Source organism: Pseudomonas sp. MS15a(2019) (genome assembly GCF_013277805.1).
Taxonomy (GTDB): Bacteria; Pseudomonadota; Gammaproteobacteria; order Pseudomonadales; family Pseudomonadaceae; genus Chryseomonas; species Chryseomonas benzopyrenica.
In genome coordinates this window covers 55776-168361 of sequence record NZ_VBTN01000002.1, presented here as the reverse complement: position 1 = coordinate 168361, position 112586 = coordinate 55776, and the positions used below count along the sequence as shown (strand labels likewise).

General features: G+C 66.3%; 98 protein-coding genes, 1 other RNA gene and 1 riboswitch (2 of these 100 cut by a window edge). Of the genes, 43 read left to right on the top strand and 56 right to left on the bottom strand.

What is annotated here, in order from left to right; translation table 11 throughout:
- The 3 genes from FEZ61_RS03010 to ltrA all read right to left on the bottom strand — a co-directional run.
- Nucleotides 1-641: the 5' portion of a cobalt-precorrin-6A reductase gene (locus FEZ61_RS03010; RefSeq protein WP_173147188.1), read on the bottom strand. Its footprint begins 82 nt before the window's first position; the window shows 641 of its 723 coding nt (coding positions 1-641); the start codon lies at nucleotides 639-641; the stop codon falls past the left edge of the window.
- Between the two features lie 251 nt (nucleotides 642-892).
- Nucleotides 893-2095 carry a precorrin-6y C5,15-methyltransferase (decarboxylating) subunit CbiE gene (cbiE, locus tag FEZ61_RS03005; protein ID WP_173147187.1) on the bottom strand — a complete coding sequence of 401 codons (1203 nt, stop codon included), beginning with the start codon at nucleotides 2093-2095 and terminating at the stop codon, nucleotides 893-895.
- Nucleotides 2096-2279: 184 nt separating this feature from the next.
- A complete protein-coding gene (ltrA, locus tag FEZ61_RS03000; protein WP_173147184.1) occupies nucleotides 2280-4013 on the bottom strand; it encodes a group II intron reverse transcriptase/maturase in 1734 nt (577 codons plus the stop codon).
- A 1114-nt stretch (nucleotides 4014-5127) separates the two neighbouring features.
- Here ltrA and cobG point away from each other — a divergent pair.
- The 7 genes from cobG (at nucleotide 5128) to FEZ61_RS02965 (ending at nucleotide 12424) form a co-directional block, all read left to right on the top strand.
- Nucleotides 5128-6414 (top strand): precorrin-3B synthase, encoded by a 1287-nt coding sequence (cobG, locus tag FEZ61_RS02995; protein ID WP_173147182.1) that lies wholly within the window; start codon nucleotides 5128-5130, stop codon nucleotides 6412-6414.
- Nucleotides 6407-7033, top strand: coding sequence for a precorrin-8X methylmutase (locus FEZ61_RS02990; protein WP_173147181.1), 627 nt, complete (start codon nucleotides 6407-6409; stop codon nucleotides 7031-7033). Before cobG ends, FEZ61_RS02990 begins: the two co-directional genes overlap by 8 nt.
- On the top strand, nucleotides 7033-7773 hold the full coding sequence (locus tag FEZ61_RS02985; protein ID WP_173147168.1) for a precorrin-2 C(20)-methyltransferase: 741 nt from the start codon (nucleotides 7033-7035) through the stop codon (nucleotides 7771-7773). Before FEZ61_RS02990 ends, FEZ61_RS02985 begins: the two co-directional genes overlap by 1 nt.
- Nucleotides 7761-9431, top strand: a complete 1671-nt coding sequence (gene cobJ, locus FEZ61_RS02980) for a precorrin-3B C(17)-methyltransferase (protein WP_173147159.1) — start codon at nucleotides 7761-7763, stop codon at nucleotides 9429-9431. The genes FEZ61_RS02985 and cobJ overlap by 13 nt, the downstream gene beginning before the upstream one ends.
- A 6-nt stretch (nucleotides 9432-9437) precedes the next feature.
- Nucleotides 9438-9585, top strand: a riboswitch (cobalamin riboswitch).
- 30 nt (nucleotides 9586-9615) lie between these two features.
- Nucleotides 9616-10632: an ABC transporter substrate-binding protein gene (locus tag FEZ61_RS02975; RefSeq protein ID WP_173147157.1), complete on the top strand. Its 1017-nt coding sequence runs from the start codon at nucleotides 9616-9618 to the stop codon at nucleotides 10630-10632.
- Nucleotides 10629-11663 (top strand): iron ABC transporter permease, encoded by a 1035-nt coding sequence (locus FEZ61_RS02970; RefSeq protein WP_173147155.1) that lies wholly within the window; start codon nucleotides 10629-10631, stop codon nucleotides 11661-11663. The genes FEZ61_RS02975 and FEZ61_RS02970 overlap by 4 nt, the downstream gene beginning before the upstream one ends.
- Entirely contained in the window at nucleotides 11660-12424 is a 765-nt protein-coding gene (locus FEZ61_RS02965) for an ABC transporter ATP-binding protein (RefSeq protein WP_173147153.1), read from the top strand. The genes FEZ61_RS02970 and FEZ61_RS02965 overlap by 4 nt, the downstream gene beginning before the upstream one ends.
- Here the strand turns inward: FEZ61_RS02965 and FEZ61_RS02960 are convergent.
- Nucleotides 12409-12927, bottom strand: a complete 519-nt coding sequence (locus FEZ61_RS02960) for an Mpo1-like protein (RefSeq protein ID WP_064308427.1) — start codon at nucleotides 12925-12927, stop codon at nucleotides 12409-12411. The genes FEZ61_RS02965 and FEZ61_RS02960 overlap by 16 nt on opposite strands.
- A gap of 143 nt (nucleotides 12928-13070) precedes the next feature.
- Here FEZ61_RS02960 and FEZ61_RS02955 point away from each other — a divergent pair, with 143 nt between their 5' ends.
- The 5 genes from FEZ61_RS02955 to FEZ61_RS02935 all read left to right on the top strand — a co-directional run bounded on the left by FEZ61_RS02955 (nucleotide 13071) and on the right by FEZ61_RS02935 (nucleotide 18512).
- On the top strand, nucleotides 13071-13925 hold the full coding sequence (locus FEZ61_RS02955) for an IclR family transcriptional regulator C-terminal domain-containing protein (RefSeq protein ID WP_017642952.1): 855 nt from the start codon (nucleotides 13071-13073) through the stop codon (nucleotides 13923-13925).
- A gap of 118 nt (nucleotides 13926-14043) precedes the next feature.
- Nucleotides 14044-15420 (top strand): MFS transporter, encoded by a 1377-nt coding sequence (locus FEZ61_RS02950; RefSeq protein WP_242455090.1) that lies wholly within the window; start codon nucleotides 14044-14046, stop codon nucleotides 15418-15420.
- A 124-nt stretch (nucleotides 15421-15544) separates the two neighbouring features.
- Nucleotides 15545-16663, top strand: a complete 1119-nt coding sequence (locus FEZ61_RS02945) for an ABC transporter substrate-binding protein (RefSeq protein WP_173147151.1) — start codon at nucleotides 15545-15547, stop codon at nucleotides 16661-16663.
- Complete coding sequence (locus FEZ61_RS02940; protein ID WP_017642955.1) at nucleotides 16660-17718, top strand: iron ABC transporter permease; 1059 nt, start codon at nucleotides 16660-16662, stop codon at nucleotides 17716-17718. The genes FEZ61_RS02945 and FEZ61_RS02940 overlap by 4 nt, the downstream gene beginning before the upstream one ends.
- Nucleotides 17715-18512: an ABC transporter ATP-binding protein gene (locus FEZ61_RS02935; RefSeq protein ID WP_173147149.1), complete on the top strand. Its 798-nt coding sequence runs from the start codon at nucleotides 17715-17717 to the stop codon at nucleotides 18510-18512. The genes FEZ61_RS02940 and FEZ61_RS02935 overlap by 4 nt, the downstream gene beginning before the upstream one ends.
- A 25-nt stretch (nucleotides 18513-18537) precedes the next feature.
- On the opposite strand, the gene FEZ61_RS02930 is transcribed toward FEZ61_RS02935, so the two are convergent.
- Nucleotides 18538-20664 carry a TonB-dependent siderophore receptor gene (locus FEZ61_RS02930; RefSeq protein ID WP_173147147.1) on the bottom strand — a complete coding sequence of 709 codons (2127 nt, stop codon included), beginning with the start codon at nucleotides 20662-20664 and terminating at the stop codon, nucleotides 18538-18540.
- Between the two features lie 244 nt (nucleotides 20665-20908).
- On the opposite strand from FEZ61_RS02930, the gene FEZ61_RS02925 reads away from it, so the two are divergent.
- Nucleotides 20909-21847 (top strand): class I SAM-dependent methyltransferase, encoded by a 939-nt coding sequence (locus tag FEZ61_RS02925; protein ID WP_173147145.1) that lies wholly within the window; start codon nucleotides 20909-20911, stop codon nucleotides 21845-21847.
- Between the two features lie 145 nt (nucleotides 21848-21992).
- Here the strand turns inward: FEZ61_RS02925 and FEZ61_RS02920 are convergent, their stop codons facing one another.
- The 3 genes from FEZ61_RS02920 to FEZ61_RS02910 all read right to left on the bottom strand — a co-directional run bounded on the left by FEZ61_RS02920 (nucleotide 21993) and on the right by FEZ61_RS02910 (nucleotide 24656).
- A complete protein-coding gene (locus FEZ61_RS02920) occupies nucleotides 21993-23189 on the bottom strand; it encodes a serine hydrolase domain-containing protein (RefSeq protein ID WP_173147143.1) in 1197 nt (398 codons plus the stop codon).
- Nucleotides 23190-23321: 132 nt separating this feature from the next.
- Nucleotides 23322-24332 carry a helix-turn-helix transcriptional regulator gene (locus tag FEZ61_RS02915; RefSeq protein ID WP_173147141.1) on the bottom strand — a complete coding sequence of 337 codons (1011 nt, stop codon included), beginning with the start codon at nucleotides 24330-24332 and terminating at the stop codon, nucleotides 23322-23324.
- 105 nt (nucleotides 24333-24437) lie between these two features.
- Complete coding sequence (locus FEZ61_RS02910; protein WP_017642961.1) at nucleotides 24438-24656, bottom strand: VF530 family protein; 219 nt, start codon at nucleotides 24654-24656, stop codon at nucleotides 24438-24440.
- Between the two features lie 207 nt (nucleotides 24657-24863).
- Between FEZ61_RS02910 and FEZ61_RS02905 the strand changes: the two genes are divergently transcribed.
- The 8 genes from FEZ61_RS02905 (at nucleotide 24864) to pcaC (ending at nucleotide 31981) form a co-directional block, all read left to right on the top strand.
- Entirely contained in the window at nucleotides 24864-25712 is an 849-nt protein-coding gene (locus FEZ61_RS02905) for a CoA transferase subunit A (protein WP_017642962.1), read from the top strand.
- Nucleotides 25713-25715: 3 nt separating this feature from the next.
- Nucleotides 25716-26501: a CoA-transferase subunit beta gene (locus FEZ61_RS02900; protein ID WP_173147139.1), complete on the top strand. Its 786-nt coding sequence runs from the start codon at nucleotides 25716-25718 to the stop codon at nucleotides 26499-26501.
- Nucleotides 26498-27712 (top strand): 3-oxoadipyl-CoA thiolase, encoded by a 1215-nt coding sequence (gene pcaF / locus FEZ61_RS02895; RefSeq protein WP_173147137.1) that lies wholly within the window; start codon nucleotides 26498-26500, stop codon nucleotides 27710-27712. Before FEZ61_RS02900 ends, pcaF begins: the two co-directional genes overlap by 4 nt.
- A gap of 245 nt (nucleotides 27713-27957) precedes the next feature.
- A complete protein-coding gene (locus tag FEZ61_RS02890; RefSeq protein ID WP_017642965.1) occupies nucleotides 27958-29250 on the top strand; it encodes an MFS family transporter in 1293 nt (430 codons plus the stop codon).
- Nucleotides 29251-29311: 61 nt separating this feature from the next.
- A non-coding RNA gene (locus FEZ61_RS02885) (sX9 sRNA) lies at nucleotides 29312-29387 on the top strand.
- A gap of 23 nt (nucleotides 29388-29410) precedes the next feature.
- Entirely contained in the window at nucleotides 29411-30769 is a 1359-nt protein-coding gene (locus FEZ61_RS02880; protein ID WP_173147135.1) for a 3-carboxy-cis,cis-muconate cycloisomerase, read from the top strand.
- 16 nt (nucleotides 30770-30785) lie between these two features.
- Complete coding sequence (gene pcaD / locus FEZ61_RS02875; protein ID WP_173147133.1) at nucleotides 30786-31574, top strand: 3-oxoadipate enol-lactonase; 789 nt, start codon at nucleotides 30786-30788, stop codon at nucleotides 31572-31574.
- Nucleotides 31575-31585: 11 nt separating this feature from the next.
- A complete protein-coding gene (pcaC, locus tag FEZ61_RS02870) occupies nucleotides 31586-31981 on the top strand; it encodes a 4-carboxymuconolactone decarboxylase (protein WP_017642968.1) in 396 nt (131 codons plus the stop codon).
- Nucleotides 31982-32867: 886 nt separating this feature from the next.
- On the opposite strand, the gene FEZ61_RS02865 is transcribed toward pcaC, so the two are convergent.
- From FEZ61_RS02865 to FEZ61_RS02825, 9 genes are all read right to left on the bottom strand, one after another.
- The gene (locus FEZ61_RS02865; RefSeq protein WP_173147131.1) at nucleotides 32868-34274 is read right to left on the bottom strand and encodes an ATP-binding protein; all 1407 of its coding nucleotides are present in this window, start codon (nucleotides 34272-34274) and stop codon (nucleotides 32868-32870) included.
- Nucleotides 34275-34393: 119 nt separating this feature from the next.
- Nucleotides 34394-34918: a GNAT family N-acetyltransferase gene (locus FEZ61_RS02860; protein WP_173147129.1), complete on the bottom strand. Its 525-nt coding sequence runs from the start codon at nucleotides 34916-34918 to the stop codon at nucleotides 34394-34396.
- 164 nt (nucleotides 34919-35082) lie between these two features.
- Entirely contained in the window at nucleotides 35083-36234 is a 1152-nt protein-coding gene (pqqE, locus tag FEZ61_RS02855; protein ID WP_173147127.1) for a pyrroloquinoline quinone biosynthesis protein PqqE, read from the bottom strand.
- A gap of 147 nt (nucleotides 36235-36381) precedes the next feature.
- Nucleotides 36382-36657: a pyrroloquinoline quinone biosynthesis peptide chaperone PqqD gene (pqqD, locus tag FEZ61_RS02850; RefSeq protein WP_017642972.1), complete on the bottom strand. Its 276-nt coding sequence runs from the start codon at nucleotides 36655-36657 to the stop codon at nucleotides 36382-36384.
- On the bottom strand, nucleotides 36654-37403 hold the full coding sequence (gene pqqC / locus FEZ61_RS02845; protein ID WP_059316953.1) for a pyrroloquinoline-quinone synthase PqqC: 750 nt from the start codon (nucleotides 37401-37403) through the stop codon (nucleotides 36654-36656). The genes pqqD and pqqC overlap by 4 nt, the downstream gene beginning before the upstream one ends.
- A gap of 5 nt (nucleotides 37404-37408) precedes the next feature.
- Nucleotides 37409-38320, bottom strand: coding sequence for a pyrroloquinoline quinone biosynthesis protein PqqB (pqqB, locus tag FEZ61_RS02840; protein ID WP_093257221.1), 912 nt, complete (start codon nucleotides 38318-38320; stop codon nucleotides 37409-37411).
- A 55-nt stretch (nucleotides 38321-38375) separates the two neighbouring features.
- Complete coding sequence (pqqA, locus tag FEZ61_RS02835; protein ID WP_003243383.1) at nucleotides 38376-38447, bottom strand: pyrroloquinoline quinone precursor peptide PqqA; 72 nt, start codon at nucleotides 38445-38447, stop codon at nucleotides 38376-38378.
- Between the two features lie 183 nt (nucleotides 38448-38630).
- The gene (gene pqqF, locus FEZ61_RS02830) at nucleotides 38631-41027 is read right to left on the bottom strand and encodes a pyrroloquinoline quinone biosynthesis protein PqqF (protein ID WP_173147125.1); all 2397 of its coding nucleotides are present in this window, start codon (nucleotides 41025-41027) and stop codon (nucleotides 38631-38633) included.
- A gap of 315 nt (nucleotides 41028-41342) precedes the next feature.
- On the bottom strand, nucleotides 41343-43775 hold the full coding sequence (locus tag FEZ61_RS02825; RefSeq protein ID WP_173147123.1) for a glucose/quinate/shikimate family membrane-bound PQQ-dependent dehydrogenase: 2433 nt from the start codon (nucleotides 43773-43775) through the stop codon (nucleotides 41343-41345).
- 324 nt (nucleotides 43776-44099) lie between these two features.
- Between FEZ61_RS02825 and FEZ61_RS02820 the strand changes: the two genes are divergently transcribed.
- The 7 genes from FEZ61_RS02820 (at nucleotide 44100) to FEZ61_RS02790 (ending at nucleotide 56850) form a co-directional block, all read left to right on the top strand.
- Nucleotides 44100-45050, top strand: coding sequence for an AEC family transporter (locus FEZ61_RS02820; RefSeq protein ID WP_017642977.1), 951 nt, complete (start codon nucleotides 44100-44102; stop codon nucleotides 45048-45050).
- A gap of 182 nt (nucleotides 45051-45232) precedes the next feature.
- Nucleotides 45233-47125, top strand: a complete 1893-nt coding sequence (locus FEZ61_RS02815; RefSeq protein ID WP_173147119.1) for a methyl-accepting chemotaxis protein — start codon at nucleotides 45233-45235, stop codon at nucleotides 47123-47125.
- A gap of 121 nt (nucleotides 47126-47246) precedes the next feature.
- Nucleotides 47247-49136 (top strand): methyl-accepting chemotaxis protein, encoded by a 1890-nt coding sequence (locus tag FEZ61_RS02810; protein WP_173147117.1) that lies wholly within the window; start codon nucleotides 47247-47249, stop codon nucleotides 49134-49136.
- 343 nt (nucleotides 49137-49479) lie between these two features.
- Entirely contained in the window at nucleotides 49480-54336 is a 4857-nt protein-coding gene (locus tag FEZ61_RS02805; protein ID WP_173147115.1) for a PAS domain S-box protein, read from the top strand.
- Nucleotides 54333-55274: a diguanylate cyclase gene (locus FEZ61_RS02800; protein ID WP_173147113.1), complete on the top strand. Its 942-nt coding sequence runs from the start codon at nucleotides 54333-54335 to the stop codon at nucleotides 55272-55274. Before FEZ61_RS02805 ends, FEZ61_RS02800 begins: the two co-directional genes overlap by 4 nt.
- Before the next feature lie 131 nt (nucleotides 55275-55405).
- On the top strand, nucleotides 55406-56416 hold the full coding sequence (locus tag FEZ61_RS02795) for an AI-2E family transporter (RefSeq protein WP_064308407.1): 1011 nt from the start codon (nucleotides 55406-55408) through the stop codon (nucleotides 56414-56416).
- A complete protein-coding gene (locus FEZ61_RS02790; protein ID WP_017639996.1) occupies nucleotides 56416-56850 on the top strand; it encodes an NUDIX hydrolase in 435 nt (144 codons plus the stop codon). The genes FEZ61_RS02795 and FEZ61_RS02790 overlap by 1 nt, the downstream gene beginning before the upstream one ends.
- Nucleotides 56851-56865: 15 nt before the next feature.
- Here FEZ61_RS02790 and FEZ61_RS02785 read toward each other — a convergent pair whose 3' ends face one another.
- The 5 genes from FEZ61_RS02785 to FEZ61_RS02765 form a co-directional block, all read right to left on the bottom strand.
- Nucleotides 56866-57105 (bottom strand): hypothetical protein, encoded by a 240-nt coding sequence (locus FEZ61_RS02785; protein WP_017639995.1) that lies wholly within the window; start codon nucleotides 57103-57105, stop codon nucleotides 56866-56868.
- A gap of 59 nt (nucleotides 57106-57164) precedes the next feature.
- Nucleotides 57165-57881 (bottom strand): carbonic anhydrase, encoded by a 717-nt coding sequence (locus FEZ61_RS02780; RefSeq protein ID WP_017639994.1) that lies wholly within the window; start codon nucleotides 57879-57881, stop codon nucleotides 57165-57167.
- Between the two features lie 176 nt (nucleotides 57882-58057).
- On the bottom strand, nucleotides 58058-58963 hold the full coding sequence (pbpG, locus tag FEZ61_RS02775; protein WP_026083723.1) for a D-alanyl-D-alanine endopeptidase: 906 nt from the start codon (nucleotides 58961-58963) through the stop codon (nucleotides 58058-58060).
- Nucleotides 58964-59209: 246 nt separating this feature from the next.
- Complete coding sequence (locus FEZ61_RS02770; RefSeq protein ID WP_173147104.1) at nucleotides 59210-60745, bottom strand: acetyl-CoA hydrolase/transferase family protein; 1536 nt, start codon at nucleotides 60743-60745, stop codon at nucleotides 59210-59212.
- A gap of 1052 nt (nucleotides 60746-61797) precedes the next feature.
- Nucleotides 61798-63249 carry an anion permease gene (locus tag FEZ61_RS02765; RefSeq protein ID WP_017639991.1) on the bottom strand — a complete coding sequence of 484 codons (1452 nt, stop codon included), beginning with the start codon at nucleotides 63247-63249 and terminating at the stop codon, nucleotides 61798-61800.
- A 329-nt stretch (nucleotides 63250-63578) separates the two neighbouring features.
- On the opposite strand from FEZ61_RS02765, the gene FEZ61_RS02760 reads away from it, so the two are divergent.
- Entirely contained in the window at nucleotides 63579-64103 is a 525-nt protein-coding gene (locus FEZ61_RS02760) for a gamma carbonic anhydrase family protein (RefSeq protein WP_017639990.1), read from the top strand.
- A gap of 628 nt (nucleotides 64104-64731) precedes the next feature.
- Here the strand turns inward: FEZ61_RS02760 and FEZ61_RS02755 are convergent.
- The 3 genes from FEZ61_RS02755 to FEZ61_RS02745 form a co-directional block, all read right to left on the bottom strand.
- A complete protein-coding gene (locus FEZ61_RS02755; RefSeq protein ID WP_173147102.1) occupies nucleotides 64732-65655 on the bottom strand; it encodes an SdiA-regulated domain-containing protein in 924 nt (307 codons plus the stop codon).
- 70 nt (nucleotides 65656-65725) lie between these two features.
- Entirely contained in the window at nucleotides 65726-66631 is a 906-nt protein-coding gene (locus FEZ61_RS02750; protein WP_064307601.1) for an SdiA-regulated domain-containing protein, read from the bottom strand.
- Nucleotides 66632-66771: 140 nt separating this feature from the next.
- Nucleotides 66772-67437, bottom strand: a complete 666-nt coding sequence (locus FEZ61_RS02745) for a fumarylacetoacetate hydrolase family protein (RefSeq protein WP_173147100.1) — start codon at nucleotides 67435-67437, stop codon at nucleotides 66772-66774.
- Between the two features lie 238 nt (nucleotides 67438-67675).
- On the opposite strand from FEZ61_RS02745, the gene serA reads away from it, so the two are divergent.
- Nucleotides 67676-68905, top strand: a complete 1230-nt coding sequence (gene serA, locus FEZ61_RS02740; protein WP_017639986.1) for a phosphoglycerate dehydrogenase — start codon at nucleotides 67676-67678, stop codon at nucleotides 68903-68905.
- A 181-nt stretch (nucleotides 68906-69086) separates the two neighbouring features.
- Here the strand turns inward: serA and rpiA are convergent, their stop codons facing one another.
- Complete coding sequence (rpiA, locus tag FEZ61_RS02735) at nucleotides 69087-69761, bottom strand: ribose-5-phosphate isomerase RpiA (RefSeq protein WP_173147098.1); 675 nt, start codon at nucleotides 69759-69761, stop codon at nucleotides 69087-69089.
- 127 nt (nucleotides 69762-69888) lie between these two features.
- Here rpiA and ilvA point away from each other — a divergent pair, with 127 nt between their 5' ends.
- The gene (gene ilvA / locus FEZ61_RS02730; RefSeq protein WP_173147095.1) at nucleotides 69889-71403 is read left to right on the top strand and encodes a threonine ammonia-lyase, biosynthetic; all 1515 of its coding nucleotides are present in this window, start codon (nucleotides 69889-69891) and stop codon (nucleotides 71401-71403) included.
- Nucleotides 71404-71790: 387 nt separating this feature from the next.
- On the opposite strand, the gene FEZ61_RS02725 is transcribed toward ilvA, so the two are convergent.
- The 22 genes from FEZ61_RS02725 to FEZ61_RS02620 form a co-directional block, all read right to left on the bottom strand.
- On the bottom strand, nucleotides 71791-72027 hold the full coding sequence (locus FEZ61_RS02725; RefSeq protein ID WP_017642740.1) for a hypothetical protein: 237 nt from the start codon (nucleotides 72025-72027) through the stop codon (nucleotides 71791-71793).
- Nucleotides 72028-72086: 59 nt separating this feature from the next.
- Nucleotides 72087-72536: an excinuclease gene (locus FEZ61_RS02720; RefSeq protein ID WP_173147093.1), complete on the bottom strand. Its 450-nt coding sequence runs from the start codon at nucleotides 72534-72536 to the stop codon at nucleotides 72087-72089.
- 101 nt (nucleotides 72537-72637) lie between these two features.
- On the bottom strand, nucleotides 72638-73036 hold the full coding sequence (locus FEZ61_RS02715; protein ID WP_173147091.1) for a hypothetical protein: 399 nt from the start codon (nucleotides 73034-73036) through the stop codon (nucleotides 72638-72640).
- Nucleotides 73037-73059: 23 nt separating this feature from the next.
- Entirely contained in the window at nucleotides 73060-74292 is a 1233-nt protein-coding gene (locus FEZ61_RS02710) for a beta-ketoacyl-ACP synthase (protein ID WP_173147089.1), read from the bottom strand.
- Nucleotides 74292-75029: a 3-oxoacyl-ACP reductase FabG gene (gene fabG / locus FEZ61_RS02705; protein WP_173147087.1), complete on the bottom strand. Its 738-nt coding sequence runs from the start codon at nucleotides 75027-75029 to the stop codon at nucleotides 74292-74294. Before fabG ends, FEZ61_RS02710 begins: the two co-directional genes overlap by 1 nt.
- Entirely contained in the window at nucleotides 75026-75475 is a 450-nt protein-coding gene (locus tag FEZ61_RS02700; protein WP_173147085.1) for a 3-hydroxylacyl-ACP dehydratase, read from the bottom strand. The genes fabG and FEZ61_RS02700 overlap by 4 nt, the downstream gene beginning before the upstream one ends.
- A complete protein-coding gene (locus FEZ61_RS02695; protein ID WP_173147083.1) occupies nucleotides 75472-76656 on the bottom strand; it encodes a beta-ketoacyl-[acyl-carrier-protein] synthase family protein in 1185 nt (394 codons plus the stop codon). Before FEZ61_RS02695 ends, FEZ61_RS02700 begins: the two co-directional genes overlap by 4 nt.
- The gene (locus FEZ61_RS02690; protein ID WP_173147081.1) at nucleotides 76653-77153 is read right to left on the bottom strand and encodes a hypothetical protein; all 501 of its coding nucleotides are present in this window, start codon (nucleotides 77151-77153) and stop codon (nucleotides 76653-76655) included. The genes FEZ61_RS02695 and FEZ61_RS02690 overlap by 4 nt, the downstream gene beginning before the upstream one ends.
- Complete coding sequence (locus FEZ61_RS02685) at nucleotides 77150-78397, bottom strand: tryptophan 7-halogenase (RefSeq protein ID WP_160921885.1); 1248 nt, start codon at nucleotides 78395-78397, stop codon at nucleotides 77150-77152. Before FEZ61_RS02685 ends, FEZ61_RS02690 begins: the two co-directional genes overlap by 4 nt.
- Entirely contained in the window at nucleotides 78390-80714 is a 2325-nt protein-coding gene (locus tag FEZ61_RS02680) for a hypothetical protein (RefSeq protein WP_173147079.1), read from the bottom strand. The genes FEZ61_RS02685 and FEZ61_RS02680 overlap by 8 nt, the downstream gene beginning before the upstream one ends.
- On the bottom strand, nucleotides 80711-81295 hold the full coding sequence (locus tag FEZ61_RS02675; RefSeq protein ID WP_173147078.1) for an outer membrane lipoprotein carrier protein LolA: 585 nt from the start codon (nucleotides 81293-81295) through the stop codon (nucleotides 80711-80713). Before FEZ61_RS02675 ends, FEZ61_RS02680 begins: the two co-directional genes overlap by 4 nt.
- A complete protein-coding gene (locus FEZ61_RS02670; RefSeq protein WP_173147076.1) occupies nucleotides 81283-81717 on the bottom strand; it encodes an acyl-CoA thioesterase in 435 nt (144 codons plus the stop codon). Before FEZ61_RS02670 ends, FEZ61_RS02675 begins: the two co-directional genes overlap by 13 nt.
- Nucleotides 81710-83236, bottom strand: a complete 1527-nt coding sequence (locus FEZ61_RS02665; RefSeq protein ID WP_173147074.1) for an aromatic amino acid ammonia-lyase — start codon at nucleotides 83234-83236, stop codon at nucleotides 81710-81712. The genes FEZ61_RS02670 and FEZ61_RS02665 overlap by 8 nt, the downstream gene beginning before the upstream one ends.
- A complete protein-coding gene (locus tag FEZ61_RS02660; RefSeq protein WP_242455092.1) occupies nucleotides 83226-84098 on the bottom strand; it encodes a glycosyl transferase in 873 nt (290 codons plus the stop codon). The genes FEZ61_RS02665 and FEZ61_RS02660 overlap by 11 nt, the downstream gene beginning before the upstream one ends.
- A gap of 44 nt (nucleotides 84099-84142) precedes the next feature.
- The gene (locus tag FEZ61_RS02655; protein ID WP_173147070.1) at nucleotides 84143-84880 is read right to left on the bottom strand and encodes a glycosyltransferase family 2 protein; all 738 of its coding nucleotides are present in this window, start codon (nucleotides 84878-84880) and stop codon (nucleotides 84143-84145) included.
- Entirely contained in the window at nucleotides 84877-86523 is a 1647-nt protein-coding gene (locus FEZ61_RS02650; protein WP_173147068.1) for an AMP-binding protein, read from the bottom strand. The genes FEZ61_RS02655 and FEZ61_RS02650 overlap by 4 nt, the downstream gene beginning before the upstream one ends.
- Nucleotides 86520-87092 (bottom strand): membrane protein, encoded by a 573-nt coding sequence (locus FEZ61_RS02645; protein ID WP_017642724.1) that lies wholly within the window; start codon nucleotides 87090-87092, stop codon nucleotides 86520-86522. Before FEZ61_RS02645 ends, FEZ61_RS02650 begins: the two co-directional genes overlap by 4 nt.
- Nucleotides 87093-87102: 10 nt before the next feature.
- Nucleotides 87103-87357 (bottom strand): acyl carrier protein, encoded by a 255-nt coding sequence (locus FEZ61_RS02640; protein ID WP_017642723.1) that lies wholly within the window; start codon nucleotides 87355-87357, stop codon nucleotides 87103-87105.
- Nucleotides 87358-87367: 10 nt separating this feature from the next.
- On the bottom strand, nucleotides 87368-87628 hold the full coding sequence (locus FEZ61_RS02635; protein ID WP_017642722.1) for a phosphopantetheine-binding protein: 261 nt from the start codon (nucleotides 87626-87628) through the stop codon (nucleotides 87368-87370).
- Entirely contained in the window at nucleotides 87621-88388 is a 768-nt protein-coding gene (locus FEZ61_RS02630) for a lysophospholipid acyltransferase family protein (protein ID WP_017642721.1), read from the bottom strand. The genes FEZ61_RS02635 and FEZ61_RS02630 overlap by 8 nt, the downstream gene beginning before the upstream one ends.
- Entirely contained in the window at nucleotides 88388-89107 is a 720-nt protein-coding gene (locus tag FEZ61_RS02625; protein WP_026084041.1) for a beta-ketoacyl synthase chain length factor, read from the bottom strand. Before FEZ61_RS02625 ends, FEZ61_RS02630 begins: the two co-directional genes overlap by 1 nt.
- 357 nt (nucleotides 89108-89464) lie before the next feature.
- Nucleotides 89465-90700 (bottom strand): MFS transporter, encoded by a 1236-nt coding sequence (locus tag FEZ61_RS02620; protein ID WP_178121293.1) that lies wholly within the window; start codon nucleotides 90698-90700, stop codon nucleotides 89465-89467.
- 149 nt (nucleotides 90701-90849) lie between these two features.
- Between FEZ61_RS02620 and FEZ61_RS02615 the strand changes: the two genes are divergently transcribed.
- Nucleotides 90850-91755, top strand: coding sequence for a LysR substrate-binding domain-containing protein (locus tag FEZ61_RS02615; RefSeq protein WP_017642718.1), 906 nt, complete (start codon nucleotides 90850-90852; stop codon nucleotides 91753-91755).
- Nucleotides 91756-91815: 60 nt separating this feature from the next.
- Here FEZ61_RS02615 and FEZ61_RS02610 read toward each other — a convergent pair whose 3' ends face one another.
- From FEZ61_RS02610 to FEZ61_RS02600, 3 genes are all read right to left on the bottom strand, one after another.
- Nucleotides 91816-93411: an ATP-binding protein gene (locus FEZ61_RS02610; protein ID WP_173147065.1), complete on the bottom strand. Its 1596-nt coding sequence runs from the start codon at nucleotides 93409-93411 to the stop codon at nucleotides 91816-91818.
- 21 nt (nucleotides 93412-93432) lie between these two features.
- The gene (locus FEZ61_RS02605; RefSeq protein ID WP_173147063.1) at nucleotides 93433-95298 is read right to left on the bottom strand and encodes a 3'-5' exonuclease; all 1866 of its coding nucleotides are present in this window, start codon (nucleotides 95296-95298) and stop codon (nucleotides 93433-93435) included.
- Between the two features lie 783 nt (nucleotides 95299-96081).
- Nucleotides 96082-96474 (bottom strand): globin domain-containing protein, encoded by a 393-nt coding sequence (locus FEZ61_RS02600; RefSeq protein ID WP_173147061.1) that lies wholly within the window; start codon nucleotides 96472-96474, stop codon nucleotides 96082-96084.
- Nucleotides 96475-96690: 216 nt separating this feature from the next.
- Between FEZ61_RS02600 and FEZ61_RS02595 the strand changes: the two genes are divergently transcribed.
- Together FEZ61_RS02595 and FEZ61_RS02590 are read left to right on the top strand one after the other, a co-directional pair.
- Nucleotides 96691-97383, top strand: a complete 693-nt coding sequence (locus FEZ61_RS02595; RefSeq protein ID WP_173147059.1) for a bacteriorhodopsin — start codon at nucleotides 96691-96693, stop codon at nucleotides 97381-97383.
- Between the two features lie 2 nt (nucleotides 97384-97385).
- Nucleotides 97386-98237 carry a beta-carotene 15,15'-dioxygenase, Brp/Blh family gene (locus FEZ61_RS02590; protein WP_173147057.1) on the top strand — a complete coding sequence of 284 codons (852 nt, stop codon included), beginning with the start codon at nucleotides 97386-97388 and terminating at the stop codon, nucleotides 98235-98237.
- Here FEZ61_RS02590 and FEZ61_RS02585 read toward each other — a convergent pair.
- Together FEZ61_RS02585 and proP are read right to left on the bottom strand one after the other, a co-directional pair.
- Entirely contained in the window at nucleotides 98211-98690 is a 480-nt protein-coding gene (locus tag FEZ61_RS02585) for an Lrp/AsnC family transcriptional regulator (protein WP_017642712.1), read from the bottom strand. The two genes, FEZ61_RS02590 and FEZ61_RS02585, sit on opposite strands and share 27 nt — an antisense overlap.
- A gap of 444 nt (nucleotides 98691-99134) precedes the next feature.
- Complete coding sequence (proP, locus tag FEZ61_RS02580) at nucleotides 99135-100586, bottom strand: glycine betaine/L-proline transporter ProP (RefSeq protein ID WP_017642711.1); 1452 nt, start codon at nucleotides 100584-100586, stop codon at nucleotides 99135-99137.
- A gap of 126 nt (nucleotides 100587-100712) precedes the next feature.
- On the opposite strand from proP, the gene FEZ61_RS02575 reads away from it, so the two are divergent.
- Together FEZ61_RS02575 and FEZ61_RS02570 are read left to right on the top strand one after the other, a co-directional pair.
- Nucleotides 100713-101789, top strand: coding sequence for an aldo/keto reductase (locus tag FEZ61_RS02575; protein ID WP_173147056.1), 1077 nt, complete (start codon nucleotides 100713-100715; stop codon nucleotides 101787-101789).
- Between the two features lie 78 nt (nucleotides 101790-101867).
- Entirely contained in the window at nucleotides 101868-102830 is a 963-nt protein-coding gene (locus FEZ61_RS02570; protein ID WP_173147054.1) for a DUF6515 family protein, read from the top strand.
- 3 nt (nucleotides 102831-102833) lie between these two features.
- On the opposite strand, the gene FEZ61_RS02565 is transcribed toward FEZ61_RS02570, so the two are convergent.
- Entirely contained in the window at nucleotides 102834-103517 is a 684-nt protein-coding gene (locus FEZ61_RS02565) for a class I SAM-dependent methyltransferase (RefSeq protein ID WP_017642708.1), read from the bottom strand.
- A gap of 800 nt (nucleotides 103518-104317) precedes the next feature.
- Between FEZ61_RS02565 and FEZ61_RS02560 the strand changes: the two genes are divergently transcribed.
- Genes FEZ61_RS02560 through FEZ61_RS02535 form a run of 6 tightly spaced genes read left to right on the top strand, consistent with a single transcriptional unit; the run spans nucleotide 104318 to nucleotide 111080 of the window.
- A complete protein-coding gene (locus FEZ61_RS02560) occupies nucleotides 104318-104833 on the top strand; it encodes a GspH/FimT family pseudopilin (protein ID WP_173147052.1) in 516 nt (171 codons plus the stop codon).
- Nucleotides 104830-105414: a type IV pilus modification protein PilV gene (gene pilV, locus FEZ61_RS02555; RefSeq protein WP_173147050.1), complete on the top strand. Its 585-nt coding sequence runs from the start codon at nucleotides 104830-104832 to the stop codon at nucleotides 105412-105414. The genes FEZ61_RS02560 and pilV overlap by 4 nt, the downstream gene beginning before the upstream one ends.
- Nucleotides 105411-106136, top strand: coding sequence for a prepilin-type N-terminal cleavage/methylation domain-containing protein (locus FEZ61_RS02550; protein ID WP_017642705.1), 726 nt, complete (start codon nucleotides 105411-105413; stop codon nucleotides 106134-106136). The genes pilV and FEZ61_RS02550 overlap by 4 nt, the downstream gene beginning before the upstream one ends.
- Nucleotides 106133-106726, top strand: a complete 594-nt coding sequence (locus FEZ61_RS02545) for a PilX N-terminal domain-containing pilus assembly protein (RefSeq protein WP_017642704.1) — start codon at nucleotides 106133-106135, stop codon at nucleotides 106724-106726. The genes FEZ61_RS02550 and FEZ61_RS02545 overlap by 4 nt, the downstream gene beginning before the upstream one ends.
- A complete protein-coding gene (locus tag FEZ61_RS24335; RefSeq protein WP_242455089.1) occupies nucleotides 106723-110625 on the top strand; it encodes a PilC/PilY family type IV pilus protein in 3903 nt (1300 codons plus the stop codon). Before FEZ61_RS02545 ends, FEZ61_RS24335 begins: the two co-directional genes overlap by 4 nt.
- A gap of 8 nt (nucleotides 110626-110633) precedes the next feature.
- A complete protein-coding gene (locus FEZ61_RS02535; protein WP_173147048.1) occupies nucleotides 110634-111080 on the top strand; it encodes a type IV pilin protein in 447 nt (148 codons plus the stop codon).
- Here the strand turns inward: FEZ61_RS02535 and FEZ61_RS02530 are convergent.
- Both FEZ61_RS02530 and FEZ61_RS02525 read right to left on the bottom strand, forming a co-directional pair.
- A complete protein-coding gene (locus tag FEZ61_RS02530; protein WP_093256407.1) occupies nucleotides 111077-111916 on the bottom strand; it encodes a DUF6502 family protein in 840 nt (279 codons plus the stop codon). The genes FEZ61_RS02535 and FEZ61_RS02530 overlap by 4 nt on opposite strands.
- Before the next feature lie 121 nt (nucleotides 111917-112037).
- Nucleotides 112038-112181 (bottom strand): hypothetical protein, encoded by a 144-nt coding sequence (locus FEZ61_RS02525; RefSeq protein WP_017642700.1) that lies wholly within the window; start codon nucleotides 112179-112181, stop codon nucleotides 112038-112040.
- A 178-nt stretch (nucleotides 112182-112359) separates the two neighbouring features.
- Between FEZ61_RS02525 and FEZ61_RS02520 the strand changes: the two genes are divergently transcribed.
- On the top strand, nucleotides 112360-112586 hold the beginning of the coding sequence (locus tag FEZ61_RS02520) for a catalase family protein (RefSeq protein ID WP_093256409.1). It continues 874 nt past the right edge of the window; 227 of the gene's 1101 nt are visible here — the first part of the coding sequence; it begins with the start codon at nucleotides 112360-112362; its stop codon lies beyond the right edge, outside the window.

Here is a 112586-nt window from a genome sequence, read left to right as displayed (position 1 = left end):
CGCAGGATCAGCACCGGCAGGCCGCGTTCGCGGGCGACCTGTAGCTTGGGCTGGGTGGCGGCACTGCCGCTGTTCTTGCTGATCAGCACATCGAAGTCGCCCTGGGCGAAGAGCGCGCGCTCGGCCTCCAGGGCGAAGGGGCCGCGGTCAGCGATGATCCGCGCCCGGACGTGGCCGGGATGGGTGTCGAGCAGGCGCAGGGTCCAGAACTGCCCGCCGGGAATCTCCTGGAGATGCTCCAGCGGCTCGCGACCCAGGGTGAAGAAGGGGCGGGCGAAGGGTGCCAGGGCTCGCTGCAGCTCGGCCCAGTCGGCCACCTCGCGCCAGTCGTCGCCCGGTCCGGCCTGCCAGCCGGGGCGACGCAGCGCCCAGCAGGGCAGGCCAGCGTCAGCAGCGGCCTGGGCGGCGTTGTGGCTGATCCGGGCGGCGTAGGGATGGGTGGCGTCCAGCAGCAGCTCGATGCCTTCACTGTGGAGAAAGGCGGCCAACCCCGCGGCGCCGCCGTAGCCGCCAACCCGTACCTGGCAGGGCAGGTCCTGGGGCACCCGACCCAGGCCGGCGAGGCTGTAGATGGCCTCCGCCGGCAGCGTGCGGGCGATGGCCAGGGCTTCGGTAGTACCGCCGAGCAGGAGGATCTTCATGGGCGGTTTTCCGTAAGAGCGGCGGAGGCTTCGTCATGCATGGCGTGTCCTCACCCCCGGCCCCTCTCCCCCAGGGAGAGGGGAGGAAGAGCGGTGCTTGGCGTCGAGTCGGGGAGCAGGACTGCTAGTCTCTCTGTTGAGCAGAGCAGCGGGCGGTAGCCCAGACGCCAGACTTCCAAGCCACCACCCAACCACCCCCTCTCCCCCATGGGGAGAGGGCTGGGGTGAGGGGGCCAAACCCAAGCCAAGACTCACGGCTTCACCACTTCCAGCAAGGTAATAGGCAGCGCCGCACGCCAGGTATCGAAGGCGCCCAGTGGCTGGGCCTGGGCCACCTGCAACCGGGTCAGATCACCACCGTGGCGCTCACGAAAGGTTACCAGGGCGGCTTCGGTCTGCAGGGTCACGGCATTGGCGACCAGGCGGCCGCCGGGCCGCAGGGCGACCCAGCAGGCGTCCAGCACGCCTGGCGCTGTGAGCCCGCCGCCGATGAAGATGGCGTCCGGAGTGGCCAGGCCGGCCAGTGCCTCCGGTGCCTGGCCAGCCACCAGGTGCAGCGCCGGGGCGCCGAGGTGGTCGCGGTTATGGAGGATATGGGCCTGACGACCGGCATTGGCCTCGATGGCCAGCACCCGGCAGCCGGGATGGCTGCGCGCCCATTCGATGCCGATGGAGCCGCAGCCGGCGCCCACATCCCACAGCAGTTCGCCGGGACGCGGCGCCAGACGCGCCAGGGTCACGGCGCGCACGTCGCGCTTGGTCAACTGGCCGTCGTGGCGATAGGCGCTGTCCGGCAGACCGGGGGTGAGCGGCAGTCCCGCTTCACCGGTCTCGCTCAGGACCTCGATGGCGACCAGATTGAGCGCCGCCGCCTCGGTCAGCGACCAGGCCTCGGCGCGACCGGCGATGCGGCGTTCCAGGGGCCCGCCCAGGTGCTCCAGCACTTGCAGCTGGCTGGCGCCAAAGCCTTGGTCCACCAGCAGGGCGGCCAGGGCGGCGGGGCTGTGACCGTCGTTGCTCAAGACCAGCAGGCGCGCGCCGGGATGGAGATGGCGCACCACCCCGGCCAGGGGCCGGGCCACCACCGATAGCAACGCGACCTCCTGCAGGGGCCAGCCCAGGCGCGCAGCGGCCAGGGAGTAGGAAGAGGGCGCCGGCAGCACCTGCAGTTCGTCGGCCGACAGCTGGCGTGCCAGGCTCGCGCCGACGCCGAACAGCATGGGATCGCCGCTGGCCAGCACGCAGACCGAGGTGCCGCGGCGGTCCAGGACCGGGGCCAGGGCGAAGGGCTGCGGCCAGGGCTCGCGAGTGGCGCGGATGCAGGGTGGCAGCAGCGCCAGCTGGCGCGGACCGCCGATGACGACCTGCGCTTCCAGCAGGGCGCGGCGGGCCTGCTTGCCGAGGCCGGGGTAGCCGTCTTCGCCGATACCCACCACGGTCAGCCAGGGGATCATGAACACACCTCATCGAACGTCAGCCGACCGGGCGTTTTCAAGGGGTCGGGGTCGGGTGGCCCCGGAGTCATTATCTGACCCGGAGCCCCCTAAGAACCGTGCTTGCGACTTTCGCAGCACACGGCTCAAGCTTACGAAAAACCAGCCATAGGCTGGCCGGCAACTGTGACGTGCGATCCTAACATCATAGACCGCTATATCTCAGGGTTACCTGTTGCCGCTGGCTATGCACCAGCGAGTGGCAGTTGGGGTGTATGAGCACGCGATTTTTCAGGGTGTTCTTGCCGCCGTCCACCCGTCGAATGACGTGATGGTCGTCCCAGCCAGTTTCCTTATTTACCGCGTGACCACATAAGGCGCAGAGTCCTTTCTGCCGCTGGAAGAGATACAGGATTTGTTTTCTGAAATGCAGTTTGTGCTGCATTCGTCGAACTCTTAGTTTTTCCCATTTCTCCTCGTGTTTCGCATCGTATGGATGGTACCCACCCGATAGCCGCGGTTGTCGCCTTATCTCAGTGTCCGCGAGCTGGTATAGCTGGCAGAACTTGCGTTCACCCTTCTTACCTCTGTAGGGATGCGCAAAAACCCAATTTCGCTTGCCTATGGAATGGAAGTATCTATTCCGGCACCAATTAGCTTGCTTCTTCGGATGGCGGCGCTTCGCCCACCTTCGCAGCAGCCAGACGATCAAGCTGTCTAACCGGCTGAAGGCTTTCTTTGCCACGGCTGGAGAGTGGTATTGAGCCCACCCTTTCAGCACCGGATTCAGGCGTCCGATTAGCTCTTCCTGAGTCAATGCCCCGCTGGTTTTTACTATTTCTCTAACCTTGCGATAGAACGTTGAGATGTTCTTTTTCGAAGGCTTGATGAATAGCTTGGTCCGGCGGTAAGGCGACTTCGGGACGTACTTCCTGAAATTCCACCCTAGGAAATCGAAGCCCTGAAGGATGTGGGTTATCCGCGTTTTCTCTTCGGACAAGCTCACCCCTCGTACTGACAGGAATTGCTCGACCCAAGGTATGACCTCGTCAGTCAACAGCTCTTTGGTAGCCGCTGTGATGATGAAGTCGTCCGCGTATCGCACCACATGCACTCTGGGCGTATCGGCGTCGGTACCCGCTAGCTTTCTGGCCAGATGGCCTTTGAGCTGCATCTCCAAGCCGTTAAGGGTGGCGTTAGCCAAACACGGCGAAATAATCCCGCCTTGTGGCGTCCCGGCCTCCGTAGCCATGAAGTGTCGCCGGTCAATTACCCCGGCCTTCAACCACAGCCGCAGTACCTTCTTGTCCATAGGGACGTTCTGGCACAGCCACTCGTGATTGATGTTGTCGAAGAACCCCGTGATGTCACCTTCCAGAACCCACACAGGTGAGTCGTCTCTCGACATTAACTGAAAGATTTCAACCATCGCATCAGCGGTCGAGCGATCCGGCCGGAAGCCGAAACTTTTCGGGTCGCTGGTGCTTTCGATGACGGGTTCCAGGGCGGACAGGTAGAGCGCTTGCATGGCCCGATCAAACATCGTCGGTATGCCTAGCGGGCGCTTTTCCTTCTTCCCTGGCTTCGGTATCCAAACCCTCTTTAGCGGTTTGGGTCGATAGCCTCGTATCTCCGATAGACGCTTCGCGGCGCGGAGCTTGGCTGGGGGCGTCCCCCAGGTTTCTCCATCAACGCCCGGAGTCTTGCGACCCCGGTTTTCAGTCACCCGTCTTACAGCCAGACAGCGGCCATAAAACGAATGGGTCAGTAACCGTTGCAGGCGTTTAACCCTACGCCAGTCACCGGCCATTGTTGCCTGCGCAATCTTCAACTGCGTTTTCCGAACGGAGATCTGGATCTTGGCCCAATCGAGATCGTGCCAGCCCTTCACACCGTCAGGAGACGCAGACGAAACCGATGTTGCTGGTTGCGTATTCATACAGTCCTCCTCAGGTTAGTAACCTTCGGGACGGACTTCTCCCCCTAGGGGTTGAAGTCGCCCCTAGGGTCGTTTCGCTGGAAATCAGCACTAGATCATGCGCCCGTAAACCAGGTGCACGTCAGCCAGGGTTGCCCCTGTCGATGATGTTTCAATCGATATGCCGCCCATTACAGACAGCCATTCGCTTTTTGCACCCTCCCATTCCCCACACCCAACAGCTTTCCTTGCGGATTGCCTGCCTTCCGATGTTGCTGGTTAGGCGGGTGGTCGGGATTGCCACGTTCCCCGATGCGCATCGATTCCCCGGTTAGGTTCCGTCTCTCCCCCGACAGTCGTAGTGGTACCGCGTCGTTAGCTTTGACAACGAGCGCCAGACTGCTATGCCGATTTTGGCCAGGGCCTATTAACTGCCGTAGGCCCAGTTATGCTTACGAGGGGTCTAACAACGGTTCACATGTGTTAACCATACGGGTTGGGTCACTAGCCCTAGGCTTCCGTGCAGTTCGGAAGCTTCACGAAGCTGTTGCCAGTCAAGCGTGTCCCTTGCGGGATAGGACATTGTCCACCGGGCTTCACACCTCAGGGTTGGCCCCCGACGCATGCCGATGTAGTGAACTGGCAGGTACATGCCAGGCTCGGTGCTTCCTATGTAAGCGAAGTTGAGCAATGCACAGCGGAGCGGTTGCTCCGTGCTTGGACGAGATACCCTAGCGTCTCACGACGTTGGCAGTGGGCCAAATGAGACCAAGGCATCCCAGAGATGGATTGACCCCTTGCGGGGTCAAATCACCCGCAGGAAGTCTTGTTACATTTAGATACAATTTCGTTGGCAGAAATTGCTCTCTGTTACGTCTGATTGATCAATTTATAGCCAAAAATGGCCAAATTTGAGACGTACTTACCCTGGCAAGCAGGGATCGCATTGTCCCCACAAGTGGGTCGAATCAGGCGCGGCAGAGCCGGCTCTCGTGCTTTATTTAGGCTTCAAACCCCTGTAGAACAAGGGTTTCGGCGCCAAGACTAAGCTGGTCGACCAAGCACAACACGAGCATACGTGTCGCACCAAAGCGGGCATAATAACGTCTTTCCCCGTTCAGCCCGACCTTCCGCCGTGAATCCTCCGTCTCCTTCCGCCCTCGTCCCGCGGCCTTCGGCCTGTCCGGGCCTGCTGCGCATCGTGCCCGCGCGCGATGGCGGCCTGTGCCGGGTGAAGTTGCCGGGCGGGCGACTCATGGCAGGCCAGGCGCGAGCGATCGCCGCCGCCAGCGAGCGCTGGGCGAACGGGGTACTGGAGCTGACCAATAGGGCCAACCTGCAATTGCGCGGCGTGCGCCCGGACGGCGCCGACGCCCTGGTGGCTGCCTTGCAGGCCGCCGGTCTGGGCCCGAGCGATCCGGCCGCCGATGACGTGCGCAATCTGCTGCTCAGCCCCACGGCGGGGCGCGATCCGCAGCAGCTGCAGGATGTCCGTCCCCTGGCCGCCGAGTTGCTCGCCCTGTTGGAAGGCGACCGCCGGCTGCATGGCCTGTCGCCCAAGTTCGCCCTGCAGCTGGACGGCGGCGAGGGCCTGGCGCGGCTCGACCATGCCCATGATGTCTGGCTGTCCGCTCGCCCCGAAGGCTATGCGCTTGGTCTCGCCGGTATCCCACTGGATGCGCCGGTTGGATTGATCGCCCCGGGCCAGGAGGTGGCGACCGTCGCACGGCTGCTGCATCGCTTTCTCGACCTGGCCGGTCCCGGGCAGAGCCGCATGCGCCAGCTGCTGGCTCAGTGCCCGGCCGCAGAGTTGCTGGTGGGGTTGGACCTGCTGCCGGTTCCGCGCAGCCCACGCGCGGCGGCCGCAACCGAGCTGCGCCTGGGCAGCCATCCCCAGCTTCAGCCGGGTCACTGCTGGATCGGCGCCCAGCCCGCCCTAGGCCGCCTGCCGGCAACGAGCCTGGCCGCCGTCGCCGACCTGGCCGAGCACCTCGGCAACGGCGACCTGCACCTGACCCCCTGGCAGGGCCTGCTGCTGCCCGATGTGCCGGTCGACCAGGCCCAGGCGCTGCTCACGGCCTTGACCACCCTGGACCTGACCACCGACCCTGCCGCACCCCTGGCCCGGCTGATCGCCTGTACCGGCAGCCAGGGCTGCGCCAAGGGCCAGGCCGACACCAAGGGCGATGCCCTGCGCCTGGCCGAGCGGCTGCCGGCAGGCGTGGAGGTACACCTCTCCGGCTGCCCGCGCAGTTGCGCCCTGGCCGGTCAGGCGCCCCATACCCTCTTGGCGGTGGCCCCCGGTCGCTATGACCTCTTCGTGCGCGACGCCACCCAGCCCGGTCCGGGCCGGCGGCGCGCCACCCACCTTTCTCTCGACGAGGCCGCCGCCTGGCTGGCCCGGAGTCCCAGTGATGCTTGAATACGAACGCGACGGCCAGGCGATCTATCGCCAATCCTTCGCCACCATCCGCGCCGAAGCCGATCTCTCGGCCATCCCCGCCGACCTGGAAAAGCTCGCCGTGCGGGTGATCCACGCCTGCGGCATGGTCGACGTGGTCCAGGACCTGGCCTTTTCCCCGGGTGCCGGCGCGGCCGGTCGCGCGGCCCTGGCGGCCGGCGCGCCCATCCTCTGCGATGCGCGCATGGTCGCCGAGGGCGTTACCCGCACTCGCTTGCCGGCCAACAATCAGGTGATCTGCACCCTGCACGACGAGGGTATCCGCGAGCTGGCCGTGGCCCAGGGCAACACCCGCTCGGCGGTGGCCCTGGAGCGCTGGCGGCCGCACCTGGCCGGCAGCGTGGTGGTGATCGGCAACGCCCCCACGGCGCTGTTCTATCTGCTGGAGATGCTCGATGCCGGGGCGCCCAGGCCAGCGCTGATCCTCGGCATGCCGGTGGGCTTCGTTGGTGCCAGGGAGTCCAAGGACGCCCTGGCCGCCGACAGTCGCGGCGTGCCCTACGTCATCGTCCGCGGCCGCCGTGGCGGGAGTGCCATGGCCGCGGCAGCGGTCAATGCCCTGGCCACGGAGGTGGAGTGATGGCCGGCCGCCTGCTCGGCCTGGGCGTCGGCCCCGGCGATCCGGAACTCATCACCCTGAAGGCCCTGCGCCTCCTGCAGGGCGCGCCGGTGGTGGCCTATTTCGTCGCCAAGGCCAAGGCCAACGCGGGCCAGGGCGGCAATGCCTATGGCGTCATCGAGGGCTATCTGCTGGACGGCCAGCAGCGCCTGCCGCTGGTCTATCCGGTGACCACCGAGAAGCTGGCGCCGCCGCTGTCCTACGAGACGGTGATCGCCGACTTCTACGACACCGCCGCCGCCCAGGTGGCCGACCATCTCGACGCCGGCCGTGACGTGGCGGTGATCTGTGAAGGCGATCCCTTCTTCTACGGCTCCTACATGTACCTGCACGACCGCCTGGCCGAGCGCTACGAGGCCCAGGTGGTGCCGGGGGTCTGCTCCATGCTCGGCGGTGTGGCCATGCTCGGTCTGCCGCTGGTCTATCGCAACCAGACCCTCACGGTGCTTTCCGGGGTGCTCTCCGCCGAGGAACTCAAGGCGCGCCTCGCCAGCGCCGACGCCGCCGTGGTGATGAAGCTCGGGCGCAATTTCGAGAAGGTGCGCCAGGTCTTGCGCGAGCTCGGCCTGGACGAGCGTGCCCGCTATATCGAGCGCGCCACCATGGACAACCAGCGCATCGTCGCGCTGGACGAGGTCGAGCCCATGGCCTCGCCGTATTTCTCGCTGGTGGTGGTGCCGGGGGTGAAATGGAAGGGTTGAGCCCGGCCATCGTCATCCTCGGCCCCGGTGCCCTGGCCACCGCCCGCCGCCTGCAGGACGGCCTGCCGGGCAGCCTGGTGCATGGCCTGGCCGGGCGGGTCGAGGGCGATGTCAGCTATAGCGCCTTCGGCGACCACCTGCGTGACCTCTATCGCCAGCAGCGGCCCTTGGTGGTGCTCTGCGCCGCCGGCATCGTCATCCGTAGCCTGGCGTCCTTGCTGGATGACAAGACCGCCGAGCCGCCGGTCCTTGCGGTGGCCGAGGACGGCAGCGCCGTGGTGCCGCTGCTGGGCGGCCTGGCCGGTGCCAATCGCCTGGCCCGTCAGCTGGGCACGTTGCTGGCGGTGGCCCCGGCCATCACCACCAGTGGCGAACTGAGATTCGGCACCTGCCTGCTCGATCCACCGGCCGGCTATGCCCTGGCCGACGTCGACGTGGCCAAGCATCGGGTGGCCGATCTGCTGGCCGGCGCCCCGGTACGCATCGAGGGAGAGGCGCCCTGGCTGGACGAGGTGCCCCTGGCCCGCGATCCCGCGGCGCGGCAGCGCATCCTGGTCTCGCCCATGACCAGCGCCGACGACCATACCCTGCTGATCCATCCCCGCGCCGTGCTGGTGGCGGTACGCGCCGATGCCACCGCCGCCGCCGTCACCGCGCTGCTCGCCAGCACCGGCTATGCGCCAGGTGCCGTGGCAGTGCTGCTGGCGCGGGCGGAAGACATGGCCGTGCCCGGCCTGGCCGAGCTGAGCCAGGCACTGGATGTGCCGTTGAGATTCGTCGACGCCAACACGCCGGACTTCGCCCTGACGACGGTGGAACGGGCCCAGGAGCGGGGCATCGCCCTGCACCTGCATGACCGGCCCCTGGACGCCGAGGACCTCGGCCAGCACCGCGGACGCCTCAGCGTGGTGGGCCTCGGCCCGGGTGCGGCCGAGCTCATGGCACCCGTAGTGCGCCGCGCTCTGGACGAGGCCCAGGACGTGCTCGGCTACGCGACCTACGTGCAGATGGCCGGCCCCCTGCGCCCGGACCAACTGGCCCATGCCAGCGACAACCGCGAAGAATTGCAGCGTGCCCGCCATGCCTTCGAGCTGGCCGCCAGCGGCCGTCAGGTGGTCATGGTGTCGTCCGGCGATCCGGGTGTCTTCGCCATGGCCGCCGCGGTGCTGGAGGTGCTGGAAGGCGCCGATGATCCGCGCTGGGCGGCGGTGGAGCTGGAGATCCTGCCGGGCATCACCGCGGCCATGGCCAGCGCCGCCCTGGCCGGGGCGCCCCTGGGCCACGACTTCTGCCTGATCTCCTTGTCCGACAACCTCAAGCCCTGGGCGGTGATCGAGCAGCGCCTGCGCCAGGCCGCAGCAGCGGACCTGGCCATGGCCTTCTACAACCCCATCTCCAAGGCCCGCCCGCACCAGTTGGAGCGGGCGCTGGACGTCTTGCGCAGCTGCCGTCCGGCGAACACCCCGGTGATCCTCGGTCGCGATGTCGGCCGTCCGGGTGGCGGTCTCGAATACACCAGCCTCGGCGCCCTGCGCAGCGACATGGTGGATTCGCGCACCCTGGTGATCCTCGGCTCCAGCCATACCCGGCGCTTTCCGCGGGCCGATGGCGGCGAGTGGGTCTATACGCCGCGCTGGTATGATCCGGAATTGTTATAAAGTAACATTTAATGCTTGAATCCTGGTCGCCGCTGGCCCACCCTCGGCGACCTTCCTGTTCCCTGGCGGGAAGCCGGTGAGAGTCCGGCGCGGTCGCGCCACTGTGAGCTTCGCGAGAAGCGAGCCAGACCTCGCCAGGGGACACCCATCATCCACAAGGGACGCGTCATCCCAAGGAGAGTCCATGCTTCGCCGTCTTTCACCGCTGCTCGCCGCCGGCCTGCTATCTGTTTCCGCCCTTAGCGCCCAGGCCGCCACGACCTATCCGCTGACCATCCACAACTGCGGTCGCGACCTGGTCTTCGAGCGTGCGCCCCAACGGCTGGTCAGTCTGGGTCAGGCCAGTACCGAGTTGCTCTTGCGCCTGGGCGTGGGCGCGCGCCTGGTGGGTACCGGGGTCTGGTTCGGCGGCCTGCCGAAGGACCTGCAGGAGGAGGGCAAGGGCATTCCGCGCCTGGCCGACAACGCCCCCAGCTTCGAAGCCGTGGTCGGCACCCGGCCGGACCTGGTGGCGGCGCAGTACACCTATCACGTCGGCCCCGGCGGCGAGGTGGCGGACTTCCCCCGCTTCGCCAAGCTGGGCATCGCCGCCTATGTGGCGCCCAGCGATTGCGAGGGCAAGGCGGTGACCGCTGATTCCAACAGCGACGGCAGCCGCAGCGCGCCCTTCGACATGCAGCTGGTGACCCGCGAGGCCCGGGAACTGGCGGCCATCCTCGATGTGCAGCCGGCTGGCGAGCGCCTGGCTACCGATCTCGACCGCCGCATCGCCGCCGCCGGGGAGCAGGCCAAGGCTGCCGGGGTCCAAGGGCGTTCGGTGCTGTTCTGGTTCTCCAGCCCGCGCCTGGAAGGCGATCCCTGGGTCGCTGGCAACCTCGGCGCACCGGCCTGGATCGCTCGCGCCCTGGGCCTGCGCAACGTGGTCGACAGCGCCGAGGAATGGCCGGCGGTGAGCTGGGAGCGCATCGCCAGTCTGGACCCTGACTATATCGTGGTGGCGCGTATGGACCGTCGTCTCTATCCCGCCGATGACGTCGACAAGAAGCTGGCCTTCCTGCGCAGCGATCCCCTGACTCGCGAATTGCGCGCGGTGCGCGAGAACCACCTGCTGGTGGTGGACGCCCCGACCCTCAATCCCTCGCTGCGGGTGGTGGACAGCGTCGAGGCCCTGGCCGCCGATCTGGCCAAGCCGCAACCATGAGCCTGCCCCTGGCGGCCGAGGGTGCCCGGCCCTGGCGCTGGCTGCTGGGCCTGGCCGCGGTGCTGGCGCTGGCGGCGAGCGTGGTGCTGGCGGCCTCCTTCGGCGAGATGCCCATCGCCCCGCTGACCAGTCTGCAGGCCATCGCCAACGGCCTGGGCCTGGGGCCCTATCCGGTGGAGCGCATCGTCCAGGGCATCGTCTGGGAATACCGCCTTAGTCGCGCCCTGGTCGCCGCCTGCTGCGGTGCGGGCCTGGCGGTCTCCGGCGCCATCCTCCAGGCGCTGCTGCGCAACGCCCTGGCTGAACCCTATGTGCTGGGGCTGTCGGCCGGCGCCTCCACCGGTGCGGTGCTGGTGATGCTGTTGGGCATCGGCGGCGGGGTGCTCGGGGTCTCGCTCGGCGCCTTTCTCGGCGCCGTGCTGGCCTTCGCCGTGGTGCTGCCCTTTCTGGGCAGTGGCGGCAGCACCCGCATCATCCTCGCCGGGGTGGCCGCCTCCCAGCTGTTCAATGCCCTGACCGCCTATATCGTCGCCACCGCGGCCAACGCCGAGCAGGCGCGCAGCGTGATGTTCTGGCTGCTCGGCAGCCTGGCCGGGGTGCGCTGGCCGGACGTCTGGCTAGCCGCCGGGGTGGTGCTCGCCGGGCTGCTGGTGTGCCTGGCCTGCGCCCGGGCGCTGGATGCCTTCGCCTTTGGCGAAGACGCCGCCGCCAGTCTCGGGGTGGCGGTGGGGCCGCTGCGCCTGCTGCTGCTGGCCGTCACCGGCCTGATCACCGCCTGCCTGGTCAGCCTGGTGGGCGCGGTAGGCTTCGTCGGCTTGGTGATTCCCCATGTGGCACGCTTCCTGGTCGGCCCCGGGCATGGTCGGCTGCTGCCCACCTGCGCGCTGATCGGCGCCCTCTTCATGGTGCTGGCCGACATCGTCGCCCGTACCCTGGTGGCCAAGCAGACCCTGCCCATCGGCGTGGTCACCGCCCTGGTCGGCGCGCCGGCCTTCGCCTTCATCCTCTATCGCGCACGGGAGGTCCGATGAGTCTCGTCGCGCGGGACGTGGCCTGGAGCGCCGGCGGCCAGCCGATCCTCCGCGGGGTCACGTTGGCGGTACCGCCCGGCGGGGTGCTGGGGCTGCTCGGCCCCAACGGCTCGGGCAAGTCCAGCCTGCTGCGGCTGCTGGCCGGGCTGCGCCGGCCGGAGGAGGGCAGGGTCAGCCTCGACGAGACGCCCCTGCAGGACCTGCGACGTCGCGACCTGGCGCGCCGGGTAGCCCTGGTGGAGCAGCAGGCCGGTACCGAAGCCGATCTCTCGGTAGCCGAGGTGGTGCGCCTGGGCCGTACGCCCCATCGGGGCCTGCTCGATGCCTGGAGCGCCCGCGATGCCGAGGTCTGCCAGCGGGCCCTGGCCCAGGTAGGCCTGGTCGACAAGGCTGCCCGCCGCTGGCACAGCCTCTCCGGTGGCGAACGCCAGCGCGCCCAGATCGCTCGCGCCCTGGCCCAGCAACCCAGCGAACTCCTGCTGGACGAACCCACCAACCACCTGGATATCCAGCACCAGCTGGAAATCCTCGACCTGGTCCGCCGCCTGCCGGCCACCTGCGTGCTGGCGATCCACGATCTCAACCTCGCCGCGCTGTTCTGCGATCGCCTGGCGGTGCTGCGCGACGGTCGCCTGGTCGCCGAAGGCGCCCCGGCCGCGGTGCTGACGGCCGAGCTGATCCAGCAGGTCTGGGGCGTGAAGGCGCAGGTGACGCTGGACGGCCCCGACGGTCGGCCGACGATCCGCTATCGGCTGGGCTGACGACGCCGCACCGGGCCGGCCCGCTCTTCGATCGCCTGCCTGAGCTGCGGGCGACCACCCAGCCAGAAGACCGCTTCGGTGGCGATGAACAGCGGACCGATGGCCAGGCCGGTGAGGTCGTCGAGAAAGGCCGGCTTGCGCCCCTCGTAGTGGTGACCGACGAACTGGATGGCCCAGCCGACCAGGAACAGACCCAGCCCCCAGCCCAGCCAGACGCCCGTGGTCCGGGCCGCCAGCGTGGCACCCAGCCAGAGGGCAAGACCAAGCAGCACGCTCATCAGCAGTCCCAGCGGCCGATCCAGGCGCAGGTAGAAGACCGCCACCGCCCCGGCCACCGGTACCGCGGGCGACAGCGGCCAGCCGGCCAGGCTGAAAACCGGTCGCGACAGCAGGATGGCCACCGCCAGCACGATCAGCAGGATGCCGGGAAAGTGGCTGGCGATGTTGCGCGGATCGCGGTGGTAGCTCGCGTAATGGCTGAGATGATCTTCCAGGGTCTTCATCGGCAGGCATCCAGGCGGCTGGGCGGGAAGCCTCAGCATGCACCGGGAAGACCCTGCGCGTCAGCGGGCACCAGGAGAAATGCGATTGCGATAATCGCCCCCTCGCTCGATAATCGATCAAAAGCCTGCCGAGGACCGGTCCGATGGACGATAACCGCACCGCTCACGCCACGGGCCTGCCGCCACTGGCCGCGCCGCCCATCATCGCCTCGCCGGCCAAGCGCATCGAAGCCTTCACCGGCGACCCCAACTTCATGACCTCCCTGGCCCGCGGCCTGGCGGTCATCCATGCCTTCCAGGAGCGCAAGCGCCAGCTGACCATCGCCCAGATCAGCCATCGCACCGAGATCCCGCGCGCCGCGGTGCGCCGCTGCCTGCATACCCTGATGAAGCTGGGCTACGTCACCACCGACGGCCGCACCTACTCGCTGCTGCCCAAGGTGCTGACCCTGGGGCACGCCTATCTGTCGTCGACGCCGCTGGCGGTCACCGCCCAGCCGGTGCTCGATCGCTTGAGCGAGCAACTGCACGAAGCCTGCTCCATGGCCACCCTGGAAGGCGACGAGATCCTCTACATCGCCCGCTCGGCGACGCCGCAGCGATTGATCTCGGTGGACCTCAGCGTCGGCAGCCGGCTGCCGGCCTATTGCACCTCGATGGGCCGCATCCTGCTCGCCGCCCTGGACGATGCCGCCCTGCACGACTACCTGGAACACGCCGACCTGCAGGCCAAGACCAGCCGCACCCTCTATCAGCCGCCGGCGCTCATCGAGTGCCTGGGCCAGGTGCGCCAGCAGGGCTACGTCATCGTCGACCAGGAGCTGGAGGTGGGGCTGAGATCCCTGGCGGTGCCTCTGAGAGACGCCGCCGGCCAGGTGCTGGCGTCGCTCAACGTCGGCACCCACGCCAGTCGGGTCAGTCGCCAGGAGCTGGAGACGCGCTTCCTGCCGGTGCTGCTGGCGGCCAGCCAGGAATTGAGTACCCGGCTGTTTCACTAGCGAATCTGGTCGATTATCGGCCATATCGCCGATAATCGAATTGTCAGCTGTTCGGAGTTGGGCTTAACGTCGGCGCAGTGGCGCACTACGCCGATAACAACAACACGAGCAGACCACCATGACGCAAACCCTCGCGGGCGCCGTGCCCCTGGCCGATTCCTCGGCCACGGCGACAGTCGGCACCCTGGACGTCCAGCAGTTCATCAATCGCCAGGCGCTGTCCGCCTACCAGTGGCGCATCGTCGCCCTGTGCTTTCTGATCGTCTTTCTCGATGGGCTGGACACCGCGGCCATGGGCTTCATCGCCCCGGCGCTGTCGGTGGAGTGGGGCATCCCACGCGCCAGCCTGGGGCCGGTGATGAGCGCCGCCCTGGGCGGCATGGTCTTTGGTGCCCTGGGTTCCGGCCCGCTGGCCGATCGCTTCGGCCGCAAGGGCGTGCTGGTGGTCGCCACCTTCATCTTTGGCGGCTTCAGCCTGCTGTCGGCCTTCAGCGCCAACCTCGAACAGCTGGTGATCCTGAGATTCCTCACCGGGCTGGGCCTGGGCGCGGCCATGCCCAACGCCACCACGCTGCTCTCGGAATACACCCCCGAGCGCCTCAAGTCGCTGCTGGTGACCAGCATGTTCTGCGGCTTCAACCTGGGCATGGCCGGCGGTGGCTTCGTCTCGGCCTGGATGATCCCGGCCTACGGCTGGCACAGCCTGCTGGTGCTGGGCGGCGTGCTGCCGCTGGCGCTGGCCGTGGTGCTGCTGCTCTGGCTGCCGGAGTCGGCGCGCTATCTGGTGGTGCACGGCAAGAGCGCCGAGCGCACCCGCCGGGTGCTGGCGCCCATCGGCCGCGAGGCCGCCGAGGCGCGGCACTTCGTGGTGCCCGAGCAGAAGTCGGTCAAGACCGGCAACGTCTTCGCGGTGATCTTCAACCGCAACTACAGCGCCGGCACCCTGCTGCTGTGGCTGACCTATTTCATGGGCCTGGTAATCGTCTATCTGCTCACCAGCTGGCTGCCGACGCTGATGCGCGACGCCGGCGCCAGCCTGGAGCAGGCCGCCCTGATCGGCGCGCTGTTCCAGTTCGGCGGGGTGCTCAGCGCGGTCTTCGTCGGCTGGGCCATGGACAGATTCAATCCGCACAAGGTGATCGGCCTGTTCTATGTGCTGGCTGGGATCTTCGCCTATTGCGTGGGCCAGAGCCTGGGCCAGGTCGCCCTGGTCGCCACTCTGGTGCTGGTGGCCGGCATGTGCATCAACGGCGCCCAGTCGGCCATGCCCTCGCTGGCGGCGCGCTACTACCCGACCCATGGCCGCGCCACCGGGGTGTCCTGGATGCTCGGCATCGGCCGCTTCGGCGCCATCACCGGCGCCTGGATGGGCGCGACCCTGCTGGGCCTGGGCTGGACCTTCACCCAGGTGCTCACCGCACTGCTCCTGCCCGCGGGTCTCGCGGCCCTGGCCGTGCTGATCAAGGGCGTGGTCAGCCACGCCGACGCGACCTAGCGTCGACGGCTTCCCCTTTGCCGGTGGCGGGCGCTAGGCGCAGGCGCTGCCACCGCGTAAAGTTGCACCCTTTGCACGCTCCGCAGTCACCCGGCTAGAGCGGTGCAGACGTCCAAGGGGTTCCATGAAAGGTTTCGCTCGCCGCGGGCAGTGGGCTGTCCGGCTGGTAACGCTTATCGCTTGCTTTCTGATTGCTCCGGCCTTCGCCGAGACGCGCCAGGTCACTGACGTCCTCGGGCGCACGGTGACCATCGACGCGCCGGCCAAGCGCGTGGTGCTGGGCTTCCACTATGGCGACTACCTGGCGGTCGGTGGCGAGCACGCCTTCGACGCCGTGGTCGGTGTCTCCCGCGGTGCCTGGGAGCGCAAGGTGCCGGCCAACTGGGCGCTCAACGTCGCCCACCGGCCCTCCCTGGCCACCCTTCCCGATGTGGGGGAGACGGAAAACAATAGTTTTTCCGTGGAGAAGGTGCTCGCTCTAAAGCCGGACCTGGTGGTGCTGGCCGCCTGGCAATTCCAGGCGCTGGACAGCGAGGTCAAGCGCCTCGAACAGCTCGGCATCCCGGTGGTGGCGATCGACTACAACGCCCAGACCCTGGAACGCCACCTGGCCTCCACCCGCTTGCTCGGCATCATCACCGGCCAGGAGGCACGGGCCAACGAGCTGGCCGACTTCTATGCCAAGGTGGTGCAGGACATCCAGACCCGCATCGCCGCGGCCCATCGGCCGAAACCGCGGGTCTACGCCGAATTCGGCAACAAGGGCCCGGCCGAGTACTCCTTCACCTATGGCCGCAACATGTGGGGCGCCATGGTCACCCTGGCCGGCGGCGACAACATCGCCGCGCCCTTCATCCAGTGGTGGGGGGTGATGAATCCGGAGCAGGTGCTCATGGCCCAGCCGGAGGTCATCTTCATCTCCGGGCGCGAGGACAACAGCAATCCCACCGCCTTGCCCATGGGCCCCGGCGTGACCGCCGATGACGCCCGCAGCCATCTGCGCGCCTTCATGCAGCGACCGGGCTGGAGCAATCTGCCGGCGATCCGCGACGGGCGTCTCTATGGTGTCTACCAGGGTGCCTCGCGCAGCCTGGAAGACTTCGCCATGCTGCAGTTCATCGCCAAGCAGCTCTATCCGGATCTGTTCCAGGACATGGATCCCATGGCCAACTACCGTGAGTTCTACCGCCGCTACATGCCGATCCAGCCCCAGGGCACCTTCGCCATAGGCCTGAATCCATGAGCGCTTCCTCACCCTCCAGCCACGCGGACGCCATCGCCGACCAGCGCGCCCGCGAGCGGCGGCGCTGGCGGGCCTGCGGGGTGTTTCTGCTGCTGACCCTGGCGGGTCTGGTGCTGGACATCGCCACCGGGCCTTCGCTGCTTTCACCGCTGGAGGTGCTCAAGTCCCTGACCGGCCTCGGCGAGCGGCAGCCGATGACCGACGCCATCGTTCGCGACCTGCGCCTGCCGGTGGCGCTGATGGCCCTGGCGGTAGGCGCCGCCCTCGGCGCGGGCGGAGCGCAGATGCAGACGCTGCTCAACAATCCCATGGCCAGTCCCTACACCCTGGGCATGGCGGCTGCCGCCGGCTGTGGCGCGGCCCTCAGCCTGGCACTGGGCAGCTTCGGCCTGGGCGCGCTGATCGGGGTGCCGCTGGGCGCCTTCGTCTTCGCCATGTTGGCGGCACTGTTCCTTTTCGCCCTGGCTTCGCTCAAGCGCACCGGCAGCGACACCATCATCCTCGGTGGCATCGCCCTGCTGTTCCTCTTCCAGTCATTGCTGTCGCTGGTGCAGTTCCTCTCGTCGCCGGAGCTTTCCCAGCAGATCCTCTTCTGGCTGTTCGGCAGCCTCGGTCGCGCCACCTGGACCACCCTGGCCATCGTTGCCGGGGTGACCCTGCTGTGCTGCATTCTGCTCTTGCGCGATGCCTGGAAACTGGCCGCGCTGCGCCTGGGCGAGGCGCGTGCCGAGAGCCTGGGCGTGGACATCCGCCGCCTGCGCCTCAAGGTGCTGATCCTGGTGGCGGTGATGACCGCCACGGCCACCAGCTTCGTCGGGGTGATCGGCTTCGTCGGTCTGGTCGCACCCCATATCGCCCGCTGGCAGGTGGGCGAGGATCAGCGCTTCCTGCTGCCACTGTCCGCCATCTGCGGCGCCCTGATGCTGTCCTTCGCCTCGGTGCTGTCCAAGTCCATCCTGCCCGGGGCGCTGTTTCCGGTGGGCATCGTCACCGCCATCGTCGGGGTGCCCTTCCTGCTCTGGCTCATCTTCGCCCCGCGCAGGTCCAGCCTATGATCCGCCTCCATGACCTCGCGCTGAAGCGCGGCGACCGCACCGTGATTTCCGGTTTGAGCACCGAGCTGCATCCCGGCCAGGTCCATGTGATCCTCGGCCCCAACGGCACCGGCAAGACCACCCTGCTGCGCGCCCTGGCCGGGGACCTGCCGCTGGCGGCCGGCCATATCGAACGCGGCGAGCGGCGGCTGGTGGCAAGTGCTTCGCTCCGCGCTCAGCGCGAGGGTTGGCGCCAGGGCGTGGCCTATATGCCCCAGGATTCCCATGCCGAGGCGGCGCTGTCGGTGCTGGAGACAGTGGCCATGGGCAGTCTGGAACGGCTGACCCTGCACCTGGACGATGAGCTGCTGGAACGGGCGCTGGGCAAGCTCGACGAGGTGGGGATCGGCCATTTGGCGTCGCGCCAGCTGGGCGCCCTGAGTGGCGGTCAGCGGCAGCTGGTGTTCTTCGCCCAGGTGCTGATGCGCGAACCCGAGGTGATGCTGCTGGACGAACCGGTCAGCGCCCTGGATCTGCGGCACCAGATCAACCTGCTCGATCGGGTACGCCACGAGACCCGGCTGCACCAGCAGGTGACCGTGGTGGTGCTGCACGACCTCAACCTGGCCTGCCAGTACGCCGATTCGCTGCTGGTGCTGGTGAACGGTGGCCTGCTGGCCGCCGGGCGACCCGCGGCCATCGTCACCGCCGACCTACTGGAGGCCACCTACGGCGTGGCGGTGGACATCCTGCAGGACCGCCAGGGCCGTCCGGTGGTCCAGCCGCTAACCGGCCAGGCCTTCAGCGAGGCCTGACCGCAGGGTTGCAGAGGGTGGGGCGTCAGAAGGTGTAGGTGAAACCGGCCTGCACCGTACGCGGCTCGCCCGGATAGCTGTAGGCGTTCCAGGAACTCTCGTCGTAGCCCTTGTTGAAGACGTTGCGCACGTCCAGGTTCAGTCGCAGGTGCTCGTCGACCTTGTAGAAGCTCAACAGGTCGGTGACCGTGTAGCTGTCCATGGTGTAGTCGCTGGCAATTGTTTTCTGGCCTTCGCGTTCGCCCACGTACTTGAGGTTGGCGCCCAGTCCCAGGCCGCGCAGCACGCCGTCATGGAATTCGTAGACGTTGAGCAGATTGACGGCATTGCGCGGGATATTGGTCAGGCGCGTACCGCGGACCAGGGTGTTGTCCTTGGTGACCTCGGCATCGGTGAAGGCGTAGCCGCCGAGGATGCGCCAGTTGGGCGTCAGGTCGCCGGTCACGTTGACCTCGAAGCCACGGCTGCGTACCTCGCCGGTGGCGACGTTGAAGTTTGTGTTGGCCGGGTCCGGGGTCAGGACGTTTTCCTTGACGGTATGGAAGATCGCCGTGTCGACGCTGAGGCGGCCGTCCAGCGCCGCCCACTTCATGCCCACTTCGTAGGCCTTGCCTTCTTCGGGATCGAAACCACCACCTTGGAACGCCGCGCCGGTGTTGGGCTTGAACGACTTGGAGGCGCTGGCATAGAGCGCCAGTTCCGGGGTGAGGTCGTAGCTGACGCCCAGGCGCGGGGTGACGGCGTTGTCGGCGTTGGACCAGCTCTGACCACCGGCGACGAAGTTGTCGTAATCGTGCTCGAAGCGCTCCAGGCGCACGCCACCCAGCACCTTGAAACGCTCGGTGAGGGCGATCTGGTCCTGCACGAAGGCGGCCCAGGTCTTGAGGGTCTCGTGGTCATGGGTCGGCGTACGGGTCAGGGCCGGACGCGGCTGACCAAGGACCGGATTGACCAGGTTGACCGCATAGACACCGGTGCCGCCGGGGGAGCGCTGGATGATCGACTGATAGTCATAGTCTTCCACCTCGATCCCGGTGATCAGGGTGTGACCCAGGCCAAAGGTGTCGAAGCGACCGGTCAGGTTCAGCTGCAGGTCGCGATCAGTCCACTCCAGCTTGCGGTAGTTGAAGTTGCGGCCCAGGGTCACGCCGTCGGCTTGCACGCCGTTGGCTTCCACGGCATTGCCCTTGAGGCTGCCGTCCAGGTACTGGAAACCACCCGCCAGGGTCCAGGCGTCGCTCAACTGGTGCTCGAAGCGCAGCTGATAGGTCTCGCTGTCGCTGTGCAGCAGGTTGGTGGTGCCCTTTTCCCAGGCATTGGTGGAACGACTGGCCTCGGCGCGCTGAGTCAGGTAGTTGGTGCGGCCGCGATCCAGCGGGGCGTTGCTGCGGATGATGTCCGCCTCGAAGGTGATGAGGGTGGCGTCGGTGGCCTGCCAGCTCAGCACCGGGGCGACTTCGTAGCGCTCGGTGTGCACGTCGTCGCGGAAGGTGTCGCCGCCCTCGGCGATCAGGTTGAGGCGATAGGCCAGGCGGCCGTCCTCGTCCACCGGGCCGGTGGTGTCCAGGGTGCCGCGTTTCTGGCCCTGGTCGGTGAACTGGCTGCCAAGGGTGGTCTTGCGCTCGCTCAGCGGCTGCTTGGTGACCACGTTGAAGGTGCCGCCCGGATCGCTGCGGCCATAGAGGGTCGCGGCCGGGCCGCGCAGGACCTCGACCCGTTCCAGGGTGGCGGCATCCGGCGCGCTGGGATAGCCACGATTCATGGGGAAGCCGTTGCGGAAATACTCGGAGCTGGTGAAGCCGCGCACCGTGTAGCTGGTCAGGCCCTGGCCGCCGAAGTTGTTGCCGCGGCCGACGCCACCGGCCTGGTCCAGCGCCTGCTGCAGGCGGGTGGCGGAGAGATCGTCGAGGGCTTCGCGGGAGACCACGCTCACCGACTGGGGCGTCTCGTGCAGCGGGGTGTCGGTACGGGTGGCACTGCTGGAACGCTCTGCCTTGTAGCCCTGCACCGGCCCGGTGGGCGATTCGGCCGCGCCGACGATGGTGAGCTCGGACAGGGCTTGGGGCGAATCTTCCGTCTGCTCCTGGGCATGACCAGTGAGGGGGAGGGCACAGAGGGGCAGCAGATAGAAGGCAGGAACCAGCCGGCGCATTGTTGTTGTCCTGGTATTCGGGGAGGCGGATTCTAGAGCGCCTGACAAAGTGGATACAACTGCGAGTCGTTACCGCCTGAGACATATTTTCATCGGACTGGTCGGTTCGTGGGGGAACTTGTCTGCCGAAGGGCACGAAGGGTGAGTCGCAGAGGACGGTTGCCGGGCTTGCCGCAGCGGGCCTCGGGAGGCGACGCCGGCGCTTTTGCCGTAGCATGCCGCTCCTTTGCCGTCGTGATCGCCCATGAATACCGCCACCCTTGCCCGCCTTACCGACCTGCTCCTGGTCGCCCTCGATCCGCCCCCTGCCGAGGCGCGCCGACTGGTGCACGGCCGTGGCCGGTTGCTGCCGGGGTTGGAACAACTGACCGTCGACTGGCTGGAAGGCGTGGTGCGGGTAGGGCTGTTCCGCGAAGTGCCCGCGGTCGAGCTGGAGGCCCTGCGCACGACCCTGACGGCCCTGGGCGAGACCCCGGTCTGGCGCGCCAGTGGTGCCCGTAGCCTGCTGTTGCAGCATCGTTACCGCCTGGATGCCGCCAGCGAGGCGCTGATCGGCGCGCCGGTGGGCGAGCACGTCATCCATGAGGACGGCCTGACGTTCGGCCTGGACCTCTCCCGTCACCAGAACATGGGGCTGTTCCTCGACATGCGCCTGGGCCGCCGCTGGGTGCGCGAGCAGGCCGCCGGCCTGCGCATCCTCAACCTGTTCGCCTACACCTGTGGTTTCTCCGTAGCGGCCCTGGCCGGCGGTGCGGCCCAGGTGGTCAATCTGGACATGGCTCGCGGACCCCTGACCCGCGGCCGCGAGAATCATCGGCTCAATGGCCATGACCTGGGCAAGGTCAACTTTCTCGGCCACGAACTGTTCAAGTCCTGGGGCAAGGTGCGCAAGCTGGGGCCCTATGATCTGGTGATCGTCGATCCGCCCAGCTTCCAGCAGGGCAGCTTCGCCCTGACCAAGGACTATGCGCGCATCCTGCGCCGGTTGCCGGAGCTGCTCACCCCTGGCGGGCGGGTGCTGGCCTGCGTCAACGATCCCGGTGTGGGGGCGGATTTCCTCATCGCCGGCATGGCCCAGGAAGCACCGGGACTGGCCTTCGTCGAGCGCCTGGCCAATCCACCGGAATTCGCCGACGAGGACCCCGAGGGCGGCCTCAAGGTACTGGTCTTCGGACAGTCCTGAGCCTGGCGTTGCCGTGATACCCGGCGCCGATGAGGCAGGCACTGGCACAGGTACCGCAGGCACACATCGTTACGGCAATCCCTCCGCAGACCGCTCTCCACTGCCAGAGCCCCATCGCGCCGAGGAGCCGCCCAGGGCGCGCTTCTCAGGCTCTGCGGTGAGCCGCGAGCGCCCTATAAACGGCCGTTTCGAAGTCCAGGTAACCCTTGACCGAAGGCGGATCGACGAAGGGCAGGATCTGCGTGGCCCAGAAGCCACCGATGCCGTTCTGCCGGTCGATCCAGTAGTAGAGGTTGGCCAGCCCGGCCCAGGCCAGGGAGCCGGCTGGGCGACCGGTCGGGGCATCGGTGTCGTTGATCATGAAGGTCAGTCCCCAGGACTTCGCCATGCCGGGAAAGAATTCGGCCGGGTTGGACAGGTGGGGAATGACACCGGGCAGGCCCTTGATCTTCAGCGCGCCGAGTCCGTTCGCCGCGGCCATCCGCACGGTCTCCGGCCTGAGCACCCGCCCGTCGGGGCCGTCGCCGTCGTTGAGCCACAGGCGGATGAACTTGGCGTAGTCCAGTGCCGTCGAGTAGAGGCCGTGCCCGCCCATGAAGACCTCCGGCTCCTGCGGTAGCACGAAGTCGTCGAGGGGAGCGAGTTGGCCGGTGGCGTCGCGCTGGTGCAGGGTGGCGAGCCTGTCGCGCATGTCGGCGGTAAGCACGAAGGCGGAATCATGCATCCTCAGGGGAGCGAAGATCCGCTCCGCGAAAACTTCGTCCAGGCGTCGGCCAGTGATGCTTTCCACGACCAGACCGGCCCAGTCGATGTTCGAGCCGTATTCCCATCGTTCGCCCGGATCGAAGAGCAGCGGCGTTTCCAGGGCGGCGCGGGTAGCGGTGATGACGCTGGGTTGGCCGTGCTTGGTGGCGAGGTGCTGGTAGTGCGCATTGAAGAAGTCGTAGCCAAAGCCTGCCGTGTGCAGCAACAGCATGCGAGTGGTGATGGCTCGCCGCGGCGCACGCAGGCGCAGTTGGCCATCGTCGGCAAAGCCTTCGAGCACCTGCAGCTTGCCGATGGCGGGCACATAGGTGCTGGCGGGCGCATCCAGGTCGAGCAGGCCCTGCTCCACCAGTTGCAGTGCCGCGGTCCCGGTAATCGCCTTGGTAGTGGAGAAAATCGCGCACAGGCTGTCGGGCGCCATGAGGTCGGCACTGCCTAGGGTGCGCCTGCCGGCGGCGCCCACATAGAGATTGCCGTGCCGGTTGGTTACCACGGCGGCAACGCCGGGAACGCCTGGGGTGCTCTCGACTGCCCTGGCCAGGATCGCGTCCGCGGCCGTTTTGAGAGTGTCTGCCATCGTCTGATCTCGCTCTGGCGCTGGTTTACGCGCCCGGTCGGGCGCGCGTGGCGAGATCTTGCGATGACCAGGGTCCGGGGTGAGATCCGGCCTCGGCAGGCGCTGTCTGCCATCGGCAGATAGCCGAGACGGTCAGGCGGTGCCGCGGCGCAGGGTGTCTGAAGGTCGCTCGCCGAAACGCAGGCGATAGCTGCGGGCGAACTCGCCCATGTTGATATAGCCCCAGGCCGCGGCGATGGCGGACACGCTGGCACCAAGTGGTGCGGCGCTCAAGACTCGGCGCGCCCCTTGTAGGCGTTGCTCGCGCAGGAAGGCGCTGGGTGGATAACCGCGAAAGCTCTTGAAGGCGGCACTCAGGGTGCGGACGCTGGTGCCCACGGCGCGGGCGACATCGGCCATGGTGGGCAACTCGGCAGCATGCTCGATCATGAATTGCTCGGCGGCGCGGACCGTGCGCGGGGCCAGTCGGTGGCAGGGATCGTTCAGGTCCAAGCCAGCGCGCAAGGCCCACTCGTTGAGCAGGCGGACGCAGATGGTCTGCTCCAGATGTCGAGCGAGCGGCCCCTGGGTGAGCCGTTCCGGCGCCTCGGCGATGGAGCGGGCGACGTAATCCATCAGCCCCAGCCAGCTGGATTCCGCGCCGCCCAGACCTACCTTGGCCTGCCAGAGCGCATCGCCGGGATTGAAGCCGAACCAGTCGAGGGCGGTCCGCTCCAGTAATCCGTGGGGAATGGTCAGGTTGAATTGCAGATGGTCGGGATCGAAGTCGACCCAGTAATCGGTCCGACTGCAGTCGACGACGAAAGAGCTGCCCACCGGGGTTTCGACCGCCTGTTCGCGATCCACCCAGTGCCGCGCGGTCCCGCCGATGGTAGTGGCGACGAAGGCGTTGCCGGCGTCCTGGTCCCAATCCTTGATGTGTACCGGGATGCCATAGGCGAAGCGGGTGGCGGTGATGGCGCCGATCTTCGCCGAGTGCATCGTCGAGGCCGGGGCGATGTGGCGACCGATGGGCGCCACGTCGTAGGGCATGTACACCTCGCTCGACCAGGCCTTGATCTCGTCCCAGGCGTTGGAGAAGACCTTGTGGTGCTGGGCGATCGGCCGCCCTTGAGCATCGACGAGCAGCGCTTTCTCGAGCATGTCCTGTCTCCCTGCCGGCGTATTCGCCTACGGCGCAGTGGTTCGTTCGACTATAGGGCAGGGTTGCTGCGGTGTCGACAGGGTCGAAAGGCTCTAGGCAGGCTATTAGCGCCGGGGCAGGCGCCGGTAAAGCTGCTCGACCTTTTCCCGCGCCCAGGGCGTGCGGCGCAGGAAGGTCAGGCTGGATTTGATACTGGGCTCATGGGTGAAGCAGCGCAGCGGGATGCGCCGACCGAGTTCTTCCCAGCCGTGATGCTCCACCAGGCGGGTGAGCAGGGCTTCGAGGGTGATGCCTTCGAGGGAGGCGCGGGGCTTGTCGGACATCGGCTGGGCTCTGGATGAGGGGAGGGCAGTGTAGCCGCTGCAACGGCTCACTGCGCGTCGAAGGGGTCGACAGCCAATAAAGCGATGCTGTTCGATAATCGAACTCTTAGTCGATTATCGGATTGTTTGCGCGGGTGGGGCTTTGTAGTCTGACTCCAGACCGCCGCACCGGGCGGCGCCGACAACAAAGACGCGAGTCGACAATCCATGGCCCAGATCCTGTCCCTGAGCGAAGCCATCCAGCGCTTCGTCCACGATGGCGAGACCGTCGCCCTCGAAGGCTTCACCCATCTCATTCCGACCGCCGCCGCCCACGAGCTGATCCGCCAGAACCGGCGCGACCTGACCCTGGTGCGCATGACCCCCGACCTGGTCTATGACCTGCTGATCGGTGCCGGCTGTGCCAAGCGGCTGATCTTCTCCTGGGGCGGCAATCCCGGGGTCGGCTCCCTGCACCGGCTGCGCGATGCGGTGGAAAAAGGCTGGCCGCACAAGCTGGAGATTTCCGAGCACAGCCACGCGGCCCTGGCCAACGCCTATGTCGCCGGCGCCTCCAACCTGCCGTTCGCCGTCCTGCGCGGCTACCAGGGCTCGGACCTGGCCAAGGTCAATCCGGACATCAAGTTCATCGCCTGCCCCTTCACCGGCGAGCAGCTCGCCGCGGTACCCAGCGTGCGGCCCGACGTCACCGTCATCCATGCGCAGAAGGCCGACCGCCAGGGCAACGTGCTGATCCAGGGCATCCTCGGCGTGCAGAAGGAAGCGGCCCTGGCCGCCCAGCGCTGCATCGTCACCGTGGAGGAGATCGTCGACGACCTGCAGGCGCCGATGAACGCCTGCGTGCTGCCGACCTGGGCGCTCAGCGCCGTCTGTGTGGTCCCGGGCGGGGCGCATCCGTCCTATGCCCACGGCTACTACGAGCGGGACAACCGTTTCTACCAGGCCTGGGACCCGATCGCTCGCGACCGCGACACCTTTACCCAGTGGATCGACACCTACATCCGCGGTACCGCGGACTTCGCCGCCTTCCAGGCGAAGCTGGCTGCGGAGGCCTGAATCATGAGCGACTTCACCACCAATGAAATGATGACCGTGGCTGCGGCACGTCGCCTTGGCAATGGCAGCGTCTGCTTCGTCGGCATCGGCCTGCCATCCACCGCGGCGAATCTGGCACGCCTGACCCATGCGCCGGACGTGGTGCTGATCTACGAATCCGGCCCCATCGGTGCCAAGCCCTCGGTGCTGCCGCTGTCCATCGGCGACGGCGAGCTGGCCGAGACCGCCGACACCGTGGTGCCCACCGGCGAGATCTTCCGCTACTGGCTGCAGGGCGGACGCATCGACGTGGGCTTCCTCGGTGCGGCCCAGGTCGACCGCTTCGGCAACATCAACACCACGGTGATCGGCGACTACCACCAGCCCAAGGTGCGTCTGCCGGGCGCCGGCGGGGCCCCGGAAATCGCCGGCTCGGCCAAGGAGGTGCTGATCATCCTCAAGCAGTCGCACCGCAGCTTCGTCGACAAGCTGGCCTTCATCACCTCGGTGGGCTTCGGCGAGGGGGGCGATCACCGCCAGCAGCTGGGCCTGCCGGGCAAGGGTCCGACCGCCATCATCACCGACCTCTGCATCATGGAGCCGGAAGCGGGCACCCACGAATTCGTAGTGACCGCCCTGCATCCGGGGGTGACCCGCGAACAGGTGGTGGCCGCCACCGGCTGGGCCATCCGTTTCGCCGACCAGGTCGCCACCAGCGCGGCGCCGACGGCGACCGAACTCGACGCCCTGCGTGATCTGCAGGCCCGGACCAATGCCGCCCACGGCGGCCAGAAAGGAGTTGAGGAATGAGTCGCCCCGTCTATATCTGCGACGCCATTCGGACCCCCATCGGCCGGCTCAACGGCGGACTTTCCGCGGTGCGTGCCGATGACCTGGCGGCCATTCCGCTCAAGGCGCTGCAGGAGCGCAATCCCCAGGTGGACTGGACGGCGGTGGACGAGGTGTTCATGGGCTGCGCCAACCAGGCCGGCGAAGACAACCGCAACGTGGCGCGCATGGCAGTGCTGCTGTCGGGACTGCCGGAAACGGTGCCGGGCGTGACCCTCAATCGCCTCTGCGCCTCGGGCATGGAAGCGGTGGGCCAGGCCTATCGCGCCATCGCTCTGGGCGAGATGGAGCTGGTGATCGCCGCCGGGGTGGAATCCATGACCCGCGCGCCCTATGTGATGGGCAAGGCCGACAGCGCCTTCGGCCGTGGCCAGAAGCTGGAAGACACCACCCTGGGCTGGCGCTTCGTCAATCCGGCGATGAAAGAGGCCTATGGCGTGGACAGCATGCCGGTCACCGGTGACAACGTCGCCGCCGACTATGGCGTCAGCCGCGCCGACCAGGACGCCTTCGGCCTGCGCAGCCAGCAGCGCGCCGCGGCGGCCCAGGAATCCGGCTACTACGCCGAGGAAATCGTCCCGGTGACCCTCAAGGGCAAGAAGGGCGACGTGGTGGTGGAGCGCGACGAGCATCCGCGTCCGGACACCACCGCCGAAGGCCTGGCCAAGCTCAAACCGGTCAACGGCCCGGACCGGACCGTGACTGCGGGCAACGCTTCCGGGCTCAACGACGGCGCCTCGGCGATCATCCTGGCCTCGGCAGAAGCCGTGCAGAAGCACGGCCTCACGCCCCGCGCCCGGGTACTGGGCATGGCCAGCGGCGGGGTGGCACCGCGCATCATGGGCGTCGGTCCGACCCCGGCGGTGCGCAAGCTGCTGCAGCAATTGGACCTGTCCATCGAGGCCTTCGACGTCATCGAACTCAACGAAGCCTTCGCCGCCCAGGGCCTGGCCGTCCTGCGTGAGCTGGGCGTGGCCGACGACAGCCCCAAGGTCAATCCCAATGGCGGCGCCATCGCCCTGGGTCATCCCCTGGGCATGAGCGGCAACCGCCTGGTGCTCACCGCGGTGCACCACCTGGAAAAGACCGGCGGCCGCCTGGGGCTCGCCACCATGTGCGTGGGCGTCGGCCAGGGGTTGGCGCTGGCGGTGGAGCGGGTGGATTCGATTTAGGTTTGGTGTTCTGGTCATATCGCGGCCATGGCGGTCCGCCGATGCGGCCGCTCCTACAGGTATGGCACGTGTAGGAGCGGCCCATGGCCGCGATCCTCTAAGCCGATCGTAGAGCCCTTGCTTGAGCAGTCACCGAAATCGCCACCCACCCCATGCCCACACCTACCTGTAACCGCGTGTGTCTCTCTTGGTCCGATGGCGGTAGGCTGTTCCCCGTCCGTCCATACCTATAATTAAGGATCTCCATGAGCACTCACCCGCATTACAGCTTCGAGGAGCGCAAGAAGCGCATCTTCGCCATCGTCGGCGCCTCGTCCGGCAACCTGGTGGAATGGTTCGACTTCTACGTCTACGCCTTCTGTTCCATCTACTTCGCCGCCGCCTTCTTTCCCAAGAGCGACCCCACCGTGCAGCTGCTCAGCACCGCCGGGGTGTTCGCCGCGGGCTTCCTCATGCGGCCCCTGGGCGGCTGGATCTTCGGGCGCGTCGCCGACAAGTACGGTCGGCGCACCTCCATGGTCATTTCCATCCTGATGATGGGCGCCGGCTCCCTGGCCATCGCCTGCCTGCCCACCTATGCCAGCATCGGCGTCGCGGCGCCGGCCCTGCTGCTGCTCGCGCGCCTGCTGCAAGGCATCTCGGTGGGCGGTGAATACGGCACCACCGCCACCTACATGAGCGAGGTGGCGCTGCGTGGCCAGCGCGGTTTCTTCGCTTCCTTCCAGTACGTCACCCTGATCGGCGGCCAACTCCTGGCCGTGCTGGTGGTGGTGATCCTGCAGCAGGTCCTGAGCGACGCCGATCTGCGCGCCTGGGGCTGGCGGATTCCCTTCCTGGTCGGCGCCGCCGCGGCGGTGATCTCGCTGTTCCTGCGTCGTTCGCTGGAAGAGACCACCACCGCCGAGACCCGCGCCAACAAGGAGGCCGGTACCCTGAGCGGCCTGTTCAAGCATCACAAGGCGGCCTTTTTCACCGTGCTCGGCTACACCGCCGGCGGCTCGCTGATCTTCTATACCTTCACCACCTACATGCAGAAGTACCTGGTCAACACCAGCGGCATGGACGCCAAGACCGCCAGCGCCGTGATGACCTGCGCCCTGCTGGTGTTCATGCTGATGCAGCCGCTGTTCGGCATGCTCTCCGACCGCATCGGTCGGCGCGCCTCCATGCTGCTGTTCGGTGGCCTGGGCACGGTCTGCACCTGGCCGATCCTCACCGCCCTGGCCAGCGTGCAGAGTCCCTTCGTGGCCTTCCTGCTGATCTGCCTGGCCATGGCCATCATCAGCCTCTACACCTCCATCAGCGGGCTGGTGAAGGCCGAGATGTTCCCACCAGAGGTGCGCGCCCTGGGTGTGGGCCTGTCCTATGCGGTGGCCAATGCGATCTTTGGCGGTTCGGCGGAATTCGTCGCCCTGAGCTTCAAGACCCAGGGGCACGAAGAGGTGTTCTACATCTATGTCTCGGTGATGCTGGCGGTGGCCTTCCTGGTCAGCCTGCGGCTGCCGCGGCAAGCTACCTACCTGCATCACGACCACTAGGAGCAACCAACAAAACTACTGCGCGTCCGCCATGCGGGCGCGTGCAGTGCTCGGAATCCTCATGTACCAGTCGTACATTCCGGTTCCTGCGCGCCGCTCGCACCCGCCTGACAACCGCTCGCTACGCTTTGTTGGCTGCTCCGCCACTTGAGGAATCCCCATGTCCAACCTGCTGTTCGACGCCTACTTCACCAGCGCCACCATGCGCGCGGTGTTCTGTGACCACGGCCGACTGCAGGGCATGCTGGACTTCGAGGCGGCCCTGGCGCGCGCCGAGGCGGCGGTGGGGGTGATCCCCCAAACGGCGGTGGCGCCCATCGCCGCCGCCTGCCGTGCCGAGCTATACGATGCCGCCGAACTGGCCAGCGCTGTGGTCAGCGCCGGCAATTCCGCCATTCCTCTGGTCAAGGCCCTGGGCCGGCAGATCGCCGCCCAGGATCCCGAGGCCGAGCGCCATGTGCACCGCGGTGCCACCAGCCAGGACGCCATGGACAGCGGCCTGGTCGTGCAGATCCGCCAGGCGCTGGATCTGCTGGACGCCGATCTGGCGCACCTGGCCGAGGCCCTGGCCATCCAGGCCGAGCGCCATGCCGGTACCGTGCTGGCCGGCCGGACCTGGCTGCAGCACGCGACGCCCGTGACTCTGGGCATGAAGCTGGCCGGGGTGCTGGGCGCCATCACCCGTCACCGCCAGCGCCTGGCCGAACTGCAACCACGGGTGCTGGTGCTGCAATTCGGCGGCGCCTCGGGCAGCCTGGCCGCCCTGGGCGCTGATGCCCTGCCGGTGGCCGAGGCCCTGGCCCGGGAGCTGGCGCTGAGCCTGCCGGAGCAACCCTGGCACACCCAGCGCGATCGCCTGGTCGAGGTCGGCGCCTGGCTCGGCCTGGTGGCCGGCAGCCTGGGCAAGCTGGGACGGGATCTGTCGCTGCTGATGCAGACCGAAGCCGCCGAGGTCTTCGAACCCTCGGCTCCGGGCAAGGGGGGCTCTTCCACCATGCCGCACAAGCGCAATCCGGTGGGCGCCGCGGTGCTGATCGCCGCCGCTACCCGCGCGCCGGGTCTGGTCAGCACCCTGTTTTCCGCCATGCCCCAGGAGCACGAGCGCAGCCTGGGGCTCTGGCACGCCGAGTGGGAAACCCTGCCGGAGCTGTTCTGCCTGGTTTCCGGCGCCCTGCAACAGGCTCAGGCCATCGTCGCCGGGCTGGAGGTCGACGCCGCGCGCATGCAGGCCAACCTGGAACTGACCCACGGCCTGGTGCTGGCCGAGGCGGTCAGCATCGCCCTGGCCGGACGGCTGGGGCGCGAGGCCGCTCACCACCTGGTGGAGCAGAGCTGCAAACGCGCCGTCCAGGAGGGGCGTCACCTGCGCCAGGTACTGGGCGATACGCCGGAAGTAACCGCCGAACTCTCCTGCGCCGAGCTGGATCGCCTGCTGGACCCCGCCCATTACCAGGGCCAGGCCCGCGCCTGGGTAACCCGCGCCCTGGCTGAACACCGCACCCTGCTTGCCCATCCCTAGACCAGAGGACTGCCTGATGCCCAGCGTACGTCTCGCCGATGGCGACCTGAACTACCAACTGGAGGGCCCCGCGGGCGCCCCCGTGCTGATCCTGTCCAACTCCCTGGGCACCAACCTGGCCATGTGGGACGACCAGGCCGCCGCCTTCAGCGAGCGCTTTCGCCTGCTGCGCTACGACACCCGCGGCCATGGCGCCTCCCTGGTGACCCCCGGTCCCTATCGGATGGACGAGAACGGTCGCGACGTCCTGGCCCTGACCGACGCCCTGGGCATCGACCAATTCGCCTTCTGCGGCCTGTCCATGGGCGGCTCCATCGGCCAGTGGCTGGGCATCAACGCCCCTGAGCGGGTCACCCGTCTGGTGCTGTGCAACACCGCCGCCAAGATCGGCACCCCCGAGGTGTGGAATACCCGCATCCAGACCGTGGAAGCCGGCGGCGAGCAGGCCATGCGCGACCTGCGCGACGCCTCCATCGGCCGCTGGTTCACCCCCGACTTCGCCAGCGCCGAGCCGGATCGGGTCGACCGCATCGTCGCCATGCTCGCCGGCACCTCGCCCCAGGGCTACGCCGCCAACTGCGCCGCGGTGCGCGATGCCGACTTCCGCGAGGTGCTGGACGCCATCCGGGCACCGACGCTGATCGTCGCCGGCAGCCGTGACGCCGTGACCACCCCGGCCGACGGGCGCTTCCTGCAGGAGCGCATCCCCGGCGCCGAGTACGTCGAGTTTCCCGCCGCCCACCTGTCCAACGTGCAGATGGGCGCTACCTTTACCCAGCGCGTGCTGGCCTTTCTCAGCGCCTGAAGGAGTCGATCTTGGACGAAAGAGAACGTTACGAAGCCGGCATGCAGGTCCGCCGCGCGGTGCTGGGCGATGCCCATGTCGATCGTAGCCTGGAAAAGCTGACCCCCTTCAACGAAGAATTCCAGGAGATGATCACCCGCCACGCCTGGGGCGATATCTGGACCCGCCCGGGCCTGCCGCGGCACACCCGCAGCCTGATCACCATCGCCATGCTGATCGGTATGAATCGCGAAGGCGAACTGCGCCTGCACCTGCGCGCTGCGCGCAGCAACGGGGTGACGCGGGAGGAGATCAAGGAGTTGATCATGCAGAGCGCCATCTACTGCGGCATCCCGGCGGCCAATGCCACCTTCCACCTGGCGGAGGCGGTGTGGGATGAGTTGGGGGTGGAGTCGCTGGAAGGGTGAGTGCGCCCCTCTGTCGCCCCCTGAGTGGGGCCCGCTGGAGTGGTCTGGCGGTTTGGGGCGAACGAGGTTGGGTTGAGCGTTAGCGAAGCCCAAAGGATTACGGGTAGGGTTATAGGTGCCCTAGCTATTTATCGCGGTCTGCTTGTGGCTCTTGTTTCGCCCACCCGGGCGACTCACTTTTTTCAGTCGCAAAAAAAGTAAGCAAAAACGCTTGCCCCACGTTTCGGCCCTCCGCTTCGCTCCGGGTCCCCTCGTTCCGGTGCCGCTCCGGGGGCACGGCACGAAGGGGCCTCCTGCCCCTCGCGCCTTGCTCGGCGTCCTGCCTCGCATCCCCCTCCGCGACACCTGCACTCGGCCTCACTGACGGGGCGGGGCGCCAGCCTGAGGCTGGGGTGTTTACAAGCGGAGCCAGAGCGATTCGTAGCGTGGAAAACCGCGCAGCGTTTTCCACTGTTGGGCACCGACACCATTAGTGGACAAGGCGTTGCCGTTGTCCACGCTACGGGCTTTTTGTGGCTTCTCAGCCAACACTTTCAGGCTGGAGAATCGCCCCGTTCAGGAGGGCGAACGGCAGTGTCGTGGAGTGGGTCGAGCCGCATGGATGCGGCGAGAGGTCCAGTGGGCCAGGGACGGCCCATCTGGACCGACCCCGGAACGGCGCTGTTGTGAGCGGACCTGGAGCGAAGCGGAAGGCCGGATGGTGGGGCAAGCGTTTTTGGTTACTTTTGCCGCGACTGGCAAAAGTGACTCGCCCGGGTGGGCGAAACAAAAGGCGTCAAAGCGCTCGATAAATAGCTAAGGCAACTCAGCTCGATGTTGGGCTTCGCTAACGCTCAACCCAACCTACAAAAGCGGCCCCCAACCCAAGTAAGGGGCCTCAGGCCCCTTACTTGGCCACTACCCGCGTGATCCGATCCCCCTCGGCATCATCCTGCCCCTTGGCCTTGTTCACCGCGTAGACCACGCCCTTGGCGTCCACCACCGCGTAGTTGGGGTAGGTACCCAGCTCCAGGTTGGCCTTGATGGTGCCGTCCGGGTCGACCACGGTCAGGGTGCCGGCGCCACGGTTGGTGACGTAGGCCAGGCGCTTGACCGGATCGAAGGCCACGTTCAGCGCTCCGGCGCCGGTGGTGACGTTGTGCAGGGTCTTGCCGGTCTTGGCGTCGACGATCAGCAGGTTGTCGCTGCCCTGGGCGGTGATGAACAGGCGATCGGACTTGGCATCGTGGGCCACGCCCATGGGTGTCTTGGCGCCTTGGATCGGGAAGACCTTCTCGACGGTCTCGGTCTTGGCGTCGATCACCGCGGCTTCGTTGGTCTTCAGGCTGACGGCGTAGAGCTTGTGCACCGCTGGGTCCAGGTGCATGCCGACCACGGCGAACCGCTCGCCGCGCACGCCCGACTCGATGGTGATGCGCTTACGCAAGGCCGGCGCCTTGGCGTCGAAGCTGATGATATCCGGCGTGATGGCCGCCGAGGCGAAGGCGCGGTCGAGTTTCTCGTCGATCACCACGGTGTGGGCATGGGAGACGATGCTGGGTTCGAATTGCTTGACCAGGCCCAGGTCGCTCTGGCGATAGACCGCCACGGTGTTCTGCCGGGTGTTGGTGGTCCAGACGTTACCGTTGCGGTCGTCCACGGCCACACCGTAGACGGCGTAGACACCGGCGTCCTCGCCCTGGGCGGCGGCCGGGGTGATCTGGCGCTCGATGGACAGGTCCTTGGGGTCGAGCTTGAGCAGTTGCGAGACCTTGACCGGCGGGCGGCCCACGGCCGAGGTGACGAAGAGGGCGCCGGACTTGCCGCTGATGTCCACCTGATACAGCCCGGGGACTAGCTTGACGGAGGTGAGGCTGTAGCCGTCGACGCCACTCAGGGGAACCACCGGCGAGACCTTGAGCGGAAAGACAGCGGCGCCCGAGGGCTGGGCGGTGCTGATGACGATGGGGTGCTGGCCGGGGGCGGCGTCTTCGGGAATGCGGACGGTCGCCTTGAAGTTGCCTTGGGCGTCGGCCACGTAGGCGGCATCGGGGTTGAGCGCCACGCCACCGCGAGACAGGGTTATCTGCTGACCAGGGGTGAAGCCGCGGCCGTCCAGCGCGACCTCGCTGCCGGCCAGGATGGCGGTGCCGGTGACGGGGCTGGCCTTGATCTCGCCGCGGTAGTCCGGATCGGGGGCTTCGAAGCTGGAGCGCGCCTGGGCGGCTTGCCCACCCAGCGCCAGCAGGGCGGCCAACAAGGTAACGGAAAAGACGCGCCGGCCCTTGGCCGAAGACGCTGGAGCGATGTTCATCAGGGATTCCTTGTAGCGGCGATCAAGATACCCGCGCCAGAGCGCCGGGCGGCAGAGGCCCTCCTGGGCTAGACTATGTTAAGGCGAAAGCGAAATACTTGCATTTAGATTTGCAGGTTTTACGCGTGCTCTGCATCCGGGGTATCGAGCGGGCGCTGCATCAGGCAGGCGCCGGCACCATAACCGGCCAGCTTGTCCTTGAGCGCGGCGTCGGCGGGAACCGGGTGATAGTGGTGGCGCTGCCAGTAGCCGATGGCCCCGGACAGCGACACCAGACGGCCCTGGCGCAGGCGGGCACGCCGGGCCTGGCCCTTGGCGTGGCGATAGAGGCGACCGGCCACGCCCTGGCCCTGGGCCTCGGGATGCACCGCGCAGTCGTGCAGGAACCAGGTGGAAGCCTCGCTAGGCAGCTGCTCCAGGCGGGCCCCCAGCACCGGCGGCAGGCCGTCGTCCCAGGGATAGGCAATCAGATAGCCGCGCAGGCGATCCTCGGCATCGGTCGCCGCCCAGCAGTGCTCCGGGGCGAGCTCCAGGCGGTTGACGTAGAAGGCGCGGTCTTCGAGCAGGTCGGCGGGGTAGGTGGCCGCCTGGATATCGAGAACGGCAGGGATATCGGCAGGGCGCAGCGGGCGTATCGAGGGCATGACGACGAGGCGAAAAGGTCCGGCCGGGCAGTATGGTCACTGCCCGGCCGGGAGGCAAATGCCTCGGAGCCGTGGGTGGTGAGTCCCCTCGGCAAGCCTGCGCCCTGGTCGTGGGGGACTGGATTCCGCCGGCGACCTTGGCGTGCCTGGCGACGCCTCTGGCTTCAAGCCTTGGCGATCAGTCGCGAATTGCGCTCGTTGCGGAATTGCAGGTCCTCGATCCGCTGGGTCGCGGTCTCGGCTTCCTGGCGGGCGGCGAGGATGAGGTCATGGTGCGGAGACTTGGCACAGACCGGATCGGCATTGCGCGCATCGCCGGTGAGCATGAAGGCCTGGCACCGGCAGCCACCGTAGTCCTTTTCCTTCTCGTCGCAGGAGCGGCAGGGCTCGGGCATCCAGTCGTAGCCGCGGTAGACGTTGAAGCCGAAGGAGTCGTACCAGATATGCCTGAGGTCATTCTCCTTCACGTTCGGGAAGGCGATGGGCATCTGCCGGGCGCCGTGGCAGGGCAGGGCGGTGCCGTCCGGCGTAATGGTCAGGAACAGCTTGCCCCAGCCATCCATGCAGGCCTTGGGGCGCTCTTCGTAGTAGTCCGGGGTGACGAAGATCAGCTTGCAGGGATGGTTCTCGGCCTTGAGGCGCGCGCGGTAGTCGTTGGTTATGCGTTCGGCGCGCTCCAGCTGGGCCCTGGTCGGCAGGAGACCGGCGCGATTGCGCTCGGCCCAGCCATAGAACTGGCAGGTGGCGAGTTCGACGAAGTCGGCTTCCAGCGCCAGGCAGAGGTCGATGATCTGGTCGATGCGATCGATGTTGTGCCTGTGGGTGACGAAGTTGAGCACCATCGGGTAGCCATGGGCCTTGACCGCCTTGGCCATGGCCAGCTTCTGGGCGAAGGCCTTCTTCGAGCCGGCCAGCAGGTTGTTCACCTGTTCGTCGCTGGCCTGGAAGCTGATCTGGATATGGTCCAGGCCGGCCTCCTTGAATTCAGCGATGCGCGCCTCGGTGAGGCCGATGCCGGAGGTGATGAGGTTGGTGTAGTAGCCCAGCCGGCGCGCCTCGCGGATCAGCTCGGCGAGGTCCTGGCGCACCAGGGGTTCGCCCCCGGAGAAGCCGATCTGGGCGGCGCCCATCTCCCGTGCCTCGGCCATCACCTTGAACCACTGTTCGGTGGTCAGCTCGCGGCCCTGGGTGGCAAAGTCCAGAGGGTTGGAGCAATAGGGGCACTGCAGTGGGCAGCGATAGGTGACCTCGGCCAGCAGCCACAACGGCAGGCCGACATTCGGCTTGGCTACCACCGGCGGCTGCGGGAGTTGCATGGGCACTCCAGGCAGTTGAGAAGTGCCTGCGCTCAGTGATGCTGCGTTAGAAACCTGCTCGGAATGCTCATTTACCATTTGTAAACTCCGCTTCCTCGCTGGTTTCTGCCTTGCCTGACCTTCGCTCGGCGACTTCTCAAACAAGGCTTAGCCGAGCAGGAGCCAGTGCTCTGCACGAGCGACCTCCATGAATTGTTCGACGTCCGCACCCAGTTCGGGCACGCCGGGGAAGCGTTCGTCGAGCGCGGCGATGATGGCGGCCACGTCACGCTGGCCGTCGATCAGCCCGCCGATGGCGGCGGCGCTGTCGTTGAGCTTGATCATGCCCTCGGGATAGAGCAGCACATGGGCGTCCTGCGCCGGCTCGAACTGGAAGCGGTAGCCGGGACGCCAGCGCGGCACCTGGGTGCGGTCGAAGCTCATAGGTCGATTCCTCGGTGCCAGCGGCGCTCGCTGGTGACGCTGTGATAGGGCGGGCGGTGCAGTTCGTAGGCCATGCTCATGGCGTCGAGCATGCTCCAGAGGATGTCCAGCTTGAACTGCAGGATCTCCAGCATGCGCTGCTGGGATTCCCAGGTGGTGTAGTGCTGCAGAGTGATCTGCAGGCCGTGTTCGACGTCGCGGCGGGCCTGACCCAGGCGGGTACGGAAGTACTCGTAGCCGGCCGGATCGATCCAGGGGTAGTGGGTCGGCCAGGCGTCCAGCCGCGACTGGTGGATCTGCGGCGCGAACAGCTCGGTCAGGGAGCTGCTGGCGGCTTCCTGCCAGGAGGCGCGACGGGCGAAGTTGACGTAGGCATCCACCGCGAAGCGTACCCCGGGCAGCACCAGTTCCTGGGAGAGCACCTGCTCGCGATCCAGGCCGGTGGCCTCGGCCAGGCGCAGCCAGGCCTCGATGCCGCCTTCGCTGCCGGGCTCGCCGTCGTGGTCGAGGATGCGCTGCACCCACTCCCGGCGGATCTCGCGGTCCGGGCAGTTGGCCAGGATGGCGGCGTCCTTGAGCGGTATGTTGACCTGGTAGTAGAAGCGATTGGCTACCCAGCCCTGGATCTGCTCGCGACTGGCGCGACCCTGGTACATGGCCACGTGATAGGGGTGGTGGATATGGTAGAGGTCGCCCTTGGCGCGCAGGGCGGCTTCGAATTCGGCGGGCGTGAGGGCGTTGGGCATGGCGTTCACAACTCGATGGACATCCCGTCCCAGGCGACTTCCACGCCCTGGCGCGCGACGATGGCGCGCTCGGGGGAGTCTTCGTCCAGGATCGGATTGGTGTTGTTGATGTGGATCAGCACCTTGCGCTGGCGCTCGAAGCCGGCCAGCACCTCCAGCATGCCGCCGGGACCGCTCTGCGGCAGGTGGCCCATCTCGGTGCCGGTACGGGTGCCCACGCCGCGACGCTGCATCTCGTCGTCGGTCCAGAGGGTGCCGTCCACCAGCAGGCAATCGGCCTGGCCCATCAGCTCCAGCAGGGCCGCGTCCGGCTGACCGAGGCCCGGGGCATAGAACAGTTTGCCGCCGGTGTGTCTGTCATGGACCAGCAGCCCCAGGTTGTCGCCCGGGTGCGGATCGTGGCGATGGGGCGAATACGGCGGCGCGGCGCTGCGCAGCGGGAAGGGCGTGAATTCCAGGTTCGGGCAGGCCGGGATGGTGAAGCTGCCGCTCAGGGCGATGGGCTGCCAGCTGAGCCCGCCGTTCCAGTGCTGGAGCATGTTGAACAGCGGAAAGCCGGTGGTGAGGTCCTGGTGGACCATGTCGGTGCACCACACCTCATGGGGGCAGCCCTCGCGCAGGCTGAGCAGCCCGGTGGTATGGTCGATCTGGCTGTCCAGCAGGACGATGGCGCGGATACCGGTGTCGCGCAGCGCCCGCGCCGGCTGCAACGGGGCGAAGCTGGCGAGCTGGGCGCGGATGTCGGGCGAGGCGTTGCACAGGATCCAGTTCACCCCGTCGTCGGACAGGGCGATGGAAGACTGGGTGCGGGCCTGGGCCCTGAGGGTGCCCTTGCGGAAGCCGTCGCAATTGGGGCAATTGCAGTTCCACTGGGGAAAGCCGCCGCCGGCGGCGGAGCCGAGAATCTGGATATGCATGGGAAAGGTCGAACCTGAAAAAAGTACGCCCCGGCGGACCGGGGCGTGGGGCGCATCAACGGTTGGCGAAGTACATGGTGACTTCGAAGCCGATGCGCAGGTCAGTGTAGGCAGGCTTGGTCCACATGGGAGGTCTCCTCTTTGACTGCGAAAGCCGGATGGATCCGGTCGCTGAGTTTAACAAATGTTACCTAGCTAAGGGTTTTTGCCGCGACGAATCGCCGGCGGTCCGGCGGACATAACTGTCTTACCGATCCTGCAACAGATTGACCGCCAGCAGCGGCCCACGCTCCCGGGAAAGTGTTGAAAGCTATGACATCCAGCCAGATGGCGTGGCGGCATTGGCCAGGACGAAGCGCGGCGCCTCGGCGGCGGTGAGCTGCTGCCAGGCCTGCTGCAGGGCCTTGTCGTCCAGGGCGGCCAGGGCTGCTTGCAAGGGCGCGAGATCCAGCGCACCGCTGCGCTGGAAGCCCCACCAGAGGCGCTCGGCCAGAGCGGCGCGTTGAGTGGTGGCGGGGCTGAAGTCGCGTACCAGCTGGCGGATGTCTTGCGCCAGCGTCGCGGACTCGGCCTGTATGGCGGCCAGGCTGTCAGCCAAACCGCTCTCGATTTCCGCCAGGATCTCCGCCGCCCGAGCATGGGGCGACTGGACACCGATCAAGAGGCCGCTCTGATCGCCCAGCTGGCGATAGGCGGAAAACACCGCATAGCCCAGTTGCCGCTCGCTACGCAGGCGCTGGAACAGCGGTCCCTGCAGGCGCGCCGCCAGCAGCCGCCAGGCGGCTTCGGTGGTGGGGCGCGCATCGGGTTGCGGACAGAACAGCAGCAACGCTTGCTGGGCGTCGGCGCTGGGTTCGGGGTGCCAGTGGCGACCGGTGAAGCTGTGCGACTCGCCCAGCGGCCCTGCCTGGGGCCGAGGCGGCGGGGTGACGGCGGCCAGGGATGCCTGCGTCGCCTTGGGCAGGCCGCAGGCCAGGGCTTGCCAGCGCGGTCCGCCTTCACTGACGGTTAAAGCCATGCCGTTCGGCAGTCGCTCGGGCAGGACCTTGAGCAACTGGCGGATCAGCATGGGTTCGGGTGGTACCACCGATGCCGGTCCGATGTTATCCAGCTCTGCCACCAGCCTGTCGAGCACCTGCTCCAGCACCGCCGGCAGCGCCGCGGCCCAGCCCTGCAGCCGCAATTCCCAGGGTGCCCCAGGTGGACTCCAACGTAGGCTCACGCCCGCCTCGGCGGCCAGCCGCGGTAACGCGCCCAGCACCTGGGCGTCAGGCGCGACCGGTACCGGCCCCGGCCCCGGCCACCGCCAGCCCAGGAACAGCAGGCCTTCGCGCTGCTGGGGCGCGAGGGCGGGGCTGATTGGCCAGGGTTGCGTAGCCAGAGTACCTGGAGTGCCTGGGTCAGCGAGCAGCGGATTGGGCGGGGGCAGGGCAAAGGTGGTGGCCACGGGGGCCGGCACGCTCGGTGGATTGGCCAAGCCAGCGGCGAAGCCAGTGAGCCGTTCCGGCAGCAGCTGGGCGAGTAGCCGTGGCCAGGCCGCCTGGGCGGCAGCCGAGAGGACCGGTTGTGGCCAGGTGTTTCCCTGCCGATCCAGCCAGAGGCGTTCGCCCAGGCGCCGCACCCGCGCCAGGGCGGGCAGGGTGGCCCATTGGCGTTGGACGCGTTCGGCATGGCCCTGCTGCAAGGCAGCCAGGGGCGTCTGGCGCAGGGCAGCCAGCCAGGTGAACAGGGCGCCGGTCAGATCGTTGGGGCTGGCCTGGGCCCCGGGCGAGAGATCCAGCCGGAACAGGCCCTGGCGTGCCTGGCGATAGGGCCAGGCGAGGCTCAGGCGTTCGGCCAAGCCCGCCTGGCGCAGGGTCACGGGCAGACCGCCGGGATGGTCGCCCAGCAGCAGGGCTTCCAGCAGCTCCACCGCTTCCCAGCTGCCAGGCGGCAGGTCGTCGAGGGCGAATTGCAGGGCCAGCATTGGCGGCGAGGCGCTGCTGGTCTGCCAGTGTTCGCCTGTGGCCGGGAGTGATCGAGGCATTGCGTTGCTGGGTGCAGGACCGGAGGGCAGCAGGGCACCGTGCTCGCGGGCAAGCTCTGCCAGTTCGGCCAGCGATTGCGGCCCGGCCAGCACCAGCAGGGCGTTCTCCGCGCAGTACTGCTGGCGCTGGAAGTCGCGCAGCGCCCTCTGGAAGGCAGGGCTTTGCAGCGGCAGGCTGTATCGGTTGCCGGCATGGAAGCCGGCGGCTGGATGGTCCGTGGGCAATCCGGCTGCCAGGGCCAGGTCGCGGCGGGTATCGGCGCTGCGCGACCAGGCGATGAATTCGGCGTGCAACACCTCGCGCTCGCGGCGCTGGGCGTCCGCTGCCAGCAGCGGTGCGGCGAGCATGTCCAGCAGGCGAGCGAGGCCGGCGGCCAGGTGTTCGGGCGCCAGGGCGAAGAAGAAGTCGGTGGTGGTCTCGCGGGTGCTGGCGTTGAGTTCGCCGCCTAGACGCTGCACCAGCGGCATCAGGCCGTCCGCCGCCGGATAGCGGCGGCTGCCGAGAAAGAACAGGTGTTCGAGAAAGTGCGCCAGCCCCGGATAGGCCCGCGGCGCCTGGTGACTGCCGGCGCCGATGCGCACCAGGGCAGCGGCCTGGGGCAGCTCGGGATCGTGCAGCAGGGCGACGGCCAGGCCGTTGGCCAGGCGCAGGCGGCGGTGGTGGGGCGGGGAGCTGGGCATGGGGGTAGCTTAACCGAGTCGGGTGGACGGGATGGAGCGGGGTTTGCCCTCACCCCAGCCCTCTCCCAGGGGGAGAGGGAGCGTTCGAGGCACGGTCTTGACCCGGTAGCGTGGAGAACAGCGCAGCCTTTTCCGCCGAGCCTTAGGTGCCAGGGGGCTCTTTTCATAGAAAGAAAAACCCAGGCGAAAAAAATCCCGGCCAGGCCGGGATTTCGGGGTGGGGCGAGGGGGGTTCCAACAGGATGTCAAAGTGCTCGAAGCATCCTCGCCCCGGACCCTCTCCCGGAGGAGAGGGGAGTTCGGGCGCGAGCGCCCTTACTTCTTCTCGGGCAGGGCGAAGGCCATCACATAGTCACCCTGCTTGGTACCCAGCGAGCCATGGCCGCCAGCGTAGACCAGCACATACTGGCGACCGTCCTTGCCGGTGTAGGTCATGGGGGTGGTCTGGCCACCGGCCGGCAGGCGGCCTTTCCACAGTTCCTTGCCGTTCTTCACGTCATAGGCGCGCAGGTATTGGTCCAGGGTGCCGCTCAGGAAGGCCACGCCACCGGCGGTGGTGACGGTGCCGCCCAGGCTGGGCACGCCCATGGGCAGGGGCAGCGGAACCGGCGAGTTGTCGCGCACGGTGCCGTTCTTGTGCTTGTAGACCAGCTTGCCGGTGGTCAGGTCGAGACCGGCCACATAGCCCCAGGCAGGTGCCTGGCAGGGCAGGCCCAGGGGCGACAGGAAGGCCGACAGGATCACGCCGTAGGGCGCGCCCTTGTTGGGCTGGATGCCTTCGGTCTCGCTCTTGCGCGCCGGCTGATTGGCGATCTCTTCACGGGGGACCAGCTTGGAGGTGAAGGCCATGTAGCTGGGGTTGAGGAAGGCGATCTGGCGCACCGGATCGACCGAGATACCGCCCCAGTCGAACACGCCGAAGTTACCCGGATAGACGATCGAGCCCTGGGTGGACGGCGGGGTGTAGATGCCCTCGTAGCGGTGCTCGCGGAAGGCGATGCGGCACAGCGCCTGGTCGAAGGGCGTACCGCCCCACATGTCGCTTTCCTTGAGGGTCGGCGCGGCCAGGTTGATCGAGGAGACCGGCTGGGTCGGCGAGGTGCGATCGCCTTCCACCGCGCCTTGGGGCACCGGGGTTTCGGTGATCGGGTAGATGGGTTGACCATTGGTGCGGTCCAGCACATAGATGCTGCCCTGCTTGGTCGAGGCCATCAGTGCGGGTTTCACGCCGCCTGCGGTCTTGATGTCCACCAGGGTCGGCTGACCGCCCACGTCCATGTCCCAGAGGTCATGGTGGGTGAACTGATAGTTCCAGCGCACCTTGCCGGTGGCGATGTCGAGGGCGACCACGCCGGCGCTGTACTTCTCGGACGCCGGGGTACGGTTGCCGCCCCACTGGTCGGGCATCTGGTTGCCCATGGGCAGATAGACCATGCCGACCTTCTCGTCGACCGCCATCATCGACCACATGTTGGGCGAGTTGCGGGTATAGATGCCGTCAGCGGCGATGGGCGCGGTGGCGTCCGGGTTGCCGCTGTCCCAGTTCCACACCAGCTTGCCGGTGTGCACGTCGTAGGCGCGGATCACGCCGGACGGCTCGTCGGTGGAGACGTTGTCGGTGACGTGGCCACCGATGATCACCAGGTTGCGGGTCACCGCCGGCGGCGAGGTGGAGTAGTAGCCGCCGGGCGTGAAGCTGCCCATGTTGGCGGTCAGATCGACCTGGCCGTTATCGCCGAAGTCGCTGCACACCTTGCCGGTGTCGGCGTTGATGGCGATCAGGCGGGTGTCGGCGGTGGGCAGGAACAGGCGCCGCGGGCAACTGCTGGCGGCCGGGGTGCTCTGCTCATCGACCGGGACGGCACTGCCGGTGGCCGGGCTCTGGCCCGCGGTGGTGGTGCCGGCGTAGGTGGCGTCGTCGTGGTAGGCCACGCCGCGGCAGGTCATGTGCGCCCAGCCCTTGAAGCTGTCGGCGTGCTGGGTGCTCAGCTTGGGATCGAAGCGCCAGATTTCCTTGCCGCTGTCGGGGTCCACGGCGATCACCTGGCTGTGCGGCGTGCAGACATAGAGCATGCCGTTGACCTTGAGCGGGGTGTTTTCCGCGGTGGTCTCCTGGGGATCGTTCGGGCCGGGGATGTCGCCGGTACGGAAGGTCCAGACGGGCTCCAGATTCTTCACGTTGTTGACGTCGATCTGCTTGAGCGGCGAGTAGCGATCACCGAAGGCGGTGCGGCCATAGGACGGCCAGTCGCCATCGGCGGCGGTCGGGGCGGCGCTTTCGGTGCCGGCGGTGTCGCGGCCCAGGTCACCGTCCAGACGGTTGTAGTTGACGAACTGGGCGACCAGGGCGACGACCGCCGCGATCACCAGCGAGCCGACCAGTGGCAGGCCGCCGCTACGGCTGTCCAGCGGACGGCGGAACACCGGGATCAGCAGGACCAGGCCAAGGACGAACCAGAGCGCCAGGCGCGGTACCAGTTGCCACCAGTCGAACTGGACTTCCAGTACGGCCCAGGCGGTGGAGACCACCAGGAAGAAGGCATAGACCCAGACCCCGCTGGCCCGCCGGATGCACAGCAGGTAACCGCTCAAGGCGAGCAGCACGCCGCCGCCGAGGTAGTACAGGGAGCCCCCGAGGGTGGCCAGTTTGATGCCCAGCCCCAAGAGGCCCAGGCCCAGGAGCATGAACAGGATGCCGAGTAACCTGGCAGGCAGGCCTCCCGGTCTCGCGTTGGAAGTGACAGTCATGGCAGCGCTCGCAATGCAATCGTGAAAAGAGACTTCGACTCGATCGACGACATCGCAAATCGGAACCGCATGCGGATCTGTCGTCTGCTACGTCTGAACCTGTTGTCTGTCTTATTGTTCCACCCCTTCGCCGGCTTCCTTGGCAGGAGGCTAGAGCGGTCGCGCTGAGGCGAAGCGAGGGATGGATCGGGGGCGTCGTCTGAATCGGGCGGGTAGATAGTAAGCTAAGCATTGATTGATGTCACTTCGCGATGACGGAAGGAAGGGACCCGTGGCGCGCCGTGCCTGCTACCATCGCGAGCCGTTTCCGCGATGCATTCTGCCATGTCCGACGTGCTTGCCCTGGTCCAGGCGACCTTCGACGTCACCGCCCCGGTCTTCGCCCTGGTGCTGCTCGGCTGTGTGCTCAAGCGGCTGAACTGGATCGATACCGCCTTCATCAATACCTCGTCCGCCCTGGTGTTTCGCGCCACCATGCCGACCCTGCTGTTTCTCGGCATCCTCAAGGCCGACCTCGGCGAAGCCCTGCAACCGCTGCTGCTGGGCTACTTCGCCCTGGCCACGGTGGTGAGCTTTCTCGCTGCCTGGGGCTGGGCGATCTGGCGCTGCCCTCATGCCGATCGCGGGGTCTACGTGCAAGGCGCCTTCCGCGGCAACTGCGGTATCGTCGGCCTGGCCCTCGCGGCCACCCAGTACGGCGACTACGGTCTGTCGGTGGGCGGGATCATGGCCGGCATGGTCATCCTCTTCTACAACGTGCTCTCGACCATCGTGCTGGCGCTCTACAGTCCGCAGCTGGAGGCCAACTGGCGCACCCTGCTGCGCAGCATCCTCGGCAACCCGCTGATCATCGGCATCCTGGTGGCGATTCCCTTCGCCTATTTCCAGTGGCAGCTGCCACGCTGGTTGGACACCTCGGCGCGCTATTTCGCCGGGCTCACCCTGCCGCTGGCGCTGATGTGCATCGGCGCCACCCTGTCGCTGGCCTCGCTGCGCGAAAGCAGTGGCCTGGCGGTGGGTGCCAGCTTGTGGAAGATCGTCTGGATTCCGCTGCTGGGCGTGCTGGGCGCCCTGGCGCTGGGCATCCAGGGGCCGGCGCTGGGCATCCTCTTCCTCTACCTGGGCTGCCCGACGGCCGCCTCGAGTTTCGTCATGGCCCGCGCCGCCGGTAGCAATGCCCAGCTGGCGGCCACCATCGTGGTGATCAGTACCCTGGGCGGGATGCTGACCACCAATCTGGGCCTGCTGCTACTGAAAGGATTCAGCCTGCTGTAGGGCGTGCTGGCCGGGCATCGGCGTTGTGAGAGCGTTTATCGGCTGGTGCCAGCTAACAGTCAGATTTTACCGTAATAGTGCGTTCTCGACCGTCCCAGGTCGGTTTGCCCTCCAGATAATTATCGCAATCAGCATGTGCGAGGAGCGCGGCTGCCCTTCCCTAAGCCTTTCGCGTGGTATCCATGAAACGCTCGCTCCAATTCAGCCACAAGATCCTGCTGGCGGCTGCCCTCGTGGTGACCATCGCCCTGGCCGGTTTCGCCAGTTTCAACGCCTATCTGCAGCGCCAGGCCATCACTCAAAGTCTCGAAGCCTCCCTGGGCGAGATCGGCCGCATCACCGCCGGCAACATCGCCTACTGGCTGGATGCGCGGGTCAAGCTGATCGACAGCCAGGCCCAGGCGCTCAGCCGCGACAGCAGCCCGGCCAATGTCGCAGGCCTGCTCGAACAGAAGCTCTACACGAGCAACTTCGATTCCACCTACCTGGGTGAGGTCGACGGCACCTTTACCGACCGCCCCCATACCCCCATGGAGGCCGGCTACGACGCTCGCCAGCGCGACTGGTACAAGGCCGCGGTCAGCGCCGGTGGCCCCATCCTCACCGAGCCCTATCTCACCGCACCGCCGCAGAGCTTCCTGTGCATCACCATCGCCGCGCCGGTCCTGCAGAACGGCAAGCTGATCGGCGTGGTAGCCGGTGACCTGGTGATGGACAGCCTGATGAAGATGATCACCTCGCTGGACGCCGGTGGCCTGGGCGAGGCCTTCCTGGTGGACGGCGACGGCAAGATCCTGGTCAGCAGCCACGCCGACCAGGTGCTGAAATCCCTCAAGGACGTCTTCCCCGAGCAGACCCCGAGCCTGGCCCCGGGCTTCCACCACGTCCTGCAGGGCGGCAGCGAGCGGCTGGTGAGCTTTACCCCGGTCGCGGGCCTGCCCTCGGTCAAGTGGTACCTGGCGCTGTCCATCGACCAGGCCAAGGCCTATGCCCCGGTGACCCAGGCGCGCAACCTGGCCATCGTCGCCACCCTGGTGGCGGTGGTCGCCATCATCCTGCTGCTGGGCCTGCTGATTCGCGTTCTGCTGCGCCCGTTGCACGACCTGACCCGCGCCATGGACGACATCGCCGAAGGCGAGGGTGACCTGACCCGCCGGCTGCCGGTGCAATCCCGCGATGAGTTCGGCGCCCTGGCCGAGGCCTTCAACAAGTTCGTGGCGCGGATCCATACCTCGATCCGCGATGTGGCCCAGACCACCGGCGAGCTGAATCAGAGTACCCGCCGGGTGCTGGAGGCCTCGCAGTCGTCCATGCAACAGTCCGATATCCAGGCCCAGCGCACCACCAGCGTGGCCGCGGCGATCAACGAGCTGGGCGCCGCCGCCCAGGAGATCGCCCGTAACGCCGCCCACGCCTCGGGCGAGGCCAGCACGGCCCGCGCCCAGGGCGAGGAGGGTCGCGAGGTACTCGACGAAGCCCTGCACGCCATGCAGGCGCTGTCGGCCAAGATCGGCACCAGTTGCGAACACATCGAAGCCCTCAACGGCAAGACCGCCAACATCGGCCAGATCCTCGAAGTCATCCGCGGCATCTCCGAGCAGACCAACCTGCTGGCGCTCAACGCCGCCATCGAGGCGGCGCGGGCTGGTGAAGCCGGGCGTGGCTTCGCCGTGGTGGCCGACGAGGTGCGCTCCCTGGCCAGCCGCACCCAGAGCTCGGCGCAGCAGATCCAGCAGATGATCGAAGAGCTGCAGACCGGCTCGCGCGACGCCGTGGCGCTGATGCAGGAAAGCCAGCGGCAGAGCGCCCACAGCATGCAGGTGGCCAAGAGCGCCGGCGAGCGCCTGGGCAGCGTGACCGAGCGCATCGGCGAGATCGACGGTCAGAATCAGTCGGTGGCCACCGCGACCGAGGAACAGACCTCGGTGGTGGAGACCCTGAACATGGACATCAGCGAGATCAACCTGCTGAACCAGCAGGGCGTCGACAACCTTCAGGCCACTCTGGCGGCCTGCACCGCCCTGGAAGCCGAGGCCGGTCGCCTGCAGCGACTGGTGGGCGGCTTCCGGATCTAGAGGGGAAGGTAAAAAGGTATCGCCGCTACGCTCAAGTAGTCTGATTGATACCCGATAACGAGGGCGATAGGCCATGCCTCGCACACGGCATGGCTCCCCCTCGCTACGGACGCAGACCTGTATGAAGCGACACCTGAAATTCAGCCACAAGATCCTCCTGGTCGCGGCGCTGATCATCACCACCGCGCTGGCCGCTTCCGCCGGTTTCAATGCCTATCTGCAACGACAGGCCATCGACCAGAGCCTGAGTGCCAACCTCGCGGAAACCGGCCGGGTCACCGCCGGCAACATCGCCTATTGGCTGGATGCCCGGGTCAAGCTCATCGAAGGCGAGGCCCAGACCCTGGCACGCGACCGCTCGCCCGAGGGGCTGGTGGGCCTGCTGGATCAGAAGATCTATACCGGCAACTTCGATTCCACCTACCTGGGCGAAGTCGACGGCACCTACACCACCCGACCGCTGCGCACCCTGCCGGCCGGCTACGATCCGCGCAAGCGGCCCTGGTACGCGGCCGCCACCGCCGCCGGCACCACGGTGCTGACCCCGCCCTATATCTTCGCCTCTTCCGGCCAACTGGGCGTGACCATCGCCACCCCGCTGCAGCGCGACGGCCAGCTGGCCGGTGTGGTGGCCGGCGACCTCAACCTCTCGGCGCTGGTGGAGATCATCACCTCGCTCAACGTCGGCGGCCTCGGCGAAGCCTTCCTGGTCGACGGCGACGGCAAGATTCTGGTCAGCAGCCATCCCGAGCAGGTGCTCAAGACCCTCAAGGACGTCTTCCCCGAGCAGACGCCGTCCCTGCAGTCGGGCCTGCATGCCGTCACCCAGAATGGCAGCGACCGCCTGGTGAGCTTCACCCCGGTCAATGGCCTGCCCTCGGTCAAGTGGTACCTAGGCCTGTCCATCGACCAGGCCAAGGCCTATGCCCCGGTGACCCAGGCGCGCAACCTGGCCATCGTCGCCACCCTGGTGGCGGTGGTCGCCATCATCCTGCTGCTGGGCCTGCTGATTCGCGTGCTCTTGCGCCCGCTGCACGACCTGACCCGCGCCATGGCGGACATCGCCGAAGGCGAGGGCGATCTGACCCGTCGCCTGCCAGTACAGGCTCGCGACGAATTCGGCGCCCTGGCCGAGGCCTTCAACAAGTTCGTGGCGCGGATCCATACCTCGATCCGCGATGTGGCCCAGACCACTGGCGAGCTGAATCAGAGTACCCGCCGGGTGCTGGAGGCCTCGCAGTCGTCCATGCAACAGTCCGATATCCAGGCCCAGCGCACCACCAGCGTGGCCGCGGCGATCAACGAGTTGGGCGCCGCCGCCCAGGAGATCGCCCGCAACGCCGCCCACGCCTCGGGCGAGGCCAGCACGGCCCGCGCCCAGGGCGAGGAGGGTCGCGAGGTGCTCGACGAAGCCCTGCACGCCATGCAGGCGCTGTCGAGCAAGATCGGCACCAGTTGCGAACACATCGAAGCCCTCAACGGCAAGACCGCCAACATCGGCCAGATCCTCGAAGTCATCCGCGGCATCTCCGAGCAGACCAACCTGCTGGCGCTCAATGCCGCCATCGAGGCGGCGCGGGCCGGTGAGGCCGGGCGTGGCTTCGCCGTGGTGGCCGACGAGGTGCGCTCCCTGGCCAGCCGTACCCAGAGCTCGGCGCAGCAGATCCAGCAGATGATCGAAGAGCTGCAGACCGGCTCGCGCGACGCCGTGGCCCTGATGCAGGAAAGCCAGCGGCAGAGCGCCCACAGCATGCAGGTGGCCAAGAGCGCCGGCGAGCGGCTGGGCAGCGTGACCGAGCGCATCGGCGAGATCGACGGCCAGAATCAGTCCGTCGCAACGGCGACCGAGGAACAGACCTCGGTGGTGGAGACCCTGAACATGGACATCAGCGAGATCAACCTGCTGAACCAGCAGGGCGTCGACAACCTTCAGGCGACCCTGACGGCCTGCACCGCGCTGGAAGCCGAGGCCGGTCGCCTGCAGCGGCTGGTGGGCGGCTTCCGCATCTAGCCCTCGCGGCAACCCTCGAAAGGGAGAGCTGACCTCAGGTTGGCTCTCCCTTTTTGTTGTCCAGCAGGTCAGCAACGCGCGCGTGAACGCCGTGGTCCGCCTGCCATTCGTCAGAAAAAGTAAAACTAATTAGCGCGCGAACTCGCTCTGGTCTGCTGTTTTTAGCGCCTTCGCCGCTGGGGTCCCGCCAGGCCGGCGATCTATGGCATCAAGAAAGTCTTTTTTCCCGCCGATGGGCTAAGCGTTACCGCCAGGTCTGCTAGCGGCCCGCGTCCAGCACGGCGCCGGCCCGGCCTGGCACCGCCTAACCTACGGCGTGGCACCCTTTGCCACCAGGGGCTTCATGTTCAGCAGGCTGTGCAAATCCTCTCGCGTACGCTGGAGTCTCGGCGTCTTTCTGTTCGGCGTCCTGCTGACCAGCCTGACCATGCGCCATCTGACCGAGCGCAACGAGCGACAGGTACAGACGGCCCTCAACGCGGCGGCGACCGACGTGCGCGAGCAGATCGCCGAGCGGCTGCGGGTTTATGAGTACAGCCTGAGCGGCATGCGTGACGTCATCGTGGTGGCCGGCGCGGGGCTGTCGCGGGAACTGCTGGAGCACTACGGTCGTACCCACGACCTGAACCAGGAGTTTCGCGGGGCCCGTGGCATAGGCTTCATCCGCCGGGTTCCCGTCGACGACGAAGAGCGCTTCGTCCACGAAGCGCGCGCCGATGGCTGGCCGGATTTCGCCATTCGCAGTTTCGCGCCCCATGGCGGCGACAGATTCGTCGTCCAGTACGTCGAGCCGGTGGCGCTCAACCAGCGTGCCGTCGGCATGGATGCGGCGTCTGAGCCGGTACGCCGCGAGACGGCGGTGCTGGCCATGCAGCGGGGTAGCATGCACCTGTCGGGGCCTGTGGAGTTACAGGCCTATCAACCGCCCGAGCGCGGCTTGCTGCTGATGCTGCCCATCTACCGTGACGGCCTGCTGCCCAAGGACTCGGCGCGCCGCGAGGCCGCTACCCTCGGCTGGTCCTATGTGCCCCTGAGCATCGAGGAACTGTTCGGCAGCCTGCGCCTGGATATCCCAGGTCTGCTGATCCGCCTGACCGACGTGACCGAGCCGGCGCGGCCCACGCTGTTCTATACCCGCGGCGATACCCGGGAGCCGGTCGCCGAGGGACTCTCGGAAGTGAGCGCCACCCGTGATGTCTATGGGCGGCGCTGGCAGATGGCGTTTACCGCTACCCCGGCCTTCATCGCCGGCCTCAACCTGGTCTCGATACCTCTGGTGCATCTGGTCGGCAAGCTGGTCAGCCTGCTGGCCGCCGGCCTGACCTTCGCGCTGTTCACCACCCGCCAGCGGCGCCGCCAGTACCAGCAGGATCAGGCCAACCTCACCGCGGTGGTGGAAAGCTCCTCCGACGGCATCATCAGCAAGGACCTCCAGGGCGTGGTGCTGAGCTGGAACCACGCCGCGGAAGAGCTGTTCGGCTACCGTGCCAGCGAAGCCGTGGGCCAGCGCCTGCTCGACCTGGTGGTGCCCACGGAGCTTGAGCACGAGGAGTGGTCGGTGCTCGCGCGCATCGGCCGCGGCGAGCCGGTGCCGCACTTCGAGACCCGTCGTCAGCACCGCGACGGTCACCTGATCGACGTCCTCGTCAGCGTCTCGCCCATGCGCGGTCGTGACGGCCGGGTGGTCGGCGCTTCCAAGACGGTGCGCGACATCTCGCTGCAAAAGGCCGCCCAGGCTGAGATCCTGGCCCTCAATGCCCGACTGGAAGAGCAAGTGGCCCAGCGCACCGCCGAACTCAGCCAGACCAATCGCCTGCTCGGCGACGTGCTGCGCGCGGCCTCCGAGGTGGGCATCATCGCCACCGACCGCGCCGGTCGCATCACCCTGTTCAACGAAGGCGCCGAGCGGCTGCTCGGCTATCGCGCCGCCGAGGTGGTGGGACTCTGGCAGGCCAGCGACTTCCATCTGCCGGACGAGCTGGCGACCCGGGGTGCGGCCCTGGAAGCCGAGTACGGCCTGCCGGTCGCCGGTTTCCGGGTGCTGGTGGAGCGCTCCGAGCGCGCCGGTGCCGACGCCCGGGAGTGGACCTTTGTCCGCCGCGACGGCGAACACCGCGACGTCAGCCTGGTGGTGACCACCATGCGCGATGCCGCCGGCCAGATCAGCGGCTACCTGGGCATCGCCTCGGACGTCACCGAACGCAAGGCCGCCGAACAGGAGCTGGCCGCCAGCCTGGCCCTGACCCGGGCGATCCTGGATACCGCGGTCAGTCCCATCGTTACCGTGGACAGCCATGGCCTGGTGCGCTCCTTCAACCCGGCCGGCGAACGCATCTTCGGCTATCGCGCCGACGAGGTGGTCGGCCAACCCATCCGCCGCCTGATCCCCGGCTATCTGGCCGGCTACGAGGCGCTGTTCAGCTGTCCGCAGGAAATCCCCGACGACCAGGCCGGTCCGCAGGGGCAGGAGATGGAAGGCCGTCGCGCGGACGGCAGCGTCTTCCCCATGACCCTGAGCCTGGGGGTGATGTGGACCGACGGCGAGCGCCTGGCGGTGGCCATCATCGCCGACATCACCGAGCAGAGCCGCCAGCGCCAGGCGCTGCTGCAGGCCCGCGACCAGTTGACCATGGCCGCCGACGTCGCCCAGCTGGGCATCTGGTGCTGGCAGCCCGATACCGGCCAGGTGCAGTGTAACGAGCGGATGTTCGAGCTCTACGAATGGACCGAGGCCCAGCGCGCCAACGGCATCACCTACAACGACTGGCGCGACCGTGTGCACGCCGACGACCTGGTCAGCGCCGAAGAGCGCCTGGGCGCCGCCATGGCCGGCCGCGCGGTGTTCGATCCGGTGTTCCGGGTGCGTCGTCAGGACGGCTCGCTGCGGCACATCATCGCCGGTGCCCGCACCGAGCGCGATCCGCGCGGGCGCGTGCTGCGGGTGGTGGGCATCAACCGCGACATCACCGAACAGCTGGAACTGGAGAACCGGTTGCGCGAGGAACGCACCCGCGCCGACCTGGCCAGCCAGGCCAAATCGTCCTTCCTGGCCAACATGAGCCACGAGATCCGCACGCCGATGAATGCCGTGCTGGGCATGCTGCAGTTGCTGCAGCGCACCACGCTGAACGCTCGTCAGGACGACTACCTGACCAAGGCCCAGCAGGCGGCGCGCTCGCTGCTGGGGCTGCTCAACGACGTGCTGGACTATTCCAAGATCGAGGCGGGCAAGCTGCAGCTGGATGTGCACCCCTTCAGCCTGGAGCAGGTGCTGCGCAACCTGGGCGTGGTGCTCTCCGGCAACAGCGGCGAGAAGAACGTCGAGATCAACTATCACCTCGACGCCGGGTTGCCCACCGCCCTGATCGGCGACAGCCTGCGGCTGCAACAGATCCTCATCAACCTGGCCGGCAACGCCCTCAAGTTCACCGAGGCGGGGCAGGTACTGGTCAGCGTGCGCCAGCTGTCCCGCGTGGACGGCCAGCTGCGCCTGGAATTCTCGGTGCGGGACACCGGCATCGGCATCAGCCCGGCCCAGCAGGAGCAGCTGTTCCAGGGCTTCACCCAGGCCGAGGCTTCGATCAGCCGGCGCTTTGGCGGCACCGGGCTGGGCCTGGCCATCTGCAAGCGCCTGGTGGAGCTGATGGATGGCCAGTTGCAGGTGGAAAGCGAATTGGGAGTGGGCAGCCGCTTCTGGTTCGATGCCACCCTGGCGGTGGACAGCCAGGGCGAGGCCCAGCTGGCGCCGGTCCGTCGCCGGGTGCTGCTGGCCGACGACAACATCCTGGTCGGCGAGGTGCTGGTGGAGACCCTGGCGGCCCTTGGCTGGCAGGTGGATCTGGTCACCAGCGGCGCCGCCGCCCTGGCGCAGGTCGCCCAGGCCCAACAGCAGGTGCAGCCCTATGAGGCGGTGCTCATGGACTGGCGCATGCCCGACGGCGATGGCCTGGCCACGGCCCGGCAACTGCGCGAGCACCAGCAGGCCAATCGACCCAAGGTCATCATGCTCACCGGCTTCGGCCGCGACTTCCTCACCGAAACCCAGCAGAGCGCCGACGCTCCCTTCGATGACTACCTGACCAAGCCGGTGACCCCGGCGCAGATCGTCGAGGTGGTGGAGCGCGCCCTGGGCGCCGAGATCCCGGCTGGCGTGCACGCCGCCGCGGTGGTCGACGAAAGTCGTCGCCTGGCCGGGCTGCGCCTGCTGGTGGTGGAAGACAATGCCCTCAACCGTCAGGTGGCCGCCGAGCTGTTGCTGGCCCAGGGCGCCCAGGTGGAGCTGGCGGAGGGCGGGCTGGAAGGCGTCGAGCGGGTGCTCTCCGGCGCGCCGCTGGACGTGGTCATCATGGATATGCAGATGCCTGACATCGATGGTCTGGAAGCCACCCGGCGCATCCGCGCCGACGGTCGCTTCCGCACCCTACCGATCCTGGCAATGACCGCCAATGCCTCCCACACCGACCGCGACGCCTGCCTGGCCGCCGGCATGGACGACCATATCGGCAAGCCCATCGACCTGGAATTGCTGGTCGCCCGCCTGCAGCGCCTGACCGGGCAGGAGGTGAACGCCGCGCCCACGTCCGCGCCGGTCGCCGAGGATCGCCAGGTGGAACCCCTGAGCATCGTCCTGCGTCGCTTCGGTGGCGATGCCCGGCTGTTCGGCTCGCTGCTGGAACGCTTCGCCGAGGACTCCGCCGGTCTGCTGGAATCCCTCGCCCGGGCCTGGCATACCGCCGACAGCGAAGCCGCGATCGCCGTACTACACTCCCTCAAGGGCAGCGCCGGCACCATGGGTGCCCAGCGCCTGGCCGCGCGCGCCGCCGAGGGCGAACGCGCCGGCAAGGCCGGGGCGGGCGTGCCCACGGAGGTGGCGATGGAAGTGGCGACTCTGCGACAGCTGCTCGACGAGGCCCTGGCCGAGTTGCGCGTCGCCCTGGCTGACATCCGGCCGCCGCCGGTGCGTACCGACGCGGACACCGACCCTGACACTGACACCCAGGTCGACTGGCCCGCCCGGCTGGACGAACTCGAACAGCTGCTCAGCCAGGGCAGCCTCGACGCCCTGGACCTGGTCGCCGAGCTGCCGGTGCACTGCCGCGCCGAGGCCCAGGTGCGCTACGACCTCTTGCGCGCCCAGGTCGAGACCCTCGACTTCGCCGCGGCGCTCACCACCCTGCCGGATCTGAAGGAAGCCCTATGACACCGCCGACCGCCGAGGCCGCCGGGCGGCGCAGCAAGCCCAAGTTGCTGATCGTCGACGACCAACCGCTGAACATCCGCATCCTCCACGAACTCTTTCGCCAGGATTGCGAGACCCTGATGGCCACCAGCGGCGCCCAGGCCTTGCAGTTGGCCCTGGCCCAGCAGCCCGACCTGATCCTGCTCGACGTGATGATGCCCCAGCTCGACGGCCACGAGGTCTTGCGCCGGCTGCAGGCCGATCCGGCCACCGCCGCCATCCCGGTGATTTTCGTCACCGGCCAGGAGGGCCCGGACGAAGAGGTGACCGGTCTGGAGCTGGGCGCGGTGGACTTCATCAGCAAGCCGATCAATCCGGTCATCGTCCGCGCCCGGGTGCGCACCCAGCTGACCCTCAAGGCGCAACGTGACGCCCTGCGCAGCATCGCCCTGGTCGATGGCCTCACCGGCGTCGCCAACCGGCGTCAGTTCGACGAGGCGCTGCTTCGCGGCTGGCGCCTGAGCCAGCGAGAAGGCACGCCGTTTTCGCTGATCCTCATGGATATCGATCACTTCAAGGCCTACAACGACCACTATGGCCACCTGGCCGGCGACCAGTGCCTGCGTCAGGTCGCCCAGGCGCTGGGCCAGGGCCTGTTCCGCCCCTACGACCTGCTGGCGCGCTACGGCGGCGAGGAATTCGGCTGCCTGCTGCCGGGCACCGATCTGGAGGGGGCCAGCCAGGTCGCCGAGCGGCTGCTGCAGCAGGTCCGCGACCGACGTCTGACCCACGGCTATTCCTCGGTGACCGGCTACGTCACCCTGAGCCTGGGGGTGGCCACCGCGCTACCGCCGACCGCCGTCGATCCGGCCGCCCTGATCACCGCCGCCGATGCGCAGCTCTATGCGGCCAAGCACCAGGGCCGCGCGCAGGTCTGCGCCGCGGAACTGGCCGGCTAGGAAGGTGGATTGAAAAACGCCCGCCCGGGTAATGCCGGGTAACAGAGGTCCGGGCTTTCTTCGCTGTCCAGGCTGGGCGGCGAGGCGGCAGACTGTCAGACTGCGGGCAGGGATTCTGCCGCCGGTAATCTATGTACGCCTTCACGCAACGCCAGGCCATCTTGGCCAGCTGGATCATCGTCTTCACCGCGCTCTATCTGGTTCTCCCGCTCAAGCTCCTGCCCAGCCTGCTGGCCGGCCTGCTGGTGTACGAACTGGTCAACACCCTGGCCGGGCGCCTGCAGCGGCAAATGCCCGGCGGCGGCGCGCGCTGGCTCGCCGTGGCCCTGCTCGGCGCCCTGGTGGTGAGCCTGCTGACGCTGTTCTTCGTCTGGTTCACCAGCTTCATCATCCAGGAAGTCCAGAACCCCGGGCGGCTGCTGGACAAGTTCATGGTGCTTACCGAGCGTGCCCGCGCCCAGCTGCCACCCTCGCTGGACGCCTACCTGCCAGCCAACGCCGACAGCATGAAGCAGGAGCTGGTGGAGTGGGTGCGCGCCCATGTGGCGCAACTGCAGCTGTTCGGTCGGGATGCGGCGCGGACCTTCGTCATCGTGCTGATCGGCATGATCCTCGGCGCCATCGTCGCCCTGCAGCCCACCCCTGATCCCGAGCGCCTGCGCCCGCTGTCCGGCGCGCTGCTGGTGCGGCTCGGCCTGGTGGCCCAGGCCTTTCGCAACATCGTCTTCGCCCAGATCAAGATCTCCCTGCTCAACACCACCCTGACCGGCATCTTCCTGCTCGGGGTGCTGCCGCTGTTCGACGTCCATTTGCCGCTGGCCAAGACCCTGGTGATCCTCACCTTCATCCTCGGTCTGCTGCCGGTGATCGGCAACCTGATGTCCAACACCCTGATCTTCATCGCCGGCCTGTCGCTGTCGATCTGGGTCGCGGTGGCGGCGCTGGGCTACCTGATCGCCATCCACAAGCTGGAATACTTCCTCAACGCTCGCATCGTCGGCGGCCAGATCAGCGCCCGTTCCTGGGAGTTGCTGGTGGCCATGCTGGTGTTCGAGGCGGCCTTCGGCCTGCCGGGGCTGGTGGCGGCGCCGGTGTATTACGCCTATCTCAAGAGCGAGTTGAAGGCGGAAGGGCTGGTGTGATGAACGGCCAGATCCGCGTCCTGGCGCTCTGTGTCCTGCGTCAGGGCAACCGCATCCTGGTGCGTGAGACGCAGGATCCGCACGATGGCCGAAGTTTCTGCCGGCCCCTGGGCGGTGGCGTGGAGTTCGGCGAAACCAGCCAGGCGGCCGTGCATCGCGAGATCCGCGAAGAGCTGGGCGTCGAGCTGGCCGAGTTGAGGCTGCTGGGCACCCTGGAATCGCTGTTCAGCTACGCGGGACGGCCGGGTCACGAGGTGGTGCTGGTCTACCTGGCCGAATTTGCCGATCGGCAGCTCTATGCGCAGACCGAGCTGCCCGGCCAAGAGAGCGATGGTGAAGCTTTCATGGCCACCTGGCGCTCGCTCGATTCCTTTGACGACACCTGCCGACTGGTCCCCGAAGGCCTGCTGGAGCTTGTCACCAGCGCTACCTGAGGCCTTTGCCGCTCACTAGCGATCCAGATTCGCCCACATGCGCTGCCAGAAGGCGCCGGCTTCTTCGTTGCTGGCGCGCCAGGTCTGTTCCAGGCGCAGGCGTTCGGGCGCCTCGAGATCCTCCGGGCAGGCCAGGTAGCGATCGGCGGCGGCCTGGGCCTCGGCCTGCAAGCGGCGCCATTCGCGCACGTCATCCAGCCAGCAGCGGCCGGTGACGGTCTCGTAGTACTGGTGGGCGATCGCGTCTTTGCTCATGGGGCTTTCCATATAGGGGATACAGCCCTAGACCGCACCTGAGGCACGGGGTGCCCGCCTCAGACGTCGAAGAAGTCCACATGGCCGTTTTCCAGGGTGTAGTAGGCGCCCACCACCTTGACCCGACCGTCCTGTTGCGGCGCGAGCAGGGTCGGCTCGGAGGCCGCGCGCAGCCGCCGGACCGTGCGCTGCACATTGCTGCGCACCGCGGCTTCCAACAGATCCGGTGGATTGCCGGCGCGGGCGCTGAGCACCGCCGGCAGGATGGGTTCGATCATGGCGCCGATGGCACCGGGATAGAGGGCGTTCTGCTCCACCACCGCCACCGCGGCTTCCACCGCGCCGCATTTCTCATGGCCCATGACCACGATCAGCGGCACCCCCAGCTGGCTGATGGCGTACTCCACCGAGCCCAGGGCGGTGGTGTCCAGGGTGTTGCCGGCGTTGCGCACGATAAACAACTCGCCCAGGCCACGGCCGAACAGCAGCTCCGGCGAGACCCGCGAATCCGAACAGGACACCAGCACGCAAAAGGGTGTCTGGCCCTTGGCGATCGCCAGACGCCGATCGCGGTTGGTTTCTCCATGCAGGGGCTGGTCGTCCATGAAGCCCTGGTTGCCGTCGATCAGCCGTTGCAGGGCCTGCTCGGCAGTGAGGGTGGTGTGGGCCTTGGCCGGCGCGGCCAGGGCAGGCAGGGCCAACGGGGCCAGGGCAGCGGCCACCGGCAGGCAGCAGGCGCAGTGCAGGAGTTGGCGACGTGACAGAGCGGGCTTCATCGGGACACCTCTTCGCGTGGGGGCGTGCCGGTACTGCGGTCTCCAGCGCTAGGGATAACTATTGTCCGCCGCCGCCGATCCTGCCAGGCGAGGCGGCGCGTATCCGACCCGTGGAAAAGCGCCAGGCATGAAAAAGCCGCGTCGGAACGCGGCTTCGGGACTCGCTCAGGCGGGCGTCACTGCCGCGCCAATACCGTGCTGCGACCGGCCTTGGGCGCGCCCGGCAGGGGGCTCAGGGCGCCGGTTTCCAGCCAGCGACGGACGCGGGTGGCATCGGCCATGTGGGTGAACTTGCCGAAGGCGTCCATCACCACGAAGGCCACTGGACGACCGGCCATCACGGTGCGCATCACCAGGCAGTGACCGGCCTTGTCGGTGTAGCCGGTCTTGGTCAGCTGCACACTCCAGTCGGCGTTGTAGACCAGGTGATTGGTATTGCGAAAGCCCAGCACATAGTTGGGATTGTGGAAGGCCTGGGTCTTTTCCGGGGTGGTGCTGAGCTGACCGAGCAGCGGATAGCGTTCGGTGGCCTTGAGCAGGGTGACCAGATCACGCGCGGTGGAGACGTTGAGCGGCGACAGGCCAGTGGGTTCGGCGTAGCGGGTGTTCTTCATGCCCAGGGCGCGAGCCTTGGCATTCATGGCGGCGACGAAGGCGCGCTGGCCACCTGGATAGTGGTGGGCGAGGCTGGTGGCGGCGCGGTTTTCCGAGGACATCAGCGCCAGTTGCAGCATGTCGCGCCGGGTCAGCTGACTGCCCAGGCGCACCCGCGAGAAGATGCCGCGCATGGCCGGATTCTCGCTGATGTCGATGTCGATGGTCTGCTCCAGCGGCAGCTTGGCATCGAGCACCACCAGGGCGGTCATCAGCTTGGTCACCGAGGCGATGGGGGCGACCTGATCGGGATTCTGGGAAAAGAGCACCTGGTTGGTCTTGAGGTCGACGACCAGGGCGTGGTTCGAGGCCAGGCGCTGGGCGGTGGCGGCAGCCGCGGCCTTGACCTTCGGTGGGGTCTGGGCCAGGACGGCCGGACTCAGCCCGACCAAGCCAGCCAGCAACAAGCCGGCGAGTTGATGACAGATCTTCACGGTAGCAGCTCTCAAAGGGGGCGGAATTAGAACAACCGCGAACGGCAATGCCCCTTGTAGATCAAGGACATTGCTCAGAGATTTCACGTCTTTTATCACCCGGAATGTCGGCTGGGAATCCGACAGGACAGCTTTTTTCACAGCGCGCTGGCAAAAAGTCACAATTAGTTGCAGATGGGCGACGAACGGCAGGGATGGCGGAGCGAAAGGGCGCCCGAGAAGGCTCGGACGCCTTGCCTTTCAGTCGTGGGCTTCCTGGGCGGCGGGGCCGAGCATGCTGCCGGTGACCAGGTAGCGCTCGTGCCAGGCCAGGGCCTCGGGCAGCAGGTGCGGGGTGTGCTTGCCGTGGCTGCCGGCCAGGGCGCGCGCGAAGTAGTCCTCCAGTGCCGGGCGGAAACTCGGATGCACGCAGTGTTCGAGGATGGCCCGGGCGCGCTGCTTGGGGCTGAGCATGCGCAGGTCGGCCAGGCCTTGGTCGGTGACGATCACCGAGACATCGTGCTCGGTGTGGTCGACGTGGCTGACCATGGGCACCAGGGTCGAGATCAGCCCGTTCTTGGCGGTGCTCGGCGCCATGAACACCGACAGATAGGCGTTGCGGGCGAAGTCGCCGGAGCCGCCGATGCCGTTCATCATCCCCGTGCCCATCTGGTGAGTGGAGTTGACGTTGCCATAGAGGTCGGCTTCGAGCATGCCGTTGAGGGCGATGCAACCCAGCCGCCGCACCAGTTCCGGGTGATTGCTGACCCCCTGCTGGCGCAGGATGATGCGCTGGCGCAGCGCTTCGGCGTGTTCGAGGAAGCGCTCGATGCCCGCCGGACTCAGGGAGAAGGACGTCGCCGAAGCCAATTCCATCTTGCCGCTGATGAGCAGTTCCAGCATGCCGTCCTGGATCACCTCGGTGAAGGCGGTCAGCCCTTCGAACTCGCTCTCGGCCAGGCCCTGCATGAAGGCGTTGGCGATGTTGCCGACCCCCGACTGGATCGGCAGCAGGTTGGCCGGGATGCGTCCCTGACGTACCTCGAAGCGGAGGAAGTCCAGCAGGTGCGCGGCGATGGCCTGGGAGGCGGCGTCCGGCGCCTTGAACGGGCTGTTGCGATCGGGGGCATCGGTCTCCACCACGGCCACCACCTTGTCCAGCGGTACCTCCAGGTAAGGCGAGCCGATGCGGTCGCCGGGATGGGCCAGCGGAATGGGCGTGCGGTGGGGCGGCAGGGCGCCGTCGGTGTAGATGTCGTGCATGCCGTCCAGGGCATCGGGCTGCCAGCGATTGACCTCGAGGATCACGGCATCGGCCATGTCCAGCCAGGTCTTGTTGTTGCCCACCGAGGAGGAGGGCACCAGCAGGCCGTCTTCGCGAATGGCGGCGATCTCCACCACCGCCACGTCGATCTTGCCGAAGAAGCCATAACGCACCTTTTCCGCCAGCTGGCCGAGGTGGATGTCCATGTACTCCAGGCCACCGGCGTTGATGCGGCTGCGCAACTCGGGATCGGACTGGAAGGGCACCCGCAACTCGATGCCATCGACCCGCGCCAGGGCACCGTCCAGCTCCGGTGCGGTGGAGGCACCGGTCAACACCTTGATGCGAAAGGGCTCGCCGGCGCCATGGCTGGCGGTGATGCGCTGGGCCAGGGCGCCGGGCACGGCCTTGGGATAACCGGCCCCGGTGAAACCGCTCATGCCCACGGTCATGCCGTGACGGATGAACTGCGCGGCCTGCTCGGCGCTCTGGCGCTTGGCGGCGAAACCGGGATGGCGAATACGGTGGGACATGACGACCTCTGCGGGTGTTATCGAAAGCACACTAAGAATGTGGATTCTACGCCGAAGGGATGCTTAGGTCCCTAAGCAAAAGGTCGGGTGGGCGGGGAAATTTTGGGGGAGTGGGGCGTAGGTTGGGTTGAGACGGCTTTACCGTCGAAGCCCAACGGTGCCTAGTCATTCCAAACATCGGTATTTGTAGGTTGGCGCTGAGCGCAGCGAAGCCCAACGGATTAGGGTTGTGGGTGCCCTAGCTGTTTATCGTGGTTTGCTGATGCTTTTTTTCGCCCACCCGGGCGAGTCACTTTTGCCAGTCGCGGCTACGCGCCCCGGACAAAAGTAACCAAAAACGCTGTCCCCACGTTTCGGCCCTCCGCTGCGCTCCGAGTGATTCGCTCCGCTCACCCTTCGGGCCAGCCAGTAGCTGTTACTCCGCTTCGCTACGTTTCCCTCGCTCCGGCGCCGTGGCAGGGGCACGGCACGAAGGGGCCTCCTGCCCCTCGCGCCTTGCTCGGCGTCCTGCCTCGCAACCCCAGCCACGACACCGGAACTCGGCCTCACTGACGGGGCCGGGGCGCAAGCCTGCTGCCTGGGTGTTCACAGGTTTGGAACTTGGAAAACCGCGCAGCGTTTTCCACTGAGGAGGTAACGCCTATCGCGTGGACAAGGCTGCGCCGTTGTCCACCCTACCGGTTTGCACCGAAGGCATCAGGTGCGCGAATCGCCTCGTTCAGGAGGGCGAACGCCGGCGTCGTGGAGTGGGTCGAGCCGCATGGATGCGGCGAGAGGCCTAACGGGACATGGACGGCCCGTGTAGGCCGACCCCGGAATGGCGCTGACGTGAGCGGACCTGGAGCGAAGCGGAAGGCCGGATGGTCGGGGCAAGCGTTTTGCTTACTTTTGCGGCGATTGGCAAAAGTGAGTCGCCCGGGTGGGCGAAACAAAAGTCATCCGAGCACTCGATAAGCAGCCAGGGCACCGATAAAGGCATCACGGCAACTTCCGCAATGTTGGGCTTCGCTATCGCTCAACCCAACCTACGGTGCTCCACTCGGGCCTCTGCCTCACGCCACCATCATGATCCACGGCACCCCGATCCCCAGCAGCACCAGCAGGAACAGCGCGCCGAAAATGGTCCCCAGTCGCCAGTAGTCGGCGCTGGGCAGGTAGCCGCTGCCGTAGTACACCGGACTTGGCCCGGTGCCATAGGGGGTGATGATGCCCATCAGCCCCAGCGAGGTGCCCAGCAGCAGGGCGAATACCGGCAGGTCGATGCCGGGGATGCCCATGCCGGCGGCCAGCATCACCGGCAGCAGCGCGGTGGTGTGGGCGGTGGAACTGGCGAACAGGTAGTGGGCGAGATAGAACACCGTGACCAGTACCACCATGGCGGTGCCGGCGTGGAAGCCGCCCAGGTGGCCGGCGACCCACTGGCCGAACCAGGCGACGAAGCCGACCCGGGTCAGGCCGTCGGCCAGGGCCACCAGGGTGGCGAACCAGGCGAAGGTGTTCCAGGCGGCCTTGTTGCCCAGGGCATCGTTCCAGGTGATGACCTTGAGCAGCAGCATCAGCACGATGACCAGGATCCCCACCAACGCCGGGTCGGCCCAGGCGGCGCCAAAGATCCACAGCGCCAGGGCGCCGATCACCAGGGCCAGCAGCAGCTTTTCATCGCGTGTCAGCGGGCCGAGCGCGGCCAGTTCCTTGGCCGCCCACAGCGGCACCTGGTCGTTGCGCTTGATCTCCGGTGGATACAGCCAATAGGCCAGCAGCGGCAGCAGGGCCAGCAGCAGGATGCCCATGGGCGCGGCGGCGATGAACCACTGGCCCCAGCTGATGTGCACCTGGGCGGTCTTCTCGATCAGGGCGGCGGCCAGCAGGTTGGGCGCCAGGGCAGTGAGGAACAGGGTACTGGTGACGCAGGTGGAGGAGATCGCCACCCACATCAGGTAGGAGCCGATGCGCCGCGCGCTGGGGTCGTTGGGCTTGGAATCGTAGAGCAGCGGCAGGTTGCGGATCACCGGGTAGACGGTGCCGCCGCTGCGCGCGGTGTTGGACGGGGTGAAGGGGGCCAGGGCCAGATCGGCCAGCATCACCGCGTAGCCCAGGGTCAGGGTCCGGCGGCCCATGGCCTTGACCAGCAGCAGGGCGATCCGCCGCCCGAGCCCGGTCTTCTCATAGCCCAGGGCGAACATGAAGGCACTGAAGATCAGCCAGACGGTGTTGTTGGAAAAGCCCGCCAGGCCCCATTTCAGCGCCTCCTGGGGCGCGCGAAAGCCCGGTGTCGCCAGTTGCGCCGGGCTGAACAGCACCCAGGGCGCCAGCAGGGCCGCCAGGGCTACCCCGATAAGGCCGATCACCGCGCCGGGCAGGGGTTCGAGGATCAGCCCCACCACCACCCCGGCGAAGAGGGCGAAGTACAGCCAGGCGTGAGCGGGCAGGCCCTCCGGTGCGGGCAGCAGCGCCAGCAATCCGGTGACGGCGAGGGGCAGCAGGAATTTCCAGGTGGTACGCATCGGGCGCTCGCAGATTCCGGTGGTCTCGGGAAACCGGCCTGGGCCGGGATGGCTGACGACAGGTCACCGCGTGCAGCGGCAACGCTGGCCCGGTAGGGGCCGGGGACGTCAGCGGCAGCAAGCTTTGCAAAGGGCAGCACCCTTTCCCAGCGCTCTGGCCGTGGTCATTCGTCGCAGTCCTGCGGTCTTAGGTTCCCTGAAGGCATTCTTTCGTTATCGAGAATGACTTGCAACAACCGATGGGCCGATCGCGCACCGATTGCACCCGCAGCTCGCATCGGCGAACAATCGGCCCTTCCGCCAATGACAACAACACGAGGATGAGCACCATGAAGTACCGCCTGGGAGAACACCGCGTCGACGCCCATCCGCACAGTTGGGTCGCGCCTACCGCCGCGGTGATCGGCAAGGTGCGCCTGGATGAAGGCGCCAGCGTCTGGTTTGGCGCGGTGCTGCGCGGTGACAACGAACTGATCCACATCGGCCCCGATAGCAACGTGCAGGACGGCGCCGTGCTGCACACCGATCCCGGCTCGCCGCTGACCCTGGGGCGCGGCGTCACCGTGGGGCACCAGGCCATGCTGCATGGCTGCGAGATCGGCGACGGCAGCCTGATCGGCATCCACGCGGTGGTGCTCAACGGCGCGCGCATCGGGCGCAACTGCCTGGTGGGCGCCAATGCCCTGGTCACCGAGAACGCGGTGATCCCCGATGGCTCCCTGGTGCTTGGCTCGCCGGCCAAGGTGGTGCGTACCCTGAGCGACGCCCAGCAGGCGCAGCTGGCGGCCAATGCCCAGGTCTATGTGGCCAATGCGCGACGCTACCTGGAGGAGTTGTTCGAGCAGGGGGAGTAGGGGCATCGCTTGGCGACAATGATAGGAGTCGACGCCGGACCACCCCCTCTCCCTCCGGGAGAGGGCTGGGGTGAGGGGGAGGTGCCAAAGCCTGTTGGGCTTCGCTGCGCTCAACCCAACCTACGACGATTCCCGTAGGTTGGGTTGAGACGGCTCCTTCGTCGAAGCCCAACACTGGCCGCGTAGCGTGAAAAACGGCGCAGCCTTTTCTATATGACCATCGCTGCCGGGCGCGCCCTCACCCCAACCCTCTCCCGAGGGGAGAGGGGGCTATCCGAGCGAGTGCTTGGGCTACCAGTTCGGTCGGGCGTGCGATCCATTGTCGCCCTGCTATCCACGGCGCCGGACCACCCCCTTCTCTCTTGCGGAGAGGGCCGGGGTGAGGGGGAGGTGCCAAAGCCTGTTGGGCTTCGCTGCGCTCAACCCAACCTACGGCGATTCCCGTAGGTTGGGTTGAGACGGCTCCATCGTCGAAGCCCAACACCGGCTGCGCAGCGTGAAAAACGGCGCAGCCTTTTCTACCGGAAGATTTGTTGCCCGGCGCGCCCTCACCCCAACCCTCTCCCAGGGGGGAGAGGGGGCTATCCGAGCAGGCGGCGGACCGCCTTGGCCGCGATGAGCCTCTACCTCATGGCTTCTCGAAGCGATAGAACAGATTCGGCTCGCTGACCACATACAGCCGGCCCTGGTCGTCCATGGCCACGCCCTCGGCCTGGGGCACGCTGCGGCTCAGGCCGTGCTGGCCGCGCAGCAGCGACAGGGAGCTGATCGGCTTGCCGTCGTCATCCAGCTCCAGTACCAGCCGCGACTGATCGGAGAGCGCCAGCAGGTGGCCGGTGCCAGGGTCGAATTGCAGGCTGGAGAGGTCACGCACGAACAGGCGGCGGTCACGCTTGGGGTCGCTGCGCAGCGACAAGGCCTGCAGGCCCTCGAAGGCTTCGCTGCCCAGGCCGTCGATCTCGTAGATGCGTACCGGATCGCTTTCCTTGGCGACGAAGAAGCGCTCGCGGGCCGCGTCGTAGGCCAGGCCTTCGTTGCCGCGGTTGTCGCTTTCCACATCGCTCAGGCTGAAGGGATGACTGACCTGGCGGTCGTCGATGTCCACCACCTGGGTGTCGGCGCCGATATGTACCCGCACCAGGCGTTGGCGGCGCTCTTCGCTGATCATGTACACACCCGGCTTGATGTACTCGATGGCTTCCGGATCACTGAAGCCCTTGAGGTCCACCTGGCGTAGCAGCCGGCCGTCCAGGTCGAGTTCGAGAAAACGCGCCGGCTTGTTGGTGACGCTGACCAGGGTGCGGCGATCCGGATCGAAGCTCAGCGCCGAGACGTCGGTGATGCCCTCGCCGATGGAACGCGCTTCCACGGTGACGCGATAGCTCGGCAGCCACAGCGAGCGGGCCTGCCGACTCTCGGCCTGGAGCTGGCTCTGGACGTTGAACCAGAGGCGCTCGAACAGCCGGTGCTGCTGGGCCACCAGGGTCAGGGTCAGCAGCAGGGCGGCGCCCAACAGGGCACCCAGGGTGCGCGGGGAAAACAGCGGAAGCATCGACAGGGTCCTGAGGCGGTGATGCCGCGCAGCCTAAGGGCGCCACCCTGAATTCAAGCTGAATAGGCGCTCATTGCGCCGCTTTGGACACCTTGTGAAACACGTGGAAGAGATTGGGTTCACCAATCAGGTAGAGATTGCCGGCCTCATCGAGGGCCACGCCTTCCGGCTGTTCCATGGTCGCCTTGAGGCCGTGCAGACCATTTCTGAGGCTGATGAAGCTGACCGGTGAACCTTCCGCGGTCAGCTCCACCAGGGTGTGGGACTGATCAGACAGCGCCAGCAGGTGACCGGTGCGCGGATCGACCGCCACCGCGGAGTAGTCGATCACCAGCTGCTTGAGGGGAAAGGGCTGGAGGGTACCGGTAACGCCGCGGCCGTCGCTGGCCAGGGTGAAGAGGGCGGCCGGGTCGCGCTCCTTGCTGAGGATCAAGCGTTGGCGCCGTGGATCCCAGGCGATGCCTTCGAAGCCCTTGTTGCCGGCGTCGGGAAAGCCCAGGTCATGATGCTCGAAGGTGTTGGCGTCCAGCTCCTGGGTGTCGTCCGCCAGTTGGAACAGCGACAGCCGCCGCTGGCGCTCGTCGACGATGGCCAGGCGCCCGTCTTCCAGGGCGGTCACGCCTTCAAGGTTGGCGACGTTGCGGATCGGGATGCGCCTGAGGATGTCGCCGGTTAGGCTCAATTGCACCAGGTAGGGCGTATTGCCGGTGACGGCGAAGAGGGTGCGGGTGCGGGGATCGTAGGTGAGGTCGGAAGTCTCGGCTTCGGCCAGGCCCGGCAGCGGCTTGCCCTGGATCACCGCCTGGTAGTCCGGCAACCAGACCGCCTGGGCCCGTACTTCCGGCGGCGTGCGGTATTCCTGCCACCAGAGCAGCGCCCTATCGTTCCAGTGCCAGACGAAGGTGAGGACGATCAGCACCAGCAGGACGAAGGCGGGGAGGAGGCGGAACAGGATGAGGCGGGGGAGTCTGGACATGCGGGCTCGTACGGCTTCTTGTTATGGCTTGTCTGCACAGTCGCCGAGCGTAGGCACTTTTCAGGCAAAGCCTAGAGCGTCGTGGCCGTGCCGGTACACCATCGCCAGGCACCCGCCAGGCGACGGTGGGGTGGCGGGGGTCATAGCACGCGGGTTTCGAAGCGGCTAACGTCCGGCAGCTCCAGCACCAGTTGATCGCCCACGTTGAGCGGTCCGACACCTACCGGTGTGCCGGTGAGGATGACGTCACCCGGTTGCAGGGAGAAATGCCCGGCGATGGTCTGGATCAGCGGCAGGATGGGGTTGAGCATGTCGCGGCTGTTGCCGTCCTGGCGCACCTCGCCGTTGATGGTCAGGCGCACCGGGATGTCGGCCAGGTCCTCGAAGGCATCGCCCGGCACGAAGGGCGCGAGCACGCAGGCGCCGTCGAAGCTCTTGGCGATCTCCCAGGGATAGCCCTTTTCCTTGAGGCGGCTCTGCACGTCCCTGAGGGTCAGGTCCAGGGCGGGGGCGAAGCCGGAGAGGGCGTCGCGGACTTCCTCTGGCGAAGGCTTCTTCGACAGCGGCTTGCCGATCAGCACGGCGATCTCGGCCTCGTAGTGCACCGAACCCTGATCGGTGGGAATGGCGAAGCCCTCGGCCACCGGCACCACGCAGCTGGCCGGCTTGATGAACAGCAGGGGCTCGGAGGGCACCGGGTTGTTCAGCTCCTTGGCGTGCTCGGCGTAGTTGCGGCCGATGCAGACGACCTTGCCCAGGGGGAAGTGGATCTTGGTGCCATCGAGGTACTGGTGCTGGTAGGCCATGGGGTGCTCCTGGTGAGTGGCGTCTGCGGGCGATCTTGACCCCACGATCTTAACCAAAAGCGGACGCCGCGGCGCGATGCGGGTCGCAAGGTGCTCATGGTCGCCCTGAGAAAGCTTCAGGTCGCAACCGGACCTGCATCCGGCTGCGCATGCTAAGATAGCGACCCCTTTGCCGCTGGCTGACCTGGCCTGCGCCGCGCCGGCATCCTTCTCCCTGGACACTCTGGATTCAACGCAGATGAGCAAGACTTCCCTCGACAAGAGCAAGATCCGCTTCCTTCTCCTGGAAGGCGTCCACCAGTCCGCCGTGGATATCCTGAAGTCCGCGGGTTACAGCAACATCGAGTACGTCACCAGCTCCCTGCCGGATGCCCAGCTCAAGGAAAAGATCGCCGACGCCCACTTCATCGGCATCCGCTCGCGCACCCAGCTCACCGAAGAGGTGTTCGACTGCGCCAAGAAGCTGGTCGCCGTCGGCTGCTTCTGCATCGGCACCAACCAGGTCGACCTGCAGGCCGCCCGCGAGCGCGGCATCGCCGTGTTCAACGCCCCCTATTCCAACACCCGTTCGGTCGCCGAGCTGGTGCTGGCCGAGGCCATCCTGCTGCTGCGCGGCATCCCGGCCAAGAACGCCTCCTGCCACCGCGGCGGCTGGATCAAGAGCGCGGCCAACTCCTTCGAGATCCGTGGCAAGAAGCTCGGCATCATCGGCTACGGCTCCATCGGCACTCAGCTGTCGGTGCTGGCCGAGGGCCTGGGCATGCAGGTGTTCTTCTATGACGTCATCACCAAGCTGCCTCTGGGCAACGCCCAGCAGGTCGGCTCCCTGACCGAGCTGCTCGGCATGAGCGACATCGTCACCCTGCACGTGCCGGAAACCCCCGCCACCCAGCTGATGATGGGTGAGCGCGAGATCCGTGCCATCAAGAAGGGCGGCATCCTGATCAACGCCGCGCGCGGCACCGTGGTCGATCTCGACGCCCTGGCCGCCGCCATCAAGGACGAGCACCTGATCGGCGCCGCCATCGACGTCTTCCCAGTGGAGCCGCGTTCCAACAACGACGAGTTCGTCTCGCCGCTGCGTGGCCTGGACAATGTCATCCTGACCCCGCACATCGGTGGCTCCACCGCCGAGGCCCAGGCCAACATCGGCCTGGAAGTGGCCGAGAAGCTGGTCAAGTACAGCGACAACGGTACCTCGGTGTCCTCGGTCAACTTCCCTGAAGTGGCCCTGCCGTCGCACCCGGGCAAGCACCGCCTGCTGCACATCCACCAGAACGTGCCGGGCGTGCTGTCGGAGATCAACCGGGTCTTCTCCGAGAGCGGCATCAACATCTCCGGTCAGTACCTGCAGACCGACGAGAAGGTCGGCTACGTGGTGATCGACGTCGACGCCGACTACTCCGACCTGGCCCAGGAAAAGCTGCAGAACATCAAGGGCACCATCCGTTGCCGCGTGCTGTTCTAAGCATCCCCGCGCCATGAAAAAGCCCCGGTCGGGTTCGCCTGACCGGGGCTTTTTTGTGGGCTCAGCGTTTGAGCGGTGTTGGGCTTCGCTGCGCTCAACCCAACCTACTCAAACCTCGTAGGTTGGGTTGAGACGGCTCCATCGTCGAAGCCCAACAGCCGGCCAGCCAAGAAATGCTGATTCAGCTGCGCTCCAACCGCTCCACGCCCTGGGCGGTGCCCAAGAGCAGCACGTCCGCCGGGCGGGCGGCGAAGAGGCCGTTGGCGACCACGCCGACGATGTTGTTGATCCGGGCCTCCAGGCCCACCGGATCGACGATGTGCATGTTGTGCACGTCGAGGATGACGTTGCCGTTGTCGGTCACCACGCCGTCGCGGTATTCCGGGTCGCCGCCCAGTTTCACCAGCTCGCGGGCCACGTGGCTGCGGGCCATGGGGATGACTTCCACCGGCAGCGGGAATTCGCCGAGGACGTCGACGCGCTTGCTGGCGTCGGCGATGCAGATGAATTTGCGCGCCACCGCGGCGACGATCTTCTCGCGGGTCAGGGCCGCGCCGCCGCCCTTGATTAGGTTGAGGTGGCCGTCGGCTTCGTCGGCGCCGTCCACGTAGAATTCCAGGTCGCTGACGCCGTTGAGGTCATAGACGGTGATGCCGTGGCGCTTCAGCCGGTCGGCGGTGGCCTGGGAGCTGGCCACGGCGCCGTCGAATTCCAGCTTGTGCTTGGCCAGCAGGTCGATGAAGAAGTTGGCGGTCGAGCCGGTGCCCACGCCGACCACGCTGTCGCGGGAGAGCTGGGGAAGGATGAGGTCGACCGCGGCCTGGGCGACGGCCTGCTTGAGCTGGTCCTGATTCATGGGGGTATCCGCAGAGAAACGGGTGAAGGGTCGCCGATTATAGCCGCTCGGACGGCCTGGCTAACCTACCCGGGAGTGCCCGTAGTAGACTTTTCGCCCCCGCCGCACCCACCGGATCGTCCCGCCGATGCTCGAACAGTATGTGAAGAAGACCCTGCTCGCCCCCGTCTACGACGTGGCCATCGAGACGCCCCTGCAACCGGCGCGGGCGCTGTCCGAGCGGCTGGGCTGCCAGGTGCTGCTCAAGCGCGAAGACCTGCAACCGGTGTTTTCCTTCAAGATCCGCGGCGCCTACACCAAGCTGGCCAGCCTCTCGACCGAAGAGAAGGCCCGTGGGGTGATCGCCGCCAGCGCCGGCAACCACGCCCAGGGCCTGGCCCTGGCGGCCCGCGAACTGGGCGTGCGGGCGATCATCGTCATGCCGCGCACCACCCCCGAGCTCAAGGTCATCGGCGTGCAGTCCCGTGGCGGCGAAGTGGTGCTGCACGGCGACGCCTTTCCCGAGGCCCTGGCCGAGGCGCTGCGCCTGGTCGAGGAGCAGGGCTACACCTTCGTCCCGCCCTATGACGATCCGGACGTCATCGCCGGCCAGGGCACCGTGGCCATGGAGATCCTGCGCCAGCACCCCGGGCGCCTGGACGCCATCTTCGTCCCCGTGGGGGGTGGCGGCCTGATCGCCGGTATCGCCGCCTATGTGAAATACCTGCGCCCCGAGATCAAGGTCATCGGCGTCGAGCCCGATGACTCCAACTGCCTGCAGCAGGCCATGGCGGCGGGTGAGCGAGTGGTCTTGCCGCGAGTCGGGCTGTTCGCCGATGGCGTGGCCGTGGCCCAGATCGGCCACCATACCTTCGAGATCTGCCGGCGTTATGTGGACGAGGTGATCACCGTCAGCTCGGACGAGATCTGCGCGGCGATCAAGGACATCTACGACGACACCCGCTCCATCACCGAACCCTCGGGCGCCCTGGGCGTGGCCGGGATCAAGAAGTACGCCGAGCGCGCCGCCAGTGGCGGCCAGGTGCTGGTGGCCATCGATTCCGGCGCCAACATCAACTTCGACCGCCTGAGACACGTGGCCGAACGCGCCGAACTGGGCGAGCAGCGCGAAGCCATCATCGCCGTGACCATCCCCGAGCGGCCAGGGAGCTTCCGGGCCTTCTGCGAGGCCCTGGGCCGGCGGCAGATCACCGAATTCAACTATCGCTACCACACCGGCCAGGAAGCCCATATCTTCGTCGGCGTCCAGACCCATCCCCAGCGCGATCCGCGTGAGGCCTTGCTGCAGGGACTACGCGACCAGGGTTTTCCGGTGCTGGACCTGACCGACAACGAACTGGCCAAGTTGCACATCCGCCACACCGTGGGTGGCCATGCCATGCGGGTCGACCAGGAACAGGTGTTTCGCTTCGAATTCCCCGAGCGGCCCGGGGCGCTGTTCGATTTCCTCGAACGCCTAGGCGGCCGCTGGAACATCAGCATGTTCCATTATCGTAACCATGGCGCGGCGGACGGGCGGGTATTCGCGGCGCTGGAGGCCAGTCATGCCGAACGACCGGAGCTGCTGGCGACCCTGGATGCCATCGGCTATCGCTATTGGGATGAGACGGAGAATCCGGCGTACCGGTTGTTCCTGGGCTAAGGTCTGGTGGTGTTGGGCTTCGGCGCGCTCAGCGCCAACCTACGGGTAGGGTGCCTTATCCACCGTTGACACCGTGACCTGTCAGTAGAAAAGGCTACGCCGTTTTCCACGCTACGGGGTTCAATCGCCCCCTCTCCCTCTGGGAGAGGGCTGGGGTGAGGGTAACCAGCGAGAAGTTAAGCTGTTGGGCTTCGCTGCGCTCAGCGCCAACCTACGGGTAGGGTGCCTTATCCACCGTTGACACCGTGACCTGTCAGTGGAAAAGGCTGCGCCGTTTTCCACGCTACGGGGTTCAACCGCCCCCTCTCCCTTGGGGAGAGGGCTGGGGTGAGGGAGGCCAGACACCGCCAGTCCTGCCCGTTGGGCTTCGCTGCGCTCAGCGCCAACCTACGACGCCGGCTCCTCCACGCTGATATCTGTCAACCCATGCACTTCGGCTTGCCGCATGATGGCCGCGGCGGGGGCATCGGCAGGCGGCAGGGCCAGGCTGTTCTCGGCGTCGGCGCGCAGGTGTTCCAGCACGGCGAGGGCCGCTTCATGGGGCGCGAGCGTCGCCTGCGGATGGTCGAGATCGAGCTGGCGGGGTTCGCCGTCCTTGCGGTAGTGGACGCGAAAGTGGGGCATAACGGCGGCCTCCAGGTAGGTCTCTAGACAGACCCGCCCGGACGCGCCGCCGTTCCGGGCTACTTGAGGATCACCAGCTTGCCCTTGAGGGCGACGCCGGCGATGAAGGCGCCGGCGTGGCATTCGTAGCGGGTGGGATCACTCCACTCGTTCTTCTTGTAGTAGCTGGTGATGTCGGTGACGGCATTGGCACCGGCGGCCTTGGCCGCTTCCTGCAGGCGGATCAGCGCCGATTGCAGCACCCAGCGGCAGGCGACCTCGTCGGTCTTGTTGAAGGCGTTGGTCTTCTGGTTGGTGGTGATGCTGGAGTTGACCACCGTGGCCTTGCCCGGCACCGGGTTGCCGGCCAGGTAGAACTTCACGCTGCCATCCAGGCGCTTGGCGGCCAGGGCTTCCTGGACCACTTCGGCGAAAGGCAGCTGCAGGGTGGTGTCGCGGGCCTGGGCGGCGCCGGGCAGCAGCGCGGCCAGGCTCAGGGTGAGGGCGAGGGTGGAGGCGAGGATACGCATGGTGACTTCCTTGTGGTGGTGGGGATGACTGTTTAACCCAGAACGCCCGCCCCGTCAGCCGCGGGACCGGCGTTCTGTGCTATCGCGCAGGCCGCGGAGGGTCACTCCGCGGCGGCAGCGGGGGCGGGCAACTGCAGTTGCCGGCGGATGTCGGCGTCGAGCAGCTGGACCCATTTGTTGTAGTTGCGATGGATGCGCTCGCCGTCGTAGTCGAGGCCGGCGCTGTCGCGGTAGCGGATCTGGTAGCCCTTGGTGCTGTAGGGGATGTCGACCCAGGCCTGGTGGCGATCGCGCACCACGATGCTGGCGACCACCAGGCCGGGGCTCTCCTGGCCGACGCTCCAGCCACGGCGTTCGAGGGTGTCGACGATGGCGCGCCGGACATCGGCGGCGTTCTCCGCTCGATCGGCGGGAAAGACCTCCCGGGGCGTCACCAGGGGCACGCGGGTGCAGGCCGCCAGGAACAGCAGAGCGGAGACGAGCAGCAGGCGACGCAACATGGGCATACCTCGGGCAAGGGTCATCAGGACCAGCGGCGGAAGATCAGCGAGGTGTTCACCCCGCCAAAGGCGAAATTGTTGTTCATCACATGGTCGGTGCGCAGCGCGCGCGGCCCGCCGCGCAGATAGTCCAGTTCGCCGCACTGGGGATCCAGGTCGTCGAGGTTGAGGGTGGGCACGAACAGCTCCTCGTTCATCATGGCGATGCTGAACCAGGATTCCAGGGCGCCGCAGGCACCCAGGGTATGGCCCAGGTAGCTTTTCTGCGAGCTGATGGGCATGCGGGCGCCGAACAGCGCCTGGGTGGCGCGGGTCTCGGCGATGTCGCCCTGTTCGGTGGCGGTGCCGTGGCCGTTGACGTAGCCGATGGCGTCCGGGGTCAGCCCGGCGTCTTCCAGGGCCAGCTCCATGGCGCGCTGCATGGTGGCCTGCTCGGGACGGGTGGAGTGCTGGCCGTCGGCGTTGCTGCCGAAGCCGACGATCTCGGCGTGGATGTGCGCGCCGCGCGCCCGGGCGTGCTCCAGTTCTTCCAGCACCAGGATGCCGGCGCCTTCGCCGATCACCAGGCCGTCGCGACCCCGGTCGTAGGGCCGCGGCGAGGTCTGGGGCGCATCGTTGCGCAGGCTGGTGGCATAGAGGGTGTCGAAGACCATGGCCTCGCTGGGACAGAGTTCCTCAGCGCCGCCGGCCAGCATCAGCGGCAGGCGCCCGAACTTGATGGCCTCGTAGGCGTAGCCGATGCCCTGGCTGCCGCTGGTGCAGGCGCTGGAGGTGGGGATCAGCCGACCCTTGAGGCCAAAGAACAAGCTCAGGTTGGCGGCCGCCGTGTGCGGCATCATGCGCACATAGGTGTTGGCGTTGAGGCCCACCGCGGCGTCGCTGAGCAGCATGTTGGCCAGGGCCTTGATGTCGTCGGTGCTGCCGGTGGAGGAGCCGCAGGCCACGCCCATGCGGCCGTCGGTGATGCGGGCGTCGTCCAGCAGCCCGGCATCGGCCAGGGCGCGCTCGCCGGCGGCCACCGCCAGCTGGGAGACCCGCCCCATGCTGCGCAACTGCTTGCGGGTCCAGTGGCCGGGTACCTGGAAGTCGACGATGGGGCCGCCCAGGCGGGTGTTCATCTCGGTGTAGCGGTCCCAGGCGTCCATGCGGCGGATGCCGCTGCGGCCGGCCAGGAAGTTGTCGCGGATGGTCGGCCAGTCACTGCCCAGGGCGGTGACGCCGGCCATCCCGGTGATCACGACGCGGCGCGCACTCATCAGCACAGCCCTCCGTTGACCGCCAGCACCTGGCGGGTGATGTAGCCGGCCTCGGGGGCGAGCAGGAAGGCCACCGCGTGGGCCACCTCTTCGGGGGTGCCCATGCGCCCGGCGGGGATCATCTCGAGAATCTTGTCCACCGGCACATGCTCGTCGAGGATCTCGGTGTCGATCAGCCCCGGGGCGACGCAGTTGACGGTGATCTTGCGCTTGGCCAGCTCCACCGCCAGGGCCTTGGCGGCGCCGATCAGCCCCGCCTTGGAGGCGCTGTAGTTGACCTGGCCGCGATTGCCGATCAGCCCGGAGACCGAGGTGATGCAGACGATACGCCCCGGCGCGCGGCGGCGGATCATCGGCATGACCACCGGGTGCAGGACATTGTAGAAGCCGTCGAGATTGGTGCGCAGGACCACGTCCCAGTCCTCTCCGGTCAGCGCCGGGAAGGCGCCGTCGCGGGTCAGGCCGGCATTGCAGACCACACCATAGTAGCCGCCGTGGGCTTCGGTATCGGCCTCGAGGATGGCCGCGCAGGCGGCGCGGTCGCCGACGTCGAATTGCAGCACTCGGGCCGTGCGGCCCAGGGCCTCCACCTCGACGCGGACGGCCTCGGCTTCCTCGCGACGGCTGCGGCAGTGCAGCACCAGATCGTGCCCGGCCGCGGCCAGGCGCAGGGCGATGGCGCGGCCCAGGCCGCGGCTGGAACCGGTCACCAGGACCGGCGCGGGGGCGACGCTCATGGCGCGGGCTCCTGTAGATACAGATCCGCCCGGGGCGGACGATAGACGTTCAGGCGGGCGCTGGCCTGGCAGCCAGGGCCCTGCAGGTGGCAGTCGAAGATGGCCATGCCATCGTCGTTCTGCAGTGCCGGCTGGGCCTGGATGCGCAACTCACCGCCGGCGGGAAAGGCCGCCACGTCGCAGGCGAACTGGCGGGTGCCGAGCAGGAAACCCAGGGCCGGGGCCTCGCCACGGCGGCGCGCCTGGCAGCCGGCGAAGGCGGCCACGCTCTGGGCCATCAGCTCCACGCCGATCCAGGCCGGCAGGGCGCCGTCGGCGTCGGTGAAGAGGCCGGGGCGCACCACCAGGCGGGTCTCGATGCCCTGGTCGTCGCAGACGAGGATCTCCTCGATCAGCAGCATGTCGCCGGCGTGGGGCACCAGCTCGGCGAGGGGCCAGGGGATCATGGCGTGGCTCCGAGGATAAGGCTGACGTTGCTGCCGCCAAAGGCGAAGCTGTTGCTCATGGCATGGCGGCGGCCGTCCAGGCGGCTGTCGGCGTGGGCCAGCGCCAGGCGTGGCAGGGCCGGATCGGCCTGGCCGTCCCAGCGCTGCGGCGGCAGCTGGCCGGCGGGATTGAGCTGCGGGTCCAGGGTCAACCAGGCGAAGGCGGCTTCCAGGGCGCCGGCGGCGCCGAGGGTATGGCCGGTCAGCGGCTTGGTCGAGGAGCAGGGCACCCCGGCCGGGAATACCTCGTGAGTGGCGTGGCTTTCCATGGCGTCGTTGTGTGGCGTGGCGGTGCCGTGCAGGTTGAGATAGCCGATGTCCCCCGGCTGCAGACCGCTGGCGCGCAGCGCCGCCTGCATGGCCTGGACGGCGCCACGACCGCTGGGATCGGGGGCGGAGATATGGTGGGCATCGGAGCTGGCGCCGCCGCCGAGCAGGGCGATGGGGCCGGGTTCGCGGGTCAGCAGGAACAGCGCCGCCCCCTCGCCGATGTTGATGCCGCAACGATTGACCGAGAAGGGATTGCACAGCGACTCGCTGACCGCTTCCAGGGCGGCGAAGCCGTTCAGGGTCAGGCCGCAGAGGCTGTCGACGCCGCCGCAGAGCACGGCATCGCAATGGCCCTGGACCAGCAGCCGACGGGCGCTGAGCAGGGCGCGGGCGCTGCTGGTGCAAGCGGTGGACAGGCCGTAGCAGGGGCCGCTCAGGCCCAGGTAGCGAGCGAGGAAATCCGCCGGCGCCACCAGTTCTTGCTGGGCGTACTGATAGCCCTCGGGCAGCTGGCCGCTGCGCTGGTGCACGGCGATGCCCAGGCTGGCCTCGTGGATGCCGGAGGTACTGGTGCCCAGCACCACGCCGATGCGCGCCGGGCCATGGCGCTCGATGGCCTGGCGCACCTGGGGCTCGATTTCGGTCAGGGCCGCCAGCAGGAGCTGGTTGTTGCGACTGAAATAGGGCGTCCAGGCCGCTGGCCAGGCTGGCAGCGAGGCGGTAACGGTACCCACCGGCGGCTGGCGCTCGGGGATCCAGCCTGGGGTGGGCTGCATGCCCGTCGTGTCGCCGGCGAACAGGCCGCGCGCCACCTCGGCCTTGCCCTGGCCTAATGCGCAGAGCAGTCCCAGGGCATTCAGGTAGGCGCTCAAGGCGCGGACTCCGGTAAGAGCGTCAGGCGATAGCGCGATCCGTCCGGCGCCTCTAGCTCCAGGCGCTCGGCGGCGGGATAGCGAACCTGCCAGTCCTTGAGGGTGCGACTGCCGTCGGCAGCCCTGTGCCAGTCGCCCGCGGCATAGGCCCGCGGCAACTGGTCGGCCGGGGTCAGGGCGAACAGCAGTACGCTGAAGAAGGTGCGCGCCCGGGGATTGGGCGGCAGCAGGCCATCGGCGTGCCAGGCGCCGTCGAGCAGGCGCTGGCGCGCCTGGGGCACGCCCAGGGGATCGAACAGGGAAAAGCGCAGGGCCTGGCCTTCCGGTTGGATGGCCAGCAGCAGGGCGTCATTGCCCTCGGCGGTCTGGCGATCCACCTGGTAGACCAGGGCACGCGCCAGCGGCGGCGGACTGCTGGGCAGCGGTGGCTGGCTGGCGCAGGCGGCGAGCAGCAGCAGGCAGGCCAGCGCGAAGACGAACGGACGGGGCAGGGTCATGCAGGATGGGCCGAATTCAGCTGGCAGAGCTCGACGAGCAGGCGTAGGCGCCGCTTAGGCTCCTTGACGAAGGGGTTGCGAAGGTCCCAGGCGTAGCCGGCGAGAATGGCGCAGATCATGCGGCGGATCTCGGGGTCGGCGTTCTCGAAATAGATGACGTCCTGGAAGCTGCCATCGTACCAGCCCTCCACATAGGCACGGAACGTATCGACGCCCGCCTTGAGCGGTCGGGCGAAATCGCCCTCCCAGTCCACCGGCTCGCCACGCAGCTGGCGATCCACCAGCGGCGCGGCCAGGCTGGCCGAGCGCAGGGCGATGGTGACGCCCGAGGAAAACACCGGGTCGAGAAACTCGGCGGCGTTGCCCAGCAGGGCGAAGCCGGGGCCGTGCAGGCGCTTGACGTTGGCCGCATAGCCGCCCAGCTCGCGCACCGGGGTATCCCAGACCGCATTGTGCAGCACCCGGGCCAGGCTCGGGGTCTCGGCCACCCAGTCGCGCAGACAGGTGGCGAGATCGGGGGCGCGTCCGGCATAGCGCTCGGCGGCGGCCACCACCCCGAGCGAGGTGCGGCCGTCGCTGAAGGGGATGGTCCAGAACCAGACGTCGCGCAGGGTCGGATGGGTGGTGATGAGGATGCGTTCGCGGTCGAAGCCGGGATCGTCGATGCGATCCTCGACATGGGTGAAGAGGGCGCGACGCACCGGGAAGTCCGAAGGGGCTTCCAGGTCCAGCAGGCGTGGCAGCACCCGCCCGTAGCCACTGGCGTCGAGCAGGAAGTCGGTGGTCAGCGCATAGGCCTGGCCGTCGTCGCCCAGCACCTCGATCCGGGTTCTTTCACCGCCTTCGCCCAGGGTCACGGCGGTCACCCGCTGGCCGTAGCGGATCGCCACGCCCTGGCGCGCGGCGTCGTCGGCGAGGATCTTGTCGAAGGGGCCGCGCTGGACCTGGAAGGTGCTGCGCCCGCCGCTGTAGGTGTCGCGAAAGTCGAAGTCGGTGTAGCGCTCGCCCCAGGCGAAGGCCGCGCCGACCTTGGTCTGGAAACCGGCGGCCTCGACCGCCGGCAGCATCCCGGCTTCCTCGACGAAGTCCAGGCTGTGGGAGAGCAGGCTCTCGCCGATGGAAAAGCGCGGGAAGTGCTGGGCTTCCAGCACCAGTACCGGATGGCCGCGACGCTTGAGCAGGGCGGCGACTACGGCGCCGGCCGGGCCGGCACCGATGACGACCAGGGGGTGATGTTCAACCATGACGAAGGTCCTTTTCGTGGGAGACGGGGGGCGAGGCCCAGGGCGCCAGCAGGAAGCTGAATACCAGCCCCAGGCTGATGGCCAGGCCGAAGTTGGCGATGGCCGGGGTGCTGCTGAGCATCAGCAGACCAAACGACAGCCAGCTGCCGACGCCGGACAGCAGGCCGCCGAGCAGACTGACCGCCGCGCCGCCGATGGCCTCGTGCATGAGGATGGCGTAGTCCACGCCGATGGCGGTGATGAGCAGCAGGGCGAAGAGGCTGAACAGGGTCAGCGGCTGACCCAGCCACCCCAGGCAGGCCAGGGCCGCGAGGGCCGCCAGCAGCGGCAGGCAGACGATACGCAGCGCCGCGCGGCGACCGAAAGCCCAGAGCAGCAGCAGGAAGATGGCGCCCGAGGCCAGTAGCTTGAGCTCCACCGCCAGGCGCTGGGTATGGAGGAACAGCCCGCGTAGTTCGCCGAGGCGATCCACCAGCTGCACGCCAGGCAAGCCCTCGGCCACCGTCTGCAGGACCTGGGCGTTGCCCAGCCCTTGCAGGCTGACCAGGCCGGCCGCGCCGCCATCGGCCGTGCGGCCCAGCCAGAGCGGTCGCCAGGGCTCGCCCAGCGGGCCGGCCAGGGCCTGGTCGAGACTCAGGTCGGGTAGTTGATGCAGTTGCCTCAGTTCGGCGTCCAGCGCCTCGGCCGGAATGCCTACCGCCAGCAGGGGTTGCAGGCGCTCGCCCCAACCGGCCAGGGCCTGGCGCAGTTCGGCCTGGGCCGCGGCGGGGGCGACCAGGCCGCTAAGGGCGCGATAGCCCTGCAGCTGACCCTGACTGACCAGGCTATCCAAGCGCTGACCCAGGGCGGCCTGGCGGTGCAGCACCTCATCGGCATCCGTCCCGCGCACCAGGAAGAACTGGCTGGTGGGTTGGAGCCCGGTAAGGCGGGCGATGGCCTGGGCTTCGCGGGTCAGCGCCGGGTCCTGGCCAAGCCAGAGGCGCAGGTCGTTCTGCAGGTGCAGTTGCCAGACGCCCGCGCCGCAAAAGGCCAGCAGCGCCAGCAGCAGCGGCAGGCTGCCGGTGCGCGCCAGCAGGCGCAGTCGCAGGTCGAGCAGGCGCTGCATCAGCCGCAGGGGCGCGGCGGGCGGTGCCAGGTCCAGGCGCTGCCACCAGGCCGGCAAGAGGCAGACGGTGGTGAGGTAGGCGCCGATCAGGCCGGCGGCGGAGAACACCGCCACCTGGGTCAGCGCCGGAAAGGGCGTGCAGGCCAGCGCCAGGTAGCCCAGCAGATTGGTCGCCAGGCTCAGGGACAATCCCGGCAGGGTCTGGCGCAGGATGGCCGTGGCATTCCAGGGGCCACCCTTCCAGCTCTTGCTCAGGTAGTGCAGCGGGTAGTCGGCGGCCACCCCGGTCAGGCTGGCGCCGAGGATCAGGGTGAGGGCGTTGATCTGGCCGAACAGCAGCACGCAGGCGGCGCTGCCGGCCAGGAGGGCCACGCCCACCGCCAGCAGGCTGAGCAGCACCCGCCAGCGGCGGAACAGCCCTAGCAGCAGGGCCAGGGTGCCAAGGGTGGCCAGCCCGCCGATCAGCGACATCTCGCGACTGGCGGTGGCCTGGCCGGCGGCGGCGTATCTCAAGCCGCTGGCGGCAAGTAGCTGACCGCCATCCGCGACCACCTCACGGCGGGCGGCCTCGATCAGGGCTTCTACCCGTGGCGGAGCATCGAAGTCGAAGGCATCGGCGCGGGTACGGGCGCGGATCAGGGCCCAGGTCAGGCCGTCGCCCTGGGTCAGCAGCAGGCCACTGCCGGCGTCGAATTGCACCTTGCTGGCCGGGGTGAGCTGGCGCTGCACCAGCAGGCCGAGGCCGAACCAGTCCTGCTCCAGCGGCAGGGCGCCGGCGCCGGCGAAGGGATCGAAGAGCGCCGCGGCACGGGCCTGCAGATAGCTGTCGGGCGTCTTGAGCAACTCGTCGCGCGCCGGCCCCGGTGTCAGCGCCAGGCGACTGGCCAGGAGTTGCTGGCGCAGGCCGGGCAGATCCGGCGTCAGCTGCCATTGCACCTTTTCGAACAGCGGCTCATGGGACCAGGCCTGACCCAGGCGCTCGGCCAGGGCGGCCACCCGCTCGCGTTGGGGATGACCCACCAGCAGGAGCACCTCGCGATTGAGCGGCTCGGCCATGCGCGCCTCGGCCTGCTGGGTAAGGGCATCACCGGCGCCCTGGGGCAGGAGCGCCAGCAGGTCGGCGGCCACCGGCGGACCCTGCCGCCACTGCCAGGCGCTGAGCGCCAGCAGGGCGAAAAGGAACAGCAGGAAGGGGCGCTGCAGCCGGGTCACTGGAAGACCGCGCGCTGGTCGGCGCTCAGGGTGTCGCCAGGCTGGCCGTCCAGGGTGAGCAGGCTGCGGTCGCCCTGGGTCTCACGGATTTCCACCTGTTCCACCAAGGCGCCGCCCTGGATGAGGATGCCGTCGAACACCTGCTTGAGCAGGGCGCCGCGCGGGGTCAGGCGCAGCTGCCAGTGGTTGGCGTCGCCGGTCAAGGCCAGTTCGAAGTCGCGTTCCAGGCCGCTGCGGTCACCGCCGAGCACGGCCAGGAACAGCGCGCTCTGGCGCGCGGCCAGGTCGCTGCCGGGCAAGGGCGTCCAGCCCGTCGGCGTTTGTTTGGCGATGGCCCCGGGGGTGATGCGATAGGTCTGGGTCAGCGGCTTTTCCAGCCGCCAGAGCAGGCCCAGGCCGCGGGCCAGGGTGAAGTGGCCGCTGCTGGTCAGTGGTTGCGGCAGGGCGCGCAGATAGCGCTGCTGGACGAACCTGCCCTCGACCGCCGCGGGGCGCGCCAGCTGGGCGGCCAGGTCGTCGAGATCGAAGGCCTGGGCAAGAGGAGCGGCCAGGATGAATAGCAGAGCGATCAGCGTGCGCATGCCAGGGCCCTCTCCACGGCGTCGATGAAGACCTTGGGCGAGGCCAGCTGCATCTCGCGGCTGGCCATGTCCACGGCGACCTGCACGGTGCTGGCGCGGGTCAGGCGCTCACCGGTGGCAGCGTCGCTGATCAGGTAGTTGAGCTTGAGGCGATGCTCCCACTCCACCAGATCGGCCTTTACCCGCACGCGCTGCTGGAACAGCAGCGGACGGATGTAGCGAATCTGCAGGTCGATCACCGGCCAGCCATAGCCGGAGTCGCGCATCTGCAGGTAATTGTGGTCGAGGCGGTCGAGCAGGGCGCAGCGCGCCACCTCCAGGTACTTCACATAATGGCCGTGCCAGGCGATTTCCATCATGTCGACGTCGAAGAAGGGGATCTGCATCTCCACCTCGACCTGCAGGGCACCGGTCTTACGCATAGAGCCTCCAGTGGCGGGCGCGGATCAGGGTCAGGGTCTGGCGCAGTTCGGCTTCCAGGGCACGGTCTTCGATCAGCGGCGGGAAGGTCTCGCCCAGCGCGCGGTGCATGGCGGCCAGGGGCGCGGGCGGTTGCACGCCCTGCTCGCACCTGAGCCAGACGCCCTGCTGGGCGGCCAGCAGGGTGGCGGCGGCCACCTGCTCGGTGAGCTCCAGCACGCGCAGGGCGTCGCGGGCGGCGATGGTGCCCATGCTGACTTTGTCCTGGTTGTGGCATTCGGTGGAACGGGAGAAGACGCTGGCCGGCAGGGTGCCCTTGAGCGCCTCGGCGGTCCAGGCGCTTGCGCCGATCTGCACCGCCTTGAAGCCGTGGTTGAGCATGGTCCGCGCGGCCGGGGCGCCGGAGAGATTGCCCGGCAGGCCATGGTTGTAGCGCGCATCCACCAAGAGGGCGAGCTGGCGGTCGAGCAGGTCGGCGACGTTGGCCACCAGGGTCTTGAGACTGTCCATGGCGCAGGCGATATGGCCGCCATAGAAGTGGCCGCCGTGCAGCACCCGCTCGTCTTCGGCGTCGATCAGCGGATTGTCGTTGGCGCTGTTGAGTTCGGTCTCGATGAACTGGCGCAGCCAGGGCAGGCTGTCGGCCAGCACGCCCAGGACATGGGGCGCGCAGCGCAGCGAATATCTGTCCTGCAACCGGTGCAGGGGCGCCGCCGGACCCTCGGCGGCCAGATCCGCGCGCAGCCAGGCGGCCACCTGCCCCTGACCCGGATGGGGCTTGGCGGCGAACAGGCGCTGGTCGAAGTGCTCGGGGTTACCGGCCAGGGCCACCACGTTGAGCGCGGTGATGCGCGTCGCCAGGCGTAGGAGATACTCGGCGCGGGAGAAGGCCAGGCAAGCCAGGCCGGTCATCACCGCGGTGCCGTTCATCAGCGCCAGGGCTTCCTTGGGCCTGAGCACCAGCGGCGTCCAGCCCAGCTCGGCATGGACGTCCGCTGCTTCCCGTATCTCATTGCGCCAGAGCACCTGGCGCTCGCCGCAGAGGGCGGCGGCGACATAGGACAGCGGGGTGAGATCGCCACTGGCGCCCACCGAGCCCTCTTCGGGGATCAGCGGCAGGAGGTCTTCACGCAGGAAGGCGGTGAGGCGTTCGAGCAACTCGACGCGCACCCCGGAGACGCCCTGGCACAGCGACTGCAATCGCGCCGCCAGCACCGCCCGGGTCGCCGTCGGATCCAGATGGCGCCCCAGGCCGCAACCGTGGAAGGTGTAGAGCTGACGCGGCAGCGCCTCGACCTGGGCGAGGGGTACGGCGACCACGCAGGAATCGCCGTAGCCGGTGGTGATGCCGTAGACCGACCCCTCGCGGGCCAGCAGCGAATCGACGAAGCGCGCGCCGCGGGCGATGCCGTCGCGAAAGGCCGCGTCGTCCTGCAATTCGGCCTGGGCCCGGCCCTCGGCCAGGGCGACCAGATCTTCGATGGCGAGGGCCTGGCTACCAAAGCGAACACTAGCGTTCATCGCGACTCCAGAAGGGGTAGAAGTTGAACCACTGCCGCGGCGCCTTGAGGCAATGGGCGGCGAGGCGCTCGGCATAGGCCTGGGCCAGGCCCTGGATGCCCGCGGCGCGCTCCTGGCGACGCCAGGCCGGGGCCGGGGCGAAATCTTCCAGGTAGAGGTGGTAGCCGTCGGCTTCGCGCAGGCAGAACAGCAGGTTGGTCGGGCAGCGCAGCAGGTGCGCCAGCAGCCAGGGGCCCTGGGGGAAGGGCGCCGGCGCGCCGAGGAAGTCCACCTCGACGGTCCGGCCGCCGTGCAGCGGCACCCGGTCGCCGGCGATGGCCAGCCATTCGCCGCGCTCCAGGCGCTCGCTGAGCTGCAGCATCACCGCCGGGTCCAGCTCGCTGACCTGGATCAGCCGCAGATCGCTGGCGCCGGCCTCTTCCAGTAGACGATTGAAGGCCTCGGCATGGCGGGTGTGCACCAGTACATTGAGGCGCACCCGCCGCCCCAGCTGGGCCAGGGCGCGACAGACTTCGAGGTTGCCCAGGTGGGCGGTGACCAGGATCTCGCCGCGCGGCGCGTGCATGCGGCTGTGCACCTGATCCGGGTCGTGCAGTTGCACCTGATCCAGGCCGAGGCGGCCGTTCCAGGCGTCGAGCTTGTCCAGCAGGGCTTCGGCGAAGGCCATGAACTGGGCATAGCCGCTGCGCCAGCTGGGCTGCAGGTCGGGACGATTGCTGCAGGCGGCCAGGCGCTGCTGGTATTCGCGGATGCCGCGGCGGGCGCGGGCGCCGAACAGGAAGAAGTACAGCACGATCAGCCGCAACAGCGGAGCGATGGCGCGGCGGCCCAGGTGCCGCGCCAGCCAGGCGGTGAGGCGCATCAGCACGGGGCTGCCACGCTCGCGCTGCTGCGCCCAGTGGCCGCTCACGCGCGCACCCGGCGCCAGAGCAGACGCGGCGCGCGCAGCAGCATGCCGAAGAACAGCCGGGTGTGCATGCGCGAGATCAGTACGTTGTCCTGCCAGAGGCGAAAGTGCGAGCGGCCATCCAGCGGGTAGTGCACCCGGGTCGGCCGCCAGCGCATGGGCTGCTCGCGCCAGGCCAGGCGCACCAGAATCTCCGGATCGAAATCCATGCGCTTGCCCAGGCCGCCGGCGCGGATCACCGCCAGGGTCGGCGTTAGCGGGTAGACGCGAAAGCCGCACATGCTGTCGCGGATCGCCAGGGACAGGCTGTTGATCCACACCCATACATGGGTGAGGTAGCGGGCATAGAGCCGGCCCTTGGGCACCGAGTCGTCGAACTGCGGGTAGCCGCAGATCAGCGCCTCGGGATAGGCCTGGGCCTCGGCGAGAAAGGCGGCCACGTCGGCCAGGTCGTGCTGGCCGTCGGCATCCACCTGCAGGGCATGAGTGAAGCCCAGACGCTGCGCCTCGGCGAGTCCGGCCATCACCGCGCCGCCCTTGCCCTGGTTGACCGGCAGCCGCAGCAGATGGACGTCGGGTTGGGTCGCCAGCTCGTCCATCACCTGGGCGCAGGCGGGGCTGGAGGCATCGTCCACCAGCACGCAGGGCAGGGCGCGCTGGCGCAGCGCCTGGACCACCAGCGGCAGGGCGTGCTCATGGTCGAACACCGGGATCACCGCGCAGGCACGAAAGCTCATGGCTGCTCCTCCTTGAGCAGGATGCGCCCGGAGGAGCAGGCCGCCGTGCCCTGGCGAAAGGCGAAGTGCAGCTTGCTGCGGGTGGTGTCGAAGTGGAAGGTCAGGGTCACCCGATCACCGGGGCGCAGCAGCTGCTGGAATTTCAGCACCTCCATGCCGGCGAAGTCCGCGGGCAGATCCAGGTGCTGACGGGCCAGGCGCTGGGCCCAGCCGACCTGTACCACCCCGGGTACCACCGGCGCCGTGGGGAAGTGACCGGAAAAGAACGCCAGGTCTGGAGCGATCTCCAGCTCCAGGCGCCAGCCGTCTTCGGTCTGCTCGACGCCGAGCGGTTCGATGTCCACCGGCCGTGGCTGGGCCAGCAGCCGCTCCACCTCGGCCTGGGCCAGCTTGCCCTGGGCGCTGTAGGGCAGCGCCAGCAGCAGGCGCCAGCGGCGCGGCAGGGCGATGGCCTCGCAGTGGCCGGCCAGGTGTTCGCGCAGCTCGGCCACCAGGGCGCGGCGACCGCCATTGCGCAACTGGTGCAGACCGCTTTCGCTCAGGGCGACCAGGGCGCCGAGCAGGGCGCGACCCTGTTGCACCACGCCCAGGCGGACGTCGGCGACGGCGGGATGGTCGAGCAGGCGCGCTTCCAGCGCTGGCAGGGCGATGCGCTTCTCTTCCAGTTTGACGATGCGATCCAGACGCCCGAGCAGCTCGAAGCGACCGTCTCCCAGCAGGCTCACACCGTCCATGGTCTGCTCGCGCACGCCCTCGGGCAGGTAGGGTGAGGTCAGCCAGAGGGCGCCGTCAGCGTCTTGGCCCAGGGTGAGGTCGACGAAGGCCTGCCAGGGCTGCGGGCCCTGGCGCCAGGCGATGCCGCCGGTCTCGGAGCTGCCATAGACCTCGGTAGGGTACTGGCCGAAGCGCGCCTGGCAGGCCGTGGCCGCCGCCTCCGGCAGCACGCCGCCAGAGGAAAACACCCGCACCACCTGACCGAGGATGGCGTCATCGAGGTTCTCGCCCAGGCGCTTGAGCAGCGCCGGGCTGCTGATCCACACCGCACGGCGACCCTCGCGTAGCAGGGCGGCGGTCTCCCGCTGCAGCTCCTCGGTGAAGGGCAGCGCCTGGCGGGCGAAGGGGCGACCGCTGCAGAGCGGCCAGAGCACGCGGAACAGCAGGCCATAGATGTGCTGGGTGGAGACGCTGCCAAGGATGGTCGCTTCGCCAACAGAGCCACCCCACAGCCGCTCCAGGGCGGCTACCTCGTTGGCCAGCTGGAACAGTTGCTTGGCGATCAATTTGGGCTCGCCACTGGAGCCCGAGGTGCTCAGGGTCAGCAGCGGTGCCTGGAGGTCGAGCGCGGCGGGCGCCAGAGGCTCGGCGGCCGTCCAGCCGGCAAGATCGTCGAGCCAGGCATCGAGCGTAGGCATCAGCCGAGCACGGGTGGCGGGCTGGGCGTCGGCCGGCAGGATCACCTCGATGCCGGCGCGCCAGGCGCCGAGCAGGGCGCAGGCCAGGTCCTCGGCATCGTCCAGGTACAGCGCCAGGCGCCTGAGGCCAGCGGTCTGGATGGCCGCTGCCAGGCTCAGGGCGCGCTGCTTGAGGGCCGCATCCAGCGGGCTCGCGGCGCCCAGCAGCTCGGCGAGAGGGGTGAACGTCATGGCAGCCTCCGCACGCGCTGGCGGACCAGCCATTCACCGGCGAACAGCAGGCCCATCAGGCCATAGGCGATCACCCCGGTATAAAGCGTCCACCAGGCCAGCGGCGCCCAGAGCGCCAGGGCAGCGGCGGTGAGCGCATTGAACAGAAAGAACAGGCACCAGACCTGGGTCACCCGGCGGGTATAGCGCACCGCACGGGGTGGCAGCTCGGGTTCGCGCAGCCGCGCCAGGCGTTCGATCAGCGGCTGGCCGCGCAGCAGGCTCAGGCCGAACACCGCCAGCAGGAAGAGGCTGAGCAGCACCGGATACCAGCGCAAGAGCACGGCGGCGTCGCTCAGGGCCAGCAGCAGGCAGAAGCCCAGGGCGACCAGGCCGGTGCCGCGCTGCAGGCCGTTGAGGCCGGGTTGCAGCAGGCGCAGGCCCCAGAGCACACCGAGACCGACCGCGAACAGCCGCGGCGACAGGTGCTGCAGGCCGAAGTACACGGCGAAGGGATAGGCCAGGCCGAGCAGGAGCAGCAGGGCAGCGGCGAGCAGGCCCAGCGGGGAGCGGGAAGGCAGGGCACTCATAGGCGGCGGATCAGGCGTCCGCCTGGCTGATGCGATAGACAGCCTCGACCACGTCGCCCACGGTACGCACCTGGCGGAATTGCTCGGCGGCGATCTTGTGCCCGGTCTGGCGGCGCAGGTGGTCGATCAGGTCGACGGCGTCGATGCTGTCGATCTCCAGGTCCTCATAGAGGTTGGCTTCCAGGGTCACCCGCTCGGGCTCCAGCTCGAAGAGCTCGACCAGGGCGCTGCGCAGGGTCTCGAAGATGGCTTCACGGCTTTGCATGGCGATCTCCTCAGGCGGCGCGCTGGGCGGCCACGAAGGCCGCAAGGGCGTTGACGTTGGCGAAATGGGTGCGGGTGTCCTTGGCTTCGGCGTCGATGCGGATGCCGTAGCGCTTCTGGATCGCCAGGCCCAGCTCCAGGGCGTCCACCGAATCCAGGCCCAGGCCGTCGCCGAACAGGATCTGGTCGTCGCCGATATCGTCGACGGTGACGTCCTCGAGGCCGAGCGCCTCGATGATCAGGCTTTTGAGCTCAAGGTTGAGATCAGTCATGGTTGCCGGTTTCCTTCAGGTAGAGCTGGTGCAGCTGGTCGTTGAGTTCACGCGACGCCAGCGGCAGCGGCCGCCCGGCGAAGGTGGAGGGATCGATGTCGGCGCCGACGTCCAGCTGGAAGTCGAAGCGCCGGGAGGGGATGCGATACCAGGGCGTGGCCTTGGTCAGGGTGCTGGGCACCACGCGGATAGTGACCGGGGTGATGCAGCGGGCGCCGCGCAGGGCGATGGCCGCGGCGCCGCGATGGAAACGTGGGGGCTCGCCGGGGGTGGTGCGGGTGCCCTCGGGAAAGATGATCAGCGTCTGGCCCTCGCGCAGGGCGTCGGCGGCTTCGTCGAGCATTTCGGCGCTGCCGTTGTTGCTGATGTAGCCGGCCGCCTGGATCTGCCGCTTGAGGTAGGGGTTCTGCCAGAGCCCCTGCTTGACCACGCAATTGGCGTCGGGCACCAGGCCGATGAGCACCACCACGTCGATCAGCGAGGGGTGGTTGGCGATGATCAGCTGGCCCGGGCGGCCCAGGCGCTCGCGGCCCTGGATGCGCAGGTTCATCACCCGGGTCAGCACCATGAAGGCGACGAAGAAGCGGAACAGCCGGGCATTGGCCCGCCGCGCACGCTGACGCCGCTGCAGCGGATCGCCTGGCAGCACCAGCAGGATCGGCAGAATAAGCAAGCGGAAGACCAGGGCGCCGCAGCCGAACACCACGAAGTTGAGCCCCGTGGCCAGCAGCCGGTAGCCGTAGTCCAGCCGGCCAGTCATCAGCAGGTCTCCGCCTGCCAATGCCAGGCGCGCCCGGCATAGGCCAGGTGCCGATCACCGCGGGCTTCCAGCAGGCGCAGCAATTCCAGGGCGTGCGGCCAGGCGCTGGTCGCGGCGTCCGCCGGGGCCGGCTCGCCGCTCAGGCCATGGCTGCTGCCAGGAGTGAGCAGCAGGCCCACGGCATAGGGAAAGGGAACGTCGTCGATCTGGGGCGCATAGAGGGTGGGCGGCGCCTCTTCGGCGATCACCACCAGCACCCCGCTGGCGCCTTCGGCGAGCAGGGTGGAGGCTTCCAGCACGGCGTGTTCGAGGCCATCGCGGCCGGTGGCCAGGGCATTCATCTCGCTGTGATCGCCGCGCAGGATCGACCATTGGCCGATGATGGCGTTGTGTACCGAAAGGCTGAACTGGGTCGGGGAGAGCGGCTCGCCGCGGGCCAGCTCCTGGAGGATGGCCAGGGTGCGCGGGGTCTCGCCGTGGCGCGAGGCGAAGATCAGCGGCAGCGGCTCGCCATGGGCGTCGGCCAACGGCCAGGCCACCTGGAAGGTCATGCGTGCCAGGCGACTCAGACGGCGGCGCTGCATGGCCGGCAGGAAGCTGGCATCGGGTTGGCTGCCGTCGTCCGCCGGACACCAGGGCGCGGCGCACCACTGCCGCCAGGCATCCTGGTCGCCAAGACCAGGCGCCCAGGCGCGCCAATCGCTAATCTGGAAATGTATGTTCACGGCTGAATCTACCCCGGAGCCTACGTGCTTGCCGTTTCATCTATCCCTGATGAGCAGGGTATTGCAGCGTTCGGCGCGCATTATCCAAGCGGCTATTACCCTAGGCAAACATTTGCATGAACTTTGCGAAGAGGTAGCAGTCGCCCGCATTGAGCCGGAAACAGGCTAGCGCGGTAGGGAAGCTGGAGCCCCTTGCAAGGGCGTGAAACGCCGCTCCGTGCGACGAGCGGCAGTGAAAGCCGGGATTTGGCGGGGGTGGGTGAACGTAAAAGCGAATTCGTCGCTGACGGTTATCGCGATCAGGGCTCCAGGGGTCGCGCCAAGGTCGTCCCCTTCACGACGGAGCGGTCGTCACGCCGCTGGCAGCGGCTGCAACTTCGAAAGACGGACGGCCACGGCCAGGGCCGCGAGCAACAGGGCGCCGATGAACAGGCCGACGCCGGTCCAGCCAGCCAGGTGCCAGCAGAAGCCACCCAGGGTGCCGGCCACGCTGGAGCCGGCGTAGTAGCTGAACAGATAGAGCGACGACGCCTGACCCCGCGCCTGGCGCGCGCGGCGACCCACCCAACTGCTGGCCACCGAATGGGCGCCGAAGAAACCGAAGGTGAACAGCAGCATCCCCGGCAGCACCAGCCACAGCGGGGTGAACAGGGTCAGCAGCAGACCGCACAGCTTGAGCACGATGGCGCCCGCGAATACCTGCCGCCGGCCGAAACGATCGGCCAGGCTGCCGAACTTGGCCGAGCTGTAGATCCCCGCCAGATAGACCAGCGAGAGGACGCCGATCCAGGCTTGGCTCAGGTGGTAGGGCTCGGCCAAGAGACGATAGGCGATGTAGTTGAACAGGGTGACGAAGGCGCCCATCAGCAGGAAGGCCTCCAGGAACAGCCAGGGCAGGCCGGCGTCGCGAAAGTGCAGGGCATAGCCGGCGAGCAGGCTGCGTGGCCGCAGGGGCCGCGGCTGGAAGCGCTTCGAAGCCGGCAGGCTACGCTTGAACAGCACCGCCGCCACCAGCGCCAGCACCCCCAGGGCGCCAAGGGCGATACGCCAGGACACGAAATCCACCAGGACTCCGCTGATCACCCGGCCGGACATCCCGCCCAGGGCGTTACCACTGATGTAGAGGCCCATGGCATAGCCCAGGTGTTCGGGATGCACCTCCTCGGCCAGGTAGGTCATGGCCACCGCCGCCACTCCGGCCAGTGACAGCCCCACCAGGGCCCGGGTCACCAGGATGCCGTCCCAGGTCGGCATCAGGGCGCTGAGTAGGGTGAAGGCGCCGGCGGCGAACAACGCATAGACCATCACCGACTTGCGGCCGATGGCATCGGAGATCGGCCCGGTCACCAGCAGGCCGCAGGCCATGAGGCCGGTGGCCAGGGAAAGCGACAGACTGCTGGCGGCAGCAGTGAGGCCAAAGGCCTGGGAAAAGATCGGCATCAGCGGCTGCACGCAATAGAGCAGGGCGAAGGTGGCGAAGCCGCCGCAGAACAGCGCCAGGGCGGTGCGCAGGAATTGCGGCGTACCCTTTTCGATGAAGGCGTCCGACGCGTGCTGCGGCTCATTGGCGGCAGGGCGGGTTTCCAGCGCAGGGGCAGGGGGCGTGGCGGACGACCGGGACGTGTTCACGGGTACCTCAAGGCAAGTCTGACCTCATCACCCTAGGCTGGTCGCTGTCATATATCCAATATATTGTCCGTCTCGATTGATAGGTTTTGCGACTCAATGGAGATGGCATGGAATTGCGACACCTGAGGTACTTCGTGGCGGTGGCTGAAGAACTGCACTTTGGTCGTGCGGCCCAGCGCCTCAACCTCTCCCAGCCGCCGCTTAGCCAGCAGATCCAGGCCCTGGAAGCCGAGCTGGGCACCCGCCTGCTGGAGCGCACCAACCGACGCGTCGCCCTGACCGATGCCGGCCGGCTGTTTCTCGATGAAGCCCGGCAGATCCTCCTGGCCAGCGAGCGCGCCGCCGAACGGGTCCGTCGCGCCGGGCGGGGCGAGACGGGGCAGCTGCAGGTGGGCTTCAGCGCCTCTTCACCCTTCGTCGCCACCATCCCCAAGACGCTGTTCGCCTATCGCCGCGCCTATCCCGAGGTGCGCCTGCAACTGCAGGAGATGAGCAGTCGCGAACAGATCGACGCTATGCTCGCCGGCAACCTGCAGATCGGCCTGATCCGCCCCATCGAACTGCCGGATTCCCTCGTGGCGGTCGAACTCTTCCGCGAACCCCTGGTGGTCGCCCTGAGACACGATCATCCCCTGGCGCAGCAGGGCAGCGGCCCGCTGCCCCTGGCCGCCCTCGCCGAGGAGCCCTTCGTCTACTTCCCCCGCAGCTTCGGCACCGGTCTCTACGACCAGTTGCTGACCCTCACCGCCCACGCCGGCTTCACTCCGCGCATCGTTCAGGAGGCCAGCGAAGTCCTCATCATCCTCGGCCTGGTCGCCGCCGGCCTCGGCGTCACCGTGCTGCCCGCCACCTACCAACGCACCCAAATGGAGGGGCTGGTGTATCGGAAGCTGGACGACCCGGAGGCGACCTCGGCGGTGTGGTTGCTCAGGCGCCGGGATGAGGTGTCGCCGCAGGCGGAGGCGTTTGTGGGGTTGTTGACAGTTCAAAAAATAAATAATCAAAGATTTTAATGTGTTATTTATATGTGGGGATATATGCCTTAGATTATTGATTTATAATTAAATTAGATGTTAAAACCTAAGTCCGAATAACAGTTTCATTAGTTTAGTTACTGTTTTCTGGTAATCGATTATCTGGGAGTCGGTTATCCCGATCGTGGCTCTTTCGTGTATGAGCTTGTTTCGTAGGCTGTAGTAATATCTGATTTTGTTTAGCTCTTCCTGAGGGATGTCTATGTGTTTAGTTATTTCGCTTATGACTTGATGTCTGGCTTTGAATAGGTTTGATATTTTGTTATCATCATAGATGTTTGGCTTGAAAATATCCGTCCTACTTACGATGAATTCTTTTAGTCCTATTTCTAGATTGCTGTCTAGAAGTATTAGTGCGGCTCTATTTTTTGTTTCGAGGCGTTGCTTCATTATGACTTCTATCAAGCCGAAAGACTCGACTAAGCCTAAGGTCCAAGGCTTTTCTAATAGAATTTTCTTGTTTTTAATTTTTAGTTCGTCAGATTTTGGAAGTGCTCTTACTCTGGGGAGCTTTGGCAGTACAATCTTCCTGTTTGAGAGAATTTCTTCTTTTGTGATCTTTTGATAGTCCCCGGAGGTATAGCTTAAAACATTCTCTTCCCAGTTGCCCTTTAATCTTCTGGAGAGTGAGCTGAAGTAACTTACTAAACTAATCAGGGTGGGTCTTATTTGGCTGAAGGATGGGTGATTGAAATTTATATTGCTTTTGCTGCTGTTCCAGGGCATTACCTCGGCTGGGCCTTGGAGCTTTACAATAACGCGACACAGTGATGCGTCTGGGTGTGGGACTCCTGCTTCGCTAGAAATGAAATATCCAACCTCTCTTGATTTTAGTTCTTTTGTTATAAGTCTATTGTTGCAGTAGATATAGACTCCATAGTTTTCTAATTCGGGATCTCGATCGGATATCAATCCAGCATTAATTTCTACAAGGACTTTGTGTTGGATTGTCGGATATATCTCTAGGTTTAATTGTCTTGGTTCAAATGTTGGCGGGTATGACCAGTTCTCGAACAGGCTTGGTGTGATTGTCGTGCCGTTGAGTCTTATCGTGCAGCCTTGATTTATAAACCAGGCGTAGGTTTCTGATAGCTGCGAAAATATTTGGGTGATATCATTTTCTGTAAAGCTTTGTCTGAGTTTCGATATGTCTACGGTGGTTGTCCCTGGGCCTATGTTTTCTATTTCGTAGGCGGCTAGGCTCCAGTCTTCTGATTCGATCCATTCTGTAGTGATGTCGACTTGGAATCCTTGTTCTTTCTTGAATCGGGTTCGGATTTCTACCCTTTCCCCTAATGCTATTCCAGCTCTTTTCCCTCCTACTCCAAATATTCCGATGAGTTCTTGGTTTGCTTTATTACCACTTGCCCCGGGTGCTACAAGTAACCTTAGTTGTGGCTCTTTTATTCCTCCTGCATTGTCTGTTACTGATATTATTTGGCGTTCTGCGTCTAGGTATATATCTATTTTTAAGTCGCCGGATTTTCCATTAGAAACCCCGCAGTCTATGGCGTTATCTACTAGTTCAAAAAGCCCTGTTCTCAAGCCATAATCGCTTATTATTGATAGGAAAAGCCTTTTTTCTGGGGTTCCGTCTATGATGTGGTGTTCTTTTTTATGGCTGTTATTATACATTTTGCCTCCCGGGTTAAGCTGTTAATTTGACTTGGATGTTTGAAGTTGGGATTGGCTGATGATTAGTTTTTTTGAAAAAACTGAGGGCTTCTGATACGTCATCACCAACCGATCAATCGCCCGCGTCATCGCCACATACAGCAACCGCGCCTCATCCGCTTCCGGCTCGTTCTGCCTGGGCATTTCGCCTAGTCCCGGAATCAGTACCAAGCCGAATTCCAGCCCTTTGCTGGAGTGCATGCTGACGATCTTCACGCTGTCTTCGGCGTCGTAGAGTTGGGCGCGGCCCTTGTTGCTGGCGCCGGAGCGGTAGGGGATGGCGGCCTTCTTGAGTTCGTATTCGGTCTGGTAGGCCTGGCTGGTGCTGCGGTAGAGGATGGCCATGTCGCTGAGCTGGCGGCCGTTTGCCTGTTCGTCGCGGATGCGGGCGATGAGCAGGTCCCATTCCTCGCGGTCGCTGCCGCACTGGATGAGTTCAGGGAAGGGGCCGCGGCGGCCGGCGCTTTCCGGGGCGATCAGGGGCACGCCGTCTTCGCTGGCGTCACGGCTGGTCAGCAGTTCGGTAGCGAAGGCGCGGGCGACGGCGAGGATCTCCACCGTGTTGCGGTAGTTGAGCTTGAGGATGGTGGTGCGGCCCTGGGCTTGGATGCCGACGCTGGCGAAGCTGAAGTCCAGCGCCTTCTTGCCGCCCTTGCCGCGGTAGATGGCCTGGGCGTCGTCATAGAGCACCAGCAGGGACTGGGTGCTGGGGTCGACCATCTGCACCACCAGCTGGAACCACTCGGGGGCGAAGTCGTGGCCTTCGTCGATCAGCACGGCGCTGTACTGACCGCGGGGGATCTGGCCGCGGTCGACGGCGTCGATGGTGCGCAGCACGTACTGCTCCATCTTGGCCGCTACCGGCAAGCGGTGGTCCGGCTTGTCCACCTGATAGGCGGTGAGCATCTCGGCGCACCAGGCGTGGAAGTTCTGCACCACCACCCGTTCGCCCAGGCCCTTCTGCTCGATCACCTGGCGTAGCCGCCCGGCCAGGGACTTGTTGTAGCAGAGCACCAGGATGGGTTTGACCGAGACCTTGGCCAGGTGGGCGCAGCGATAGCCGAGGATCATAGTCTTGCCACTGCCGGCGGCGCCGTGGATGACGCGGTGGCCGTCGCCCAGGGAGCGCGCCAGTTGTTCCTGCTGCAGGTCCATGACCTTGATCAGGCTGGGCAGCGGCGCCTCGGCGGCGTCGAACAGGCCGAATTGGCCGGGCTGGCTGTTGACCCGTACCTCGGGGTAGAGGTGATAACGCACCCGGTCGATCTGCGGCAGGCTGAGGGCGCAGGGAAAAACATGGGGGAACATGTCCCAGAGGCGTTGCTGGAAGGCTTCCGGGTCGGCGGATTCGGTCATCTCGTCCTGGAACAGCACGCGTTGGGGATCGAGGACGTCGACCAGATCGGTCTGCTCGAACTGGCGGCGGGTGATGCCGGTGAGCACCACGCCCCAGCCCCAGGGCATGATCAGTTGGCCCGGGTGAGGCGAGCTGGCGCTCTGGCGCAGCAGCGGATCTTTCTTGAGTAGCAGGTCGACTTCGAGGATGTAGGAGCGGGCTTGCAGCAGGGGATTGGCGACGGTCTTGAGGCCGTCCTGGGTATGCAGCCGCACCTTGCCCGGGGTGACGGATTCCAGGGTGGCGAGCTTCCAGTCCTTGACCTCCAGCACCAGGATGCCGCGACGCGGATGAAGTACGACGAAATCCGGGTAGCGCGCCTTGGGGCCGACCGGGACGTTGCTCCAGCAGAGGTAGTCGTCTTCGAGCAGTTTTTCCAGGCGTTCGGCGAAGCGACGTTCACCGGGGGTATCGAACTGGCACTGGCTGCGAGCGGGGAAGAAGCGGGCCATCGGTCATCCATCCGTGGTGTGGGGCAGGGCGGATAAACCGTGATCTGTCGCACAAAAGTCCTTTCGTCATACGTTAGTCAGGCAGGTGCGGCGGGTAAAGCGTGAGACGGGTGTTGCCGGGCGATTGGCCGAGTTGGCCGACCGATGGTGGCTGGCAGGTGGCCGGTATTGGGCTGTCTTGGGGGTATAGCGGTACTTCGGGGTTTGGTTTGCCCTCACCCCGGCCCTCTCCCGGGGGAGAGGGGGCGTTTGGATGAGGTGCGGTGCCTTGGGGTGTTGGGCTTCGACGATGGAGCTGTCTCAGCCCAACCTACGGGGTGTGGTTTGCCCTCACCCTGGCCCTCTTCCTGAGGGAGAGGGGCGTTAGGTAGGGTGCGGTGCCTTGGGGTGTTGGGCTTCGACGATGGAGCTGTCTCAGCCCAACCTACGAGGTCTGGTTTGCCTCACCCCGGCCCTCTCCGGAGGGAGAGGGGGCGTTTGGGTCGGATGCGTTGCTTTGGGGCGTTGGGCTTCGACGGTGGGGCTGTCTCAGCCCAACCTACGAGGTCTGGTTTGCCCTCACCCCGGCGCTCTCCCTGGGGGAGAGGGGGTGTTTGGGTGGGATGCGTTGCCTTGGGGTGTTGGGCTTCGACGGTGGAGCTGTCTCAGCCTAACCTACGGTGATGGGCTGCCCTCACCCCGACCCTCTCCCTAGGGGAGAGGGGGCGTTTGGGTGAGGTGCGTTGCGTTGGGGTGTTGGGCTTCGACGGTAGAGCTGTCTCAGCCCAACAATCAGGGCCCCGCTCAGTAGTAGCTGCGCATCACCGCGATTCCCGCTTCCAGCACGCCTTGCCATTCCTGGCGCAGGGCGGGAGTGAAGTCGGCATCGTGCTGGGCCAGGGTGGCGAGCAGGCAGTCGACCCAGCCTTCGTAGAGTTCGGGACCGATGTCCAACCGCGCCCGGCAATGGCTTTCGCCAAGCTGGCGCAGTTTGGTGGTGGGCATGCCGCGGGCCACCAGGACCAGGTTCATGATGCCGTGGCGCAGCAGCAGTTGCTGGGCAGCCATGTCAGTGTGGGCGAATTTCTCCCGGACCTGGGGCGAACTGGCCAGGAAGCGCTGATAGAAATCATCGAAGAAGGCGGGGCTGGCGCAGCAGCGTCCGTAGCTCAACATCACATTCTGGGCCGGCAGCATGCGGGTTCCTGGGCAGGCACGAAACGGCGCAGCCTGCCCGAGCGCTGCTGAGGACGTCTTGATCCCGATCAAGGGGGAGGCCGCGCGACTCTCTGAAACATTTTGAACCAACTCACGCGGCGGCTTCTCTACCTTAAGCGCAGCGGTCGCCGAGAAACCCCTACTCCAGAGGGCCTGGCCCGTCAGTGCGCACCTATCGTCCCCCTGGAGAACCCCATGAGTCAGACCCCTCTGCTAATCGGCTTCGTCATCATGTCGCTCGCCTCCCTGGCCATCTATGCCAAGGGTGCGCACCGCGGTCCGCTGCACGGTCATACCCTGGTTCACGCCGCCGTGCCCTTCATCGCCGCCACGGCCTATCTGGCCATGTACCTGGGGGTCGGCAATCTGATCAAGCTGGATGGCAGCATCACCTACGTCGCCCGCTACCTGGACTGGACCTTCACCACGCCGTTGCTGCTGGCCGGGGTGGTGAGTTCGGCCTACCTGGGTGCCCGCGAGCAAGAGGGACAAGGCGGCTTCGTGGCCTCCATCGTCACCCTGGACGTGGTAATGATCGTGACCGGTCTGGTGGCCTCTCTGGCACCGTACGGCACCATCAAGTGGGTATTCTTCGCCTGGTCCTGCGCGGCCTTTGTCGGGGTGCTCTATCTGCTATGGAAGCCGCTGGCGACCTTAGCCGGCCAGCATGCCGCGATCGGCGCGGCCTATCGCAAGAATGTCGGCTTCCTCAGCGTGCTCTGGCTGATCTATCCGGTGGTTTTCGCCGTGGGGCCGGAGGGCGTCTGGGCGGTGAGCGATGCCGCCACGGTCTGGGTCTTCCTGATCCTCGACGTGCTGGCCAAGGTGGTCTATGCCTTCACCTCCGAGCGCAATCTGCGCGCGGCCCTGGCGCGGACCGGCGTCTAAAGATGCAGGAGACCGGGCGAGGCTGGCTGGCGCTGGTGCTGAGCGCCGGGCTCGCCAGCCTGGCAGGCGGAGCCGGGCAATTGGCCTATGCCCTGGTGGTAGGCCTGGGTCTGGGCCTGCTGCATGGTGCCAGCGATCTGCGCCTGGTCGCACCCGGGCGGCGCCTGGTCTTTCTCGGCTGCTATCTGGCGACGGCCCTGGCCTGCCTGCTCTGCTGGCAACTGGCAGGCACGGCAGCGCTGCTGCTGTTCCTGCTACTCTCGGCCTGGCATTTCGCCCATGAAGACGAGCTGTTTCCCAAGCGGCTGGCCTCGCTGGCCCTGGGGCTGTTCATCATTGGCGGTCCGGCGGTGGTGCACGAAGCCGCCGTCGCCCGGTTGCTGGCCCTGGCCATGGGGCCGGCTGCTTCTCTTGCCCTCGCAGACTGGCTAGCCCGCGTGCTCCTACTGGGTGGGCTGCTGGCACTGCCGGTACTGTTGCTGGCCGTCTGGCAGCAGCGTTGCCTTAGGTTGGCGGTGACGCTGCTGGCCGTGGTGCTGGCGCCGCCGCTGGTGGGGTTCGCCCTGGGCTTCTATCTGCTGCACGCCGCGCCCCAGACCGGGGCGCGCCAACGTTTGTTGGGGGCGCCCACCTTCAAGGCCTATCTGCGTCTGACGTGGCCGATCCTGCTGGGCGCTGCGCTCTTCACCCTGGCCGGTGGCCTGGTGTTCCTACTGCAGGAACGCACCGGCATCCGCGCGCTGTTCGCCGTGCTGGCGGCCTTCGCCGTGCCACACATGCTGGTGCTGCCGCGTTTTCTCGTATCCGACGCTGAAACGCAGCCGCGCTCAAGACCGCAGGTGGTTGAGCGGTAGCTCGGTACTGGCCAGGATCTGGTTGAGTACAAAGCTCGACCGCACGCTGGAGACGCCCTCGATGCGCGTCAGGGTACCCAGCAGCAGCTGCTGGTAGTGCTCCATGTCGGGCACGACGACCTTGAGCTGATAGTCCGCATCCATGCCGGTGACCAGGCAGCACTCCAGCACCTCAGGGCACTGGGCGATGATGGCCTGGAAGTTCTCGAAGCGCTCGGGGGTGTGTCTGTCCATGCCGATGAGGACGAAGGCGGTCAGCGACAGGCCGAGTTTCTTGCGATCCAGCAGGGCGACCTGACGGGTGATGTAGCCGCTGTCTTCCAGTTGCTTGACCCGTCGCGAGCAGGGGGAGGGCGATAGCCCGATGCGTTCGGCCAGTTCCTGATTGGACAGGCGCGCGTCGCGCTGCAGTTCTGCCAAGATTTTCAGATCGAAGCGATCGAGTTTGTCCATTCTGCATGCCTTGCGCTAGCCGATTGCGCTTAATCCTAGGTTTGTGGACATGGATTGCGCAAGAGGCAGGAAAGAAGCGGCACAACGCAACCCGCTGCCGGCCACAGGGGCGTAAGCTGAATTCAACTTCGATAGCCCGGTAGAGCTGTCCAACGAAGGTGCCCCAGGAGGGCCTTTCGCATAGCCAACGACGGTATCCCGTCCGCCGCGCCCGGGCCCGCCCAGGTCACCATTCCTGGTCGATCGCAGCCACCGTCACGAGCGGTGCGAGAGGACAACGAATTCAAGGGGAGGCCGCAAGGTCTCCCCTTTTCTTTTGCGTGGGATTTGGGGGGCGGGGAGGGCGTCTGGGGAAGGTTGGGTAAGGGGGAAGAGCATCGCGGCCATGGGCCGCTCCTACAGCGGTATATGCCTGTAGGAGCGGCCGCGATCAATCCGTGAAACTCACGCCTGCCCAGGCGGCTGCTTGTCCACGGTCAGGGGGGCGTCGCTGGCGAGGAACTCCCGGGCCTCTTCTTCGCTGGCTACCGAGGGTGGCGAGCCGCGCAGGGGTTGGCCGGCGGTTTCGCGCACGGTCAGCATGGTCAGGATGCCGATCACGGCCGCGGCCATCAGGTAGTAGGCCGGCACCAGGGGGTCGCCGGTCTTTTCCACCAGCCAGGCGGTGACCAGCGGAGTGGTCCCGCCAAACAGCGACACCGAGATGTTGAAGGCGATGGACAGGGCGCTGTAGCGGATCGGGGTGTAGAACAGCGCCGGCAGGGTGGACGGCATGGTGCTGGTAAAGCAGGCCAGGGCCATGCCCAGCAGCATCAGGCCGAGGAAGATCAGCCAGTCGTGGCCGCTGCCGATCAGCTTGAGGCAGGGAATCGCCAGGACCAGGATCGCCACGCACGCACCGATGATCATCGGCTTGCGCCCCAACCGGTCGCTGAAGAAACCGCCCAGGATGTTGAGCGGCATCATCACCACCATGACGATGAGGATCAGCAGCAGACCCTTGGTCTCGGCGTAGCCCATGGTCACCGCCAGATAGCTGGGCATGTAGGTCAGCAGCATGTAGTCGGTGACGTTGAACACCAGCACCAGGCCGACGCACTTGAGCAGGGCGACCCGATGCAGGGTGAACAGCTCGCGCAGACTGTGCGCCGGACCGTCCGCGGCCTTGCCTTCGTTGGCCTCGGTGTGGGCCTTGAACGCCGGAGTCTCTTCCAGCTTCAGGCGCATGTAGAGGCCGAGCAGGCCGAGGGGACCGGCGATGAAGAAGGGCACGCGCCAGCCCCAGTCGAGCAACTGTTCCTGGGTCAGGGCCGCGGTGAGCGCCGTGACCGTTCCCGCGCCGGCGATATAGCCGGCCAGGGTGCCGAATTCCAGCCAGCTGCCCATGCGTCCGCGGGTCTTGTCGGTGGCGTACTCGGCGATGAAGGTCGCCGCTCCCCCGTATTCACCGCCGGTGGAGAAGCCTTGGACGACACGTGCCAGCAGCAGCAGGGCAGGCGCCCAGATGCCGATGCTCTCGTAGCTGGGGATGAGGCCGATGCTGAAGGTGCCCAGGGCCATCATGATCATGGTCAGGGCCAGCACCTTCTGGCGACCGTACTTGTCGCCCAGGGGGCCGAACACCATGCCGCCGAGGGGGCGGACCAGAAAGGCCACGGTAAAGGTGGCGAAGGTGGCGATCAGCTGGGCGGCGGCATCGCCGTCGGGAAAGAAGACCTTGCCAAGGGTCACGGCCAGGTAGCCATAGACGCCGAAATCGAACCACTCCATGGCATTGCCAAGGGCGGCGGCGCCGACGGCGCGCTTGACCAGGGAATTGTCGACGATGGTGAGGTCGTCCGGCTTTACCTCATGGCGACGCTTGAACCAGCCAACGTGATGATGGTGTTTCGACATGTGTTTTCCTCCTTGCGTGGGGCCATAGACCCAAGCGGACCGCTGTAAGTGCGATTCCTGTGCGGTTGAAACTTGCCGAACACGCCTGGAGTCGACCCTTTATCGGTAAAAACTCTTGGAGGTTCCATGCAATATCGTCCGCTCGGCCACTCCGGCCTGCTGGTTTCCCAACTCGCCCTCGGCACCCTGCAGGTGGGTGGTCGCGATGGATTCGAGAAGTGCGGGGGCATCGACCTGCGCACCCTGCGGCGGCTGTTCGACATCGCCTTCGACGCCGGGGTGAATCTGGTGGATACCGCCGATCTGTATTCCTACGGCCTGGCCGAGGAACTCGTCGGCCAGGCCCTGGGCGACAAGCGCGACGGCATACTGCTGGCATCCAAGGGGCGGAGCGCCATGAGCGACGACCCCAACGACAGCGGCGCTTCGCGCTATCACCTGATCCGCGCCTGCGAGAACAGCCTGCGCCGGCTGGGCACCGATCACCTGGATCTCTACCAGCTGCACAACTGGGACGGGGTCACCCCCATCGAAGAGACGCTGGAGGCCATGACCCACCTGGTGCAAAGCGGCAAGGTGCGCTACTTCGGCACCAGCAACTACACCGGCTGGCAAATGATGAAGACCCTCGGCAAGGCTGAGCTGCACGGTTTCATCAAGCCGGTCAGCCAGCAGATCTATTACACCCCGGAATCCCGCGAGGCGGAGTACGAACTGTTGCCGCTGGCCCTCGACCAAGAGGTCGGCACCCTGGTCTGGGGCCCCATGGGCGAGGGTCTGCTGACCGGCTCGACCCGCCGCGGCAAGCCTGCGCCGCAGGGGACGCGCCAGGGCAGCGATTGGCCCGAGCCCTATGTACACGATCCCGAACGCGCCCTGGACATCATCGAGACCCTGGCCGCGGTGGGCGATGCCCATGGCGTCTCGGTAGCCCAGGTCTGCCTGGCCTGGCTCAGGGATCGCCCGGGCATCACCAGCCTGATCGTCGGCGCCCGCAGCGAAGCCCAGCTGCACGACAACCTGGCGGCCATGGAGCTGGCGCTGACGGCAGAGGAGTCCGCCCGGATCGAGGCGGCGACCCGTCGCGAGCCGCTGTATCCCTATTGGCACCGCATCGTCGCCGGGATGGATCGACTGGATCCGGCCGAGCAGCCGTTCCTGGCCGAGCAGCGCAAGACCCTGGAGCAGCGCCGCGACAAATAGGGCGAGCGGCTAACGGCCGGGCTGGGGGAGGGTCCAAGCCTTGGGGTACTCTGGGCCATCCCCTCGTGGAGCCGTGCGATGAAATCGCCTGCCGTGCTGTTCGCGCTTGTCTTCTCCGGCGTTTCGCTCTGGAGCATCGCGCCCGCCTGGGCCGATAACAACTATCGCCTGGGCGGCGTCTATGTGACGCCACCGTCGGGGGCCCAGCCGCCTCCGATCGCACCCGCTGGTAACGCCGAACGCTGGCAGGGCCGCGGTCAGGGTGACTGGAATGGCGGCTCGCCCGGACGCGGCAATGGTCCAGCCCTGGAGCGCTGGGAGCGCAACGATCCACCACCGCCGCGACCAGGCTATCAGCCGGCCTGGCAAGACCGCCCCGTCCCGCTGCCGCGTCCAGGCTACATGATGCCGGCGCCTGACCAGCCCGGTCGGAATTATCCGCCGCCGCCACCTCCACGACCGGAGCGGGACCCGCATTGGTCCGGCCCGCGCCCTGGCTGGGGCGCCAATCCCCAGTGGCGACCCGGTTTCGAGGTGCCGGGCGTACCGGCCGGTTTCACCCGCGTCTGGTATCGGGACAGTCAGTATTACTATGCCGACGGCTACTGGTATCGGCCCCAGGGGCCGCGCTATGTGGTGACCCTGCCGCCGACCGGGGTACGCGTCAGCGTCTTGCCGGCCTTTGCCGAAACGCTGTGGATGGGCGGCACCACCTACTATTTCGCCGCGGGCAGCTATTACCGCACCGATCCGGGCGGCGGCTTCGTCACCGTCGCCGATCCCAACGTCGCTGCAGTACCGACCACGATGGCAGCGCCTGCCGGGACCGGCTACGATGCCTATGACGTCACTGCCTATCCCTTGCAGGGCCAGCCGCCCGAACGCTACGCCACGGATCGCTACGATTGCCGCCGCTACGCCGCCGGCGAGTCGGGCTTCGATCCCGAGCGACCCGGTGCGGTCGGCGATCCCTACCTGACCCAGCGCTTCCGCCAGGCCCTGGCCGCCTGCCTGGCGGGGCGTGGTTATCAGGTGGAGTAGCGCTCAGTCGTTGGTCAGCTGCACCAGGGTGAACAGCCCAAAGGGCGGCACGCTGCTGCGACTGGCGCGGCGCAGGTCTTCGCGGGAAAGGATGGAGTCCATGGCGAAGTCAGGGTGCCAGCCCAGCTTGCGCGAGGCCGGTGCCAGGGTCTTTTCCGCCAGCAGGCGCAGGCCGCTCTCGGCCTGGAAGTGATTGACCAGCAAGAGGTGGCCGCCCGGCTTCACCACGCGCCGCATCTCCTGCATCAGCTTGCGCGGATTGGGCACCACGGAGGCCACGAACATGGCCACGGCGATATCGAAAGAGCCGGTGGGCAGGCCGGTTTCCTCGGCATTGGCTTCGAGCAGCGCCTCCACCGTGGTGATCTCGTCGCGCGCGACCCGCTCCCGCGCCTTGGCCAGCATGTCCGGCGAGAGATCGATCCCGGTGACGCGCTTGTCGGCGCCATAGTGCGGCAGGGCGAGACCAGTTCCTACCCCGACCTCCAGCACCCGGGTACCCGCCAGGGCATTGACCGCCGCCACCGCCCGCTTGCGACCGGGCGCAGAGACGCCACCAAACACTCGATCATAGACATTGGCCCAGCGCCGGTAGGCGGAAATGATGGCGGCATTGTCCAGCGCGGAGTGCGGTGCGGACGTGTCGGCGGTATCTAGCGAATAATCGATTTTCTTCGAGTCGTGCATAGCGGCCTTGTCATTGTCGGTAGATGAAAGCAGGGGCGTTACGGAGCTAACTCGGAGCGGCGTCCGATGGTGGAAAGTACATGCCAATGAGCGAAGCGTAAGCAGCTTCGTTATCGCTCGTGTTTTTTTGTAATGGGGTTTGCCACCTGTCTCCTATTCGCAGCAGAACACCCCTAGATCATTTGGATGCTTGATATGGATCTCATCAGGCAAGTGATCTTCTTGTTTTAAAACAATTTATAGGTACTTGGCTAGTTTGTATTCATTTGGTCTTCCCTGAATGAGAAGCTGATTCTTTTATGGATTTTTTTTGTTCATTCAATGAATTTAAAGCTTCATTGTTTTTTGTTCGTTCAAATAAAAGGCTGTATTGGCGAAGATAGAGAGTGCCTACCGCTTTTTATCGATGTCAGAGCAGCCGTTCGAGCCTTGGCTACCGAGGGACAGCAAAGAAGGCTCGACGGCTGGTGTAAGGACGCCTTTGGTCGCATACGAAGCCAGGGATTGCTCATTGTCATATTTTGGTAATAGACAGCTTAATAGGCTAAGCAGAGCAGGCCTGAAAGCGCTAGGCTAGAGCGCTCGGGAACGCGAGGCAGAGACGTTAGCTGGCACATTGATAGCGGGCTATGCTTATGGCCTGTGGGCGTGCCTTTCGTCGGTGTAAGTCGCCGGATACGGCGTGTCCGGTTCGTCCCGGTCGTCCCGTCCTTACGTCCGAATGTCTCTCCATTGCTGATTTTCAGCCGTCTTAAAGGCAGCATTGCCTGGGTGTCCGGAATTGACAAGGCAGATGTGGCGTGAAGAAGGCCGCAGGCTTCACTCTTACAGAATTGCTGATAGTCGTAGGCTTGATCGCTATCCTTGCTGCGATAGCGGTACCTGGTTTCAGCTCGTTGATCCGCTCCAACAGAGTCGTCGGCGCTGCCGAAGAGCTACAGAATGTTCTGACTTATGCCCGCAGTGAGGCGATGGCTCGCGGCGTCAACGTAGGTGTCACAGCCCCTAATGTCGATGCCTGGACCGGTGCCCTGATTGTCGCCACCGTGAGCAGCACCGTGTTGGGCGAGGCGGAAACGCTGCGCAGTTTCACCAACACCGGCTTAGCCGCTTCGGGGGTCAACAGCACGGGCACCGCTGCCGCACTGACCTTCCGGCCCAATGGCACTCTGGTGTCATCCGCTGCAGCCACGATCAACGTCTGCGCCAGTAATGACAAAACCACTACCGGTAGGACGCTGACGATCACTCAAGGTGGGCAGATCAGTATGAAGGACTTTCCGCCGACGTCGGCCAAAGCGAGTGGCTGTTCATGAGCGTCTTACGTCAACGGGGTTTCAGCCTCATCGAGGTGCTGGTCAGTCTGATCGTCATCTGCATTGGCGTTCTGGGCATGGTGGCATTGCAATCTCGTAGTCTGGTGCAGACTCAGGACTCCGTACTGCGCAACAACGCCATCATGCTCGCGGGCGATCTCATAGAAATGATGCGCAGCAATCCCGGGGGGGCCCTTGCCGGAGATTTGTTCAGCGTCACCAGCAAGTACCACAAGGCTACCGGTAGTGACTTTGCCAGCGTTGCGCTGGATTCTGCCGACGATTCGTGCGCCAAGCTCGCCCGAGGTGTTGGGGGGGACGCCGTTGCTGGCAAGGATCTGACCTGCTGGCTGCGCCAGGTCAAGGCGCTGCTGCCGGTGACCGATGACCTCATCAAGGCCAACTTCGCCGTTTGCCCCTCGCTGGCGCCACCTGCGGTCGGCAGTACGACACCCTACGATGCCTGTGGCACCGAAAACAGCTCGATAGCCATGGTGGTCTTGGCCTGGCAGGACGCTTCCAGCAATACCCAGGGATGCGCCGGTGGTATCTGCTACTACGTCTTGAGGGCCGAGCTATGAAGCGACAGCGTGGTCTGTCCCTGATCGAGATGATGATCTCTCTGACGCTCAGTACCTTCTTGATTCTTGCCGTCACCCAGCTTTATCTCGGCAACAAGCGCCACTACCTCTATCAGGAAGGTCAGGTCGAGAATGGCGACAATGGTCGGCTTGCCCTGTTGCTGCTGGATCAGCAATTGGCGAAGGCTGGCTTCCGTGCCAATCCCGTCGTCAAGACAACTCTGACAGAGGCCTTTCCTCGTCTTGAGGAGACCAATGGCTGTCCGGCCTTCGCTGCAGGGCAGACCATCCAGCCCACTACGGACGCCAACCAAAGCGGTATCTGCTTTCGCTATCAAGGCGCGGCAAAGGGAACGGACGTCGATTGCCTGGGCAACAAGATCGCGGCTGCTACCCATGGTACCGAGGTTCTCACGCGAATCAGCTATGTGGCCGATGGCAGCGGAACGGGAACCCTCCGCTGCAGCGCTCAAGGCCAAGCCGCCCAGGTACTGGTCAGTGGCTTGACCAGCTTTGTCTGGTTCAAGGTGCCGTCCAGTGCCGACTCCAATCAGGCGATCCGCTATGCGGCCTTGTTTTCCACGACCAAGGATCTCACCGATGGTATCTCCAGTACGGTGATCAATAACTGGAACACCTTGAGTGGGCAGAGCTTGCAAGACAGCACCCACGTGTTGCAGATCGTTCAAGGCAGCGTGACCCTGCGGAATCTGATGCAATGACGGGCGCACCGGTGGCATCACAACGGGGTGCGGTATTGATCGTCGCGCTGATCATGCTGTTGCTGCTCACCCTGCTGGCATTGTCCAGCATGCGTTCCAGTACGCTGCAGAATCGCCTGGGTGGCAGCGTGTCCGAGCAGAAGCGGGCCTACAACGCGGCGGAATCGGCGCTACGCGAAGGGGAGCGCCGGCTAAATGCCCTGAAGTTCACGGCCGTCTTTTCCGCGGCCAGCGCAGGCTATTCAAGCTGCTCTTCGAGTGTAGCGGCCATTGGCAGCAATCTATGCATCCTGCTCGAAGGCAATGATCTCGATACCACCGAGAAAACTCAGGCTTGGGCCAAGACCGCTCTATCGGCAAGCGGTACGGCATCGGCATCAGTGGCCTACAGCGGTTATGACGGCAAGTCGACGTTCAGCCGCTTGCCTCGTTGGGTCGCTACGGTCGTCTCCAGCAGCGGGGAAAGCGATATGTCTCTCGCCAGCCAAGGCAAGGGCATCTACTACTATCGGGTAACCGCCGCTGCCACGGCAGGGGGCGCGCGTTTTCCTGTCATTCTGCAAAGTATCATCAAGGTAGAAGTCCAATGAGCTTGCGCCAATGCTCTGCGTTTCTGGCCCTGTGTTTGGCGCTTCCCTTGGTGGAAGCGGCTACCTTCAACCCGAGCCAGCAGCCGCTTTTCTTGACTACCGGTGTCGGGCCAAATTTCTTCATCACCATCGATAACTCCACCAGTATGCAGATGGCGGTGGTGCCGGACGCGTCGAACAACGCCACCATTCGCCCAACTCGCCGGGCCAAATCCGCTACCTTCAATGGGTTGTATTACAACCCTGCGGTCACCTATGCCGCGCCTTACAAGGTCGTTTACGACGCTTCGACAGGCATCTTGACCAAGACCCGATTGACGACGAGTTTTAACGCAGCCTATGTAAACGGTTTTCGTACCGGTTTAGGAACGGTAGACCTGAGCAGTAACTACAAGGTGAGTTGGGGCTACAACCCCAATATAAGCACGACCGACCCAGAGACCGCCCGTGGCACCACCTATGCCAACCCCGGGCTGGCGACCGGTAGCGTCAGTACCCTGGCAGAAAACCCTTCGGCTGATTTCCCCACTGTTACGTCTACCACCTCCAGCACGGGAAGCAGTACCAGGACGAACAACGTTACCTACACAACGTCCGCCTCTTTCTGTCCTTCTTCAATCAGTGATTCTTCGTCAACTTCCGGCACCACCAGCACCACGTCGAATGGTGTAACTACCAGTAGTTATACGACAACTCAAACGTCGTACAGCAATATTTCCTGCTCTTTCAATTTCTTCAGATACACGATCAGGGTTACCACCACCTCTACGCCGACGACCTACACCACCACTACCTCTGACAGAGTGAAAGCGGGTGTGGCCGCTTATTATTATCTTTACGATACCAAGCTCTCCACGTGCACCACGATTGGCACTCGCAACGATGACTGTTACAGGAAGGTCACGGTCTCCAACGACTCCGGTTTGAATGGTAGCGACGAACGCCAGAATTTTGCCAACTGGTATTCTTTCTATCGCAGTAGGTCCCTGGCGGCGCAAAGTGCAACCAACCTGGCGATGATTGATGTGGATGAAAACATCCGTGTTGGCTGGCAGGCGCTGGGCAGCTGTACCTTTTCCGCTACATCGCCAAGTTGCCGTGGTATCAATAACTCCAGTTCGTCGGCCTACGACAATCGCCTCCGCCCCTTCAGCGGCAGTCACCGACAGGCTCTGTTCGATTGGCTTGGCGACATCTACTACGACTCCAGCACGCCCTTGCATTCGGCATTGGCGCGGGTGGGCAACTTTCTATCCACGACTGGCATCAATGGCCCCTATGCCTACAGCCCAGGCAGCACCGAGGCTCCAATCTACGCCTGCCGGGCCAGCTATAGCCTGATGGTGACGGATGGCGTGTGGAACGCCAACTACGACGTGGCCGGCGAGGACAGCAGCAGCCAAGAGTTGGGCGATGGCAGGACATACAGCCCTATGGCGCCCTATCAGGACCTCACCACGGATACGCTGGCGGACTTGGCCTTCCAGTATTGGTACAGGGACGCCAACAGGTCGCTCGACAACAAGATTCCACCCTACACGGCAGTGAGCGGCACCGAGACCCATGGTGACAATAAGCTGACCTCCTACTGGAATCCAAAGAACGATCCAGCCACTTGGCAGCACCTGACCGGTTTCTATGTAGGCATCGGTTTGAGTAGTGCCCTGACCAGCCCGGTCTGGGGTGGGGATACCTACTCTGGTGGTTATGATGCGATCGCCGCCGGCACCCTGAATTGGCCCAAGGCGGCTTCGGGCAGCGACAACAATGTCTACGATCTTTGGCACGCGGCCATCAATTCACGCGGCGCCTTCTTCAGTGCGGATGACGCCGGTGACCTGGTCAGTTCGCTCGGCGCCGTGGTGACGCGGATCACCCAGTCGAACAATGCCTCTGCCAGCCAGGTGTCTTCGCCGATGCTCGACAACAGTTTCTCGTCGAGCTACACCTATGTTCCTACCTTTTCCAGCAGTGACTGGAGTGGGGATCTAGACAAGAATTTGCGGACCGCAAAGTCTGTCACTCGCCAATGGAGTGCCCAAAGCAAACTCGATATTGCCTATGGCAATGGTAATTACACCGGGCGAACGGTGGTAATGGCCAAGTCCGCCAATACGCTGCAGGACTTCAGGTGGAGCAATCTCAGTGCTACCCAACAGGCGTATCTGAACAAGAATCTGCTTGGTACGGTCGACAGTTACGGCTCTCAGCGGGTGGATTATCTGCGCGGCGCGCGTACCTATGAAAACAGCGCTACCACGCCAAGTTTCCGGATACGCAGTCACATCCTGGGCGATATCGTCAATTCGACACCGGTACAGGTAACTATCCCCAGCAGCCCCGAAGCCAAGATGAATGCGCTGGTTTCCTCAGCCAGCGGATCCTATACCGCGTTTCGCCAAAAATGGGCCAGCCGTGCCACACGTATCTATGTCGGAGGCAACGACGGCATGCTGCACGGCTTCGATGATGGCGGTAACGAAAAATTCGCCTTCATTCCCAGTGCGGTCCTGCCCACTCTCTACAAGCTCACCGACGTGAACTACACCGGCGGTGCGCACCAGTTCTATGTCGATGGCTCGCCGGTGGTACAGGACGTCTATTTCGGCGGGAGCTGGCACACGGTGTTGATAGGGACCCTGCGTGGCGGTGGTCGCGGCCTCTTTGCCCTGGACATCACCGATCCAGACGATATCAAGTTGTTGTGGGAAAAAAGCAGTAGTGATTATCCCCAGCTGGGCTACACCTATGCAAAACCGGTAGTCACTCGGTTGCAGAACGGTTCCTGGGCAGTGGTGCTGGGCAACGGCTATGGCAGCAATTGGACGAACAACGGCGCTACCTTGGAGAATGCCGCTTCGCTGTATCTACTCAATGTCAGCGATGGCAGCTTGATTTCGCAGTTGACCGCCTCTGCCAGCGGTACGGCGGTGAATGGTCTGTCTTCGCCGCTCGTGGCCGATGTCAATAACGACCTGATTGCCGACTATGCCTATGCAGGTGATTTACAGGGTCGCTTGTGGCGCTTCGATTTGGTGGGTAGCAGCGCGACCAGCTACAGCGTTGCCTTTGGTGGCAAGACGCCCTTGTATAGTGTCCTGGCCAGCAGCTACTCGAGCGGCTTGAGCAGCTTTACCCAGGCCATCACTGCAGCGCCTTATCTGGTACGTCATCCATCCGGTACCGGCTATCTGATCGTCTTCGGGACAGGCAAGTACTTGGAGGGCGCCGATGCCACTGCCAATACCACCAAGGCCATGACGCTCTATGGCATCTGGGATCGTCAGGCGACGGGTACCGCCGCCAGCACGACACCGACGTTGACCGTTGCCAACCTGCAGCAGCAAACGCTGGGTGCGGACACTGCCATCTCCTATACCAGCTCTACGGGAGACTCGGTCGCATCCACTGCCAATACGCTGTCCACGACAGCGGTGGACTGGTACACGAGTACCAATACGGCGGGCAAGTATGGCTGGTACGTCAATCTGCCGCTGACGGGCGAGATGGTCATCAACAAGGCCCAGTACATCAGCGATACCTTGCTGTTCACATCGCTGGTGCCCAACGACGATCCGTGCGATTCCGGCGCGGTGACCTACCTGTATGCCCTCAATCCGTATACCGGCGGTGGCAGCGATCTCCTCGAACTTGGGCTGGATACCTCTTATTCACGGCTCAAACTGGCAGGCCTCTATGGCGGCGCCTCCATCTTCACCTATGGCAACAGCGTCGTCATTTCAGGGACGAGCCCGTCCACCACGACTACACTGACCAATGCTGATGGTTCCGTTACCACGACGACCCTGGATCCGAGCCTGTCGAAATCCACGGTCACCAAGCCAAAGTTCTCCCGCCAGACCTGGCGCACCATACCCAATCAGAATCCTGACGAATGAAATTTTCGATGCGAGCACGAGGCTTTACCCTGATCGAGCTGATGGTCGTCGTGGCGATCGTCGGCATCCTGGCGGCCATCGCCTATCCGAGCTATCAGAGCTACGTTTTGCGCTCTCATCGTAGCGAGGGGCAGGCACTGCTCAATGAAGCGGCGGCGCGGATGGAGCGCTTCTATGCGCAGAACAACGCCTATCCGACCACGGTGAAGGACCTGAACATCGTGAATACCAAGACCGCAGCCGGCAGCGACAAGGTGTTTTCCAGCAGTGGTTATTACCAGTTGGGCATCGTGGCCAATACCGCTGGTAGCGATGCCTACAGCCAGAATGGTCCTTACCTGCTGACGGCGGAGCCGAAGGATACTCAGGCCAATGATGTCTGCGGCAACCTGATGCTTAATGCCCAGGGCGTCAAGAAGGTATCTAAAGGCAACGCCACCGACTGCTGGCGCTAATCCTCCCGCCCCTGCACCAGGCCTGCATCCCGCTCCTGCTCCACCCGATAGCCGCCAAAGCCCAGAGTCACCCGCTGGGTGGCGTCGGCCTTGCCGGCGTCTTCGGCTTCGTGCTCGACCACCAGGCGATTGAGGCGGTTGAGCAGCTGCATGGATTCGTCGTAGGCGGTGCGATAGAGACTCAGGGTCGAGTCCTGGGTCAGGTTGTGGCCGTAGACCACATGGAAGGTGAAGTCCGGCGCGGCGCGATCCTGCAGGTAGAGGCGCTCGAAACCGGCCAGCAGGTCGCCGGTGAAGTGGGCCAGCAGCCGGCCCGCGCCTTCCTGGCTCTCGGTGCCGCGCAGCAACGAGCGTGGCGTGAGCACCACCCGGTCTTCCTCGTCGAGGCGGGCATAGCCCTTGCGCAGCCATTCATCCAACACGGTACGGGCGCGGACGTCGCTGCCGACGCTGGCGACCAGGGCGTCGAAACTCTGTTCGCCGCCGCGGCGCTGGGTGCGGGGCAGGGGGCGCAGATTGCCCTCGGCATCGAGCAGGTCCAGGCGTGAGGTCCAGGCGCTGAGCACCTGCCATTCCAGGCTGGGCGTGCAGGGCGTACGTTCCGGGCCAGCCTCGCGCAGGGCGCGGACCTCGCGGCGCGGCAGGCCGGTCAGGACCGAGATGCGGCTGTCGGAGTTGGGCTTGTCGCCCAGCGGCTCGAAATCCTGGGCGACTTCGAAGTAGGTCTGGCGCAGCAGCCGATCGAAGGTCTGGTAGGTCACGCCGGAGGCGATGGCGATTCGTACCAGCCGACCGATCAGGCTGCGCAGAAGCAAGGGAACCTTGGTGGAAAGCATGGGGGACTCGATGCGGCAGACGCCCTCCCATCTTCGCGGGGCCTTGGGTCCCCGTCAAACCAGCCAGTCATAAAGTGTCGCGGACGCCGCTCAGGCTGTCGTCCGCGGGGCAGGGCACTGCCTAGCCGGGTGTGCCCGATTCGGTCTCGCCGGCCACGTCCGGGTCGTCCGGAAACTCCTCCGGCTCCATGTCGGCATAAGGCAGCTCTTCGGGTGGCGGGGTATTGCTGGGGTTGTCGTAGGTCTTCTGGTCGGCGTCGCTCATGGTGGGCTCCTGGGTGGGTGGTGGAGATATCGAACCCCCCTGGGCGGGGCCGTTCCCGAGCACCCCGTCGAGCGCGACCTTGTGTCGGCTGAGTGGCCAATGGCCGAACGCCGTTATCGCGATAGCGGTCCATTGGCTGACCGTCTCGTCCGAATGACGGCGCCCGAGGAGTCCCGTGATGACCACGCCTACCGCTGTCCATCCGCTGCCGTTCCAGCCCGCCTTCGAACAGGTGCCGGATGATGAAGCCGATACCATTCGCGAGATGGTCGCGGCCATGAGAGACATCACCGAGACCACCTATGCCAATGGTGGTCATGCCATCCGCAGCGTGCACGCCAAGAGTCATGGTCTGCTCACGGGCCAGGTGACGGTGCTGGATGGTCTGCCGCCGGCCTATGCCCA

Excerpts from the sequence above, each read along its gene's own strand:
- cbiE (WP_173147187.1), bottom strand. The coding sequence starts at position 2,095 with ATGATCCCCTGGCTGACCGTGGTGGGTATCGGCGAAGACGGCTACCCC.
- ltrA (WP_173147184.1), bottom strand. The coding sequence starts at position 4,013 with ATGAATACGCAACCAGCAACATCGGTTTCGTCTGCGTCTCCTGACGGT.
- FEZ61_RS02990 (WP_173147181.1), top strand. The coding sequence starts at position 6,407 with ATGCTTGAATACGAACGCGACGGCCAGGCGATCTATCGCCAATCCTTC.
- FEZ61_RS02985 (WP_173147168.1), top strand. The coding sequence starts at position 7,033 with ATGGCCGGCCGCCTGCTCGGCCTGGGCGTCGGCCCCGGCGATCCGGAA.
- cobJ (WP_173147159.1), top strand. The coding sequence starts at position 7,761 with ATGGAAGGGTTGAGCCCGGCCATCGTCATCCTCGGCCCCGGTGCCCTG.
- FEZ61_RS02975 (WP_173147157.1), top strand. The coding sequence starts at position 9,616 with ATGCTTCGCCGTCTTTCACCGCTGCTCGCCGCCGGCCTGCTATCTGTT.
- FEZ61_RS02970 (WP_173147155.1), top strand. The coding sequence starts at position 10,629 with ATGAGCCTGCCCCTGGCGGCCGAGGGTGCCCGGCCCTGGCGCTGGCTG.
- FEZ61_RS02965 (WP_173147153.1), top strand. The coding sequence starts at position 11,660 with ATGAGTCTCGTCGCGCGGGACGTGGCCTGGAGCGCCGGCGGCCAGCCG.
- FEZ61_RS02960 (WP_064308427.1), bottom strand. The coding sequence starts at position 12,927 with ATGAAGACCCTGGAAGATCATCTCAGCCATTACGCGAGCTACCACCGC.
- FEZ61_RS02955 (WP_017642952.1), top strand. The coding sequence starts at position 13,071 with ATGGACGATAACCGCACCGCTCACGCCACGGGCCTGCCGCCACTGGCC.
- FEZ61_RS02950 (WP_242455090.1), top strand. The coding sequence starts at position 14,044 with ATGACGCAAACCCTCGCGGGCGCCGTGCCCCTGGCCGATTCCTCGGCC.
- FEZ61_RS02945 (WP_173147151.1), top strand. The coding sequence starts at position 15,545 with ATGAAAGGTTTCGCTCGCCGCGGGCAGTGGGCTGTCCGGCTGGTAACG.
- FEZ61_RS02940 (WP_017642955.1), top strand. The coding sequence starts at position 16,660 with ATGAGCGCTTCCTCACCCTCCAGCCACGCGGACGCCATCGCCGACCAG.
- FEZ61_RS02935 (WP_173147149.1), top strand. The coding sequence starts at position 17,715 with ATGATCCGCCTCCATGACCTCGCGCTGAAGCGCGGCGACCGCACCGTG.
- FEZ61_RS02930 (WP_173147147.1), bottom strand. The coding sequence starts at position 20,664 with ATGCGCCGGCTGGTTCCTGCCTTCTATCTGCTGCCCCTCTGTGCCCTC.
- FEZ61_RS02925 (WP_173147145.1), top strand. The coding sequence starts at position 20,909 with ATGAATACCGCCACCCTTGCCCGCCTTACCGACCTGCTCCTGGTCGCC.
- FEZ61_RS02920 (WP_173147143.1), bottom strand. The coding sequence starts at position 23,189 with ATGGCAGACACTCTCAAAACGGCCGCGGACGCGATCCTGGCCAGGGCA.
- FEZ61_RS02915 (WP_173147141.1), bottom strand. The coding sequence starts at position 24,332 with ATGCTCGAGAAAGCGCTGCTCGTCGATGCTCAAGGGCGGCCGATCGCC.
- FEZ61_RS02910 (WP_017642961.1), bottom strand. The coding sequence starts at position 24,656 with ATGTCCGACAAGCCCCGCGCCTCCCTCGAAGGCATCACCCTCGAAGCC.
- FEZ61_RS02905 (WP_017642962.1), top strand. The coding sequence starts at position 24,864 with ATGGCCCAGATCCTGTCCCTGAGCGAAGCCATCCAGCGCTTCGTCCAC.
- FEZ61_RS02900 (WP_173147139.1), top strand. The coding sequence starts at position 25,716 with ATGAGCGACTTCACCACCAATGAAATGATGACCGTGGCTGCGGCACGT.
- pcaF (WP_173147137.1), top strand. The coding sequence starts at position 26,498 with ATGAGTCGCCCCGTCTATATCTGCGACGCCATTCGGACCCCCATCGGC.
- FEZ61_RS02890 (WP_017642965.1), top strand. The coding sequence starts at position 27,958 with ATGAGCACTCACCCGCATTACAGCTTCGAGGAGCGCAAGAAGCGCATC.
- FEZ61_RS02880 (WP_173147135.1), top strand. The coding sequence starts at position 29,411 with ATGTCCAACCTGCTGTTCGACGCCTACTTCACCAGCGCCACCATGCGC.
- pcaD (WP_173147133.1), top strand. The coding sequence starts at position 30,786 with ATGCCCAGCGTACGTCTCGCCGATGGCGACCTGAACTACCAACTGGAG.
- FEZ61_RS02865 (WP_173147131.1), bottom strand. The coding sequence starts at position 34,274 with ATGAACATCGCTCCAGCGTCTTCGGCCAAGGGCCGGCGCGTCTTTTCC.
- FEZ61_RS02860 (WP_173147129.1), bottom strand. The coding sequence starts at position 34,918 with ATGCCCTCGATACGCCCGCTGCGCCCTGCCGATATCCCTGCCGTTCTC.
- pqqE (WP_173147127.1), bottom strand. The coding sequence starts at position 36,234 with ATGCAACTCCCGCAGCCGCCGGTGGTAGCCAAGCCGAATGTCGGCCTG.
- pqqD (WP_017642972.1), bottom strand. The coding sequence starts at position 36,657 with ATGAGCTTCGACCGCACCCAGGTGCCGCGCTGGCGTCCCGGCTACCGC.
- pqqC (WP_059316953.1), bottom strand. The coding sequence starts at position 37,403 with ATGCCCAACGCCCTCACGCCCGCCGAATTCGAAGCCGCCCTGCGCGCC.
- pqqB (WP_093257221.1), bottom strand. The coding sequence starts at position 38,320 with ATGCATATCCAGATTCTCGGCTCCGCCGCCGGCGGCGGCTTTCCCCAG.
- pqqF (WP_173147125.1), bottom strand. The coding sequence starts at position 41,027 with ATGCCCAGCTCCCCGCCCCACCACCGCCGCCTGCGCCTGGCCAACGGC.
- FEZ61_RS02825 (WP_173147123.1), bottom strand. The coding sequence starts at position 43,775 with ATGACTGTCACTTCCAACGCGAGACCGGGAGGCCTGCCTGCCAGGTTA.
- FEZ61_RS02820 (WP_017642977.1), top strand. The coding sequence starts at position 44,100 with ATGTCCGACGTGCTTGCCCTGGTCCAGGCGACCTTCGACGTCACCGCC.
- FEZ61_RS02815 (WP_173147119.1), top strand. The coding sequence starts at position 45,233 with ATGAAACGCTCGCTCCAATTCAGCCACAAGATCCTGCTGGCGGCTGCC.
- FEZ61_RS02810 (WP_173147117.1), top strand. The coding sequence starts at position 47,247 with ATGAAGCGACACCTGAAATTCAGCCACAAGATCCTCCTGGTCGCGGCG.
- FEZ61_RS02805 (WP_173147115.1), top strand. The coding sequence starts at position 49,480 with ATGTTCAGCAGGCTGTGCAAATCCTCTCGCGTACGCTGGAGTCTCGGC.
- FEZ61_RS02800 (WP_173147113.1), top strand. The coding sequence starts at position 54,333 with ATGACACCGCCGACCGCCGAGGCCGCCGGGCGGCGCAGCAAGCCCAAG.
- FEZ61_RS02795 (WP_064308407.1), top strand. The coding sequence starts at position 55,406 with ATGTACGCCTTCACGCAACGCCAGGCCATCTTGGCCAGCTGGATCATC.
- FEZ61_RS02790 (WP_017639996.1), top strand. The coding sequence starts at position 56,416 with ATGAACGGCCAGATCCGCGTCCTGGCGCTCTGTGTCCTGCGTCAGGGC.
- FEZ61_RS02785 (WP_017639995.1), bottom strand. The coding sequence starts at position 57,105 with ATGAGCAAAGACGCGATCGCCCACCAGTACTACGAGACCGTCACCGGC.
- FEZ61_RS02780 (WP_017639994.1), bottom strand. The coding sequence starts at position 57,881 with ATGAAGCCCGCTCTGTCACGTCGCCAACTCCTGCACTGCGCCTGCTGC.
- FEZ61_RS02770 (WP_173147104.1), bottom strand. The coding sequence starts at position 60,745 with ATGTCCCACCGTATTCGCCATCCCGGTTTCGCCGCCAAGCGCCAGAGC.
- FEZ61_RS02765 (WP_017639991.1), bottom strand. The coding sequence starts at position 63,249 with ATGCGTACCACCTGGAAATTCCTGCTGCCCCTCGCCGTCACCGGATTG.
- FEZ61_RS02760 (WP_017639990.1), top strand. The coding sequence starts at position 63,579 with ATGAAGTACCGCCTGGGAGAACACCGCGTCGACGCCCATCCGCACAGT.
- FEZ61_RS02755 (WP_173147102.1), bottom strand. The coding sequence starts at position 65,655 with ATGCTTCCGCTGTTTTCCCCGCGCACCCTGGGTGCCCTGTTGGGCGCC.
- FEZ61_RS02750 (WP_064307601.1), bottom strand. The coding sequence starts at position 66,631 with ATGTCCAGACTCCCCCGCCTCATCCTGTTCCGCCTCCTCCCCGCCTTC.
- FEZ61_RS02745 (WP_173147100.1), bottom strand. The coding sequence starts at position 67,437 with ATGGCCTACCAGCACCAGTACCTCGATGGCACCAAGATCCACTTCCCC.
- serA (WP_017639986.1), top strand. The coding sequence starts at position 67,676 with ATGAGCAAGACTTCCCTCGACAAGAGCAAGATCCGCTTCCTTCTCCTG.
- rpiA (WP_173147098.1), bottom strand. The coding sequence starts at position 69,761 with ATGAATCAGGACCAGCTCAAGCAGGCCGTCGCCCAGGCCGCGGTCGAC.
- ilvA (WP_173147095.1), top strand. The coding sequence starts at position 69,889 with ATGCTCGAACAGTATGTGAAGAAGACCCTGCTCGCCCCCGTCTACGAC.
- FEZ61_RS02725 (WP_017642740.1), bottom strand. The coding sequence starts at position 72,027 with ATGCCCCACTTTCGCGTCCACTACCGCAAGGACGGCGAACCCCGCCAG.
- FEZ61_RS02720 (WP_173147093.1), bottom strand. The coding sequence starts at position 72,536 with ATGCGTATCCTCGCCTCCACCCTCGCCCTCACCCTGAGCCTGGCCGCG.
- FEZ61_RS02715 (WP_173147091.1), bottom strand. The coding sequence starts at position 73,036 with ATGTTGCGTCGCCTGCTGCTCGTCTCCGCTCTGCTGTTCCTGGCGGCC.
- FEZ61_RS02710 (WP_173147089.1), bottom strand. The coding sequence starts at position 74,292 with ATGAGTGCGCGCCGCGTCGTGATCACCGGGATGGCCGGCGTCACCGCC.
- fabG (WP_173147087.1), bottom strand. The coding sequence starts at position 75,029 with ATGAGCGTCGCCCCCGCGCCGGTCCTGGTGACCGGTTCCAGCCGCGGC.
- FEZ61_RS02700 (WP_173147085.1), bottom strand. The coding sequence starts at position 75,475 with ATGATCCCCTGGCCCCTCGCCGAGCTGGTGCCCCACGCCGGCGACATG.
- FEZ61_RS02690 (WP_173147081.1), bottom strand. The coding sequence starts at position 77,153 with ATGACCCTGCCCCGTCCGTTCGTCTTCGCGCTGGCCTGCCTGCTGCTG.
- FEZ61_RS02685 (WP_160921885.1), bottom strand. The coding sequence starts at position 78,397 with ATGGTTGAACATCACCCCCTGGTCGTCATCGGTGCCGGCCCGGCCGGC.
- FEZ61_RS02675 (WP_173147078.1), bottom strand. The coding sequence starts at position 81,295 with ATGCGCACGCTGATCGCTCTGCTATTCATCCTGGCCGCTCCTCTTGCC.
- FEZ61_RS02670 (WP_173147076.1), bottom strand. The coding sequence starts at position 81,717 with ATGCGTAAGACCGGTGCCCTGCAGGTCGAGGTGGAGATGCAGATCCCC.
- FEZ61_RS02665 (WP_173147074.1), bottom strand. The coding sequence starts at position 83,236 with ATGAACGCTAGTGTTCGCTTTGGTAGCCAGGCCCTCGCCATCGAAGAT.
- FEZ61_RS02660 (WP_242455092.1), bottom strand. The coding sequence starts at position 84,098 with ATGCGCCTCACCGCCTGGCTGGCGCGGCACCTGGGCCGCCGCGCCATC.
- FEZ61_RS02655 (WP_173147070.1), bottom strand. The coding sequence starts at position 84,880 with ATGAGCTTTCGTGCCTGCGCGGTGATCCCGGTGTTCGACCATGAGCAC.
- FEZ61_RS02650 (WP_173147068.1), bottom strand. The coding sequence starts at position 86,523 with ATGACGTTCACCCCTCTCGCCGAGCTGCTGGGCGCCGCGAGCCCGCTG.
- FEZ61_RS02645 (WP_017642724.1), bottom strand. The coding sequence starts at position 87,092 with ATGAGTGCCCTGCCTTCCCGCTCCCCGCTGGGCCTGCTCGCCGCTGCC.
- FEZ61_RS02640 (WP_017642723.1), bottom strand. The coding sequence starts at position 87,357 with ATGCAAAGCCGTGAAGCCATCTTCGAGACCCTGCGCAGCGCCCTGGTC.
- FEZ61_RS02635 (WP_017642722.1), bottom strand. The coding sequence starts at position 87,628 with ATGACTGATCTCAACCTTGAGCTCAAAAGCCTGATCATCGAGGCGCTC.
- FEZ61_RS02630 (WP_017642721.1), bottom strand. The coding sequence starts at position 88,388 with ATGACTGGCCGGCTGGACTACGGCTACCGGCTGCTGGCCACGGGGCTC.
- FEZ61_RS02615 (WP_017642718.1), top strand. The coding sequence starts at position 90,850 with ATGGAATTGCGACACCTGAGGTACTTCGTGGCGGTGGCTGAAGAACTG.
- FEZ61_RS02610 (WP_173147065.1), bottom strand. The coding sequence starts at position 93,411 with ATGTATAATAACAGCCATAAAAAAGAACACCACATCATAGACGGAACC.
- FEZ61_RS02605 (WP_173147063.1), bottom strand. The coding sequence starts at position 95,298 with ATGGCCCGCTTCTTCCCCGCTCGCAGCCAGTGCCAGTTCGATACCCCC.
- FEZ61_RS02600 (WP_173147061.1), bottom strand. The coding sequence starts at position 96,474 with ATGCTGCCGGCCCAGAATGTGATGTTGAGCTACGGACGCTGCTGCGCC.
- FEZ61_RS02595 (WP_173147059.1), top strand. The coding sequence starts at position 96,691 with ATGAGTCAGACCCCTCTGCTAATCGGCTTCGTCATCATGTCGCTCGCC.
- FEZ61_RS02590 (WP_173147057.1), top strand. The coding sequence starts at position 97,386 with ATGCAGGAGACCGGGCGAGGCTGGCTGGCGCTGGTGCTGAGCGCCGGG.
- FEZ61_RS02585 (WP_017642712.1), bottom strand. The coding sequence starts at position 98,690 with ATGGACAAACTCGATCGCTTCGATCTGAAAATCTTGGCAGAACTGCAG.
- proP (WP_017642711.1), bottom strand. The coding sequence starts at position 100,586 with ATGTCGAAACACCATCATCACGTTGGCTGGTTCAAGCGTCGCCATGAG.
- FEZ61_RS02575 (WP_173147056.1), top strand. The coding sequence starts at position 100,713 with ATGCAATATCGTCCGCTCGGCCACTCCGGCCTGCTGGTTTCCCAACTC.
- FEZ61_RS02570 (WP_173147054.1), top strand. The coding sequence starts at position 101,868 with ATGAAATCGCCTGCCGTGCTGTTCGCGCTTGTCTTCTCCGGCGTTTCG.
- FEZ61_RS02565 (WP_017642708.1), bottom strand. The coding sequence starts at position 103,517 with ATGCACGACTCGAAGAAAATCGATTATTCGCTAGATACCGCCGACACG.
- pilV (WP_173147050.1), top strand. The coding sequence starts at position 104,830 with ATGAGCGTCTTACGTCAACGGGGTTTCAGCCTCATCGAGGTGCTGGTC.
- FEZ61_RS02550 (WP_017642705.1), top strand. The coding sequence starts at position 105,411 with ATGAAGCGACAGCGTGGTCTGTCCCTGATCGAGATGATGATCTCTCTG.
- FEZ61_RS02545 (WP_017642704.1), top strand. The coding sequence starts at position 106,133 with ATGACGGGCGCACCGGTGGCATCACAACGGGGTGCGGTATTGATCGTC.
- FEZ61_RS24335 (WP_242455089.1), top strand. The coding sequence starts at position 106,723 with ATGAGCTTGCGCCAATGCTCTGCGTTTCTGGCCCTGTGTTTGGCGCTT.
- FEZ61_RS02535 (WP_173147048.1), top strand. The coding sequence starts at position 110,634 with ATGCGAGCACGAGGCTTTACCCTGATCGAGCTGATGGTCGTCGTGGCG.
- FEZ61_RS02530 (WP_093256407.1), bottom strand. The coding sequence starts at position 111,916 with ATGCTTTCCACCAAGGTTCCCTTGCTTCTGCGCAGCCTGATCGGTCGG.
- FEZ61_RS02525 (WP_017642700.1), bottom strand. The coding sequence starts at position 112,181 with ATGAGCGACGCCGACCAGAAGACCTACGACAACCCCAGCAATACCCCG.